The 113,927-nt window shown below is 64.0% G+C and carries 107 protein-coding genes and 1 tRNA gene (1 of these 108 running past the window's edge); 56 read left to right on the top strand and 52 right to left on the bottom strand.

The window, feature by feature from the left end; translation table 11 throughout:
- Positions 1-37: the start of a hypothetical protein gene (locus tag ABIC09_RS20570; RefSeq protein ID WP_148755338.1), read on the bottom strand. It extends 206 nt beyond the left edge of the window; only the first 37 of its 243 coding nucleotides appear in the window; its start codon is at positions 35-37; its stop codon lies beyond the left edge, outside the window.
- A 297-nt stretch (positions 38-334) separates the two neighbouring features.
- Between ABIC09_RS20570 and ABIC09_RS20565 the strand changes: the two genes are divergently transcribed.
- Entirely contained in the window at positions 335-1,294 is a 960-nt protein-coding gene (locus ABIC09_RS20565) for a helix-turn-helix transcriptional regulator (RefSeq protein ID WP_354110369.1), read from the top strand.
- A 7-nt stretch (positions 1,295-1,301) separates the two neighbouring features.
- On the opposite strand, the gene ABIC09_RS20560 is transcribed toward ABIC09_RS20565, so the two are convergent.
- Entirely contained in the window at positions 1,302-1,529 is a 228-nt protein-coding gene (locus ABIC09_RS20560; protein WP_354110368.1) for a hypothetical protein, read from the bottom strand.
- Between the two features lie 168 nt (positions 1,530-1,697).
- On the opposite strand from ABIC09_RS20560, the gene ABIC09_RS20555 reads away from it, so the two are divergent.
- Positions 1,698-2,126: a DUF6314 family protein gene (locus ABIC09_RS20555; protein WP_354110367.1), complete on the top strand. Its 429-nt coding sequence runs from the start codon at positions 1,698-1,700 to the stop codon at positions 2,124-2,126.
- Positions 2,127-2,580: 454 nt separating this feature from the next.
- Here the strand turns inward: ABIC09_RS20555 and ABIC09_RS20550 are convergent, their stop codons facing one another.
- Positions 2,581-3,267 carry an SDR family NAD(P)-dependent oxidoreductase gene (locus tag ABIC09_RS20550; RefSeq protein WP_148755334.1) on the bottom strand — a complete coding sequence of 229 codons (687 nt, stop codon included), beginning with the start codon at positions 3,265-3,267 and terminating at the stop codon, positions 2,581-2,583.
- A 237-nt stretch (positions 3,268-3,504) separates the two neighbouring features.
- On the opposite strand from ABIC09_RS20550, the gene ABIC09_RS20545 reads away from it, so the two are divergent.
- From ABIC09_RS20545 to ABIC09_RS20505, 9 genes are all read left to right on the top strand, one after another.
- A complete protein-coding gene (locus tag ABIC09_RS20545) occupies positions 3,505-4,308 on the top strand; it encodes an SDR family oxidoreductase (RefSeq protein ID WP_354110366.1) in 804 nt (267 codons plus the stop codon).
- Positions 4,301-5,503 carry a pyridoxal phosphate-dependent aminotransferase gene (locus tag ABIC09_RS20540; RefSeq protein WP_354110365.1) on the top strand — a complete coding sequence of 401 codons (1,203 nt, stop codon included), beginning with the start codon at positions 4,301-4,303 and terminating at the stop codon, positions 5,501-5,503. The genes ABIC09_RS20545 and ABIC09_RS20540 overlap by 8 nt, the downstream gene beginning before the upstream one ends.
- Positions 5,504-5,724: 221 nt before the next feature.
- Entirely contained in the window at positions 5,725-6,657 is a 933-nt protein-coding gene (locus ABIC09_RS20535; RefSeq protein ID WP_354085629.1) for an ABC transporter permease, read from the top strand.
- The gene (locus tag ABIC09_RS20530; RefSeq protein ID WP_354110364.1) at positions 6,654-7,460 is read left to right on the top strand and encodes an ABC transporter permease; all 807 of its coding nucleotides are present in this window, start codon (positions 6,654-6,656) and stop codon (positions 7,458-7,460) included. The genes ABIC09_RS20535 and ABIC09_RS20530 overlap by 4 nt, the downstream gene beginning before the upstream one ends.
- Positions 7,461-7,488: 28 nt before the next feature.
- Positions 7,489-8,553 carry an extracellular solute-binding protein gene (locus tag ABIC09_RS20525; protein WP_354110363.1) on the top strand — a complete coding sequence of 355 codons (1,065 nt, stop codon included), beginning with the start codon at positions 7,489-7,491 and terminating at the stop codon, positions 8,551-8,553.
- A gap of 11 nt (positions 8,554-8,564) precedes the next feature.
- Complete coding sequence (locus tag ABIC09_RS20520; protein WP_354110362.1) at positions 8,565-9,659, top strand: ABC transporter ATP-binding protein; 1,095 nt, start codon at positions 8,565-8,567, stop codon at positions 9,657-9,659.
- A 139-nt stretch (positions 9,660-9,798) separates the two neighbouring features.
- On the top strand, positions 9,799-10,494 hold the full coding sequence (gene pxpB, locus ABIC09_RS20515; protein WP_502917687.1) for a 5-oxoprolinase subunit PxpB: 696 nt from the start codon (positions 9,799-9,801) through the stop codon (positions 10,492-10,494).
- Positions 10,491-11,468: a 5-oxoprolinase subunit C family protein gene (locus ABIC09_RS20510; protein WP_354110360.1), complete on the top strand. Its 978-nt coding sequence runs from the start codon at positions 10,491-10,493 to the stop codon at positions 11,466-11,468. The genes pxpB (ABIC09_RS20515) and ABIC09_RS20510 overlap by 4 nt, the downstream gene beginning before the upstream one ends.
- 91 nt (positions 11,469-11,559) lie before the next feature.
- Positions 11,560-12,327 carry a LamB/YcsF family protein gene (locus ABIC09_RS20505; protein ID WP_354110359.1) on the top strand — a complete coding sequence of 256 codons (768 nt, stop codon included), beginning with the start codon at positions 11,560-11,562 and terminating at the stop codon, positions 12,325-12,327.
- Here the strand turns inward: ABIC09_RS20505 and ABIC09_RS20500 are convergent.
- The 6 genes from ABIC09_RS20500 to ABIC09_RS20475 are packed head-to-tail and all read right to left on the bottom strand — an operon-like array spanning position 12,320 to position 17,000.
- Entirely contained in the window at positions 12,320-12,745 is a 426-nt protein-coding gene (locus ABIC09_RS20500) for an acetyl-CoA carboxylase biotin carboxyl carrier protein (RefSeq protein ID WP_354110358.1), read from the bottom strand. The genes ABIC09_RS20505 and ABIC09_RS20500 overlap by 8 nt on opposite strands.
- Complete coding sequence (locus ABIC09_RS20495) at positions 12,730-13,713, bottom strand: 5-oxoprolinase subunit C family protein (RefSeq protein WP_354110357.1); 984 nt, start codon at positions 13,711-13,713, stop codon at positions 12,730-12,732. Before ABIC09_RS20495 ends, ABIC09_RS20500 begins: the two co-directional genes overlap by 16 nt.
- Complete coding sequence (gene pxpB, locus ABIC09_RS20490) at positions 13,710-14,372, bottom strand: 5-oxoprolinase subunit PxpB (protein WP_354110356.1); 663 nt, start codon at positions 14,370-14,372, stop codon at positions 13,710-13,712. Before pxpB (ABIC09_RS20490) ends, ABIC09_RS20495 begins: the two co-directional genes overlap by 4 nt.
- Positions 14,369-15,724 (bottom strand): acetyl-CoA carboxylase biotin carboxylase subunit, encoded by a 1,356-nt coding sequence (accC, locus tag ABIC09_RS20485; RefSeq protein WP_354110355.1) that lies wholly within the window; start codon positions 15,722-15,724, stop codon positions 14,369-14,371. Before accC ends, pxpB (ABIC09_RS20490) begins: the two co-directional genes overlap by 4 nt.
- Positions 15,724-16,194, bottom strand: coding sequence for an acetyl-CoA carboxylase biotin carboxyl carrier protein (gene accB / locus ABIC09_RS20480; protein WP_354110354.1), 471 nt, complete (start codon positions 16,192-16,194; stop codon positions 15,724-15,726). The genes accC and accB overlap by 1 nt, the downstream gene beginning before the upstream one ends.
- A 47-nt stretch (positions 16,195-16,241) precedes the next feature.
- Positions 16,242-17,000: an SDR family oxidoreductase gene (locus tag ABIC09_RS20475; protein ID WP_354110353.1), complete on the bottom strand. Its 759-nt coding sequence runs from the start codon at positions 16,998-17,000 to the stop codon at positions 16,242-16,244.
- A gap of 186 nt (positions 17,001-17,186) precedes the next feature.
- On the opposite strand from ABIC09_RS20475, the gene ABIC09_RS20470 reads away from it, so the two are divergent.
- Both ABIC09_RS20470 and ABIC09_RS20465 read left to right on the top strand, forming a co-directional pair.
- Positions 17,187-18,170, top strand: coding sequence for a LysR substrate-binding domain-containing protein (locus tag ABIC09_RS20470; RefSeq protein WP_354110352.1), 984 nt, complete (start codon positions 17,187-17,189; stop codon positions 18,168-18,170).
- 97 nt (positions 18,171-18,267) lie between these two features.
- Complete coding sequence (locus tag ABIC09_RS20465; RefSeq protein ID WP_148755320.1) at positions 18,268-18,939, top strand: 4-carboxy-4-hydroxy-2-oxoadipate aldolase/oxaloacetate decarboxylase; 672 nt, start codon at positions 18,268-18,270, stop codon at positions 18,937-18,939.
- A gap of 477 nt (positions 18,940-19,416) precedes the next feature.
- Here ABIC09_RS20465 and ABIC09_RS20460 read toward each other — a convergent pair.
- The 3 genes from ABIC09_RS20460 to ABIC09_RS20450 form a co-directional block, all read right to left on the bottom strand.
- Positions 19,417-19,501 (bottom strand) — tRNA-Leu (locus tag ABIC09_RS20460).
- Between the two features lie 222 nt (positions 19,502-19,723).
- Positions 19,724-21,787 (bottom strand): LamG domain-containing protein, encoded by a 2,064-nt coding sequence (locus ABIC09_RS20455; RefSeq protein ID WP_354110351.1) that lies wholly within the window; start codon positions 21,785-21,787, stop codon positions 19,724-19,726.
- Between the two features lie 4 nt (positions 21,788-21,791).
- Positions 21,792-22,838: a hypothetical protein gene (locus ABIC09_RS20450; RefSeq protein WP_354110350.1), complete on the bottom strand. Its 1,047-nt coding sequence runs from the start codon at positions 22,836-22,838 to the stop codon at positions 21,792-21,794.
- Positions 22,839-23,117: 279 nt separating this feature from the next.
- Between ABIC09_RS20450 and ABIC09_RS20445 the strand changes: the two genes are divergently transcribed.
- Positions 23,118-23,657, top strand: a complete 540-nt coding sequence (locus tag ABIC09_RS20445; protein WP_148755315.1) for a disulfide bond formation protein B — start codon at positions 23,118-23,120, stop codon at positions 23,655-23,657.
- On the opposite strand, the gene ABIC09_RS20440 is transcribed toward ABIC09_RS20445, so the two are convergent.
- From ABIC09_RS20440 to ABIC09_RS20430, 3 genes are read right to left on the bottom strand one after another with little or no spacing between them, the layout of a single operon-like run.
- On the bottom strand, positions 23,658-24,389 hold the full coding sequence (locus tag ABIC09_RS20440; protein ID WP_354032445.1) for an ABC transporter ATP-binding protein: 732 nt from the start codon (positions 24,387-24,389) through the stop codon (positions 23,658-23,660).
- On the bottom strand, positions 24,386-26,155 hold the full coding sequence (locus tag ABIC09_RS20435) for a branched-chain amino acid ABC transporter ATP-binding protein/permease (protein ID WP_354085618.1): 1,770 nt from the start codon (positions 26,153-26,155) through the stop codon (positions 24,386-24,388). The genes ABIC09_RS20440 and ABIC09_RS20435 overlap by 4 nt, the downstream gene beginning before the upstream one ends.
- Positions 26,156-26,163: 8 nt before the next feature.
- On the bottom strand, positions 26,164-27,204 hold the full coding sequence (locus ABIC09_RS20430; RefSeq protein WP_354110349.1) for a branched-chain amino acid ABC transporter permease: 1,041 nt from the start codon (positions 27,202-27,204) through the stop codon (positions 26,164-26,166).
- A 177-nt stretch (positions 27,205-27,381) separates the two neighbouring features.
- Here ABIC09_RS20430 and ABIC09_RS20425 point away from each other — a divergent pair, with 177 nt between their 5' ends.
- On the top strand, positions 27,382-27,903 hold the full coding sequence (locus ABIC09_RS20425; RefSeq protein WP_148755312.1) for a MarR family winged helix-turn-helix transcriptional regulator: 522 nt from the start codon (positions 27,382-27,384) through the stop codon (positions 27,901-27,903).
- Between the two features lie 129 nt (positions 27,904-28,032).
- Here the strand turns inward: ABIC09_RS20425 and ABIC09_RS20420 are convergent, their stop codons facing one another.
- From ABIC09_RS20420 to ABIC09_RS20380, 9 genes are all read right to left on the bottom strand, one after another.
- Positions 28,033-29,316, bottom strand: coding sequence for a glycerate kinase type-2 family protein (locus ABIC09_RS20420; RefSeq protein WP_354110348.1), 1,284 nt, complete (start codon positions 29,314-29,316; stop codon positions 28,033-28,035).
- Between the two features lie 199 nt (positions 29,317-29,515).
- A complete protein-coding gene (locus ABIC09_RS20415; protein ID WP_354110347.1) occupies positions 29,516-30,745 on the bottom strand; it encodes an ABC transporter substrate-binding protein in 1,230 nt (409 codons plus the stop codon).
- A gap of 234 nt (positions 30,746-30,979) precedes the next feature.
- Complete coding sequence (locus ABIC09_RS20410; RefSeq protein WP_354110346.1) at positions 30,980-32,206, bottom strand: ABC transporter substrate-binding protein; 1,227 nt, start codon at positions 32,204-32,206, stop codon at positions 30,980-30,982.
- 119 nt (positions 32,207-32,325) lie between these two features.
- Entirely contained in the window at positions 32,326-33,555 is a 1,230-nt protein-coding gene (locus tag ABIC09_RS20405) for an ABC transporter substrate-binding protein (protein WP_354110345.1), read from the bottom strand.
- Positions 33,556-33,584: 29 nt separating this feature from the next.
- Positions 33,585-34,601, bottom strand: coding sequence for a branched-chain amino acid ABC transporter permease (locus ABIC09_RS20400; RefSeq protein WP_148755730.1), 1,017 nt, complete (start codon positions 34,599-34,601; stop codon positions 33,585-33,587).
- A 2-nt stretch (positions 34,602-34,603) separates the two neighbouring features.
- A complete protein-coding gene (locus tag ABIC09_RS20395) occupies positions 34,604-35,482 on the bottom strand; it encodes a branched-chain amino acid ABC transporter permease (RefSeq protein WP_354035635.1) in 879 nt (292 codons plus the stop codon).
- Positions 35,483-35,494: 12 nt separating this feature from the next.
- A complete protein-coding gene (locus tag ABIC09_RS20390) occupies positions 35,495-36,208 on the bottom strand; it encodes an ABC transporter ATP-binding protein (protein WP_148755732.1) in 714 nt (237 codons plus the stop codon).
- Complete coding sequence (locus tag ABIC09_RS20385) at positions 36,205-37,002, bottom strand: ABC transporter ATP-binding protein (RefSeq protein WP_354082300.1); 798 nt, start codon at positions 37,000-37,002, stop codon at positions 36,205-36,207. The genes ABIC09_RS20390 and ABIC09_RS20385 overlap by 4 nt, the downstream gene beginning before the upstream one ends.
- A gap of 66 nt (positions 37,003-37,068) precedes the next feature.
- A complete protein-coding gene (locus ABIC09_RS20380) occupies positions 37,069-37,935 on the bottom strand; it encodes an IclR family transcriptional regulator (RefSeq protein ID WP_148755734.1) in 867 nt (288 codons plus the stop codon).
- A 129-nt stretch (positions 37,936-38,064) separates the two neighbouring features.
- Here ABIC09_RS20380 and ABIC09_RS20375 point away from each other — a divergent pair, with 129 nt between their 5' ends.
- From ABIC09_RS20375 to pimD, 4 genes are all read left to right on the top strand, one after another.
- Positions 38,065-40,161 carry a 3-hydroxyacyl-CoA dehydrogenase NAD-binding domain-containing protein gene (locus ABIC09_RS20375; protein ID WP_354110344.1) on the top strand — a complete coding sequence of 699 codons (2,097 nt, stop codon included), beginning with the start codon at positions 38,065-38,067 and terminating at the stop codon, positions 40,159-40,161.
- Between the two features lie 145 nt (positions 40,162-40,306).
- Positions 40,307-41,980 carry a dicarboxylate--CoA ligase PimA gene (gene pimA, locus ABIC09_RS20370; RefSeq protein ID WP_354110343.1) on the top strand — a complete coding sequence of 558 codons (1,674 nt, stop codon included), beginning with the start codon at positions 40,307-40,309 and terminating at the stop codon, positions 41,978-41,980.
- 19 nt (positions 41,981-41,999) lie between these two features.
- Positions 42,000-43,190 (top strand): pimeloyl-CoA dehydrogenase large subunit, encoded by a 1,191-nt coding sequence (pimC, locus tag ABIC09_RS20365; protein WP_354110342.1) that lies wholly within the window; start codon positions 42,000-42,002, stop codon positions 43,188-43,190.
- A 133-nt stretch (positions 43,191-43,323) separates the two neighbouring features.
- Positions 43,324-44,466: a pimeloyl-CoA dehydrogenase small subunit gene (gene pimD / locus ABIC09_RS20360; protein WP_354110341.1), complete on the top strand. Its 1,143-nt coding sequence runs from the start codon at positions 43,324-43,326 to the stop codon at positions 44,464-44,466.
- Between the two features lie 162 nt (positions 44,467-44,628).
- Here pimD and ABIC09_RS20355 read toward each other — a convergent pair whose 3' ends face one another.
- Both ABIC09_RS20355 and ABIC09_RS20350 read right to left on the bottom strand, forming a co-directional pair.
- Positions 44,629-45,459 carry a hypothetical protein gene (locus tag ABIC09_RS20355; RefSeq protein ID WP_354110340.1) on the bottom strand — a complete coding sequence of 277 codons (831 nt, stop codon included), beginning with the start codon at positions 45,457-45,459 and terminating at the stop codon, positions 44,629-44,631.
- Positions 45,460-45,512: 53 nt separating this feature from the next.
- Positions 45,513-46,919 (bottom strand): MBOAT family O-acyltransferase, encoded by a 1,407-nt coding sequence (locus ABIC09_RS20350; RefSeq protein ID WP_354110339.1) that lies wholly within the window; start codon positions 46,917-46,919, stop codon positions 45,513-45,515.
- Positions 46,920-47,224: 305 nt separating this feature from the next.
- On the opposite strand from ABIC09_RS20350, the gene glpK reads away from it, so the two are divergent.
- From glpK to ABIC09_RS20335, 3 genes are all read left to right on the top strand, one after another.
- Entirely contained in the window at positions 47,225-48,727 is a 1,503-nt protein-coding gene (gene glpK / locus ABIC09_RS20345) for a glycerol kinase GlpK (protein ID WP_354032441.1), read from the top strand.
- Positions 48,728-48,768: 41 nt separating this feature from the next.
- Positions 48,769-51,216 (top strand): penicillin acylase family protein, encoded by a 2,448-nt coding sequence (locus ABIC09_RS20340; RefSeq protein ID WP_354110338.1) that lies wholly within the window; start codon positions 48,769-48,771, stop codon positions 51,214-51,216.
- Between the two features lie 195 nt (positions 51,217-51,411).
- Entirely contained in the window at positions 51,412-52,005 is a 594-nt protein-coding gene (locus ABIC09_RS20335) for a GNAT family N-acetyltransferase (RefSeq protein ID WP_354110337.1), read from the top strand.
- Positions 52,006-52,135: 130 nt separating this feature from the next.
- On the opposite strand, the gene ABIC09_RS20330 is transcribed toward ABIC09_RS20335, so the two are convergent.
- Positions 52,136-53,074 carry a threonine/serine dehydratase gene (locus tag ABIC09_RS20330; RefSeq protein ID WP_354110336.1) on the bottom strand — a complete coding sequence of 313 codons (939 nt, stop codon included), beginning with the start codon at positions 53,072-53,074 and terminating at the stop codon, positions 52,136-52,138.
- A gap of 156 nt (positions 53,075-53,230) precedes the next feature.
- Between ABIC09_RS20330 and ABIC09_RS20325 the strand changes: the two genes are divergently transcribed.
- Positions 53,231-53,860 carry a glutathione S-transferase family protein gene (locus ABIC09_RS20325; RefSeq protein ID WP_354110335.1) on the top strand — a complete coding sequence of 210 codons (630 nt, stop codon included), beginning with the start codon at positions 53,231-53,233 and terminating at the stop codon, positions 53,858-53,860.
- Between the two features lie 143 nt (positions 53,861-54,003).
- Here ABIC09_RS20325 and ABIC09_RS20320 read toward each other — a convergent pair whose 3' ends face one another.
- The 3 genes from ABIC09_RS20320 to metF all read right to left on the bottom strand — a co-directional run bounded on the left by ABIC09_RS20320 (position 54,004) and on the right by metF (position 60,186).
- Positions 54,004-55,011: a DUF3592 domain-containing protein gene (locus ABIC09_RS20320; protein WP_354110334.1), complete on the bottom strand. Its 1,008-nt coding sequence runs from the start codon at positions 55,009-55,011 to the stop codon at positions 54,004-54,006.
- A gap of 399 nt (positions 55,012-55,410) precedes the next feature.
- The gene (gene metH / locus ABIC09_RS20315; RefSeq protein WP_354110333.1) at positions 55,411-59,262 is read right to left on the bottom strand and encodes a methionine synthase; all 3,852 of its coding nucleotides are present in this window, start codon (positions 59,260-59,262) and stop codon (positions 55,411-55,413) included.
- A 6-nt stretch (positions 59,263-59,268) separates the two neighbouring features.
- Entirely contained in the window at positions 59,269-60,186 is a 918-nt protein-coding gene (metF, locus tag ABIC09_RS20310; protein WP_354110332.1) for a methylenetetrahydrofolate reductase [NAD(P)H], read from the bottom strand.
- Positions 60,187-60,588: 402 nt separating this feature from the next.
- Here metF and ABIC09_RS20305 point away from each other — a divergent pair, with 402 nt between their 5' ends.
- Entirely contained in the window at positions 60,589-61,605 is a 1,017-nt protein-coding gene (locus ABIC09_RS20305; protein ID WP_354110331.1) for an LLM class flavin-dependent oxidoreductase, read from the top strand.
- A 29-nt stretch (positions 61,606-61,634) separates the two neighbouring features.
- Here ABIC09_RS20305 and ABIC09_RS20300 read toward each other — a convergent pair whose 3' ends face one another.
- Both ABIC09_RS20300 and ABIC09_RS20295 read right to left on the bottom strand, forming a co-directional pair.
- Positions 61,635-62,495, bottom strand: coding sequence for a prephenate dehydratase (locus tag ABIC09_RS20300; RefSeq protein ID WP_354110330.1), 861 nt, complete (start codon positions 62,493-62,495; stop codon positions 61,635-61,637).
- 21 nt (positions 62,496-62,516) lie between these two features.
- Positions 62,517-63,257, bottom strand: a complete 741-nt coding sequence (locus ABIC09_RS20295; protein WP_354110329.1) for a 3-deoxy-manno-octulosonate cytidylyltransferase — start codon at positions 63,255-63,257, stop codon at positions 62,517-62,519.
- 219 nt (positions 63,258-63,476) lie between these two features.
- Between ABIC09_RS20295 and ABIC09_RS20290 the strand changes: the two genes are divergently transcribed.
- From ABIC09_RS20290 to ABIC09_RS20255, 8 genes are all read left to right on the top strand, one after another.
- Positions 63,477-64,031, top strand: a complete 555-nt coding sequence (locus ABIC09_RS20290) for a c-type cytochrome (RefSeq protein ID WP_354110328.1) — start codon at positions 63,477-63,479, stop codon at positions 64,029-64,031.
- Positions 64,032-64,242: 211 nt separating this feature from the next.
- The gene (locus ABIC09_RS20285; RefSeq protein ID WP_354110327.1) at positions 64,243-66,159 is read left to right on the top strand and encodes an extracellular solute-binding protein; all 1,917 of its coding nucleotides are present in this window, start codon (positions 64,243-64,245) and stop codon (positions 66,157-66,159) included.
- A 14-nt stretch (positions 66,160-66,173) separates the two neighbouring features.
- Positions 66,174-68,045, top strand: coding sequence for an extracellular solute-binding protein (locus ABIC09_RS20280; protein ID WP_354110326.1), 1,872 nt, complete (start codon positions 66,174-66,176; stop codon positions 68,043-68,045).
- Between the two features lie 2 nt (positions 68,046-68,047).
- Positions 68,048-69,157: a microcin C ABC transporter permease YejB gene (locus ABIC09_RS20275; RefSeq protein WP_354032429.1), complete on the top strand. Its 1,110-nt coding sequence runs from the start codon at positions 68,048-68,050 to the stop codon at positions 69,155-69,157.
- Positions 69,157-70,335, top strand: coding sequence for an ABC transporter permease (locus ABIC09_RS20270; RefSeq protein ID WP_148755294.1), 1,179 nt, complete (start codon positions 69,157-69,159; stop codon positions 70,333-70,335). Before ABIC09_RS20275 ends, ABIC09_RS20270 begins: the two co-directional genes overlap by 1 nt.
- 32 nt (positions 70,336-70,367) lie before the next feature.
- The gene (locus ABIC09_RS20265) at positions 70,368-70,595 is read left to right on the top strand and encodes a hypothetical protein (RefSeq protein WP_148755293.1); all 228 of its coding nucleotides are present in this window, start codon (positions 70,368-70,370) and stop codon (positions 70,593-70,595) included.
- Entirely contained in the window at positions 70,588-71,028 is a 441-nt protein-coding gene (locus ABIC09_RS20260; RefSeq protein ID WP_354032428.1) for a type II toxin-antitoxin system VapC family toxin, read from the top strand. The genes ABIC09_RS20265 and ABIC09_RS20260 overlap by 8 nt, the downstream gene beginning before the upstream one ends.
- On the top strand, positions 71,028-72,665 hold the full coding sequence (locus ABIC09_RS20255; protein WP_354085604.1) for an ABC transporter ATP-binding protein: 1,638 nt from the start codon (positions 71,028-71,030) through the stop codon (positions 72,663-72,665). The genes ABIC09_RS20260 and ABIC09_RS20255 overlap by 1 nt, the downstream gene beginning before the upstream one ends.
- 6 nt (positions 72,666-72,671) lie before the next feature.
- Here ABIC09_RS20255 and ABIC09_RS20250 read toward each other — a convergent pair whose 3' ends face one another.
- Positions 72,672-73,514 (bottom strand): C40 family peptidase, encoded by an 843-nt coding sequence (locus tag ABIC09_RS20250; protein WP_354110325.1) that lies wholly within the window; start codon positions 73,512-73,514, stop codon positions 72,672-72,674.
- The gene (locus tag ABIC09_RS20245; protein WP_354110324.1) at positions 73,507-74,880 is read right to left on the bottom strand and encodes a leucyl aminopeptidase family protein; all 1,374 of its coding nucleotides are present in this window, start codon (positions 74,878-74,880) and stop codon (positions 73,507-73,509) included. The genes ABIC09_RS20250 and ABIC09_RS20245 overlap by 8 nt, the downstream gene beginning before the upstream one ends.
- Positions 74,881-75,072: 192 nt before the next feature.
- On the opposite strand from ABIC09_RS20245, the gene ABIC09_RS20240 reads away from it, so the two are divergent.
- From ABIC09_RS20240 to ABIC09_RS20230, 3 genes are all read left to right on the top strand, one after another.
- A complete protein-coding gene (locus tag ABIC09_RS20240) occupies positions 75,073-75,276 on the top strand; it encodes a hypothetical protein (RefSeq protein ID WP_148755289.1) in 204 nt (67 codons plus the stop codon).
- A 227-nt stretch (positions 75,277-75,503) separates the two neighbouring features.
- Positions 75,504-77,012 (top strand): metallophosphoesterase family protein, encoded by a 1,509-nt coding sequence (locus ABIC09_RS20235; RefSeq protein ID WP_354110323.1) that lies wholly within the window; start codon positions 75,504-75,506, stop codon positions 77,010-77,012.
- A 71-nt stretch (positions 77,013-77,083) separates the two neighbouring features.
- Complete coding sequence (locus tag ABIC09_RS20230) at positions 77,084-77,896, top strand: tetratricopeptide repeat protein (RefSeq protein WP_354110322.1); 813 nt, start codon at positions 77,084-77,086, stop codon at positions 77,894-77,896.
- A gap of 63 nt (positions 77,897-77,959) precedes the next feature.
- Here ABIC09_RS20230 and ABIC09_RS20225 read toward each other — a convergent pair whose 3' ends face one another.
- From ABIC09_RS20225 to ABIC09_RS20180, 10 genes are all read right to left on the bottom strand, one after another.
- On the bottom strand, positions 77,960-78,934 hold the full coding sequence (locus ABIC09_RS20225) for a type II secretion system F family protein (protein ID WP_148755286.1): 975 nt from the start codon (positions 78,932-78,934) through the stop codon (positions 77,960-77,962).
- A 9-nt stretch (positions 78,935-78,943) separates the two neighbouring features.
- On the bottom strand, positions 78,944-79,921 hold the full coding sequence (locus ABIC09_RS20220) for a type II secretion system F family protein (RefSeq protein WP_148755285.1): 978 nt from the start codon (positions 79,919-79,921) through the stop codon (positions 78,944-78,946).
- 16 nt (positions 79,922-79,937) lie between these two features.
- Positions 79,938-81,401, bottom strand: a complete 1,464-nt coding sequence (locus tag ABIC09_RS20215; protein WP_148755284.1) for a TadA family conjugal transfer-associated ATPase — start codon at positions 81,399-81,401, stop codon at positions 79,938-79,940.
- A gap of 20 nt (positions 81,402-81,421) precedes the next feature.
- Entirely contained in the window at positions 81,422-82,687 is a 1,266-nt protein-coding gene (locus ABIC09_RS20210; RefSeq protein ID WP_148755283.1) for a CpaE/TadZ family protein, read from the bottom strand.
- Complete coding sequence (locus tag ABIC09_RS20205) at positions 82,684-83,418, bottom strand: CpaD family pilus assembly protein (RefSeq protein ID WP_354110321.1); 735 nt, start codon at positions 83,416-83,418, stop codon at positions 82,684-82,686. The genes ABIC09_RS20210 and ABIC09_RS20205 overlap by 4 nt, the downstream gene beginning before the upstream one ends.
- 20 nt (positions 83,419-83,438) lie before the next feature.
- On the bottom strand, positions 83,439-84,914 hold the full coding sequence (locus ABIC09_RS20200) for a type II and III secretion system protein family protein (protein WP_187435326.1): 1,476 nt from the start codon (positions 84,912-84,914) through the stop codon (positions 83,439-83,441).
- 11 nt (positions 84,915-84,925) lie between these two features.
- Positions 84,926-85,723, bottom strand: a complete 798-nt coding sequence (gene cpaB / locus ABIC09_RS20195) for a Flp pilus assembly protein CpaB (protein ID WP_187435325.1) — start codon at positions 85,721-85,723, stop codon at positions 84,926-84,928.
- Positions 85,724-85,850: 127 nt separating this feature from the next.
- Positions 85,851-86,375 (bottom strand): A24 family peptidase, encoded by a 525-nt coding sequence (locus ABIC09_RS20190; protein ID WP_148755279.1) that lies wholly within the window; start codon positions 86,373-86,375, stop codon positions 85,851-85,853.
- 125 nt (positions 86,376-86,500) lie between these two features.
- Positions 86,501-86,641, bottom strand: coding sequence for a hypothetical protein (locus tag ABIC09_RS20185; protein WP_354032564.1), 141 nt, complete (start codon positions 86,639-86,641; stop codon positions 86,501-86,503).
- 76 nt (positions 86,642-86,717) lie between these two features.
- Positions 86,718-86,882 carry a Flp family type IVb pilin gene (locus ABIC09_RS20180; RefSeq protein WP_008131913.1) on the bottom strand — a complete coding sequence of 55 codons (165 nt, stop codon included), beginning with the start codon at positions 86,880-86,882 and terminating at the stop codon, positions 86,718-86,720.
- A 256-nt stretch (positions 86,883-87,138) separates the two neighbouring features.
- On the opposite strand from ABIC09_RS20180, the gene ABIC09_RS20175 reads away from it, so the two are divergent.
- From ABIC09_RS20175 to ABIC09_RS20160, 4 genes are all read left to right on the top strand, one after another.
- Complete coding sequence (locus ABIC09_RS20175; RefSeq protein ID WP_148755347.1) at positions 87,139-87,966, top strand: sterol desaturase family protein; 828 nt, start codon at positions 87,139-87,141, stop codon at positions 87,964-87,966.
- 159 nt (positions 87,967-88,125) lie between these two features.
- Positions 88,126-88,623: a pilus assembly protein N-terminal domain-containing protein gene (locus ABIC09_RS20170; RefSeq protein WP_148755278.1), complete on the top strand. Its 498-nt coding sequence runs from the start codon at positions 88,126-88,128 to the stop codon at positions 88,621-88,623.
- Between the two features lie 63 nt (positions 88,624-88,686).
- Positions 88,687-89,181: a TadE/TadG family type IV pilus assembly protein gene (locus ABIC09_RS20165; protein WP_354110320.1), complete on the top strand. Its 495-nt coding sequence runs from the start codon at positions 88,687-88,689 to the stop codon at positions 89,179-89,181.
- On the top strand, positions 89,145-89,507 hold the full coding sequence (locus ABIC09_RS20160) for a hypothetical protein (RefSeq protein WP_246230331.1): 363 nt from the start codon (positions 89,145-89,147) through the stop codon (positions 89,505-89,507). Before ABIC09_RS20165 ends, ABIC09_RS20160 begins: the two co-directional genes overlap by 37 nt.
- A gap of 92 nt (positions 89,508-89,599) precedes the next feature.
- On the opposite strand, the gene ABIC09_RS20155 is transcribed toward ABIC09_RS20160, so the two are convergent.
- The 3 genes from ABIC09_RS20155 to ABIC09_RS20145 all read right to left on the bottom strand — a co-directional run bounded on the left by ABIC09_RS20155 (position 89,600) and on the right by ABIC09_RS20145 (position 91,945).
- Positions 89,600-89,812: a cold-shock protein gene (locus tag ABIC09_RS20155; protein ID WP_148755276.1), complete on the bottom strand. Its 213-nt coding sequence runs from the start codon at positions 89,810-89,812 to the stop codon at positions 89,600-89,602.
- Positions 89,813-90,080: 268 nt separating this feature from the next.
- Complete coding sequence (gene infA, locus ABIC09_RS20150; RefSeq protein WP_148755275.1) at positions 90,081-90,368, bottom strand: translation initiation factor IF-1; 288 nt, start codon at positions 90,366-90,368, stop codon at positions 90,081-90,083.
- A 23-nt stretch (positions 90,369-90,391) separates the two neighbouring features.
- Positions 90,392-91,945 (bottom strand): DEAD/DEAH box helicase, encoded by a 1,554-nt coding sequence (locus ABIC09_RS20145; RefSeq protein ID WP_148755274.1) that lies wholly within the window; start codon positions 91,943-91,945, stop codon positions 90,392-90,394.
- A gap of 503 nt (positions 91,946-92,448) precedes the next feature.
- Here ABIC09_RS20145 and urtA point away from each other — a divergent pair.
- The 15 genes from urtA (at position 92,449) to ABIC09_RS20070 (ending at position 106,382) form a co-directional block, all read left to right on the top strand.
- Complete coding sequence (gene urtA / locus ABIC09_RS20140; RefSeq protein WP_148755273.1) at positions 92,449-93,771, top strand: urea ABC transporter substrate-binding protein; 1,323 nt, start codon at positions 92,449-92,451, stop codon at positions 93,769-93,771.
- 82 nt (positions 93,772-93,853) lie between these two features.
- A complete protein-coding gene (urtB, locus tag ABIC09_RS20135) occupies positions 93,854-95,464 on the top strand; it encodes an urea ABC transporter permease subunit UrtB (RefSeq protein WP_354110319.1) in 1,611 nt (536 codons plus the stop codon).
- Complete coding sequence (gene urtC, locus ABIC09_RS20130) at positions 95,461-96,639, top strand: urea ABC transporter permease subunit UrtC (RefSeq protein WP_354110318.1); 1,179 nt, start codon at positions 95,461-95,463, stop codon at positions 96,637-96,639. Before urtB ends, urtC begins: the two co-directional genes overlap by 4 nt.
- The gene (urtD, locus tag ABIC09_RS20125) at positions 96,636-97,397 is read left to right on the top strand and encodes an urea ABC transporter ATP-binding protein UrtD (protein ID WP_354110317.1); all 762 of its coding nucleotides are present in this window, start codon (positions 96,636-96,638) and stop codon (positions 97,395-97,397) included. Before urtC ends, urtD begins: the two co-directional genes overlap by 4 nt.
- A 3-nt stretch (positions 97,398-97,400) precedes the next feature.
- Positions 97,401-98,096 (top strand): urea ABC transporter ATP-binding subunit UrtE, encoded by a 696-nt coding sequence (urtE, locus tag ABIC09_RS20120; protein ID WP_148755270.1) that lies wholly within the window; start codon positions 97,401-97,403, stop codon positions 98,094-98,096.
- A 52-nt stretch (positions 98,097-98,148) separates the two neighbouring features.
- The gene (locus tag ABIC09_RS20115) at positions 98,149-98,982 is read left to right on the top strand and encodes an urease accessory protein UreD (RefSeq protein WP_354110316.1); all 834 of its coding nucleotides are present in this window, start codon (positions 98,149-98,151) and stop codon (positions 98,980-98,982) included.
- A 40-nt stretch (positions 98,983-99,022) separates the two neighbouring features.
- Complete coding sequence (locus tag ABIC09_RS20110; protein ID WP_148755268.1) at positions 99,023-99,325, top strand: urease subunit gamma; 303 nt, start codon at positions 99,023-99,025, stop codon at positions 99,323-99,325.
- A 9-nt stretch (positions 99,326-99,334) separates the two neighbouring features.
- Positions 99,335-99,640: an urease subunit beta gene (locus tag ABIC09_RS20105; protein WP_148755346.1), complete on the top strand. Its 306-nt coding sequence runs from the start codon at positions 99,335-99,337 to the stop codon at positions 99,638-99,640.
- Between the two features lie 54 nt (positions 99,641-99,694).
- On the top strand, positions 99,695-100,234 hold the full coding sequence (locus tag ABIC09_RS20100; RefSeq protein ID WP_354110315.1) for an HD domain-containing protein: 540 nt from the start codon (positions 99,695-99,697) through the stop codon (positions 100,232-100,234).
- 37 nt (positions 100,235-100,271) lie between these two features.
- Positions 100,272-101,981 (top strand): urease subunit alpha, encoded by a 1,710-nt coding sequence (gene ureC / locus ABIC09_RS20095; protein WP_354110314.1) that lies wholly within the window; start codon positions 100,272-100,274, stop codon positions 101,979-101,981.
- 144 nt (positions 101,982-102,125) lie between these two features.
- Positions 102,126-102,425: a putative quinol monooxygenase gene (locus ABIC09_RS20090; RefSeq protein WP_354032412.1), complete on the top strand. Its 300-nt coding sequence runs from the start codon at positions 102,126-102,128 to the stop codon at positions 102,423-102,425.
- Positions 102,426-102,431: 6 nt separating this feature from the next.
- Positions 102,432-103,037, top strand: a complete 606-nt coding sequence (gene ureE, locus ABIC09_RS20085) for an urease accessory protein UreE (protein ID WP_354110313.1) — start codon at positions 102,432-102,434, stop codon at positions 103,035-103,037.
- The gene (locus ABIC09_RS20080) at positions 103,018-103,746 is read left to right on the top strand and encodes an urease accessory protein UreF (RefSeq protein ID WP_354110448.1); all 729 of its coding nucleotides are present in this window, start codon (positions 103,018-103,020) and stop codon (positions 103,744-103,746) included. Before ureE ends, ABIC09_RS20080 begins: the two co-directional genes overlap by 20 nt.
- A 39-nt stretch (positions 103,747-103,785) precedes the next feature.
- A complete protein-coding gene (gene ureG, locus ABIC09_RS20075; protein ID WP_148755262.1) occupies positions 103,786-104,409 on the top strand; it encodes an urease accessory protein UreG in 624 nt (207 codons plus the stop codon).
- 314 nt (positions 104,410-104,723) lie between these two features.
- Positions 104,724-106,382: a CHASE domain-containing protein gene (locus ABIC09_RS20070; protein ID WP_354110312.1), complete on the top strand. Its 1,659-nt coding sequence runs from the start codon at positions 104,724-104,726 to the stop codon at positions 106,380-106,382.
- Between the two features lie 58 nt (positions 106,383-106,440).
- On the opposite strand, the gene ABIC09_RS20065 is transcribed toward ABIC09_RS20070, so the two are convergent.
- The 4 genes from ABIC09_RS20065 to ABIC09_RS20050 form a co-directional block, all read right to left on the bottom strand.
- Complete coding sequence (locus ABIC09_RS20065) at positions 106,441-107,583, bottom strand: OpgC domain-containing protein (protein ID WP_354110311.1); 1,143 nt, start codon at positions 107,581-107,583, stop codon at positions 106,441-106,443.
- 190 nt (positions 107,584-107,773) lie between these two features.
- On the bottom strand, positions 107,774-108,226 hold the full coding sequence (locus ABIC09_RS20060; protein ID WP_148755259.1) for a hypothetical protein: 453 nt from the start codon (positions 108,224-108,226) through the stop codon (positions 107,774-107,776).
- An 86-nt stretch (positions 108,227-108,312) separates the two neighbouring features.
- Entirely contained in the window at positions 108,313-108,684 is a 372-nt protein-coding gene (locus ABIC09_RS20055; RefSeq protein WP_187435324.1) for an ElaB/YgaM/YqjD family protein, read from the bottom strand.
- Positions 108,685-108,760: 76 nt separating this feature from the next.
- Positions 108,761-109,873 carry an AI-2E family transporter gene (locus tag ABIC09_RS20050; protein ID WP_354110310.1) on the bottom strand — a complete coding sequence of 371 codons (1,113 nt, stop codon included), beginning with the start codon at positions 109,871-109,873 and terminating at the stop codon, positions 108,761-108,763.
- 206 nt (positions 109,874-110,079) lie between these two features.
- Between ABIC09_RS20050 and ABIC09_RS20045 the strand changes: the two genes are divergently transcribed.
- Together ABIC09_RS20045 and ABIC09_RS20040 are read left to right on the top strand one after the other, a co-directional pair.
- Positions 110,080-110,850 (top strand): L,D-transpeptidase, encoded by a 771-nt coding sequence (locus ABIC09_RS20045; protein WP_354110309.1) that lies wholly within the window; start codon positions 110,080-110,082, stop codon positions 110,848-110,850.
- 18 nt (positions 110,851-110,868) lie between these two features.
- Positions 110,869-111,522, top strand: coding sequence for a DUF2865 domain-containing protein (locus tag ABIC09_RS20040; RefSeq protein ID WP_354110308.1), 654 nt, complete (start codon positions 110,869-110,871; stop codon positions 111,520-111,522).
- Positions 111,523-111,536: 14 nt separating this feature from the next.
- Here ABIC09_RS20040 and ABIC09_RS20035 read toward each other — a convergent pair whose 3' ends face one another.
- The gene (locus ABIC09_RS20035; protein ID WP_354110307.1) at positions 111,537-113,630 is read right to left on the bottom strand and encodes a methyl-accepting chemotaxis protein; all 2,094 of its coding nucleotides are present in this window, start codon (positions 113,628-113,630) and stop codon (positions 111,537-111,539) included.
- Positions 113,631-113,927: the final 297 nt, after the last annotated feature.

Genomic DNA, 113,927 nt, shown 5'->3' with positions numbered 1-113,927 from the left:
CGCCGAGCACGAGGCTGCGGGGTAGAGAGGTTCGCATGTCGTTGTCTCCTCCAGCGGGCGTCAGGCTGGGGCCGCCCGGTTGCCCGGACGCGATTCGCGTGTGGCGGGATGTCGCATCCGCAGCCTGAATAGGACGGGGCCCGGCGGGCCGTCTTGGACTGTCCGGCGCTAGATGCGCCGCGGCTTGGACTGACCGGCGCAGCTTGAATCAGATGGCCGTACTGGTAGCCTGTGACCATCGACCTTCAGCGCGGGTTCATCCCCGGCTGGCAAGGTTCAATCGTTTTCTGCGCGATTTTTTTTTCGAAGAAGCCTTTTTCGGAAGTCCTTACCGATGTCCGTCATCAGGAAGTCGCTCTCGACCGAGATGCTGCCGCAGGGTCTGTCCGACCGGCAGCGCTTCATCCGTTTCGCCGAGCTGTTCGAGCATTTTTCCAACACCGGCGAGCTCGATCCGGCCTCCGACGTGCCGTTTCGCGCCACGATGAACTCGATCCATATCGGCACCACCATGCTCGGCCGCTGCGACGGCAGTTTCGTCACGGTGCGACGGGAGAAGCGCCAGGTGATCGAGACCGGCGATGACCGCTTTTGCCTCGTACGCAACACCGGCGACCGTTCCTCGCAGGTGGTTCATCGCGGCCGCGAATTCACCATGCGCCCTGGATCGATGGTGCTGCTCAAGCTCGACGAGCCGTTCTTCGCCGCCGATGGCGCGAGCCAGAAGCGTTTCACCAACGTGCATCTGCCGGTGGATTCACTCCGCGCGATGGTCGCTGATATCGACGACCTCGTCGGCTCTGAGCTCGAGCCCGGCGGCGCGCTGTCGCTGGTGATGGATTACAGCGATCTGCTGCTTCGTCATCCCGCGGCCGCCGACGAGGCCGGCATGGCGATCGCGTCCCATCTGCTCGATCTCGCCGCGATTGGCTTGGGCGCCCGCAGCGACGTTGCGGCCGCGGCACGGCGCCGGGGCCTGCGCGCGGTGCGGCTGAAAACCGTGCTGTCGGCCCTCGAGGCGCGCTTCCACGAGCCGGATTTTTCCGCACAAAAGCTCGCCGGTGCGGCCGGTCTTTCCGAGCGCTATGTCAACGAGCTCTTGTTCGAGGCAGGCGCGAGCTTCACCACCCGCCTGACCGAATTGCGCCTGCGCAAGGCGGCCGACCTGCTGACCCATCGCGAAGGCCGCATCAGCGACATCGCCTTCGCCTGCGGCTTCAACGATCTCTCTTACTTCAACCGCTGCTTTCGCCGCAGGTTCGGCCTGACGCCGACCGCAGCGCGGGGCAGGTGAGGCGAGCCTAAAACGTCTCCACCGTCGGCGGCGGATATCGCTGCGCCAGCGTCGACAGCGGCAGGCGCCGTTCGTCCACTGGCAGCTCCAGCCAGGCCAGCACCAGTGGCCGCTTCCAGTCGCCGACGCCAAACTCCATATCGACCCATTTCTGTGGCTCGGGCCCGTCGAGGCCGCGGACCCAGACGAAGTAGCGGGGCAGGTCGTCGGCGTCGGTCGTGGGTCTCCTGGCCATCACTTGCTCGCTGCCTCGACACGCGTTGTCGTTGGGATATAGGTAGCGGCACGGCAAAGTCGAACGCGCGGCCCGCGGATTTTGCGAAACCACGGAGCGGCCGGACGCTTGGGTCCAGAGCACATGGACGAAACTGTGATCGATGCTTGGGATGATGCGTCGCAGGTGATGACGCGGCTGGCCGGCGCCTGGTCGTTCGACCGGGTCACCGAAGGTCAAGGGCGCATGAAGGGCCTCGCGACCTTCACGCCATTGGATGCGGAGCGCCTCGCTTATCGCGAGCAGGGACGCTTGACGCTCCAAAACGGCACCGAGCTTGAAGCGGAGCGCGAGTACGTGTTCCGCAAACACGAGGGCGGATTCGAGGTCTTCTTCGAGGAATCTCCGCCGCGGCTGTTTCACACGATCTCACTGTGCGCATCTGACGACGGCGCCTTGAACGGAAGCGCCGGCCATCTGTGCAATCTCGACCATTATCAGTCGAGTTACACTTTCCTCGCCGATGGTGGCTTTGTGATTCGCCACGTCGTGGCGGGTCCGCGCAAGGATTACACGATGATCACGACCTACAGGCGCATCTCGTTACGCTCGGATTAGATCGAACGGAGACAATGCCGCCGTTGATGGTGCACTCCGCCTGCAAGCGGCCCATGTCAAAATCGGATGCGGCGCTCCAGTTCGAGTTTGGCCTCCGTCAATGACTCTGTCACCAACTTTTCGATTTTCGTATCAAACCGAACGGCCGGAAGCGCTACGTTTATTGAACCAAGCGGCTCTCCGCCTTCGGACAAGATGGCCTTGGCCAATCCAACAATTCCGGGCGTGAATTCAAGCCGGCTGGTTCTTTAGCGTCCACGGCGTCGGATTATTGAGCCGCTGCAGATATTCGGGAGCGCCGAACGTCTGCAGGCTCTTCCCTTCGTAGAGGACCCAGCCACGCGGTGAAGGAGTATCTGGCGCACTACGGGCGTTCGGCTGCTCAAGCTCTTTCGGCAGCATGGTGGTGGCCGTGCGCTCAGTCTCCGTGGGGGGCAGCGGTTCCGTCCGAGCATTAAAGCATCGGCTCGAATTGGCAGTGCACAAGCATCTCGGAAACCGATGCGTTGTTCGGCAGCATGAGCGCGGTCTCCGCCAGCCGCGCGATGTCGCCCGGTTGGCTCATCTCATGGCGAGGAATCTCGTCGTCGTTCAGCGTCATGTCGGTGGCAACATAGCCCGGGCAGATCACCGTCGCCCGAATACCTGCCGCGCGCCCCTCGCGGCGAATGCCGTGGGTGAGGGCGACCATTGCGAACTTGGTCATGGCGTAGCCGACATTGCTTCCGACGCGCTTTCCGGAAAGCGAACCGAGATTGATGACCCGCCCATGACCGCAGACGGCCAGATGGGGCAGGGTGGCTCTGACGAGGCGCAGTGGACCCTTGACGTTCACGCGCCACATTTCGTCCAGTTCGGTCTCACCCTCGTCGGAGACGCGGACCTTCGGATTGATTCCGGCGGCGTTGACGATGGCATCGACGCCGCCCCACCGTGCGACCGTCGCGTTGACCCACGCGAGCGGGCTCTCCTCGGCGTCGTAGCGATGCGTCATCAGTCTCTCGCTCTCCGCGAGCCGGCTCGGATCGCGAAGCCCCGCCGATACGCGGAAGCCCGATGACAGGAGCCGGTCGGCGACCGCGCGTCCAATGCCGCGGGAAGCCCCAGTGACCATGACGATCCGATTGCCGACTTCCAACATCCGGGTCCGTCTCCTACGGGTGAGCCAAGAGTATCGCGAAATGTAAGGGGACAGGCGTGATGGCGAGTAAGAGAAATTCACTCTGCCGGCATTGGGCGTGCTTATGGCTCGCGAGCCGACGACTTCGGCCGGGATATTGGATGCCCTTATGAGGGCAGAGCAAATCCGCTCTATGCGTGCGTGGGCCCATGCACTTAATTTTCCGCCGCTCTGCATGACCGCGAAAGAGCCCTGCGGATGGGATTTTCGGACTATCGAACGGCGTTGGTGACGGGCGCATCCTCGGGTATCGGGGCTGCGACGGTTCGGCGCCTCCGCACCGGGGGGCTCGAGGTTCACGCGCTGGGGCGCGACGTCCGCCGGCTTGCAAGCCTGTCGGCCGAGACCGGATGCCACGCATGCGCCGTCGATGTGAACGATCTCGACGCGTTGACGCGGCTTGCGAGCTCGGCCGAGTTCGACGTTCTCGTCAACAATGCCGGCCAGTCGCGGCGCGGCAGCATCCTGGATCTTGCACCTGATGATGTCGACACGCTGGTCGACGTCAATCTGCGCGCGGTCCTGCACCTGACGCGGCTGATCGTGCCAGGCATGGCGAGGCGCAACCGCGGCCACGTGGTCAACGTCTCGTCGATCGCCGGCCATTATGCCTTCGGCGAGAACGCGACGACATTCAATTCATCCGTGGCCTATCACGCGACGAAGGCGGGCATTCATTCGCTGTCGCACCAGCTGCGCGTCGATCTCTACGGGATCTGCATTCGCGTCACCGAAGTCTCGCCAGGACGCGTGGCAACGAGCATCTTCCAACACCAGAATTCCGCCGACAATCCGGATGCCCGTTTCGTCGGCGCGTTCGAGACGCTCCAGTCCGAAGACGTTGCGGATGCCATTGCGTTCGCGGTGGGGTCGCCGGCACGGATGAACGTCGCGACGATCGAGGTCGTCCCCACGTTCCAGGTTGTCGGCGAACTGCGATTTGCGAGCCGATCCGAGGCCGCACGTTTGAAAGACATGAGAAGTGGAGCCGACGATGCCTGAACTTGCGAACCGCCTGAAGACCGTGAAGGTGTCGGCCTCGGCGGCGATGACGGACAAGGCGCGCGAGCTCCGCGCCGCGGGCGTCAAGATTGTCGGCCTGTCGTCCGGCGAGCCCGACTTTCCGACGCCGCCGCATGCGATCGAGGCCGCGCATCGGGCGGCGCTGGCGGGCGATACCAAATATCCCGCGCAGCCGGGGACCGTCGCGCTGCGGACCGCTGTTCAGCGCAAGTTCAAGCGCGAGAACAATCTAGACTACGCCCTCGACGAGATCCTGATTGCCAATGGCGGCAAGCAGATCATCTTCAACGCGCTGTTTGCGACCTGCAACCCAGGCGACGAGGCCGTCATTCCTGCACCGGGCTGGATCACCTATGCCGACATCGTGCTCCTGGCGGAAGCGAAGCCCGTCGCCGTGCCGTGCCCGGAGAACAATCAGTTCAAGCTGCGCCCGGCGGATCTGGACACGGCAATCACGCCCCGGACCAAGTGGCTGATCCTTAATTTTCCCAACAATCCGACCGGCGCGGCATGTACCCGCGACGAGATGCGCGCGATCGCCGACGTCATGCTGAAGCACCCCGACGTCTGGATTCTCACCGACGACATCTATGAACATCTTACCTATGACGGTTTCGAGTTCTGCACCATCGCGGAGGTCGAGCCGAAGCTGAGGAATCGCGTCGTGACCGTGAACGGCGCGTCCAAGGCCTACGCCATGACGGGCTGGCGGGTCGGCTATTGCGGCGGTCCCAAAGACCTGATTGCGGCGATGAACAATGTCCACGGTCAGGCGACCGGCGGAATCTGCACGGTGAGCCAGGCAGCGGCCGTCGCGGTCCTGGACGGACCGCAGGACTACCTGAAGGAGCGCGCTGACATCTATCGCGACCGGCGCGATCTGGTGGTCAAGCTCCTCAATCAGATTCCCGGGATTACCTGCCACAAGCCTGAGGGAGCCTTCTACGTGTTTCCCAACATCGCCGGTTGCATCGGTAAGACCACGAAGGGCGGGCGCCGGCTGGAGACCGATGCCGACTTCATTTCGGCTCTCCTGGAGGAGCAGCATGTCGCGGCGGTGCCCGGGGGCGCGTATGGCATGAGTCCGTATTTCCGCATTTCTTATGCGACCGATACCGAATCGCTGAAGGAGGGCTGCCGGCGTATCGCGAGCTTCTGCGAAGGCCTGCGCTGACCGGGCGTCGATATGTCAGGGGGCTTGGCCCTCAGTGGAGAACGAAAGATGCATCCAGCGGCATTCGTCGACCAAGATCGGAGCAGTATGCCGAACCAACTGTCATAATCCTTCTTAATGCCCCTAAACGAAGATGTTCTTGGTCCTGTAGGTTATCGACGCATAAGCTTTGTGCAAAGAGGGGTATTGCCTTGGTATCGCGCAGTCGAGGACGGCCAGCGATGACCACCAGCGACGATGCTGTGGCGGTCTTGGGTGTTCAAGCTCCACCGGCAACCCGGTGGACGTCGAGGTGGCGTCTGGCTCTGCCGGTCGGGCTTCTCGCCGTCCCGATGCTGGCATTCCTGACTTACTTCTTCTTCTATCCGGCACTGGGGCTGCTGTTCTCGAGCATCCAGACACAGGACAGCCGCGGCATCATCGGCCGTCCGTTCACTCTTGCGCACTACGCCCGTCTGATCAACGTCGAGCTCTACGCACGCGTGCTCTGGACGACGCTGCGGATCAGCATCATCACCTCCGCGCTCGCGACGTTGCTCGCCTATCCGGTTGCACTGGTGATGGTCAAAAGCCGTCCGATGGTCACGCGCATCATCACCTTGATCGTCATCGCGCCCCTGATCGTCAGCGTGGTCGTCCGTGGGTACGGCTGGCAGCTCGTGCTGCAGAACGGTCCGAAGGGAATGCTGAACTGGATCCTGATGACGCTGCATATCGTCGATGCCCCGATATCGGTCCTCTACACCGAAGTAGCCGTCGTCATCGGGTCGCTGCACGTGTTCTTCCCAATGATGGTTCTGCCGCTGGCCTCGGCGCTCGGCAAGATCGATCCCAACCTCGAAGATGCAGCCCGGATGTTAGGCGCGCCATGGTGGAAGGTGTTCCTCCGCGTGACGCTGCCGTTGAGCATGCCCGGCTTCGTGGCGGGATTTACCCTGGTATTCTCCCTCACCGCCGGCTCCTTCGTCATTCCTGCGATCCTGGGCGGCGCCTCGGCGATCATGCTCGGCAATCTGATCGAGCAGCAGATCTTCGTCGTCTACGACTGGCCGTTCGGCGCCGCGATTGCCGCCGTTCTCGTCGGCCTGGTCCTGGCGGTGAACGGCGTCTCGATGTGGCTTCTGGAAGGACGGCGTCTCAGGAGGCCCGAATGATGGACGAGCGATTTTCCGGCTTCGGTGCCTTCATCCTCTACACCATCACCGCCGGCATGATGCTGTTCATCCTGGCGCCGCTGCTCCTCGTCATGGCGGTGTCGGTCTCCGATTCCTATTTTGTGACGTTCCCGCCGCAGGGCTTCACGCTGAAATGGTATGCCAAGGTTCTCCAGGACCGCGATTTCCTCGAGGCGATGAGGCTGAGCATCCTGCTCGCGCTTGGCACGACGGTGGGCTCGCTCCTGTTCGGCGTGCCCGCGGCCTTTGCGCTGGTCCGTGGCAACTTCTTCGGCCTGGCCGCGATCAAGGGGTTCTTGCTGTCGCCGCTGATTTTCCCGGCGCTGGTCACGGGCCTGGCGCTGCTTCAGGTCCTGACCAAGCTCGGCTCGCAGGATGCCCGGCTCAACCTTCTGATCGGGCACGTGGTCGTGACGTCGCCCTATGTCATCCGCACGGTCGTCACCAGCCTTCAGATGGTGGATGAGAACCTGGAGGATGCCGCGCGCACGCTTGGGGCCAACCGGCTGACGACCTTCTGGCGGGTGACGTTGCCGCAGATCGCCTCCGGCGTCGCCGCCGGCGGACTGTTCGCCTTCATGGTGTCCTTTGACAATTATCCGGTCACGATGTGGCTGGCGAACTCGGAATACTCGCCCGTGCCGCTCGTTCTGATGCGGCAACTGGTCAACGTCTTTGATCCTTCCGTGCCTGCGATGTCGACGATCATCATTCTGATGGCGATGGTCGGCGTGCTGCTGCTGGAGAAACTGGTCGGCCTTCGCCGCGCGCTGGCTGCCTGATGTGCATTGGTAGATGGAGATTGGACCCATGAAGCTGACACGTAGGACTCTCATTAAAGCCGGTGCATCCGCGGTTGCTTTCCCGACGATCATCAGTCGGTCCTGGGCGCAGGACGCCAAGCAGCTGCATGTCGGCGTCTACAACTCCGCGCTGGGCAAGCTGATCCAGAAGGAGGTCATTCCCAAGTTCGAGGCCGAGTTCAAGTGCCGCGTCTTCACGATCGAAGGCGCGACGCTATCGAACATCGCCGCCCTCCGCGCCACCCGCGATACGCCGCGCTTCAGTATGATGATGATGGACGATGTCGGCATCCCCCAGGCCAAGCAGGAAGGGCTGATCGACAAGCTCGACGCGAGCAAGATCCCGAATCTTGCGAAGGTCTATCCGCGCTATCTGTTCGAGGAGGATTATGGCGTCGGCTTCTCGATCTCGAGCGCGGCCATGTTCATCAATCCCCAAGTGACGAAGCCGCTCGAGAGCTACGAGCAGATATTCGAACCCAAGTATCGCAAGCAGATCCTGCTGAACACGCCCAAGAATACCCAGAGCGTGCTGATGCTCATCGTGGCGACGGCGCTCACGACGGGCAAGCCGCTGAAGGAAGCGCAATACCTGGTCGATAGCGGCTGGGACAAGCTCGCGACCCTCAAGCCCAACGTTCTGACGATCTACGACAGCGAGGCGCAGGTACTCCAGGTGGCCCAGGGTCAGGCGACGATTGGCGGCATCGAATATTCGAAGGCGATCTATCCGCACACGGCCAAGGGCATGCCGCTCGACATGACGTTCCCCAAGGAAGGCGCGTTCACCGGCATCAACAGCATGACGCTGGTCAAGAATGCGCCTGAACCGGAGCTTGCCTGTGCACTGATCAACCGCATTCTGGAGCCCTCGGTCGCCAAGATGTTGTCCGATCAGACCCTCAGCGCGCCCTCGGTGGGCGGCATCGACTTCAAGCCGGAGACGGCCAAGTTCCTGGCCTATCCCGACACCAAGGCCACTGATCTCGGGCTGTTTACGCCGGACTGGAAGTTCATCGTTCCGCGCCGCGGTCCCTGGCTGGAGCGCTATAATCAGGTATTCACCAGCTAGGGCAGGCTGCCATGAAGTCTTCCGAAGTCAGGCTTGACCGCCTCAGCAAGGAATACAACCGCACCGTCGCGGTCGATGACGTCTCGCTGATGATCGAGCCGGGCCACATGGTGGCGTTGCTTGGTCCGAGCGGATGCGGCAAGACGACCTGCCTGCGCATGATCGCGGGGCTGATCCGCCCGACATCCGGTGACGTGTTCGTCAACGACAACAGGATGACCGGCGTTCCCGTGCATCGCCGCAACGTCGGGATGTTGTTCCAGAACTACGCGTTGTTTCCTCACCTGACCGTCGAGGAAAACATTGCATTCGGCCTCGAGATGCGCGGGATATCCAAGGCCGATGCTGCAAGGAAGGTGGGCGAGGCGCTCAATCTCGTCCAACTCTCCAGCTTCGGCAAGCGCTATCCGGCGCAGCTGTCCGGCGGCCAGCAGCAGCGCGTCGCACTGGGGCGCGCCCTGGTGATCGAGCCGGCCATGCTGCTGCTCGACGAGCCGCTCGGGGCGCTCGACAAGGGGCTGCGCGAGAGCATGCAGGTCGAGCTGCGGGCCCTTCAGCGCCGGCTCGGTCTGACCACCGTCATGGTGACCCACGACCAGGACGAAGCCCTGACGATGGCCGACAAGATCGTGGTGATGCGCGATGGCAGGCTCGAGCAGGTCGGCTCGGCGACCGAGATCTATCAGCGCCCGACCTCGAAATTCGTCGCGCAGTTCATCGGCGCGTCAAATCTGTTTGAGGGCTCCATCGAGCAGCGAAACGGGAACGGAGCGCTCATTCGTGTCTCCCCCGAACTGAGCCTTGAGGTCCATGAAATACCGCAATCGGCCAGCGACGTGATGGTCTCGATCAGGCCTGAGGCAATCGTCGTCGAGAGAGCTGGCCTGACCCCGGCGGCACAACGCGCCAACAGCGTGATGGCGCGTGTCGACCAGGCCATCTATCGCGGATTCGTCAGTCACTACTACCTCAAGACGCCGAGCGGCGGGCAGATCATCGTGTTCGAGCAGAATCAATCGCAGCAAGCGGGACTTCGATACGCCGTGGGCGAGCAGGTTGTCGCGCGGTGGGAGTCGCCCAGCAATCACGTCATCGTGCGTCACTGAAGCTCGGGACGAGTGCGGCGTCTCGCGGGCAATCGACATCTCTTATACCCGCAGACGAACACCGTCTTGGATCGGCTTTCGCTGCGTGGCTAGATTTGAGGTTGGCGGCGCCCACGAGCGTTGGACCAGCGAGGCCCTCTTGTCGATTAATCAGCCCAGCGCCCCCTTCGTCGGCACGATCGAGAAAAGCCCGAAGATCAGCCTGATCGGCACACTTGCGATGCTGGTCGAGGCGCCGGGTGATTTTGACCTGGTTCAGCAGGGACGCATCTGGGCCCTGGCGGATGCTGTTTCCGCCTGGCCCAACGTCCAGGAAGCCGTCATTGGCGTGACCAATGTGATGCTCGTATTCGAGCAGCCGCCTGCGGATATCGGCATGCTCAGCGCTTCGATCGCCGAACTGTGGCATCGTACGCCGAGCCGCAAGACCGGCGTCAAGGTGATCGAAATTCCTGTGGTCTATGGCGGGGAGCTCGGTTTCGATTTGCCGGCGGTCGCAAGCCGTTCCGGACTGTCCGAACGCGAGGTCATTAGGATCCACAGCGAAGGCGACTACACCGTCTGCGCGGTCGCGAGCTCGCCGGGGTTCGGCTACCTCCATGGCCTTGATCCGCGCATCCAAATGCCGCGCAAATCGGTGCCGTCACTCAGCATGCGCGCGGGCTCGGTGACCATCGGCGGGATGCAAACCGGCGTTGCGGTGCTGACAAGTCCGAATGGATGGAACGCCATCGGATGGGCCTCGGTCGCGATGTTCGACCCGCGGTCTGAACAGCCTTCGCTCATGCTTCCGGGCGACCGTGTCAGATTCAGGATCGATCGGATCGAGCTGTGATCGAGATACTGACCAGCCCCGCCTTCAACACCATCCAGGACCTCGGCCGCCACGGCGCGCGTCGTTTCGGCGTGAGCACGTCGGGCGCCATGGATCCCGTCGCGCTTGCCGCGGGAAATGCGCTGCTCGGCAATGATGACAATGCGGCCGGCATCGAGATCCAGACCTTTCCGTTCCGCCTGCGCTTCCAGACAGATGCCGCGTTTGCGCTCACCGGCGCAGATCACGCCTCGACATTGGCGGGATCAACCGTCCGGCCGTGGTGGTGCATGCGGGCGAAGGCGGGGGACGTTCTCGCGGTCACCGCGCCGCGGCGTGGCGCGCGGGTCTACGCAACGTTCGGCGGCGGCATCGATGTTCCGCGCGTGCTGGGCTCGCGCAGCACGCATCTGCGCGGCGGCTTCGGCGGGCTCGAGGGCCGTACCTTGCAGGCCGGCGACGCCGTGCCGATCGGGCGTTCGCCGCACAGGAGCGACGGCCGCTTCGATTTTGGAGTCGCGCCGCCGGATGTGGCGATCGCGGGCGCCGCTCCAGCGGATGACCGTGTGCTATTGATACGCGTCTTGCGGGCCGGCGAATATGACCTGTTTTCGGAGGCGATGCAGGCGGCGTTCTGGTCCACGAGATGGAAGATCAGTGCCCGCAGCGACCGCGGCGGCTACCGTCTCACCGGCGGCAAGCTGACATTGGACGCACCGGTCGAGATGCGCTCGCATGGCGTTGTGCCTGGCGTCGTGCAAGTGCCGCCGGCCGGCGAGCCGATCATCCAGATGAGCGACGCCAATACGGCCGGTGGCTATCCAAAGATGGCGGCCGTGATTGAGGCCGATCTCTGGCGCCTCGGCCAGGCGGCACCTGGATCGTTCATCGCCTTCTGCGAGGTCAGCTACCAGGACGCGGTCGCGGCCATGGCTCCCGTCAACGACTATCTCGCGAAGCTGCGAGCAACCGCGGATCTCTATCGAGAGCTTTAGAGCATGATCCGGAAAAGTGTGAAACGGTCTTCCGAAAAGATCATGCTCAAACAAAAGTAGACGTCAACAACAACAAGAGCAGGGTGCGAGCATGAAAATCGGCATCAATTCGGACATGGGCGAAGGTTTCGGCAATTATCGCATCTGCGACGACGAGGCGCTGATGGGCATCATCTCGTCCGCCAACGTTGCGTGCGGCTTCCACGCCGGCGATCCGATCATCATGGATCGCATGGTCCGCCTGGCGAAGCAGAAGGGGGTCGAGGTCGGTGCCCATCCGGGCCTGCCCGATCTGCTCGGGTTTGGCCGCCGCGTCATCCAGATGGATGCGGCTGAGCTGGAGAAGCACATGGTCTATCAGATCGGCGCCTTGCAGGCGATCGCAGCCAATGCCGGTCACCGCGTGACCCATGTCAGCTTCCATGCGGCGATGGGCAACATGGTCAATGCCGATCCTGATATGGCCGATGTCGTCGCCCGTGCGATTGCGACCATCAATCGCGATTTCATCGTGTTCTCGCAGCCGGACGCCGAGATCGTGCGCGCTGCGCGCAAGGTGGGGCTGCGCATCCTCACTCTGTTCCTGGCTGACCGCGCCTATGACGAGAACGGCCATCTGGTGTCCCGCAAGCTTCCCAACTCCGTCATCGCCTCGACTGATGCGGTGGCCGAGCGGGTCAAGCGTTTTCTTGATAGTGGCACCGTGCAGACGATTGAGGGCAAGTCGATCAAGGTCGAGGCGCGCTCGATCCTGATCCACAGCGACACGCCCGGATCGGTCAACCTCGCCGGCACGGTGCGCCGCGTGATCGAGCAGGGCGGCGGCGAAGTCGCGCCCGCAACTGTCCTGCTCAATTGATCGGGCTGCTCCCGGAGGGCGGGCGGATCCGCACAATCGGTGTGCCGTAGCCGACCGTTGCACCAGGCTCCGCGATCACGGCATCGACGGTGCCGGCGGCCGGTGCCACGATTGGCGCATACAACAAGCCGATCTTGACGAGGCCGACGATCGCGCCGGCCTGGATGTGCTGGCCCGGTGCGACGAACGGCTTGTCCCGCCAGGGATGGGTCGCGAGGAAATGCCCTGCGACGTCGGCCTTGGCGATGACGGAATGGTCAGCAGCCGGTGCGGCAGGCGTCGGTGACGCGGCCATTCGCGGGCCCGTATCGACGACGAGCTTCAGGGACTGGCCGGGCTCCTCGATCTCGATCGTGTCGACGCCGGACCTTTCGAGGATTTGCGCCAGCCGCGCGATATCGGTCAGCTTGATCGGCATGTTCTGATCTCCTCGATAAGACGCACATTGGTTCTGAGCCGCTCGATATACGCTGACATCTCGGCCTCGGCCGCCAGCGCTTCGGCATAGGCCGTCTGCTCGAACCGCAGCTTGCTTCCGAGCCGCGCCTGCCCGACGCGCCACAAATCGGCGCGGATCACGGTCGCGATCTTCGGATAGCCGCCGGATGTCTGGGCGTCGCGCATCTGGATGATCGGCTGTCCGTTCGGCGGAATCTGGATGACGCCGGGGACGATGCCGTGCGAGCGTTTCTCGATCGGCACTCTCGGCTTCACGGCGGGGCCTTGCAGGCGGTAGCCATAGCGGTTGCTCTGGGGCGTGATCTTCCAGCTACTGGACCAGAACAGCGCCTGCGTGGCAGCGTCGAACCCGTCATATTCGCCGGCGATCACGACCCTCACGATGGTTTCGTCCGCGGCAGTGTTCGACCGCGCAAGTGTGATATCGGCCGGCTCGACTCCGAGCTCGCCGATGGTTGCGGCTGACGCGGTGCAGGGCAGGATATCCCCGGGCTGGAGCGGACGTCCGTGAAGGCCGCCGAACTCCCCGCGAAACTGCGTGCTTCGCGAGCCCAGCACCATGGGCACGTCGATGCCGCCGCCGACGGTCAGATAAAGTCGTGCGCCGCGGGGCATCGCCTTGATGTCCAGAAGATCTCCGGCGCGGGCGTGCGACCGCCACCATGGCGGGATGACGCGTCCGTCGATTTCGGCCTCGACACCGGCGCCCGTGAGCGCAAAGGCCATGTCCCGGTCGAAACGGAGGCGGAACGGCATCATCGGGATTTCGATGCCGGCAGCGTTCTCGTCGTTGCCGAGCAGGATGTTGCCGGCGCGTAGCGCAACGTCGTCCATCGCGCCCGCCGTGCCGACCCCGAAGCGATACTGGTCGAAGCGGCCGAGATCCTGGACGCTGGCGGGACCTGTGACCGACAGGATCTCGATCAACGGATCACCTGCTTGATCTCGAAACGGATGGTGTCACCTGGTGCGAGCGCGGCCGGCGAAGGCCAGGACGGATCGAAGAACGTCCAGCTTGTATGCCCGATGGCGTGCCAGCCGCTCGGCCCGGGCGATGCGGAGACGCCGGTCTGCGATCCGCCAATGGAGACCGAACCGCCCGCGGAACGCTGTAGCGGTATCTGCCGCCGCGGCATGGTGATGCGCGGGTCCATGCCGCCGAGGTAACAATAGCCGGGATGGCTCCCGAGTGCGAACACCGTGTAGAGCGGTGCGGCATGGATCGACACCACGTCGTCCACGGACAGGCCGCAATGATCGGCGACGGACTGAAGCGATGATCCGACCTCGCCGCCATAGGTGACCGGCAACCGGATCTCGCGGCCGCCAATCGCGAGGCCTTCCGCTGCGTCCCAGCCGTCGTTGAGCGCGGCGATCAGCCCGTCCAGCTCGCGGGGCGGCGTTTCGAAGGTCAGCATCAAATTGGTGATGCCGGGGATGGCTTCGCGGATTCCTGGCCATCTCGAAGCGGCGGCGGCCAGCGCCCAGATGCGCCGCTGATGCGGCAGGTCGAACGCGCCAGGCGCCTCGAACAGGAGGGCTGATGTCCCGAGCAGGCTGATCCGCGGCCGGCCCGGCGTCGTCATCGCGAGGCCACCCGCGCATTCATCCAGTACTCGAGATGATGGATGTCATAGCCGCCACGGCAGAAGGTCGGGTCGGCGAGGATCGCCTGATGCAGCGGCACATTGGTTCGGATGCCTTCGGCGCGTAGTTCGGACAGGGCGACGCGCGCACGCGCCAGAGCTTCTTCGCGGGTGCCGCCATGGGCGATCAGCTTGCCGATCAGTGAATCATAGTAACGGGGAACGGTGGCGCCGGCTGTGATATGCGAATCGACGCGGATGCCGACGCCGCCCGGCATATCCCAGCGCGTCACCGTGCCGGGCGATGGCGCGAAGGTGGTGGGGTCTTCGGCATTGATGCGGAACTCGACCGCATGGCCGACGCGCGCGATCTCGCCTTGCGCGATGCCCAGCGGCTCGCCTTGCGCGATGCGGATCTGCTCCCTCACGATGTCGATTCCCGTCGTCATCTCGGTGACGGGATGCTCGACCTGGACGCGCGTGTTCATCTCGATGAAGAAGAACTGCCCGTCCTCGTAGAGGAATTCGAACGTGCCGGCGCCGCGATAGCCGATCCGCCGGCAGGCTTCGACGCAGCTTGCGCCCACCTGCTCGATCAGTGCGCGATCGATGCCGGGTGCGGGAGCCTCCTCGACGACCTTCTGGTTCCTGCGCTGAAGCGAGCAGTCGCGATCGCCGAGCCAGAGATGGTTGTCATGCTGGTCGCATAGCACCTGAATCTCGATATGGCGGGGCTTTTCGAGGAATTTCTCGATGTAGACCGCAGCGTTCGCAAAGGCCTTGCTGGCTTCCGCGCGGGTCAGCGCCAGCGCCTCGTCCAGCGCGGCTTCGTTGCGCACGATCCGCATGCCGCGCCCGCCGCCGCCACCGGCAGCCTTGATGATGACGGGATATCCGATGTCCCGCGCGATCGCGCGCACCTCGGCAGGATCATCCGGCAGGGCGCTGTCCGGCCCCGGTACGCAAGGCACGCCCGCCAGTCGCATCGCGCGCTTGGCCGCGACCTTATCGCCCATGGTCCGGATACAATCCGCGGGAGGGCCGATGAAGTTGAGACCGGCGTGCACGACCCGATCGGCGAACTCCGCGCTCTCCGAGAGAAACCCGTAACCCGGATGAATGGCCTGAGCGCCGCTGACCTCGGCCGCGAGCAGGATCGCCGCCACGTTGAGATAGGTGCTGCTCGCCGGTGCCGGCCCGATGCAGAGCGCCTGGTCGGCGAGCGCGACATAGCGCGCCTCGCTATCCGCCTCCGAGTGAATGACGACCGTCTTGAGACCCATCGCCCGACAGGCGCGCTGGATACGAAACGCGATCTCGCCGCGATTGGCGATCAGGACCTTGTTGAACATCAGGACGAACCCGTGGGACCGATCCGGAACAGGGCTTGCCCCGCTTCGATCTCGTCACCGTCCTCCGCGAGGATCGCAAGCACGACACCTGGTGCCTCGGCGGCGATGTCGATGAAGGTCTTCATCGCTTCGATGATGCAGATCTTCTGCCCAGCCTCGATCCGCGCGCCGACCTCGACCAGCGGCGGCTCGTCCGGAGCCGCAGCCCGGTAGAACACGCCGTGCATCGGCGCAGGCACGACAATGTCGGCGGTGGCCGAGGTAGGCACTTCGGGAGCAGGACTCCCCTGGCGATCGAGGAGGGGAGCCTCAACGCTGCCTCCGCTTGCTGGCTGCCTCGGAACCGGGGCCGCTCCGGCAGACGCTCGCTTGAGGATGCGGATACGGGTGCCGTCCTGCGTAAGGTCCAGCTCCGCGATGGAGGAGCGCGCAACCAGATCCACGAGTTGTTCGATTTTGGGAAGGTCCACGGTCACGCTCCGCGTTGACGGCAAGTCGAGTTCGGGGCGTTCATGCGTCACTCGGCCGGCGGCCGGCCCTTCTGTGCAAAATTGAGGCCGCCGACGACTTGCTGGGTCGGCAGCACTTCCATGAAGGCGACATTCATGCGCGCCGGCGACCCGACCGCGAATGCGATCGAATTGGCGATGTCCTCGGGCTGAAGTGCATCATAGTCGTCGAAGAAGCGGCGCTTGGCTTCGGCCAGATCGCCCAATAGTCGTCCGAACACTTCCGTCTCGACCCGGGCCGGCGATATCTCGGTGACGCGTACCCTGGTCCCGTAGAGATCGACACGCAACTGCTGCGACAGTGAGTGAATGCCCGCTTTGGTGGCGTGATACACGGTGTTTCCGCCGCCAAACGCGTAGTGGCCGGCGATGGAGGAGATATTGACGACGTGGCCTCGATCACGGTGCGCCATGCCCGGCACGATCAGTCGCGTCAGATGCAGAACCGCACGCAGATTGACGTCGATGAGCGCGTCGACGTCTTCAGGTGTCGTGTCCAGGATATTGCCGCGCCGGGACTGGCCGGCGTTGTTGACCAGGACGTCGAACTCGGCCGACTTCGCCAGTGCCGCAAGCGCGTCGAGGTTGCTGATGTCAACGGCGCAGGGGCGGCATCCGGTCTCCGCGGACAGGGCGCTCAGGCGGGTGGCATCGCGGGCCACGGCGTGAACTTCGAGCCCTTCCGCACGCAGGCGGCGAACCGTCGCAGCTCCTATTCCCGAGGATGCGCCCGTCACCAGGGCCGTTCGATAGTCCGAAAATCCCATCCGCGAGGGCTCCTCTGCTACCGTCCGACCCGCTGGTGGCGTCGGCTGCAACGCGAGCGGCGGACGAGATCAGCACTAGCTATAGGCCCCTCAAGTTCCCAGTGGTAAGAACAATTCCTTCTGATCCCATAGCTTCAGCCTATTGCTGCTGCATTGCTCCCTGACCGGATATCCGGAGACGCCCTATTGGATACGAAACGCTTGGAGGCCTTCATCAAGGTCGTGGATCTCGGCAGCATGACGAGCGCGGCGAAGGTGCTGAATGTCGCGCAGCCGGCCCTGAGCCAGCACATCGCGAGCCTGGAGGCGGACTTCAAGTGCAAGCTGCTCGACCGCAGCGCCCGCGGGGTCAAGCCCACCGAGGCCGGACGAATCCTCTATCGCTATGCCAAATCGATCCAGCGGCAGATCGAAGAAGCCCGGCGTACCATTCTGGACAACAAGCCGGAGCTGACCGGCAACGTCACGATCGGTCTGGCGCCGCTCAGCTCGGCGGCATTGCTGGCGACCCCGCTACTGATGCAGGTACGCCAACGCTATCCCGGCATCGTGCCGCACATTTACGACAGCTCCGGGGTCATGCTCAGCGAAATGATGCTGAAGGGGAGCATGGATATGGCGGTCCTGTACGGCGATCGCCCGGTGACAGGTCTCGATTACAAGCCGCTGATGCGCGAGCATTTTTATCTTGTCGCGCCCCGCAGCATGTATCCGGAGCAGATGCCTCCGGAGGAGGTTTCGGCGGAGGAGGTCGCGCAATTCGACCTGCTTCTTCCATATCGGGAATCCTTCTTGCGACAGACGGTCGAGCGGGTCTGCGCCGAGGTGGGACTCCGCCCGCGCATCGTCGCCGAGATCCATTCCCAATCGACCCTGTCTTCGGCGATTGCAGCCGGGGTTGGGGCCGCCGTGCTGCCCATTTCCATCGCAAAGGCATTGCCGAACCTGGATGAACTCTGCATTCGGCGGATCAATGCGCCGTCGGCCTCGCAGCAGATGTCGCTGTGCATTTCCGATAACGCTGCCTTGTCCGACGCCGCATTCGCTGTCTACAAGATATTGCTCGAGATCATCGTCAAGACCTGGGGGCAGTTCGATATCCCTCCCGACGCGGTTACCATCGCAGAGGGTGCTCGAACGCCTCTGGAGGGCCAGAAGAGCGAGCCATAACGAAACACGATGTGGCAATCCTAAAATCTGAAATTCTCCGATCTGAGACGGTCGACTATCTCAGGTGAAGCTTAGATTGCGGACCCTCGGAGGGACCATGGTTCACGTTGTCAGAACTTTCGATCGGCCTGCTGCAGACCTCGTCGAGCGCATCAAGCAATTTCCTCCGTCCACCCTGCACGAGGCGCAGGGGCGCTCGGGTGCATTGACGTCGCGGATCAAGCCGATCTATCCGGGAATGCGCGCCTGCGGGCCGGCGCTGACGGTCAGTTGCCATCCGGGCGACAACATGATGCTCATCACCGCCATCTCATTGGCCAAGCAGGGTGACGTGCTCGTAGTGAGTGCAGGCGATCATCCCGAGCAAGGCGGGTTCGGCGAAGTGCTGTCGACGGCCTGCGTCGCCAAGGGCATCGTCGGCCTGGTCACGGATGCCGGCGTTCGCGATGGCCCGGCGGTGCGCGACACCGGATTCAAGGTCTTCTCCTACGGACTCTGCATGAAGGGTACCGTCAAGGAGACGCTCGGCACCATCAATCAGCCGATCGTCATCGGCGGCATTGTGGTTCGTCCCGGCGATATCGTGAGTGCCGACGACGACGGTGTCGTGATCGTGCCGAAGGAGAACATCGCCGACGTCTGCGTCAAGTCGGCGGCGCGCGAGGACAAGGAAGCCGGCGTGATGAAGGCGCTCAAGGCCGGCGGGGATATTCTCGAGCTGTCCGGCATCGGCAAGGTGCTGGAGTCCAAGGGCTGCACTTTCGCCTGAGCGGTCCCGCGCCGCAAGGCGCAACAACAGGAAAACCAGTGGCAGCCATTCTCGGCTGGCGAGCATCGGTACCGCGTCGTCGATAATTGAGCCAAGCTGCCGGGCGGCCGGCAGCTCACCGACGTCGCCTCCGTCGCGGTCGATAGCAAGAACCGCATTTACGCCTTCAACCGCGGCGCCCATCCGATGGTGGTGTTCGACCGCGAGGGCAATTTCCTGCGGCGCTGGGGCGAGGGACTGTTCTCCCGCCCGCATGGCCTCCACGCGGCACGGCCACTTCTCCCATGACCGCATACGTCGACAACGACGCTCTGCTGAGGCAGCCGGCAAGCACGGCAGGGAGTTCCCCGCTGTTTCAGGAAATGGTCAAGCGTTCAGCGGTCGACCCGATCAGCCCAGCGGTACATCAGTTTCAAGAGTTTCCGAGCGCTGTGCGGACGGTTGCGGACGCTTTGGAACGGGCTTGAACAGCCTGATTGGTGCCCCTGGCCGGAATCGAACCAGCACTCCTTGCGGAACTCGATTTTGAGTCGAGCGCGTCTACCAATTCCGCCACAGGGGCCCTCGGTCGGTCCCGGGAGGGAGCCTCGCGAAGCCGGCGGACTATAGCCATGGACAAACCGGGGTCAACCCGCGCCAAAGCGATCCCGGGCGTTCTCGACAGCCGCACGGGCGGGAGTTAGAGGCTTAAGGCCACGACCCGAGTGGGGGGCTGGAAGAGCAAGCCACCGACCGGCTGATTGAGGTCCGTCCCGGGCGCGAAGTCCTCATCCGGGTTTTTCGTTCAGCCTATGGGTCCCGACAACACCCGCCGCTCCGCGCCGGATTTCCAGCAATTGTTGGGATCGTTCCAGGCAGCGCGAACATCGATGATCGATTTGGCGAGTTCGGTGATGAAGACGGCGACCTCCAGCGGTGCGAACGGGCTGAACAGCAGACCGATCCGAACGGCAATACTGCCGATGGTCCACCACGAGACCGAGGCACTCGTTGCCTGCCATAAGAACTTCATCGTTCCGGTCAGGAGCCCGTAGTCCCACAGCAGCTCGAGCGCGTTATAGACGGTGGTAGGCGTTGTGCCTTTATTGAACACGACGCGCAGCTGCGGCACCAGGCCAATCGTGTTGATCCGTTGGGCCAGATAATTGGTCAGGCCGGCGGCGACCTTGGAAATATTCATGCTGAAGCTGAACACGGAGTACAGGGTCAGCCCGAGGCTGATGATGAACTGAATGGCCCACGTGGTGCAGGCGTCGAACTCCCCTTCATAGATGATGGTGGATTCACCATCGGCATGCAGCCACAAGCGGCTACGGTCCCCCGCCAGCGGCTCGACGCTGAATTGAAACGGTACGCGGTAGGTCCCGCTTGCGAGCTGTTCCGCCCGCAGCGCAAGATTCGCCTGAAATCGCGCCGCAAATTCTTCCTGCTGCTCCGGAGCAAGCCCGAGGCGCTCGGTCATGAAGGCGCGGAACTCGGCAACCATGGCGCGACGGGTGTCGAGCGACAGATCATCGGACCGCACATTGCGTGGCGTCATGTGGGTCGCGACAGGTAGCAGCGGTGGTCGTGGCCGTTGCGCCATCGTATTCACGCTGACCGTGCCGGCACTTCTGATCGCCACAACCGACGCATTGCCGACGATGCCGACCGGATTGAGCGACCAACTGTTCTGCGCCCGCGGCGGCACGAAATCATAGTCGGCGATGCAATTGGCATCGTTGATCGGGTCGTCGGTCATGTAGTTCTGGATTTGGGCCGCTGTTAAGACGTAACTCCACAGGCTCACGGCCTGGATGTAACCGACGAAATTATAGGACGGCAGCGCGGCGCTGCTGGTCGCCGCTGCGCCGACCAATGGCGCGCCGCTGGACCGCGCGGTTGCGAACGCCATCGTGCCGGTCGCGTCTTGCACGCCATCCAGGAAGATCGCGGCGTTGCCGCCGGCAGCGCTCCAGGTTGCCGTCACATTGCGCCAGCGATTGACCTGAAGCGCCGTGGTTGAAACCACGGCCGTCGCGCCGCCGATCTGAAACTCGATCTTGCCGGCCGCATTTATCGCCAGCGACATTCCCGCGGCGCCATACAAGCCGTTGGAGAAGATCGCCTGCTTGCCCGGCTGCGCCTGCGGCGAAATCCACGCCATGACCGTGAAGTCCGCGGCGGAGCCGCCGGGATTGACGGCATTGTCGTTGTAGGGATCGCAAAAGGCGCCTTCGACCAGGTTCGCCGCCGGCGTATACAGCAGGTAGGCGACGCCGGTCGCCGAAACCGTCACCGGCGCGCCCTGCCCCGAGGTGTCGATGGGGGGCGTTTGCGTGAAGTCGATTTGCGCCATCAAATTGGCGGTGTTCGCCGCGTACCTGCTCCACTGCCGTTCAAAAATAATGTCTGGCGGCAGCGCAATATTCCAGAAACGGGCGCCGGTCGTCTGGCCATAGAATCCGCCGCCGATCGTCATCGGCTGGCCCTGGTTAGCGACGCCAGAATCCGTCATCGTGATGAAATTGCGCCGCAATCCATTGAGGAACAGCGACATGGTGGCGCCATCGAACGTGACGCAGACGTGATACCAGGTGTGCGGCGCGAGCAATGGAGTGCTGACGAGCGGAAAGATCTGGCTCTGGCGGGCGGCCGAAATGCATCCGCCTTGCGTGACGAGCGCGAACTCTCCTTGCCGGCTGACCAGGTTCATCTGGTCGACCAGCGCGTCGAGGTAGACCCAAACCTCGATCGACCAGGTATTGCTGCCCTGAAAGCTGATGCTCGGCATGTTGCCGAGGGTTACGGCGCCGGCACCGGACGAGAACTCCGTGAGGCCGGACTGAGAGCGCGGTTGAACTGGCATGGTGCTAAGCCGGTACGACGAAGTTCACTTGGCCAAGCTTGATCAGCATCTTTCCGCCGCCGTCTTTGGCGAGGCCCTTCACCAGATGATCTTCGGTAACCTCATAGTGGCGAACCACGTCGCGTTCGATCTCGTCCAGTTCGTCAAATAGCTGCGAGGCGGGCACCTGATAGGCCATCAGGTCAAGCGTCATGCCGCGCGGGAACGTCTGTCCGGATGGCGCGGTAGCGGACATCGCCAGGGACCCGGAGAGAAAGCCGGCCGGGACGCTGTTCTGGAAACCAATGATCTGATTGCCGTTGGGATCAGGCGCCGGGATCGTCCCGTTCCAGTTGATCGGACAGGATTGGTGGGTGCACTGCATGGTGACGGCGGTATTGAGCGGGCAATTGCGCGCGGTGAGCGAGAAGTAGAAGTAGTGCGGGACCGAATCCTGGTTGGAGAATTCTACATTCTTGATGACGTTGGCCTGGCCGTTCGGAACGATGATGATGTTGCGCCATGCGACGGCGGGATTGTTCTGCACCCATTGGACGTAAGCGGCATTGCTGGCGAAACGGGCCGGGATCGTAACAACGGTATTGGGGGTATTGACGATCGCGACCAGACAATGGCTCCAGGTGGGGTCCGGCACGCTGCTCCAGAAAAAGGCCGGGCTGCTGAGCGCGATGTCATTTGGATTGAGATTGGTGCTGCCCGATGCGTTCACGAACGATACGCTTGACTGGCCCGCCGACGTAAGCAGCTGATTGTTCCGCCATGTGTCCGGCAACATCACGAGCGAGGTCTTGGCGAAGTAGAGAGAGGCCGTTCCGGTCTCGGTGCCGCCTGGCTGCAAATTCTTGGCGCGGATGTAGATGTTGTTCAGGCCGGGATTGAGGATGTGCTTGCCCTGATCGGGACCGCCATACGTCGAAATGGCCTGCTCCACCGACAACGTGCCACTCTGGAGCGGGATGATGTCGGGCGACATGTATGGAACGCCCGTCGACGGGAAGACGCCGGTGTCGCCAAAATTGTCCCGCACGTAGATGTCTTGATAGCTCGGCATCGCCTGCTCCCTACGCTTACCCGCTCTGAGATATATGGTATATCGACACAATCAAACATTGCATCGCGGGCCCTGCAAATCAACTAAAAGTTTTATTTCTGATTTTATCGCCCAGCTGGCCGGCGACGTCGCCTTCCGAATGAGGGCGTTGCGAAGCCGGCGGACTACAGCCATGGACAAAGCGAGGTCAACCCGCGCCAAAGTGATCCCGGCCGTTCTCGACAGCCGCACCGGCCAGGGTTAGAGGCTTAGGGCCACGTCCCATCTGGAGAGGCCGCCGTGACGACCCAGAGTGCCGCAATACCCGCGTTTCGACCGGCCAGTACGCCGGCGCTGACCGCCTCGCTGGCGGTCACGCTGATCGCGGCGGCGACGATCGCGGGCGCCTGGTTCTTTCAGCTCGTGCTGGAGATTCTGCCCTGTCCGCTCTGCCTCGAGCAGCGCTACGCCTATTATCTCGCGATCGCGCTCGGTGCGCTCACGGCGCTCGCGGCGCGGAGCGGCGCGCCGCGGCCGCTGCTGCTGGCCGGGCTCGCGCTCCTCGCGCTGGCGGCGCTCGCCAATGCCGGCCTCGGCACCTATCACTCGGGCGTCGAATGGGGGTTGTGGAAGGGGCCGACCGACTGCACGGGTCCGGTCGGAAATCTCGGCAGCGCCGGCGATCTGCTGTCGCGGCTCGACACCGTCAAGGTGGTGCGTTGCGACGAGGTGCAGTGGCGCTTCCTCGGCCTGTCGCTCGCCGGCTACAACGTGCTGATCTCGCTGCTGATGGCCGCGATCGCCGCCTGGGGTTTCGTGCGGACGGCGAGCCGCACGTAATTACAGCACGCTTGCGCCTTCGTGCTGGAAGCCGAGATAGCTCGCCGCCACCGCCTCGTTCGCCGCGATGTCGCTGGCCTTGCCGCTGAGCACGAACTCGCCGAGCTCCATCACATAGGCCTGGTCGGCGATCTTCAGCGCGGCCTGCGCATTCTGCTCGACCAGCAGCACGGAGACGCCGCTGGCGCGCAGCTCGGTGATGATGCGGAAGATATCGGCGACGATGATGGGCGCGAGGCCGAGGCTCGGCTCGTCCAGCATCAGGAGCTTCGGCGCGCCCATCAGCGCGCGGCCCATGGCGAGCATCTGCTGCTCGCCGCCGGAGAGCGTGCCGGCAAGCTGCTTGCGCCGCTCCTTCAGGCGCGGAAACAGCGCATAGACCTGCTCGATCGAGGCCTTTGCCTTGCTTCTCTCGATGCGGAAGGCGCCGAGCTCGAGATTGTCCTCGACATTCATGGTCACGAACAATTCGCGGTGCTCCGGCACGAGGCCGAGCCCCATCGCGACGCGGTCCTCGATGTCGAGCCGGGCCAGGTCCTGGCCGGCAAAGGCGACACGACCCTTGAGCGGCAGGATGCCCATGATGGCCGACAGCAGCGTGGTCTTGCCGGCGCCGTTGGCGCCGACGATGGTGACGATCTGGTTCTCGCCGACCTCGAGCGCGACCGAGCGCACGGCTTCGACCTTGCCATAGGCGACATGCGCATCGGTGACGGACAACAGCGCGCTCATGCCGCCACTCCGAGATAGGCCTTGATCACTTCGGGATTGGTCTTGATCGTGGCAGGCGTGCCTTCCGCGATCTTGGTGCCGAAATCCAGCACCACGATGCGGTCGGCGAGATTCATCACAAAGCCCATGTCGTGCTCGACCAGCAGCACGCTCATGCCGCCGTCGCGCAAATCGCGCAGCAGTTTCGCAAGCTGCTGCTTTTCCATGTGGCGCAGGCCGGCCGCGGGCTCGTCGAGCAGCAGCAGCATCGGATCGACGCACAGCGCGCGGGCGATCTCGACGATGCGCTGTTGGCCGAGCGACAGAGATCCTGCGAGTTGATGCATCTGGTCGGCGAGGCCGACGCGCTCGATCTGGCGGGCGGCTTCCGCAAGCAATTTTGCCTCGTCGGCGCGGTCGAGACGCAGCATCGAGGCGAGCGGCCCGGAATGGCCGCGCAGATGTGCGCCGATCGCGACGTTCTCCAGCACGGTCATATCGGGCACGAGCTTGACGTGCTGGAAGGTGCGGGAGATGCCGAGCTTGACGATCTCCTGCGGCGGCGCGCGATCCACTTTCCTGCCGAGCACCGAGATCGAGCCCGAGCTAGCCGATAGCACGCCGGTGATCAGGTTGAAGGTGGTGCTCTTGCCGGCGCCGTTGGGGCCGATCAGCGCGACGATCTCGCCGGCCTGGACCTCGAAGGAGACATTGTTGACGGCGACCACGCCGCCGAACTGCTTGCGCGCCTTCTCGACCTGGAGCAGCACGCTGGATTGGCCGGGCGGGCGGGGTCGCGCCTCCAGCTTCAGCGAGGTGTCCGGCTTCCTGCCAGCCGTGCGCTCGGGCAGGAATGACATCAGCCAGGGCCAGACGCCGCCGGGTGCGAGCTGCAGCAGCGCCACCAGCAGGATGCCGAATACGATGGTCTCGACCTGGCCGGAGCCGGGCAGGATCAGCGGCAGATAGCTCTGCAGCACCTCTTTCAGGATCACGACGATCGCAGCACCCAGCACGCCGCCCCAGACATAACCGGCGCCGCCGACCACCGCGATGAAGAGATATTCGATGCCGGCCTGCGCGCCGAACGGCGTCGGATTCACCGCGCGCTGGAGATGGGCGTAAAGCCAGCCGGAGAGGCCCGCAAGCACGGCGGCGTGGATGAACACCAGCAGCTTCGCGCGCGGCGTGTGCACGCCGAACGCTTCGGCCGCCACATGGCCGCGCCGCAGCGCGCGGATGGCGCGGCCGGTGCGGGAGTCCAGCAGGTTCATCGTGAGCAGGGCCGAGAGGATGACCGCGACCCAGATCGCAAAGTAGATCGAGCCGGGTGAGAGCATCCTGAACGTGCCGATCGACAGCGGCGGGATCGCCGAGATGCCGTCGTTACGCCCGAGGAATTCGAGCTTGCTGAAGAGGTAGAACAGGCCGAGCCCCCAGGCCAGCGTGCCGAGCGGCAGATAATGGCCGGAGAGGCGGACCGTAACCAGGCCGAGCAGCACCGCAAGCAATCCACTGACCACGAGCGAGAGCGGCAAGGTCAGCCACGGCGACAGTCCGTAAGCCGTCGTCAGCAGCGCCGTGGTGTAGGCGCCGAAGCCGACGAAGGCGGCCTGGCCGAACGAGGTCAGGCCACCGACACCGGTGAGCAGCACAAGGCCCATCGCGACCAGCGCGGTGAGGCCGATATTGTCGAGCAGCACGATCCAGAATGGCGGCATGCCCGGGACGAACGGGATCGCTGCCATCAAAGCTGCGAAGATGAGGATGGGAAGCCGGCTCTGCATCTTAGGCGTCAGTCCTTCTCTTCCTCGACGGCAGGTGCGGCTAGCGACCGCAGCAGCAGCACGGGGATCAGGAGCATGAACACGATCACCTCCTTGTAGTTAGAGGCATAGAAGGACGAGAACGCCTCGACGATGCCAACGAAGAGGGCTGCGACCGCCGTGAGGGGATAGCTGACGAGGCCGCCGATGATCGCGGCGACGAAGCCCTTCAGGCCGATCAGGAAGCCCGAGTCATAGTAAAGCGTCGTGATCGGCACGATCATGATGCCCGACAGCGCACCGATGACGGAGGCCAGCAGGAAGGCGATCTGGCCCGACAGCGTGGTGCGGATGCCGGCGAGCCGCGCGCCGAGCCGGTTGACGGCGGTGGCGCGCAGCGCCTTGCCGTAAAGCGTCAGCCCGAAGAACAGCCAGAGCCCGACGATGAAGGCGATGGTGATGCCGTAGACCGTGATGCTCTGGCCGGTGAAGCGCAGCGAGCCCGCGGTGAACGCGCCGGAGAGCACCGCCGGTCCGCGCTGGCCCTCGGCGCCGAAGAACAGCAGGCCCAGTCCTTGGAGCGCCAGATGGACGCCGACCGAGGCGATCAGCAGCACCAGCACCGAGGTGTGTGCCAACGGCTGGAACGCGATGCGATACAGAAACAGGCCGATCATCGCGACGATCAGCAGCGACAGCGCGATGCAGACCGCAACCGGCGGCTTCTGGCCGGCGAAGTACAGCGTCACCGCCAGCACGATGGCCGGCAACACGATGTTGCCGAGGACGCTGCGGACGATCAGCCGACCATGCAGCGCCTTGCGGGCCACGAACAGGTCGAACGCGAAGGCGACGGTGCCCATGGCGAGCGCCAGCTTGGCCGTGCCCGGCATCTGGCCCGAGGCCAGCGAGGCATAGGTCAGCGCGCCATAGGTGACGAACTCGCCCTGGGGGATCAGAATGACGCGGGTGACGGCAAATACCAGCACCAGCGCCAGGCCGAGCAGCGCATAGATCGCGCCATTGGTAATGCCGTCCTGCAGCAGGAACAGCATGATGGTGGTGTTCAAGACCGGACGCTCCCCCTCTACGATCCGGACCGGTCTCCGCGATCGCGGTGGATGGTCCGTTCACAGCCATTGAAATACGCTGACGATATTTGATATGATCCATAACAATTATCGAATATAACTTCAAGGGTGAGAGACGACCCCTCCCGAATTTAGCGGGATTACGAGCACGAGGCGATGACCGTTTCCAAAACCGCTGAAAAGTCCTCTGAAAAGCCTGGCGACGGGGCCAAGGGCCGCAAGGATGCCGCCGAGGGCCTGCCCGAAGCCCTCCAGCTCGGCGAGCTCTCGGAACAGCTCGGCTACGTGCTCAAGCGCGCCCAGCTCAAGGTGTTCGAGAACTTCTTGCGCTGCGTGGCCTCGCTCCAGCTGACGCCGGCGCAGTTTTCGGTGCTGCTGCTGGTGGAGAAGAACCCGGGCCGTAACCAGACCGAGATCGCCTCGACCCTCGGCATCCTCCGGCCGAATTTCGTCGCCCTGCTCGATAATCTCGAGAGCCGCGACCTCTGCGCCCGGATCCGCTCCACCAACGACCGCCGCTCGCACATTCTCGTTTTGACCGACAAGGGCAAGGCCGTGCTGACGCGCGCCAAGAAGCTCGTCGCCACCAAGCACGAGTCACGGCTGAACGAGCTGCTGGGCCAAGCCAACCGCGAAGCGCTGCTCGGGATGCTGTCGAAGATCGCAAACGAGTTTTGAGCCTCCGCCGTCATCGCCCGCGAAGTGGGCGAATCCAGTACTCCGAGGCGGTCGTGGGTGATGGAGAAGCTGCGGCGTACTGGATTCCCCGCCTGCGCGGGGAATGACAGTGTCGCTGGGGCTGCCGTCTCAATCCACCAGGATCACCCGGATATCGTTCACGTTCGTCAATGTCGGGCCGGGCATCAGCAGATCGCCCGTCGCCTCGAAGAACGTCGTCGCGTCGTTGTTGTCGAGATACGCCTGCGGCTGAAGCGCTAGCGCCTTGATCTTCGCGAATGTCGCCGCGTCGATCAGTGCGCCGGCGGGGTCGGTGGGATGGCCGGCGCCGCCATCGGCGCCATCGGTGTCGCCGGCGAGTGCGGAGATGTTGGGCGTGTCCTTGAGCAGCCCAGCGAGCGCCAGAGCATATTCCTGGTTCGGGCCGCCGCGACCATGGCCGCGCACGGTGACCGTGAGCTCGCCGCCGGAGAGGATCGCGACGCGCTTGCCTTGCGCGCGGGCCTGCAGCGCGAGCCTGGCGTGATCGGCCGCGACGTCGCGGGCCTCGCCTTCGAGATCGGCGCCGAGATCGATGGTCTCGTAGCCGGCGTCCTTCGCGAGCTTCACCGCGGCATCGAGCGATTGCTTCGGGCGCGCGATCAATTCGAAACGCGCGCGTGCAAAGGCGGCATCATTCGGCTTGGCGCTTTCGTTGGCGGGATCGTCGAGCGCACGGCGCACGGCATCGTCGATGGCGAGCTTGTACTTTGCGACGATCGCGCGCGCATCCGCAAGCGTAGTCGGATCGGGCACGGTCGGGCCCGAGGCGATCGCGGACGGATCGTCATGCGGCACGTCGGAGATCGCGAGCGTCACGATCTCGGCGGCGTTTTGGCCTGCGCGCGCGAGACGCCCGCCCTTGATCCGCGACAAATGCTTGCGCACGGTATTCATCTCGCCGATCGGCGCGCCCGAGCGCAGCAGCGCCTTGTTGACCGCCTGCTTCTGCGCAAAACTGATGCCGTCCACCGGCGCGATCCAGTTGGCCGAGCCGCCGCCGGTGAGCAGCACGAGCAGCAGATCGTCAGGCCCGGCTTGGCCCGCGAGCGCGAGCGTGTCGGCGGCGCCCTTGAGGCCAGCCTCATCGGGCACGGGATGGCCGGCCTCCACGACGCGGATGCAGCGCGTCGGCACGCCATAGCCATGGCGCGTGGTGGCGATGCCGACGAGCCGCTCCGGCGCGAGCGCGAGCGTATCGAGATAATGCCGCTCCGCAGCCGCGGCCATCGCGGCGGCGCCCTTGCCGGCGGCGAGGCAGATCACGCGCCCCTTCGGCACAGGGCGCAGATGCGGCGCCAGGATCGTGTTGGGATGGGCGGCGGCAACGGCGGCGGCGTAGAGCGCGCGGAGCAGGGGGCGGCGGTCGGTCATGACGATGGCCTTCGGCAAACTCGTGAGCAGACTAAAGCGAGGGCGAGAGGGCCGCCCATGACCTGCCTACCGCATCAGGCGCCAAAGCGTAAGCCGGCTTTGCCATCATTCGATTGTGCAATCGCGTGATCATAATTGGCGCGCAAACGAAAACCTCCTGCGATAGCTTCGCGGGAGGTTTTCTGTCCGCCGTTTCGGGCTAGCCGCCGACGTCGGCGCTGATCACGTCGCCGAACAACTCAAACTTCTCGCCCTTGAACTTCTCAAGCTGAAGCTGGCTGATCGGCGCGAAATCGGTCGGCGAGGTGTTGATCTTCACGCCGGGCAGCAGCGCCTCGGTGCGGAAGTCCTTGAGGTTCGCCGCCTGCTTCATGATGTTCTCGCGCGTGAGATCGTCACCGCACTGCTTCAGCACCTGGACCAGTGTCTGCGCCACGGCATAGCCGACGATGGTGCCCTTATCGAGCTTGTCGCCGTCGGGGAAGTATTTTCCCATGAACGCCAGGAATTCTTTCATGCCGGCATCATTGGCCCATGCGGGATCCGACACGTCCTTCAGATAATCCGCCGAGATGACATCCTGACCGTTCTCGAAGCCGGCCGGCTTCATCACGCTGCCGACGGAGGCCGAGACGTTGTTGAGGAAGTGCAACGGCTTCCAGCCGATCTCGGCGACCTTCTTGATCGCCTGCGCGGCAAATTTCGGCGTCGTGATGTTCATGAAAACGTCGGCGCCAGTCGATTTCAGCTTCACGATATGGTTGTCGATGGTCGGTTCGGAGGTCTCGTAGCTCTCCTCCGCGACGATCATCGAGGACGCCTTGGCGCCGAGGCCGTCCCTGAGGCCCTTCAGATAGTCCTTGCCGTAATCGTCGTTCTGGAAGAGCACAGCGATCTTGGCGTCCGGCTTGTTCTTGAGCAGCCACTTTGCGTAGATCTGTGTCTCGCTCTGGTAGTTGGGCTGCCAGCCCATCGTCCAGGGGAAGTTCTGCGGGTCGTTCCACTTGGTGGCGCCGGTGGCGACGAACAGCTGAGGCACCTTCTTCGAGTTCATGTATTTGTGGATCGCCGAGTTCGGCGGCGTGCCGAGCGAATTGAAGATGAACAGCACCTCGTCGCTCTCGACCAGCTTGCGCGCCTGCTCCACCGTCTTTGGCGGCGAATAGGCGTCGTCATAGCTGATGTAATTGATCTTGCGGCCGTTGATGCCGCCTTCGTCGTTGATCTTCTTGAAATAGGCGGCTTCGGTCCGCCCGATGATGCCGTAGGCGGAGGCCGGTCCGCTGTAGGGCATGATGTTGCCGATCTTGATCTCGGTATCGGTCGCGCCGGTATCGTATTTCTTCTGGGCCGACGCGATGGAGGTCGTGGCCGCAATGAGCGCGAGCGCCAGTGACGCGGCCGCAAGCTTGCCGGTGACAGCGGGCATTCAAATCTCCCTATTTTCTTGGTGTGTGTGCGCTCCTTTTCTTGCCTTGATTGTTTTTGGCGACGCGGCCGCAATTCAATACGATTTGCCTGATGCCTTCAACAGAAAGCCCCCGCGGCAACGTCGCAGGGGCTGCGTCTTTAGTAGTCAGGAAGGACGGCGCCGTCCTGTGCAACTGCGAGAAGGCGAGACCGCCTTGAGTTGCCTGAATGGCATCAAGCTATTCTGAGTTGCTCAGTGACCGGGGTCACTCGAGATGATATCGCCGAACAGTTCCCAGGTCTTGCCCTTGAATCGCATCATCTGGAGCTGCTCGATCGGCGCGAAATTGTCGGGCGCGGTGTTGATCTTGATGCCGGGCAGCAGCGTGTCCGGCTCGAAGTCCTTCAGGCTCGCAGCCTGCCTCATGATGTTGTCGCGGGTGAGGTTGTCGCCGCACATCTGCAGCACCTTCACCATGGTCTGGGCGGCGGCATAACCGAACACCACGCCGGCATCGAGCTTGTTCGCCTTCGGATCGAACTGCGCGAGGAAGTTGTAGAACCTCTTCATGCCGTCGTCGGCGTTCCATTGCGGGTCGGAGCCGTCCTTGGTGTAGGTCGCCGACAGGATGCCTTGCGAGATCTCGAAGCCCGCCGGCTCGATCACGCCGCCGACCGAGGCCGAGACGTTGGAGATGATGTGCATCGGGTGCCAGTTGATCTCGGCCGCCTTCTTGATCGCTTGCGCCGCGAATTTCGGCGTAGCGATGCTGATGAAAATGTCGGCGCCGGCAGCCTTCAGCTTCACGACGTGCTCGTCGATCGCAGGCTCCGAGGTGTCGTAGGGCTCCTCCATCACGATCATCGAAGCCTTGGTGCCGAGCCCGTCCTTCAGCCCCTTCAGATAATCCTTGCCGAAATCGTCGTTCTGGTAGAGCACGCCGATCTTGCCGTCCGGCTTCTCCTTCAGGATGTACTTGGCGTAGATCTTGGCCTCGCTGGCATAGCTCGGCTGCCAGCCCATGGTCCACGGATAGTGCTCGGGATCGTTCCACTTCGAGGCGCCGCTCGCGACGAACAATTGCGGCACCTTCTTCTCGTTCATGTATTTCCGGATGGCGCCGTTGGTGGAGGTGCCGAGCGAGCCGAAGATCAGCAGCACGTTGTCGCTCTCGACCAGCTTGCGCGCCTGTTCCACCGTCTTCGGCGGCGAATAAGCATCGTCATACGAGATGAACTTGATCATGCGGCCGTTGACGCCGCCCTCGGCATTGACCTTGTTGAAATAGGCTTCCTCGGCCTTGCCGATCACGGCGTAGGCCGAGGCCGGGCCGCTATAGGGCATGATGTTGCCGATCCTGATTTCGGTATCGGAGGCGCCGCTGTCGTAGGACTTCTGTGCCAGCGCGGGATTGCTCATCGCAGTGCACAACGCGAATGCGGCCGAAAGCGCCGCAACCTGAAATCGAACGACAGCCATTGCTCTCCTACCCCAACTGGATCGGCGTCGCATTGAACAAGATTGATGCACGACGTCAACAAAAAGCCCCCGCGGGAGAGCGCGGGGGCCTTTCAACCTTGGACTACAGCGTCAGCGTGTCACTCCGTGGCGACGTCGCCGCTGATGATCTCGCCGAACAGTTCCCACTTTTCGCCCTTGAAGCGCTGCATCTGCAGCTGCGAAATCGGGGCGAAGTCGGTGGCGCTGGTGTTGATCTTGACGCCGGGCAGCAGGGTGTCCGGTGCAAAATCCTTTAAGGAAGCGGCCTGCTTCATGAGGTTGGCGCGGGTGAGGTCGTCACCGCACATTTCCAGCGCCTTGACGAGGGTCGAGGCTGCGCCATAGCCGTAGACCGTGCCGGTATCGGTCTTGTCGGCGCCCGGCATGTACTTGTCGATGAACTCGGTCCACTTCTTCATGCCGGGGTCGGTGTTCCACTGCGGGTCCGTCGAGTCCTTAGCATAGGCCGCCGACAGCACGTTCTGCGAGGCTTCGAAGCCGGCCGGCTTCATCACGCTGCCGACGGAGATCGACACGTTGGTGAGGATCTGCAGCGGCTTCCAGTTCAGCTCGGCTGTCTTCTTGATGGTCTGGGCCGCGAACTTCGGCGTCGCATAGATCAGCAGCACGTCGGGATTGGCAGCCTTGATCTTGACGATGTGGCCGTCGATCGACGGCTCGGAGACCTCATAGCTCTCTTCCAGGATAATTGCGGACGAAGCCTTGGCGCCAAAACCGTCCTTGGTGCCCTTGAGGTAGTCTTTGCCGAAATCGTCGTTCTGATAGAGGATCGCGATCTTGGCGTCGGGCTTCTCCTTCATCAGCCATTTCGCATAGATCTGCGCTTCGCTCTGGTAGGACGGCTGCCAGCCGATGGTCCAGGGGAAGCTCTTCGGGTCGTTCCACTTGGTCGCGCCGGTGGCGACGAACAGCTGCGGGATCTTCTTGGCGTTCAGATATTTCTGGATCGCGGAGTTCGAGGGCGTGCCCAGCGGGTTGAACACGGCGAGCACCTCGTCGCTTTCGACCAGCTTGCGGACCTGCTCGACGGCCTTCGGCGGCGAATAGCCGTCGTCATAGGTGACGTAGACGATCTTGCGGCCGTTGATGCCGCCCTTGTCGTTGATCATCTTGAGATAGGCTTCTTCGGTCTTGCCGATGATGCCATAGGCCGAGGCGGGGCCGCTGTACGGCATGATGTTGCCGATCTTGATCTCGGTATCGGACGCGCCGGTGTCGTATTTCTTCTGGGCGAGTGCTGCGCCGGAGGTGAGGGTCGCGACCGCCGTTACGAGCGCGGTGGTCCGCAGTGTTCTTCCGAAAAACAAATCTGGTCTCCTTCCTTAATTGATTGATTTCAGTTCTTTCTGAGCCGTCCGGCGAGTTGCTGGCCCAGGATTGCGACTTGCCTTGCGCCATGCGGCACGAGGTAGATGACGGCGAACAGGAGCACGCCGAACACGGCGCCGGAGAGGCCCTTGGAGATGCCCTCCGCGATGTTCGGCACAAAGATGATGAAGGCCGCGCCGACGATCGAGCCGGGCAGCCAGCCGACGCCGCCGACGACCATGCCGAGGAACAGCTGGATCGCGAGCGTGATGGTGAAGCTGTCGGGCGCGACGAACTGCACCGCGATGGCGCTCAGGCCCCCGGCGACGCCGGTGACGGCCGCGGAGACGCCGAAGGCGAGCGTCTTGTACAGCGCGACGTTGATTCCCATGGCGGACGCTGCGATCTCGTTGTCGCGGATCGCCATGAAGGCGCGGCCCGAGCGGGAGCGCAGCAGGTTGACCGAGAAGATGTAGATCGCGAGCACGACGACGAGCGTGAAATAATACAGCCACATGTCCTGTGACATCGGCAGGCCGAACGGCGCATCGGGCTTGGTGACGACGAGGCCCTGCACGCCGCCGGTCCAGTGCTCGAGGAAGTTCAGCTTGAGCAGCTGTGGCATCGCGGTGGCGAGCGCGAAGGTCGCAAGCGCGAGGTAGACGCCGGAGAGCCGCAGCGCCGGCTGGCCGAACAGGAAGCCCGCGCCGAAGCAGACCACGGCCGCGGCCGGCAGGCAGAGGAAATAGGGGACGTTGAACTGCTCCATCATCACAGCGGTGACGTAGGCACCGATGCCGTAGAACGCGCTCTGGCCGAGCGAGAACTGGCCGGACCCGCCAGTCAGGATGTTCAGCGCCAGCACGGCGAGGCCCAGATACAACAGCTGGGTCAGCTGGAAGATCACGAAGTTCTTCGCAAACAGCGGCACGGCGATGAGAAGCAGCAGCACCAGCAGCGAGGTGCCCGTGCCCAGCGTCATGGCCCGCTTCGGAACCGCTTCGACGGCCGGGGCTTCCGTGACGACGTCTTCTGCAGCGCTCATGATCAAACTCGCTTGACGATGTGCCGGCCGAACAGACCAGCGGGTTTGACGACCAGGACGGAGATGATCAGCGCGAGCGCGATCGGGAGTTTGAGCTCGTTGCCGACGCCGGGGATGTAGGTGCCGGCGAGGTTCTCGAAGATGCCGACGAGGAAGCCGCCGACCACGGCGCCGAATGGACTGGTCAGTCCGCCGAGCACGGCGGCGGCGAAGCCGTAGATCAGCACGCCGCCCATCATGTTGGGCTCGAGGAACACGACCGGCGCGATCAGCATTCCGGCGATGGCGCCGATGGCAGACGCCATGCCCCAGCCGAGCGCGATCATCCAGGAGGTGTTGATGCCGACCAGGCGGGCCGATTCAGGCACCGAGGCGGCCGCCCGCATCGCAAGCCCGATCCGCGTGTACTGGAAGAAGAAATAGAGCGCGATCAGCAGCAGCACGGTGACGCCGATCATGCCGGCCTGGTGGGTCGAGATCAGCTGGCTGCCGAGGAACGGCGAGGAGCCGAACGGGGTCGGGTATTGCTTGATGGTGAAGTCCCAGATCAGCCCGGCCGAGGAGTTGATGATCGCATAGAGCGCGATGAACCCGGCGACATTGGTCAGGATCGGCGCCTTGGCCAGCGGCTTGAACAGGATGCGCTCGATGGCGATGCCGCCGACGAAGGAGAGCGCCAGCGCGATGATGAACGCGCCCCAATAGGGCACGCCCCACTGCATCAATTGCCAGGAGATGAAGGTCGAGAACATCGCCATCTCGCCTTGCGCGAAATTGAGATGGTCGATCGCCTGGTAGATCATGACCACCGCGAGCGCCATGCAGGCGTAGATGGCGCCCGTGGCAATCCCGGCCAGGACCTGGTTGGTAAACAGTTCCATTGTCCCGGCTCCTCAGTAACCCAGATAGGATTTGCGGATTTCTTCGTTGTTCGCGATGTCCTTGGCGTTGCCGGACATCACGATACGGCCGGTCTCGATCACATAGGCCTGGTCGGCGAGCTCGAGCGCGAGTTGGGCGTTCTGCTCGACCACCAGGATCGACACCTTGTCCTCGCGGTTGATCTTGCCGAGGATGCCGAACAGGTCGCGCACCACCAGCGGCGCAAGGCCAAAGGACGGCTCGTCGAGCAGCATCAGCCGCGGCCGCAGCATCAGCGCGCGCGCGACCGCGAGCATCTGCTGCTCGCCGCCGGAGAGCGTGCCGGCTTGCTGGGTGTGGCGCTGCTTCAGCACCGGGAAATGCGCATACATGCGCTCGATGTCGGAGACGATGCCGGCATTGTCCTTGCGGGTGATGGCACCGAGCTGGAGGTTCTCCTCCACCGTCATGGTGGTGAAGGTGCCGCGGCCCTGCGGCACATGGGCGATGCCGAACCGCACGATGCTCTCGGTGGAGCGGTGGTTCAGCGGCTTGCCGTCGAACTCGATGCCGCCGGTGGAGCGCACCATGTTGCAGATCGCGCGCAAGGTCGTGGTCTTGCCGGCGCCGTTGGCGCCTAACAGCGTCGTCAGCGAACCTTCGTTGAGCGAGAAGGAGAGGCCGTGGAGCGCCTGGACCTGGCCGTAATAGGCGCGCAGGTCCTTGACGTTGAGCAGCGTCGTCATTGGTCCTTGCTCCCGAGATAGGCCGTGATGACGTCGGGGTTCACCTGCACCTGGGCGGGGGTGCCTTCCGCAAGCTTCTTGCCGAAATTCAGCGCGACGACGTGGTCGGCGATCGACATCACGAGACCCATGTGGTGCTCGACCAGCAGCACCGTCATGCCGCGCTCGTCGCGGATGCGGCGGATGAGGTCGCCGAGCACGTGGACCTCCTCGTGGTTGAGGCCGCCGGCGGGCTCGTCGAGCAGCAGGATCTTCGGATCGGCCGCGAGCGCCCGCGCCAGCTCAACGCGCTTCTGCGTGCCGAAGGGCAGGCCGGAGACGGTGGTGTGGGCGACGTCATCGAGGTCGAGATAGGCGAGGATCTCGTGCACCTTCTTGTTGATGCTGCTCTCGCTGCGGCGAATCCAGGCCAGCCGCAGCGAGTCGCTAATGATGTCGGAGGAGGTGCGGGCGTGCGTGCCGACGCGGACGTTGTCCATCACCGAGAGATTGGGAAACAGCGCCACGTTCTGGAAGGTGCGGCCGATGCCGATCTCGGCGATCCGGTGCGGCGGCCGCGTCAAGATGCTCGCGCCGTCCATCAGGATGTCGCCGGACGACGGCTGGTAGAGGCGGGAGAGGCAGTTGAAGAGCGTGGTCTTGCCGGCTCCGTTGGGGCCGATCAATCCGAGGATCTGGCCCTTGTGCATGTCGAACGACACGCCGTTGAGCGCGACGATGCCGCCGAACACGACGCTGACGTCGCGAACAGCGAGCAGGGGCGATATCCCCTGCGCGAGCTGTGCCTGCGTCATGTCGTCTCGCCCACGCTATTCCGCGGGCGAAGGGGCGATGCGAACCGCTCCCGATGATGACAAAGGCTATCTGAATCCCTCGGCCACACGCGCAACTTTTCCTCCTGATTTCAGCTTTTTGCTGACTTCTTTTTTGGATTGCGGCATCAGACCCCCAAGTGCCGCTTCGATGTTCCTTACCATCGCCAGCAGTCGCGGTCCAATGTCGTTGATCAAACGCTCTTCCGTGAAGCGGAATGCGGGCGCACCGCAATTGAATGCGTAGGGACCGGTTCCGTCGTTGAGCTTGAGCGCGACGCCGGCGGCGCCGATATCGTCGTGCCAGTCGCCGACGGACATCGCGAAGCCGTATTTCGCAACCGTCTCGCCTGAACGCTCCAGTCCGTCGCGCATCTTGGGCCAGCGGCTGCCGTAATGTTCGCGCAGAATGCGGGAGACTTCAGCGCGGCCTTCTTCGTCGAGTGCCCAGAAGTAGGCGCGGCCCATCGCACTGGTTGCAATCGGCACGCGGGAGCCGACGTCGAGTTGAACGCCGACCGTCTCGCTGCCACGGCTCTGCCCGAAATAGATCATGCTGTGACGGTCGCGGCCGCCGACGGCGACGGCGCCGCCGGTCGCGCGCATCATTTCTTCGCGAAACGGTTCGGACAAATGCCGAACGCCGAGATTGGCGAGCGCCGCATAACCAAGCGACATCGCCGCCGGTGTGAGCTGGTACTTCTCGAAGCGGGGAACCGGCGCAAGATAACCGAGCTTCGTCAACGTATAGGTCAGGCGTGATACGGTCGGCTTGGGCAGATTGGTCCGCGCCGCGATCTCCTGGTTGCCGAGCAGGCCGTCATTGGGTTGGAATGCGCGCAATACATCCAGTCCGCGGGAAAGCGCGACGACGAAATTCCGATCGGTCGCGGTCTTCTTTGCTGTACGCTTCATCCCGGATCTGCTCTTGCGCGGAGTCGTTGACAAGCCACGTGCTTCAAAATAACCCTGCCGTCAAGATGCGGAATTAAATTCCGCACTGCGAAATCGAATAAAAGTAAATCCCCACCAAGGAGGGAAACCGTGAGCGAAGTGGTCAAGTTAGAGCGTCATGACGAAGTCGGGATCGTCACGGTCAACAGCCCTCCGGTCAATGCGCTGAGTGCCGCAGTCCGCGGTGGTATCCTGGAGTGCATCAAGGCCGCCATTGCCGATCCCGCGATCAAGGGCATCGTGCTGACCTGCGCCGGCCGCACCTTCATTGCCGGCGCCGACATCACCGAATTCGGCAAGCCGCCGAAGCCGCCAGGCCTCAACGAAGTGCTGGCCGAGATGGAGAATTCGCCGAAGCCGATCGTCGCCGCGATCCACGGCACCGCGCTCGGCGGCGGCCTCGAGGTCGCGTTGGCCTGTCATTTCCGCGTGGCTGTCAAAGAGGCAAAGCTCGGCCTGCCCGAGGTGAAGCTCGGCCTGCTGCCCGGTGCCGGCGGCACCCAGCGCCTGCCGCGCGCGGTCGGGCCGGAACTCGCCGTCAAGATGATCGTCGGCGGCGATCCGATCGGTGCGGCGGAAGCGCTGAAGAATGGCCTGATCGAGGAGATCGTCGAAGGTCCGGCGTCCGGCGGCGAGGCCTTCGTCCGCAAGCTGCTGGCCGAGAAGCGTCCGCTACGCCGCCTGCGCGACGACGATTCCAAGATTGCGGCGGCCAAGGCCGACCGCTCGATCTTCACCAATGCGGTTGCCGCCATGACCAAGAAGTCGCGCGGCCTGGAAGCGCCGTTCGCGGCGGCCGACGCCGTCGGCTACGCCATCGACCTGCCGTTCGACGAAGGTCTCAAGAAGGAGCGCGAGGGCTTCCTCAAGCTCGTCGCCAGCGACCAGTCCAAGGCGCAGCGCTACGCCTTCTTCGCCGAGCGTGAAGCCAGCAAGATCGCGGGCGTCCCTGAAGGCACCACGTCGCGCCCCGTTAACCGCGTCGCCATTCTCGGTGCCGGCACCATGGGCGGCGGCATCGCGATGTCCTTTGCCAATGCCGGCATCCCCGTCACGCTGATCGAGACCGGCGAGGAGCAGCTCAAGCGCGGCATGGGCATCATGCAGAAGAACTGGGAAGCGACCGCCGCACGCGGCGGCATCCCGGCGGATGCGCCGGCTAAGCGCATGGCGCTGATCAACGGCGTCGTCGGCATCGAGAATGTCGGCGATGCCGACCTCGTCATCGAAGCCGTGTTCGAGACCATGGCGGTGAAGCAGGAAGTGTTCGGCAAGCTCGACCAATACGTCAAGCAAGGCGCTGTGCTTGCCTCCAACACCTCGTACCTGAACATCGACGAGATCGCGAAGGCGACCAAGCGTCCGCAGGACGTGCTCGGCATGCACTTCTTCTCGCCGGCCAATGTCATGAAGCTGTGCGAGATCGTGCGCGCCGACAAGACCGCGCCGGATGCCCTCGTGACTGCAGTCACGATCGCCCGCAAAATTGCAAAAGTGCCGGCCGTGGTCGGCGTCTGCGACGGCTTTGTCGGCAACCGCATGCTGGCCCAGCGCGGCAAGCAGTCCGAGAAGCTGTTGTTCGAAGGTGCGCTGCCGCAGCAAGTGGACGCCGTGGTGACCAAATTCGGCATGCCGATGGGCCCGTTCGCGATGGGCGATCTCGCCGGCCTCGATATCGGCTGGCGTTCGCGCAAGGACCGCGGCATCAAGTCGGAGATCGCGGACGCGCTGTGTGAGGCCGGCCGCTTCGGCCAGAAGACCGGCAAGGGCTATTACAAGTATGAAGCCGGCTCCCGCGCGCCGCTGTCCGATCCGGAGGTCGAGAAGCTGATCGACGAGACTCTGCTGCGTCTCGGCCGCAAGAAGCGCATCGTCAGCGACGACGAGATCCTCGAGCGCATGATGTATCCGATGATCAACGAGGGCGCGAAGATCCTCGAAGAGGGCATTGCGGCGCGTCCCTCCGACATCGACGTGGTCTGGCTCTACGGCTATGGCTGGCCGATCTATCGCGGCGGCCCGATGTTCTGGGCCGACAGCGTCGGCCTCAAGCACATCGCCGACCGTCTCGCCTTCTACGCCAAGGAGACCAACGACCTGAGCCTCGAGCCCGCGCCGCTGCTGAAGAAGCTCGCGGCGGAGGGCAAAACGTTCGCCTCGCTCGCGGCGGCGTCGAAGGCGGCGTGATGGAGGCTACCTCCCCGCTCGTCATTCCGGGATGGCCCAAAGGGCCAGACCCGGAATCCATTTCACCCCTGATTTCGTGGCCTGATGGATTCCGGGCTCGCGACTTTGTCGCGCCCCGGAATGACGACTGATTGTGATGTAGAAAATGACCCATCCCGGCGAACAGTTTTACCCCGAGGGCGTGCATTGGGACGACACCATCGTCCAGGGCACGCTGCCCGACCTGCTCTCGACGGCCGCGGCAAGTTACGGCCCTCGCACCGCGCTGGAGTTTCGCGATCGTCCGATCACTTATACCGAGCTTGCCGCCATGGCCGAGCGCGCGGCGGCTGCGTTCCTGCGTGCCGGCTGCGGCAAGAGCAGCTCTGTTGCGCTATTCCTCGGCAATACGCCGGATCATCCCGTCAATTTCTTCGGTGCGCTGAAGGCAGGCGCCCGGGTCGCGCATCTGTCGCCGCTCGACGGCGAGATCGCGCTGACGCACAAGGTCTCGGACTCCGGCTCGCGCCTGCTGGTCACGTCGAATCTGCAGGCGTTGTTTCCGACCGCGTTGAAATTTCTCGAGAAGGGGCTGATCGATCGCCTAGTCGTCTGCGAGGACGATAGCTGGGGCAAGGTCGGCACGCCGCAGGCGCCGGTCCCGGATGATCCCCGCATCGTCACCTTCAAGGCCTTCGTCGAAGCCGCGCCGCTGCCGGCGCAATGGCCGACTGTGGCGGTCGATGACGTCGCGCTGCTGCAATATACCGGCGGCACCACCGGCCTGCCCAAGGGCGCCATGCTCACGCACGGCAATCTCTCCTCCGCGGTGTCGATCTACGACGTCTGGGGCAAGCCGGCACGCGCGGCGCGCGGCGACGTCGTCGAGCGCGTGATCTGTGTGCTGCCGCTGTTCCACATCTATGCGCTCACCGTCGTGCTGCTGTCCTCGCTCAGCCGCGGCAATCTGATCTCGCTGCACCAGCGTTTCGATGTCGAAGCCGTGATGCGCGACATCGAGGTCAAGCGCGCGACCTATTTCCCGGGCGTGCCGACGATGTGGATCGCGATCGCGGCACTTCCCGATCTCGACAAGCGCGACTTCTCCTCGCTCGCCGCGATCGGCTCCGGCGGCGCGCCGCTGCCGGTCGAGGTCGCGAGCTTCTTTGAGCGCAAGGTCGGCAAGAAGCTCAAGAGCGGCTGGGGCATGACCGAGACCTGCTCGCCCGGCACCGGCCACCCGCCTGTCGGTCCCGACAAGCCCGGATCGATCGGATTGATGCTGCCCGGCATCGAGCTCGACGTCGTCTCGCTGGAAGAGCCCACGAAAGTGCTGCCACCGGACGAAGTCGGCGAGATCCGCATCAAGGGCCCGAACGTCACCAAGGGCTATTGGAACAAGCAGCACGACTCCGCGGAGTATTTCTCCGACGGCCGCTTCCTCACCGGCGACATCGGCTATGTCGACACCGACGGCTATTTCTTCCTGGTCGACCGCAAGAAGGACATGATCATCTCTGGCGGCTTCAACGTCTATCCGCAGATGATCGAGCAGGCGATCTACACCGTATCGGGCGTGCACGAGGTGATCGTGCTCGGCATTCCCGATCCGTATCGCGGTGAAGCCGCAAAGGCCTTCATCAAGCTCAAGCCGGACGCAAAACCGTTCTCGCTCGACGAGCTGCGCGCGCAGCTCGCCGGCAAGGTCGGCAAGCACGAATTGCCGGCGGAGGTCGAGTTCGTCGACGATCTGCCGCGCACGCCGGTCGGAAAGCTGTCGCGCCACGAATTGCGCCAGCGGCAGAAATCAAGTCAAAAGCACGATATAAACCAGGAATAACGCTTCACAGGAGGGTCCGATGGATCTCGCATTCACGAAGGAAGAGCAGGCGTTTCGCGAGGAAGTGCGTTCATTCTTCCGCGACAACGTGCCGCCGGATACGCGGCGCAAGCTGGTCGAGGGCCGCCACCTCTCGAAGGACGAGATGGTGACGTGGTGGCGCATCCTCAACAAGAAAGGTTGGGGCACCAGCCACTGGCCGACGCAGTATGGCGGCACCGGCTGGACAAGCGTGCAGCACTACATCTTCAACGAGGAGCTGCAGTCCTATCCGGCGCCGCAGCCGCTCGCCTTCGGCGTCAGCATGGTCGGCCCCGTGATCTACACCTTCGGCAACGAAGAGCAGAAGAAGAAGTATTTGCCGCGCATTGCCAATGTCGACGATTGGTGGTGCCAGGGTTTCTCCGAGCCCGGCTCCGGTTCTGATCTTGCCTCGCTGAAGACCAAAGCCGAGCGCAAGGGCGACAAGTGGATCATCAACGGCCAGAAGACCTGGACGACGCTCGCCCAGCACGCCGACATGATCTTCTGCCTCTGCCGTACCGACAACAATGCGAAGAAGCAGATGGGCATCTCCTTCATCGTGTTCCCGATGAAGTCGAAAGGCGTCACCGTGCGCCCGATCCAGACCATCGACGGCGGCGTCGAGGTCAACGAAGTGTTCTTCGATGACGTCGAGGTTCCCTACGAGAACCTGATCGGCGAAGAGAACAAGGGCTGGGATTACGCCAAATTCTTGCTCGGCAATGAACGCATCGGCATTGCGCGGGTCGGCGTCTCCAAGGAGCGGCTGCGCCGCATCCGCGATCTCGCCGGCAAGGTCGAATCCGGCGGCAAGCCGATCATCCAGGACGCCGCGTTCCGCGAGAAGCTGGCGGCCTGCGAGATCGAGCTGAAGGCGCTCGAGCTGACCCAGCTCCGCGTCGTCGCCGACGAAGGCAAGCACGGCAAGGGCAAGCCCAATCCGGCGTCGTCGGTGCTGAAGATCAAGGGCTCCGAGATCCAGCAGACCACCACCGAGCTGCTGATGGAAGTGATCGGCCCGTTCGCCGCACCCTACGATGTGCACGGCGACGACGGCTCCAACGAAGCCATGGACTGGACCGCCCAGATCGCGCCGAGCTACTTCAACAACCGCAAGGTCTCGATCTACGGCGGCTCCAACGAGATTCAGCGCAACATCATCGCCAAGGCGGTGCTGGGGCTGTGATCGCGCACTATCACCACGCACTCACCGTCATGGCCGGGCTTGACCCGGCCATCCACGCCTAGCGGCACGAAAGAACGTGGATGCCCGGCACAAGGCCGGGCATGACGAAATCGATACCGGGAGAGCAAAGAACATGGATTTTGATTTGACCGAGGAGCAGCGGCTCCTGAAGGACAGCATCGACGGCCTGCTGACCGATTCCTACGATTTCGAGAGCCGCAAGAAGTACATGAAGGAGAAGGGCGGCTGGAGCAAAGCCGTCTGGGGCAAGCTCGCCGAGCAGGGTCTGCTTGGGTTGCCCTTCGCGGAGGCCGATGGCGGCTTCGGCGGCGGCGGCGTCGAGACCATGATCGTGATGGAAGCGCTCGGCAAGGCGCTGGTGCTCGAGCCGTATCTGGCGACCGTCGTGATCGGCGGCGGCTTCCTGCGCCATGCCGGCACCGATGCGCAGAAGGCCGCGCATGTGCCCGGGATCGTCGACGGAAGCAAGACGCTGGCGTTCGCCCAGCTCGAGAAGAACTCGCGCTACGATCTGTTCGACGTCGCCACGACGGCGAAGAAGAAAGGCGAGGCTTACGTCATCGACGGCGAGAAGTTCGTCGTGCTCAACGGCGAGAACGCCGACACCCTGATCGTCACCGCGCGCACCAAGGGCAACCGCCGCGATACGACCGGCATCGGCGTGTTCCTGGTGCCGGCGAGTGCCAAGGGCGTGACCAAGAAGTCTTACCCCACGCAGGACGGCCTGCACGCCGCCGACATCACATTCACCGGTGTGGAGGTCGGCGCAGACACCGTGCTCGGCAACCCCGACGACTCGCTCGCGCTCATCGAGCGCGTGGTGGACGAGGCTCGTGTCGCACTTTGTGCGGAAGCAGTCGGCCTGATGGACGAGTCGCTGAAGACCACCGTCGAGTACATCAAGACGCGAAAACAGTTCGGCGTCGCGATCGGCTCGTTCCAGTCGCTGCAGCACCGCGCCTCCGACATGTTCGTCGCGGCCGAGCAGGCGCGCTCGATGTCGATGTTCGCGACCATGGCGGCTGATTTCGAGGACGCCAAAGAGCGTTCCACCGCCATCGCCGCCGCTAAGGTGCAGATCGGCAAGTCGCTGAAATTCGTCGGCCAGCAGGCGATCCAGCTCCACGGTGGCATCGGCATGACCATGGAGGCGAAGATCGGCCACTACTTCAAGCGCCTGACCATGATCGAGAACACCTTTGGCGACACCGACTACCACCAGCGCCGCGTCGCGGATGCGGGCGGGTTGGTCTGAGTGATCTAAACCACACGAAGACTGTCATGCCCCGGCTTGACCGGGGCCCAGTACGCTGCGGCAGCAGTTCGTTCACGCAACATCCGCCGCGGAGTACTGGATCGCCCGGTCAAGCCGGGCGATGACACCGAACAAGCGGAATCAGCGGAGCAACAACGGCCGCTACCGGTCGCGCTCGGCCAGGGCACCTTCGATCGCGCGCACGACGAGCAGGGCCGATCGCTCGTCCAGGTGCACACCGTCGGCCCAGCGCAGTTCGCCCGACGGCGGATCGATCGGCAGCCAACGCTCGCGATCCGGGAAGGCCGCGTGGACGATCGCCTTGCTCATCCTGACCATGCGCGAATCCTCGATCTCCGCCGCGAAGGGGATCTCGATCAGGAACGCGCGTGATCCCCGCCGCTCGATGTCGTCGATGAGCTGTCTGATGCGCGCCACGTTCGCGTGCGCCTGAGCGGTGGGGTCGTCGTCATTCATCTGTTGCACGGCACGGTCGAGATAGACCCTGTTGTCGAATGTGCTCGGCGGCTCCTTGAGCAGGCGATCCCGCTCGGCGCGCGCGTCTGCAGGATTCGGCGGCGTGTGATTCCACGTTTCATAGGCCGCAACCGCCGTTCGCACCGGGCGCAGGAATAGCGTCTCGGTGCGCGCGCCGCCGGAAAATTTGGCGATCAGCGCGTCGTCGGGCAGGCGCGTGAGAACGTTGGTCTCGATCAGGACGATCTTCGGCAGGCTTTTCCGCTTCGCGACGATGTCCAGGCTGGTCACCGGCGAGCCGCCGGCGAGCGCGAGATTGCGGACGCGCGGGCGTGTGAAATATTCCTCCTTCAGACGCCAGGCGACCGAGCTGCCGACCAGCACGAGGTCAGGTACGGGCTCCCCGACATAGCGGTTGAGCGTGATGATGGTGCCGTCGCGGGTGGTGGCGGTCGGCTGCTGCAGGCCGATGCCGAAACGCGCGGTGGCAAGGCTGCAGGCGAGCAGCAGCGCCACCGCGACGCCCGCGCATTTGATCAGCCATGAAAGTCTCGGTGACTGCGGCATGGTCAGAACTGGAAATAGATGAAGGCGGCGTCCGGCCCGGCCTCGAGCCAGGCCATCGCCGCCAGCGCGCCATAGAGGTACGGCTCCCATCGCCGCAGCTTGCCCTCCAGGAGCGCACCGATGCCAAGGTGCTGGATCAGGACGGGGAAGGCGTAGAGCAGCGCCATGTTGCGGAACAGCTTTGTCGGATTGGGATTGTCAGTCGGCGCGAACATCCCTGCGAGATAGCCGAGCGCGTGATCGAAGTTCGGCAGCTTGAAGAAGATCCAGAGCATCGTCACGGAGAAAAACACCACGCCCATGCGGGCGACCCGCACCACAGGCCCGGCTTCGCCGAGAAATCTCAGGAACGGCCGCTCGACGACCAGCAGCAGGCCGTGCAGCATGCCCCACAGCGCGTAGCTCAGGCTCGCGCCATGCCATAGCCCGCCGAGCGTCATCACGATCATCAGATTGAGGCAGGTCCGGGCCGGCCCCTTCCTGTTGCCGCCGAGCGGGATGTAGAGATAGGTCCTGAGCCAGGTCGACAGCGAGATGTGCCAGCGGGTCCAGAACTCGGAGAACGAGACCGAGATGTAGGGCAGGTCAAAGTTGACGGGCAGGCGATAGCCGAACAGCAGCGCCAGGCCGAGCGCGATCGCCGAGTAGCCGAAGAAATCGGCATAGATCTGGTAGCTGTACAGGAACACGAGCAGCCAGCGGTCCGGCGTCGACACGGTCTCGTAGAGCGGATAGTCCATGTAGGACGTCATCTCGTTGAGATTGTTCGCGACGTAGAGCTTGAAGAAGAAGCCGGTCAGGATCCATTTGGCCGCCGCCACGAAGTCGACGTCGCCGAGTTGCTTGGGCGCAATCTGCGGCATGAACTGGCCCGCGCGGGTGATCGGCCCGGACACGAGCTGCGGGAAGAAGATGATGTAGAGGAACACCTCCCGCAAGCGTGGCGGCTGCTTCTCGCGCGTCAGGTCGACCAGCAGGCTGATATTGTGGAACACGAAAAACGAGATGCCGATCGGCAGCGGCAACCGCAGCAGCACATCCAGTGGTGCGACGCCGGTCGGGTGAACCGCGGCTAAGTCGATGAACAGCAGCTTGTATTTGAAGAATGCCAGCAGCGCGAGATTGAACACGATGCCGGCCGGCATCCAGAGCGCGCGGTTGTCGAACGCCAGCACCAGGCAGAGATAGGTTCCGAGCACGGCAAGCAGCAATAGCGGCAGCAGTTCCGGCTGGCCGGAGCCATAGAACACCAGGCTTGCGAGCACCAGCAGCTGAACCTGGAAGCGGCGCAACGGCGGCAAATAATAGGCGCCGAACACCACCGCAACGAAGATGCCGAACTGATACGAAGTGAATGTCATGCCGCCCCGGATTGCCGGTCCGGCATGTAGCATCTTCGCTCCCGCCATCCTAGTCTCCGGGCCAGCGGCTTGCTCGCGGCCCATCCTTCGAGACGCCCGCTTTGGCGGGGCTCCTCAGGATGAGGTCTCGTTTCAAAACCTTGATCCAAACCCTACGCTCTAAGACCCTCATGGTGAGGAGCGCCGCCTTACGGCGCGTCTCGAACCACGAGGCCAAGCAGGTTCACAGTCCTCAAGCGCCACATGCGGCGGCCTTGACCTTCCTGCCCTAATCCGCTCCTTTTGGCGCGACACAATGATCCCCCTCAGGGGAACGCCAAGACTACGCCAAGAGAACGCCAGGGTAAGCTTCCATGTCTTTCGTCCTCGCCATCGACCAGGGCACAACCTCCTCGCGTGCGATCGTGTTTCGCAGCGACATCTCGATTGCTGCGCGTGCGCAAGCCGAGTTTCCGCAGCATTTTCCGGCTTCGGGCTGGGTCGAGCACGAGCCGGAGGACATCTGGACCTCGACCGTGACGGTCTGCCGCGACGCAATCGAGAAGGCGGGCATCACGGCGAAGGACATCGCCGCGATCGGCATCACCAACCAGCGCGAGACCACCGTGGTGTGGGACCGCGCCACGGGACAAGCCGTGCACCGCGCCATCGTCTGGCAGGACCGCCGCACCGCCGACATCTGCGCGAAGCTCAAGCACGAAGGCCGCGAGCCGCTGATCTCGCAAAAGACCGGCCTGATCATCGATCCCTATTTCTCCGGCACCAAGGTCGCCTGGATCCTGGACCACGTCCCCGGCGCACGGGCGCGCGCCGCCCGCGGCGAGCTGATGTTCGGCACCGTCGATTGCTACCTGCTGTGGCGCCTCACCGGCGGCAAGGTCCACGCCACCGATGCCACCAATGCCTCGCGCACGCTGCTGTTCAACATCCACACCGGACAGTGGGACGACGAGCTGCTCGAGATCATCGGCGTGCCACGCTCGATGCTGCCCGAGGTGAAGGATTCCTCCGCCCATTTCGGCGAGAGCACGCCGGACCTGTTCGGCGGCGCGATCGCGATCTCCGGCATCGCCGGCGACCAGCAGGCCGCGACCATCGGGCAAGCCTGCTTTCGTCCGGGAATGATGAAGTCGACCTACGGCACCGGTTGTTTTGCCCTGCTCAACACCGGCACCACGCCTGTCGTCTCGAAGAACAAGCTGCTCACCACCATCGCCTACCAGCTCGGCGGCAAGCGCACCTACGCGCTCGAAGGCTCGATCTTCGTTGCAGGCTCGGCGGTGCAGTGGCTGCGCGATGGCCTCGGCATCATCAAGCACGCCGCCGAAACCGGACCGCTCGCCGATCAATCCGACTCCATGCAGAGCGTCTATCTGGTCCCGGCCTTCGTCGGCATGGGCGCGCCCTACTGGAATCCGCGCGTCCGCGGCGCCCTGTTCGGCCTCACCCGCAACACCGGCCCGGCCGAGCTTGCCCACGCCGCACTCGAAAGCGTCTGCTACCAGACCTTCGATCTCTGGGCCGCGATGCGCGCGGACTGGCCGAGCTCGGAAATCGCGAGCGTCGTGCTGCGCGTCGATGGCGGCATGACCGCGTCGGACTGGACCATGCAGCGTCTCGCCGATCTCCTCGACGCGCCGGTCGATCGCCCCGTGATCCAGGAGACCACCGCGCTCGGTGCGGCCTATCTCGCCGGTCTCCAGGCCGGCGTCTATCCCGAGCCGACGAAATTCGCCGACAATTGGCGCCTCGAGCACCGCTTCAAGCCGAACATGAGCCAGGCCACGCGCGATCGAAAGCTCGCCGGCTGGGCCCGCGCGGTGAAGGGCGTGCTGGCGAGCGACGAGGGGGAATAGCGGGCGCGTTGCGCCCCAATCAACAACAACGGGAGAAGACAATGAACACGGATTTCAACCGGGTCATCCAAAAGCTCTGCGCTGCGGCGATCTTCGCTGCGCTGCTCACTTCGACCGCCATCGCGCGCGAAAAACCGAACCCGCTCGGCAGCGCGCGCCAGGTCAAGGCTGATGTCGTCGGTCTCAACGCCCCCGCCCGGATCCTGGTCGACGTCTGGGGCATTCCGCACATCTACGCCGGCAACGAGCACGATTTGTTCTTCCTGCAAGGTTTCAACGCCGCGCGCGACCGGCTCTGGCAGATCGATCTTTGGCGCAAGCGCGGGCTCGGCCTGCTCGCCAGGGATTTCGGCCAGGTCAATGCCGAGCAGGACAAGGCGCTGCGGCTGTTTCTCTATCGCGGCGACATGAATGCGGAGTGGGCGGCCTACGGCCCCAAGGCAAAGACCTATGCGGACGCCTTCGTTGCCGGCGTCAACGCCTATGTCGCCGACGTGCGCGCGGGAAAACGTCCGCTGCCGATCGAGTTCAGGATCGCCGGCACCATGCCGGATCTTTGGGTCGCCGATGACGTCGTCCGCATCCGCAGCCACGGCCTGACCCGCAACGTCGCCTCCGAAGTGAAGCGCTCGCTGGTCGCGTGCGCCGCCGGCCTCGATGCCGATCGGTTTCGCGTCAAGCTCGAACCGGCCTGGACCACGAAAATCCCCGATGGGCTCGACCCCTGCAGCGTGCCGAAGGCCGTGCTCGCGGCCTACGATCTCGCGACCCGCCCGGTGGCCTTTGCCGCGCCAAAGGACCAGAAGGCCGCGCTCGCGCACGATCCCGACAAATACCTCACTCAAGCCGATCAGCAGCGCGACACCATCGGCTCCAACAACTGGGTGATCGCGGCTTCGCGCACCGCGACGGGCCGTCCGATCCTCGCCAACGATCCGCATCGCGAGCACAGCGTGCCCTCGCTCCGCTACATCGTCGGGCTCAATGCGCCCGGCATCTCCGTGATCGGCGCCGGCGAGCCGGCGCTGCCCGGCATCTCGATCGGCCACAATGGCACCATCGCCTTCGGCCTCACCATCTTCAACGTCGACCAGGAAGACCTCTACGTCTACGAGCTCAATCCGCAAAATCCCAACCAGTATCGCTACGGCAATGGCTGGGAGGACATGCGCATCGTCCACGAGAAGCAGCAGGTCAAGGGCGAGGCCGATCGCGATCTCGAGCTGAAGTTCACTCGCCACGGCCCCGTGATCTTCGTCGACGACGCCAACAAGCGCGCCTTCGCCGTGCGCTCGATCTGGTTCGAGCCCGGCACCTCGGCTTACTTCGGCTCGTCGGACTACATGACCGCAAAGGACTGGAACGGTTTCCTCGGCGCCATGCGGCGCTGGGGCGCGCCGTCGGAAAACCAGGTCTATGCCGACACCAAGGGCAATATCGGCTGGGTCGCCGCCGGCAAGACGCCGCGCCGCCTCAACTTCGACGGCCTCATGCCGGTGCCCGGCGATGGCCGTTATGAATGGCAGGGATTCTTGTCGCTCGACGAGCTGCCGAAATCGTATCAGCCCAAGCAGGGCTTTTTCGCCACGGCGAACCACATGAACCTGCCGCCCGATTATCCCGTCAACGAGCGCAGGGTCGGCTTCGAATGGTCCGACAGCGCGCGCTGGCAGCGCATCACCGATGTGCTCGCGGCCAACACCAAGGTGACGCTCGCCGACGCCATGGATCTGCAGAACGACGACACCGCCATGCTGGGACGCCGGCTGGTCAAGCTGCTGCAGCCGTTGTCGTCTGATGATGTCAACGTGAAGCAGGGTCTCGATCTGCTCAAGCCGTGGGACGCGCGCGATTCCGCCGATAGTGCCGCGGCCGCCGTGTTCGAGGTCTGGATCGCCAATCATCTCGGCCCCAGGCTGCTGAAAACCACGGCGCCCAAGGCGGCCGACCTGATCGCGCCTGAGGCCTCCAGCATTCCGGCGCTCGTCGCCGCGCTGGAATCGCCGGATGCGTCGTTCGGCGTCGATCCCGCAGCTGCGCGCGACCAGATCTTGCGCGACAGCCTGGGTGCGGCGGTGGCCGATGTCGCCGGCAAGCTCGGTCCTGATCCCTCCACCTGGCGCTGGGGCCGGCTCCATGTCGCAAAGTTCGATCACGCGCTGATGCCGCTCGCCGACAAGGCGACCGCGGCGCAATTGTCGGTCGGCCCGCTCGCCTATGGCGGCGCCGCCAACGTGCCGCGCGCCGCCACCTATCGCCGCTCGGACTATCAGCTCACCGCCGGCGCCTCGTTCCGCATGGTGCTCGATGTCGGCAATTGGGATGCGAGCCGCACCATCAACACGCCCGGCCAGTCCGGCGATCCCTTCAGCGGCCACTACCGCGACCTCGCCCCGCTCTGGGCCACCGGCCAATATGTGCCGTTGCTCTACAGCCTCTCGGCGGTGGAAGCCGCCACCGCGGAAGCGATCACGCTGACGCCAAGGTGAGGGGCCTTCACCTCTCCCCGCTTGCGGGGAGAGGTCGGAACGCATCGAGAGATGCGTTCCGGGTGAGGGGGTACAGGTCTATCGACAGACAGAGCTCGCGGAGAGAGGCCCCTCACCCCAACGCTCTCCCCGTAAGAACGGGGAGAGGGAGCGCAGTCCCGTCACGGTCGCATGATTGCTCCACAGGAAACCCCCATGATCCTCCCCGACGGCTATTCCGATATCCCCGCCGGCAAGATCGCCGCAATCGTCACCCATCTGGAGATGACCGCCCGCCCTCCGCACCGGAACGATCCACCCGGCGCGTGGATCGTGCGCAAGGTCGACGCGCCCCCGCTTGATTGGTACCGCGATCTCTATCGCCGCGTCGGCGAGGAGTGGCTGTGGTTTTCGCGGGCGCGCATGACCGACGCCGAGCTCGCCGCAATCATCCACGCGCCGGGCATCGAAATCTACGCACTGGTCGTGGGCGGCCGCGATGAAGGCCTGCTCGAATTGGATTTCCGCGACCCCGGCCAGTGCGAGCTGGTCTATTTCGGCGTCACAGCAGGCCTGATCGGCACCGGCGCCGCCCGCTTCCTGATGAACCGCGCACTGGAGCGCGCATGGTCCGGCGATGTGCGTCGCGTCTGGGTGCACACCTGCACCTTCGATCATCCGTCGGCAGTCGCGTTTTATCAGCGCTCCGGCTTCATCCCGTTCCGCCGCCAGATCGAGGTCGCGGATGATCCGCGGCTCGACGGCACGGTGTCGCGCGATGCGGCGAAGCACGTTCCGATCATCGAGTAGCGAGTGTGGGGCGCGGCTCCTTCCGTCATTGCGAGCGCAGCGAAGCAATCCAGTTTGTCTCCGCGGAAAGATTCTGGATTGCTTCGCTGCGCTCGCAATGACGGAGTGTGGGCTACACCGCCCCTCTGAACTAGTTGTCGAAGTTCGTGTTGGCGCCACACACCAGCACCGCGACACGTTCGCCTGCCGACGGCTGATAGCAGCCAGACAACAGCGCTGCAAACGCCGCCGCGCCGCCGGGCTCGGCGACAAGGCGCAGGCTCGACCACAGCGCGGCCTGGGCCTGCCGGATCGAATCGTCGCTGACGAGGACGACGCGCTCGACATGGGCGCGTGCGATCGGGAACATCAATTCGCCGACGCGCCGTGGCGCGAGGCTGTCGGCGGCGAGGCCGCTGGCCGGCGCGTCGACCGGGGCTCCTGCCGCGAAAGCGGCGTGAAGGGTCGGTGAGAGCTCCGGCTCGACGGCAACGATGCGGGTCCGGCCGGCGGTCCACGCCGCGATGCCGCCGATCAGCCCGCCGCCGCCGACCGCCACCAGCAGCGTGTCGATGCCGGGCGCGTCCTGCTCTAGCTCCAGCCCGACGCTGCCCTGGCCGAGCAGGGTTTCGATCTGATCGTAGGCATGAACGGCCATGGCGCCGGTCCGCGCGACATGGGCTTCGCTGGCCGCAAGCGCATCGGCGTAGCGATTGCCCGCGATCACGAGCTCGGCGCCATAATTCCTGATCCGCTCGGCCTTGGCGGGCGAGGTGATGTCGGGCACGAAAATCGTGGCGGGAATTTTGAGCCGCTGCGCTGCATAGGCGACGGCGGCGCCATGATTGCCCCCGGATGCGGCGACGACACCGGCTTGCGGCACCTGCCGCAGCAGCAGATTGGCAAACGCACCCCGCGCCTTGAACGATCCGGAATGCTGCAGCAGCTCGAGCTTGAAAATGACGGGCGCGGCCGGCAGTCCGAAATCGGCGAGGTCGGCGGCGAGCAGCGGCGTGCGCCGGATGTGCGGGCGGATAACGGCTTCCGTCGCCGCGATCCGCTCCCGGGTGATGTCTGATGTCACTGTCATGATGCGGTCCTTGATAGCGCATCCGGACGACGCTGTCGCGAGCGCCGTTGCGTCAGGCGCAATGCTCCATGTCCAGGATTTTGCTTGCGTCGTTCCGATGTTGTCGTGGAAACTGATCGGCCCCGCCTCATCTACCGCCAGAGAAGAGCGAGAACCATGTTCCTGATCGGCCAATATGATTCCCCCTTCGTCCGCCGCGTCGCAATTGCGCTGCGGCTTTACGGGCTCGGGTTCGAGCACAAGCCGTGGTCGACCTTCGGCGATGCCGACAGAATAGCGCCGTACAATCCGTTGCGCCGCGTGCCGACCCTGGTGCTCGATGACGGCGAGGCGCTGATCGAGAGCACGATCATCCTGGACTTTCTCGACGAGCTCGTCGGGCCCGAGAAGGCGATGCTGCCGCGAAGCGGCGTCGAGCGGCGCCGGCATTTGCGGATTTGCGCGCTCGCGACCGGCCTCGGCGACAAGGCGGTCAGCCTGCTCTACGAACGGGTGCTGCGGAAGGAGCAGTTGGCGCTATGGGTCGAGCGCTGCCAGGCGCAGATCGGCGACGTGCTCGGCGTGCTGGAAGCCGAGCGCGCCAAGGTGACGACGCCGTACTGGCTGGGTGGCCGCATCGGCCATGCCGACATCGCTGTCGCCTGCGTCACACGCTTCACCCGCGAGGCGCATCCGCAACTGTTCGACACGGCGCGCTATCCGGCGTTGAGCGCACATGCCGATCGCTGCGAGGCGCTGGCGCCGTTCCAGGAGATATTGCAGCCGCTGGCGCCGCCGAAGGGGTGAGCGCTCTGTCGTTCCGGGGCGCGCCGCTTGGCGCGAGCCCGGAATCCATTCATCGGCGACACTTGCTGCACAATGGATTCTCAGATGCGCAATTGCGCATCATAGCTCGCGCTCCGCGCGCCCCGGAATGACACCAAGGCCCGTTACGCGAATCCCACCTTGATCAAAATGGTCAGAAAGGAGCCGCCGACGATCGCACAGACCGCGGCGCCGATCAGCGGCCCCAGCGCGCCTTCCCGGCTCGCAGGCTCCAGCACGGCCTGTCCCGGCTGGTCCGGATCGTAATAAACTTTGACGCTCTGTCCGGGATGATAGCGCGCCGCGGCCTTTTCCGCGACCTCGCGAAACCCGGAGATCATGGTGCCGCCCCAATCGACTTCGGTGCCGATGAAGTCGCGCTTGCCGACCCTGTAGGCGTAGCGCAGCGCGACCTGATAGCGATGTCGGAGTTTGGTGGTCGTCGGTTTGTCGTCGTGATCGGTCTTCTCCTCGATGATCTCCTCGATCACGTCGCAACGGGTGATCCTGCCAGCTGTGGTCGGCCAGCGCAGGCTGGCGCTTGCGAGCCGGCGGGTCCTGACATATTCGGCGACGAGGAACACGCCGCCCACGAGCACGATGATCGGCAACGCGAACGCGAACAGCGGAACGCCCTTGTCGGCGTAGAGCACACGACCTGCAAGCGAATGCGCGGTCAGGGTCGCGGCAATGAAGCCGAGCACGATCGCGAACGCCACCAGCGCCGCGACGTTCTGCGCTTCGGCGGGCTCCAGTAGGGCTTCGGTCGGTTGCTTCGGATCGACGTAGACATCGACATGCGCCCCGACCGGATATCGTCCCGCCAGCTTTGCGGCGAGCACCCTTGTCGTGATGGTGGGCCCGCCGACAAAGATCTTGTCGCTTTCCAGCTCCTGGCCGCCGGCCTGATAGCGATAGCGGATGATGGGCCTGGCATCGTTCCGATCGTCCGAGGCGTGCGTCGCCGGCTGATCGACCCGGGAGACCGTGATGATGCCCTCGACCTTGTCCCAGCCCCGCGCGGCCTGCAACAGCCGCCACGTGCGGACCAGGCTGAACAGCATCAGTCCAAACAGCAGCACTGAGACGGCGGCGGCAATCTGCGTCCACATCAAGTGTTGGGCATCCAGCATCCGATTTCCTTGGCTCCCCGAAGGCGACCGCCATTGGTCGCGGCGAGCGCGCGTTGCGTTCACGGCGCTGTGGGGGAAACGCGCCGCGAGAATGCGAAGCTGTGTGAAATGTGAGTTGGAAGCGCGGCGCTCCTTGCCCGCACTCCGTCATTGCGAGCGCAGCGAAGCAATCCAGTCTGTCCCCGCGGCAAGATTCTGGATTGCTTCGCTGCGCTCGCAATGACGAGATCGGGGGGGAGAGCTTCTGCCGTTCAGCAAGCGAGATTGGCGATCCTGCCTTGATACAGGTGTTTTGCCCGACGGCGCAAGCGTTTTTCGGCAAGACCGAAAATCTCACAAGCCCTTTCAGCCCCATCCCTACTGTGCATGGGGTTGTTTTCGCCTTCTGAGTGCCGGGGCCTACCCAGCCCCCACACGCTTCTTCTGCCAGACCAGATGCACGGCACAGGTGCAGCCGGGCGGATGCGAGGCGAGGTCTTTCGACATCTCATCATTCGCGGGCGTCGCGGCAAAGGCCTTGTCGGCGTCCTCGCGCGAGGGGATGTAGTTCAGCACCGGCGCCAGCCAGCGCTCGGTCTCGGTGACCGACATGCCCTTGCGCGCGGCATAGTCCTCGACCTGGTCGCGCTCGATCTTGCCGACGCCGAAATAATAGCTCTCGGGGTTCGCGAAATAGAGCCCGGACACGGACGAGCCCGGCCACATCGCAAAGCTCTCGGTCAGCTTCACGCCGGCGGTGGCTTCCGCGTCGAGCAGCTCGAACAGCGTCGCCTTCTCGGTGTGATCGGGCTGCGCCGGATAGCCGGGCGCGGGGCGGATGCCCTGATATTTTTCCAGGATCAGATCGTCGGTCGAGAGCGCCTCGTCCGGCGCATAGGCCCAGAACTCGCGGCGCACGCGGGCATGCATGCGCTCGGCAAAAGCCTCGGCCAGGCGGTCCGCCAACGCCTTGCACAGGATCGAGGAGTAGTCGTCATTGGCCATCTTGAAGCGGTCGGCGACCGCATCCTCGCCGATGCCGGCGGTGACCACGAAGCCGCCGACATAGTCGGGCACGCCCGCGGGCGCGATGAAGTCGGACAGCGCCGCGTTGAAGCGGCCCTCGCGCTTCTCGAGCTGCTGGCGCAGCGTGTGCAGCGTCGCGATGCTCCTGGTGCGGCTGTCATCGGCATAGAGCACGATGTCGTCGCCTTGCGCGTTCGCCGGCCAGAAGCCAACGGTCGCGCGGGCGCGGAACCATTTTTCCTTGACGATGAGGTCGAGCATCTTGCGCGCATCGTCATAGAGCGAGCGCGCGACTTCGCCGACCTTGGCGTCGTCGAGAATCGCGGGGAAGCGGCCGGCGAGCTCCCAGGTCTGGAAGAACGGCGTCCAGTCGATATAGGGCACGAGCTCGGCCAGGTCGTAGTCGTCGAAGCTCCTGGTGCCGAGGAAGGTCGGCTTCACCGGCTTGTTCGCGGCGAAGTCGACCGGCACGCGGTTCTTGCGGGCCACGTCCAGCTTCAGCCGCTTCTTGTCGGCCTGCGCGCGGAAATGCGCGTCCGAGATCTTTGCGTATTCGGCGCGCACCTCGGCGGCATAGGCCTCGCGCCTCTCAGGCGAGAGCAGCGAGGACGCAACGCCAACCGCGCGGCTGGCGTCGTTGACGTGGACGACGGGACCGGCGCGATAGCTCGGGTCGATCTTCACGGCCGTGTGCACGCGGCTCGTGGTTGCGCCGCCGATCAGCAGCGGCAGCTTCAACCCTTCGCGCTGCAGTTCGCCGGCGAAGAACGCCATCTCGTCGAGCGAGGGCGTGATCAGGCCGGACAAGCCGACGATGTCGGCCTTCTCCGCCTTCACCGTCTCGACGATCTTGGCCGCCGGCACCATCACGCCGAGGTCGATGACCTCGTAATTGTTGCACTGGAGCACGATGCCGACGATGTTCTTGCCGATGTCGTGCACGTCGCCCTTCACGGTCGCGAGCACGATCTTGCCGGCCGAGCTCGAGCCTTCGGTGCCGATGCCGTTGGCGAGGTTGCGCGCCTTCTCCTCCTCCATGAACGGCATCAGCCAGGCGACCGCCTGCTTCATCACGCGCGCCGACTTCACGACTTGCGGCAGGAACATCTTGCCGTCGCCGAAGAGGTCGCCGACCACGTTCATGCCGGCCATCAGCGGGCCCTCGATCACGTCGAGCGGCCGCTTGGAGGCCTTGCGGGCTTCCTCGGTGTCCTGCTCGATGAACTCGGTGATGCCGTGCACCAGCGAATGCGACAGCCGCTTCTCCACCGGCCATTCGCGCCAGGCGAGATCGGCTTCCTTGCTCTCCGTCTTCTTGCCGCGGAACTTCTCCGCCAGCGCCAGCAGGCGCTCCGATGCGCCCGCGTCGCGATTGAGGACGACGTCCTCGCAAGTCTGGCGCAGCTCGGGGTCGATGTCGTCATAGACGATCATCTGTCCGGCATTGACGATGCCCATGTCCATGCCGGCCTTGATGGCGTGATACAGGAACACCGAGTGCATGGCCTCGCGCACCGGCTCGTTGCCGCGGAACGAGAACGACAGATTGGAGACGCCACCCGAGATGTGCGCGCCGGGCAGGTTCTTGCGGATCCAGCGCGTCGCCTCGATGAAGTCGACGCCGTAATTGTTGTGCTCCTCGATGCCGGTCGCGATCGCAAAAATATTCGGATCGAAGATGATGTCTTCCGGCGCGAAGCCGACGCGGTTCACCAGGATGTCGTAGGCACGCTTGCAGATCTCGGTCTTGCGCGCGAACGTATCGGCCTGGCCGACCTCGTCGAACGCCATCACCACGACGGCCGCGCCGTGACGGCGGGCGATCCTGGCTTCGTGAATGAACTTGTCCTCGCCTTCCTTCATCGAGATCGAATTTACGACCGGCTTGCCCTGCACGCATTTCAGGCCGGCCTCGATCACCGAGAATTTCGAGGAGTCGACCATCACCGGAACGCGGGCAATGTCGGGCTCGGCGGCGACGAGGTTGAGGAAGGTCACCATCGCGGCTTCCGAATCCAGCAGCCCTTCGTCCATGTTGACGTCGATGATCTGCGCGCCATTCTCGACCTGGTCGCGCGCGACCTGAAGTGCCGCGGTGTAGTCGCCGGCGGTGACGAGCTTGCGGAAGCGCGCCGAGCCGGTGACGTTGGTGCGCTCGCCGATGTTCACGAAGGGAATCGCGTCGGTCAGAATGAAGGGCTCGAGGCCGGAGAGCCGCAAGCGCGGTTCGATCTCCGGCACGATGCGCGGCTTGTGCGGCGCGACCGCGGCGGCGATCGCGGCGATATGGTCCGGCGTGGTGCCGCAGCAGCCGCCGACGATGTTGACGAGGCCGGACGCAGCGAACTCGCCGACCAGGCGGGCCATGTACTCCGGCGTCTCGTCATACTGGCCGAACTCGTTGGGCAGGCCGGCATTGGGATAAGCGCAGACCAGCGTATCGGCGACGCGGCCGATATCGGCGATATGCGCGCGGAGGTCTTCGGCGCCGAGCGCGCAGTTGAAACCGATGGTGACGGGCTTGGCGTGCCGCACCGAATTCCAGAATGCTTCCGGCAACTGGCCCGAGAGCAGGCGGCCGGATTTGTCGGTGATGGTGCCCGACACCATCACCGGCATGTCGATCCCGAGCTGTTCGGTGATCTCGGCGATCGCATAGAGCGCGGCCTTGGCGTTCAGCGTATCAAAAATGGTCTCGACCAGCAGCAGATCGACGCCGCCATCGATCAGGCCGCTGATCTGCTCGCCATAGGATTTGCGCAGATCATCGAAGGTGACGGCGCGGTAGCCGGGATTGGCGACGTCAGGCGAGATCGAGGCGGTGCGGTTGGTCGGGCCGATGGCACCCGCGACGAAGCGCGGCTTGCCGTCTTCGGCGGCGACACGCTTGGCGGCGTTGCCGGCGAGGCGGGCGCCTTCGCGCGCCATCTCGTAGACGATGTCGGTGAGATCGTAATCGGCCTGTGCGATCGAGGTGGTCGAGAAGGTGTTGGTCGCGACGATGTCGGCGCCGGCGCGCAAGTAGGCGGCGTGGATGTCCTCGATCGCCTGCGGCTGGGTCAGGATCAAGAGATCGTTGTTGCCGCGCAGGTCGCGATGGAAATCCTTGAAGCGCTCGCCGCGAAATGCGGCCTCGTCGAACTGGAGGTTCTGGATCATCGTGCCCATGGCGCCGTCGAGCACGAGGATGCGCTCGCGCGCGGCATTGATGAGGGCGGTTCGCTTGGGCGAGGTGGATACGGTCATGGTGTCTTAGGCCGCCTTCTGCGCGCTCTTGGCGCGAATGCCGAGCAAATGGCTGATCGCGAACACGAGATCGGCGCGGTTCATGGTGTAGAAATGGAAGGTGTCGACGCCGTGCTTGGCGAGTTTCTGCACCTGGCCGGCCGCGACGGTTGCGGCCACCAGCTTGCGGGTCTCGGCGTCGTCGTCGAGGCCCTCGAATTTCGCGGCGAACCAGTCCGGCACGGTGGTGCCGGCGCGGGTGACGAAATTGCGGGCCTGCTTGAAATTGTGCATGGGCATGATGCCCGGCACGATCGGGATGTTGATGCCGCGCGCACGCACGCGGTCGAGATAGCGGAAGTAGAGGTCGTTATCGAAGAACACCTGCGTGATCGCGCGCGTCGCACCGGCGTCGACCTTGGCCTTCAGCGTATCGATATCGGCATCGAAGTCGCGCGCCTCGGGATGCTTCTCGGGGTAGGCCGAGACTGACACTTCGATGTCGGCGTGCCGCTTCTTGATCCCGGCAACGAGCGCGTCCGAACTCTGATAGCCGTCGGGATGGGCGGAGTAGGGCGTGCCGATGCCGCCGGCGGGATCGCCGCGCAGGCCGACGATGTGGCGGACGCCGACCCCGTGATAGCGGTCGACGATCTCGTCGATCTCGCCGCGCGAGGCGCCGACGCAGGTCAGATGCGCAGCCGGCAGCAGCGCAGTCTCTTTCAGGATGCGGGAGATGGTCGCGTGGGTACGTTCGCGGGTCGAGCCGCCGGCGCCGTAGGTCACCGAGACGAATTTCGGGTCGAGCGGGGCCAGCCGGTTGATGGTCTCCCAGAGATTCCGCTCCATATCTTCGGTCTTGGGCGGAAAGAACTCGAAGGAGATCGCAGGCCGCTTTGTGGCGAGGTGCCCGTCTTGGCCGGCAGGCGTCGTCAAATCGGTCATGGCACCACTCACTCCAGGCCACTCGCCAGCGATCTGGCGGCGGCGGTCGGGTCTCACTTTGGAGGGGCTAAGATAGGGCAAAGGCAGGTTTCTCGACAGCCCATCGGAGATGGGAAATGGCCCACTTTTGGTAAGATAATGTCGAATATCGCGATAAGGGAGGATCGGAGTGGGAAATGGCCTTAAGAGATATATTATACAATAATATCAGTAATGTAGCTCTATCTTAGTCACAGATAAAGTCGATCCGTGAGAGGTGGGCAAAATGAATTCCGTATTACGTCGGTTGCATCTGTCCCAACGTCCCGCTCTTGCCGCCCGTGCGGCCTTTCCGCCCGCACACGCCAGACCTGCGCTGTTCGCCCATTGCCGCCGAGCGGCCCTCAACTACGTTAGCGCGCCATGATCCCGCTCTCAGTCCTCGACCTCTCCGTCGTCACATCAGGCACAAAGCCCGCTGCGGCGCTGCGCAACAGCATCGACCTGGCGCGCCATGTCGACGGACTCGGTTATGTCCGCTACTGGCTCGCCGAGCACCATAACCTCGCCTCGGTTGCGAGCCCGGCGCCCGACGTGATGATCGGGCAGATCGCGGCGGTGACGAAACACATCCGAGTCGGCTCCGGCGGCGTGATGCTGCCCAACCATGCGCCGCTGGTGGTGGCCGAGCGCTTCAAGATGCTGGAGGCATTGTTTCCCGGCCGCATCGACCTCGGCCTCGGCCGCGCTCCCGGCACTGATGGCCCTACGGCCTATGCCCTCAGAAGCCGGCTCGACCGCCGCGAGGGCGACGATTTCCTGGAGCGGCTTCACGAATTGATCCTGTGGGAGACCCGCGAATTCCCCTCGGGCCATCCCTACCACAACGTCGTCGCCATGCCTGATGACAGTCCGCTGCCGCCGATCTGGTTGCTCGGCTCCAGCGATTATTCGTCGGAGCTTGCCGCGCAAGTCGGTATGGGCTTCGCCTTCGCGCATCATTTCGCGTCTCACGATGCGATCGATGCGATGGTGCACTATCGCAACCGCTTCCAGCCCTCGGCCTGGCGAGCGACCCCGCATGCGATCCTTGCGGTCGCTGTCATCACGGCGGATACCGACGAAGAGGCCGAAAAGCTCGCCACGTCTTTTGACCTCAACCGCCTGCGCCGCGACCGCGGTCAATATCTGCCGCTGCCAAGCGTCGAGGAAGCGCTGGCCTACCCCTATACGGATTCCGAGCGCGTTTCGATCACGCGCAACCGCTCGCGCCTGTTCGTCGGCAATCCGGTGACGGTGCAGAAGAAGCTTCAGCCGCTGATGGATTCGAGCAAGCCGGACGAGTTGATGGTGATCACGGCCGTGTACGACCACGAAGCGCGCAAGAGGTCGTATTCGCTGCTCGCGGAGGCATTCGGGCTGGCGGAGCAGTCAGCCTAAGTCCCGGCTCGCGCTTCACGCGTCCGGGACTAATCCTGCTGCGTCTCGCTGAATGTCGCCCGAAACGGGTGGCCCGGATACACGCCGACGATGCGGAATTCGCGCGAGAAGAATTTTAGCTCCTCGATCGCAAACGCAAGGCTTTTGTCTTCAGGGTGGCCGTCGACATCAGCATAAAACTGCGTGGCGAAAAAATTGCCGTCGACCATGTAGCTCTCGAGCTTGGTCATGTTCACGCCGTTGGTGGCAAAGCCGCCGAGCGCCTTGTAGAGCGCGGCGGGGAGGTTGCGCACGCGAAATACAAAAGTGGTGACCAGGGGTCCCGAGCCTTGTGCCGCCCATTTCGGCTCGCGCGCCAGCACCACGAAGCGCGTGGTGTTGTGGGCCTCGTCCTCGATGTCCTCGGCAAGAATGTCGAGGCCGTAGATCTGCGCGGCCAGGCGCGAAGCGATCGCGGCGACGGTCTTGTCCTTGCGCTCGGAAATGTCGCGGGCGCTGCCGGCGGTGTCGGCGTGCACGATGCCCTTGATGCCGAGCTTGCGGATGATGCGGCGGCACTGGCCGAGCGCATGCACATGGCTCTCGACGGATTTGATGTCGGACAGCTTCGTGCCCTTCACCGCCATCAATTGATGCCGGACCGGCAGGAACCATTCGCCGATGATGAAGAGGCCTGAGGCCGGAAGCAGATGATGGATATCGGCGACGCGGCCGGCGACCGAATTCTCGATCGGGATCATGCCGAGATCGGCTTCGCCCGAGGAGATCGCCGACAGCGCGTCCTCGAAGGTGGCGCAGGGCATCGGCTCGGCGTCGGGATAGGCCTCGACAATGGCGATATGGGAATTGGCGCCAGGTTCGCCCTGGAATGCGATTTTCAGCTTGCTCATGAAGGGCCTTGTAGCAGCGGCTCAGGATTTGGAAAGGATGCCGCGGGCGGTCTCGAGGTCCGCCGGCGTGTCGACCCCGCGGGGCACGGTGTCGACGATGGTGAAGTCGATGCGCATCCCGGCCTCCAGCGCCCGAAGCTGCTCGAGCTTCTCCTGCAGCTCCAGCGGCGACGGCGGCAGCGAAACGTAGCGCTCGAGCGCGGTGCGGCGATAGGCGTAGAGGCCGATATGGTGGTAGCGTGGTCCGTCGCCGGTCGGCGCGGTGGCGCGGGTGAAATAAAGTGCGCGCATCCGCTTACCCCCGAGCGGGGTTCCGATCGCCTTCACGACGCTCGGCGCGAGATCCTCCTCGGCGGTGTGGATCTGCGAAGCCAGCGTGGCGATGTCCACGGCCGGGTCTTCCAGCGGCGGCAGGACCTCGCGGATATTATCGATCGTGATCGTCGGGAAATCGCCCTGGAGATTGACTACGATCTCGGCCTTGCCGTCCGGATCGAGCCTCTGCATGGCCTCGTGGATACGGTCGGAGCCGGACGGATGCTCCGCGCGGGTCATCACCGCCTCGCCGCCATGGGCGGTCACGACCGCGGCGATCTCCGCCGTATCGGTTGCCACCGCGACACGGCCGATGCCGGCGGCCTCGGCGCGCCGCATCACATGCACGATCATCGGCAAGCCTGCGATATCGGCGAGCGGCTTGCCGGGCAGGCGGGTGGCGGCCATGCGGGCCGGGATCAGCACCAGGATGCGGGGATCGGTCATTGGTTCAAGGGCCTGGAAGCGGGAGGTTTTCCGCATCGGGAAATGGGGTGGGGATGGGCTGGAAGCCGGGTCGCTTATACGGGTTGCCAGACCCCGGGCAAACCGATATCTGAATGGCAAAACTCGGGGAAACAATAAGGAACGTTTGATTCTCCCGAGGCTCGTCCTGGCGGCCGCCCGGCCGCTATTTCGTTCTTGCGGTGTGGGGCCTAGCCGGAAATGGACTCTTTCGAACTGAACAAGATCCTCGGTGCCGTGCTCGGTACCTGTCTCGTTTTGCTGGTGACCAGCTTCACCGCGCAGGCGCTGTTCTCGCCAAAAATGCCGGAAAAGCCGGGCTTCGAGATCGCCGTGAAGGAAGAAGCCGGCGACAAGGGTGGCGCCGCCGCGGCCGCAGCCCCGTCCGAGCCGATCGAAAAGCTGCTCCAGACCGCCTCCGTCGAGAAGGGCGCCTCCGCCGCCAAGAAGTGCGCCGCCTGCCACACTTTCGAGAAGGGCGGCCCCAACCGGGTCGGTCCGAACCTTTACGGCATCGTTGGCGACCACCGCGGCGAAGGCCGCAACGGCTTCAACTTCTCGGCTGCGATGAAGGCCAAGGGCGGCACCTGGACCATCGACGAACTGAACAAGTTCATCGCCAATCCGAAGGGCGACATCCCCGGCACCGCGATGGGTTTTGCCGGCATTCCGAAGGACAGCGAGCGCGCCGATGTCATCGCCTATCTGAACAGCCTCTCCGACAACCCGAAGCCGCTCCCGACCGCGGCGAAATAAGGCTCCTCGGTCTCGATCTCAGATGTGCGGCCAGGCTGAAAAGCCTGGCCGTTTCCATATCTGGGCCTCGCGGCGTTGTTATCGGGGCGTTTCGCCGCAGCGAACCGCCCGGCGGGGCTTCCAAGATGAGGAAAAAGCAACATATTCGGTCGAAACCTCGCCTATATTGAGCACTTAAAGGGGTAACCTCCTTCAAGACAGGGATGTTGATTTGGCCATTACCCGACGCGATCTTCTGCTCACCAGCGCCGCTGCCGCGGTTATCCCCGCCCTCGGTTCCGCAGCCGGCGTTCCCGTCATCGGCGCGGCCGAGGCGCAATCGGTGGGTGAGCTATCTTCGAATGGCCTGCCCTGGCGCCATGCGCTGTCACTGTTCGGGAAGGTCAAGTATCCGGCCGACTTCAAGCGGTTCGACTACGTCAATCCGGACGCGCCCAAAGGCGGCTTCGCGCGCCAGATCGCCGTCGGTACCTTCGACAATTTCAATATCGTCGTATCAGGCGTGAAAGGGCAGGTCTCTGCTGCCGTCGCCTTCATCTACGAATCCCTCACGACCCCCGCGCTCGACGAGGTCTCGACCGAATACGGCGCGCTGGCCGAAGCCGTGAGCCATCCGGACGATTTCTCCTTCGTCACCTATCGTTTGCGGCCACAGGCGAAATGGCATGATGGCAAGCCTGTCACCGTCGAAGACGTGATCTTCTCCCTCGATTCCTTCAAGAAGCACCATCCGATGTACTCGGCCTATTACAGCCATGTGGCGAAGGCTGAGAAGGTCGGTGAGCGCGACGTGAAATTCGTATTCGATGCACCGGGCAACCGCGAACTGCCGCAGATCGTCGGGCAACTCACGGTCCTGCCCAAGCATTGGTGGGAGGGAACGGACGCGCAAGGCCGCAAGCGCGATGTCTCAGCGACCACGCTTGAAGTGCCCCTGGGCTCCGGCCCTTACAAGGTCAAGGAATTCGTTGCCGGACGGTCGATCGCGCTGGAGCGCGTCAAGGACTATTGGGGCCGCGACCTCGCCGCCAATGTGGGCCGTAACAATTTCGACGAGCTGCGCTACGAGTATTTCCGCGATGCCACTGTCGCGATCGAGGCTTTCAAGGCCGATCAGGTCGATTGGCGCACCGAGAACAGCGCCAAGAACTGGGCGACCGCCTACGAATTCCCGGCCGTGAGCGAAAAGCGCGTGATCCTTGAGGAGTTCGCCAATCGCAGCTCGGGCGTGATGCAGGCCTTCGTGCCAAACCTGCGCCGCGCCAAGTTCAGCGATCCCCGCGTTCGCCGTGCGCTCAACTTCGCCTTCGACTTCGAGGAGATGAACAAGCAGCTCTTCTACGGTCAGTACAAGCGCATCAGCAGCTATTTTGACGGCCTCGACGAGCTCATGGCGACGGGATTGCCAGAGGGGAAAGAGCTCGAAATCCTCGAGACGGTTCGCGCCCACGTTCCGCCCGAAGTCTTCACGACGCCCTACACCAATCCGGTCGGCGGCAGTCCGGAAGCAGTGCGCGACAATCTCCGCGAAGCGCTGCGCTTGTTCAAGGAGGCCGGCTACGAGGTGCGCGACCGCAAGCTGATCGACGTCAAGAGCGGCACCCAGTTCTCTCTTGAATTGATGAACTCAGATCCGAGCTTCGAGCGGGTTACCCTGTTCTACAAGCCGTCGCTGGAACGGCTCGGCATTGCCGTCAGCGTGCGGACGGTCGACCCGACCCAATACGAGAACAGGACGCGCGAGTGGGATTTCGACATCGTCACCAACTCCTGGGGCGAGTCGCAGTCGCCGGGCAACGAGCAGCGCGAGTTCTGGTCGTCGAAGACGGCCGACATCGCCGGCTCGCGCAATATCGCCGGCATCAAGAATCCGGCGATCGACAAGCTGATCGAGCGGCTGATCTACTCCAGGGATCGCGATGATCTCGTCGCCGCCACGAAGGCGCTGGACCGTGTGCTGCTGTGGAACCACTACGTCGTGCCGCAGTGGACCTATACGAAGGTGCGCACGGCGCGCTGGGATCGCTTCGGTCGGCCGGCGGAATTGCCCAAATACGGCCAGTCCGGCTTCCCATTCGTCTGGTGGTACGACGCAGACAAGGCGGCGCGGATCGCAAAGAAGTCGTGAAGGACATTTCCCGCATGGCGCAGCTTTCACGCCGGCATGTGCTGGTCCTCGGTGTCGGCGGCGCATTCAGCGCTGCCGCACCCCGCAACGCGGCGGCGTCCGAGGGGCCCGTCGAAGCCCACGGCATCTCGGCGTTTGGCGACCTCAAATATCCCGCCGACTTTCACCATTTCGACTACGTCAATCTCGACGCGCCGAAGGGCGGCGCGTTCTCGCTCATCCCTTCGGTGCGGGCCTACAACCAGTCCTATTTCACGTTCTCTTCGCTCAACGCCTACATCCTGAAGGGCGAGGGTGCGCAAGGCATGGACATGACGTTCGCGCCGTTGATGGCGCGCGCCAATGATGAGCCCGACGCGATGTACGGGCTTGCGGCAAAATCGGTGCGGATCTCGCCGGACAAGCTGACCTACACCTTCACGATGCGCCCCGAGGCCCGCTTCCATGACGGCTCCAGGCTTACGGCGCATGACGTCGCGTTCTCACTCAATACGCTGAAGGAGAAGGGCCATCCGCTGATTGTGGTGCAGCTCCGCGATTTCGTGAAGGCCGAGGCGCTCGACGACGCCACCGTGGCCGTCACCTTTGCGCCGAACCGCGCGCGCGACGTGCCGCTCTACGTGGCGAGCCTTCCGATCTTCTCGAAGGCGTATTACGCCACGCGCGCCTTCGATGAGTCGACGCTCGATACGCCGGTGGGGTCCGGGCCGTACAAGGTCGGCAGGTTCGAGGTCAACCGCTACATCGAATACGAGCGCGTCAAGGACTGGTGGGGCGCCGACCTGCCGGTCTGCCGCGGCAGCTACAATTTCGACACGGTGCGCTACGAATTCTACCGCGACCGCGACGTCGCCTTCGAAGGGTTCACCGGCAAGAACTATCTGTTTCGCGAGGAGCTCACGGCGCGCATCTGGGCCACGCGTTATGATTTCCCGGCCGTGAAGGACGGTCGCGTCAAGCGCGAGCAGCTGCCGGACGAGACCCCGTCGGGCGCCCAGGGCTGGTTTATCAATCTTCGTCGCAACAAATTCAGCGATCCGCGGGTGCGGGAGGCGCTGATCTACGCCTTCGATTTCGAATGGACCAACAAGTCGATCATGTACGGCGCCTATGCGCGCACCCACTCGCCGTTCCAGAACTCCGATATGATGGTATCCGGCCCGCCTTCGCCGGAAGAGCTCGCACTGCTGGAGCCCTTCCGTGGCAAGGTGCCCGACGAGGTATTCGGGCAGCCCTTCGTGCCGCCGGTGTCGGACGGCTCCGGCCAGGATCGCGCTCTGCTGCGCAAGGCGGGCGAGCTGCTAAACGACGCCGGCTACCTCATCAAAGACCGCAAGCGGGTGCTGCCCAATGGCGAGCCCTTCACGATCGAGTTCCTGAACGACGAGCAGTCGATCCAGCCGCATCACGGGCCTTACTTGAAGAACCTCGCGACGCTCGGCATCGACGCCACGTTCCGCCTGGTCGATGCCGTGCAGTACCGCGCGCGGCTCGAGGATTTCGATTTCGACATGACGATCGAACGCTTTTCGATGTCGGCGACGCCCGGAGACGCCATGCGGGCGTTCTTCTCCTCGCAAGCTGCCAAGACCAAGGGCTCGTACAATCTCGCCGGCATCTCCGATCCGATCATCGACGCGCTGATCGAGAAGATCATTGCCGCCCAGACCCGGGCGGAGCTGACGACGGCCTGCCGGGCGTTCGACCGCGTGTTCCGGGCCGGGCGCTATTGGGTGCCGCAATGGTATGCGAACTTCCATCGCGTGGCCTATTGGGACCAGTACAGCCATCCCGACAAACCGCCGAAATATGCGCAAGGCGTCGGTGCACCTGAGAATTGGTGGTCCGACCGCGCCAAGGCAGCCAAGCTCGAGCAGGCGAAATAATCATGAGCGCCTATATCGCCCGCCGCATCCTGCTGATGATCCCGACTTTGCTCGGGATTCTCTTCGTGTCTTTCATTGTCGTGCAGTTCGCGCCGGGCGGCCCGGTCGAGCGCGTGATCGCGCAGCTTTCGGGCGCCGACACCGGCGGCACCTCGCGCATCTCGGGCGGTGGCGACTTTGCGCAACGCGCGCCCGGACAGTTGGGCGCCGGAGGCGATGCCATCAACTCGAAATATCGTGGCGCGCAGGGCCTCGACCCCGACTTCATCAAGAAGCTGGAGAAGCAATTCGGCTTCGACAAGCCGGCACCGGAACGCTTCGCGCTGATGGTTTGGAATTTCGCCCGCTTCGATTTCGGCAACAGCTATTTCCGCGATGTCAGCGTGCTCCAGCTGGTCAAGGAAAAGCTGCCGGTCTCGATCTCGCTCGGCATCTGGCTGACGTTCCTGACCTATTTGATCTCGATTCCGCTCGGCATCCGTAAGGCGGTCAAGGACGGAACGCGCTTCGACACCTGGACGTCGACCGTGCTGGTGCTCGGCTACGCGATCCCCGGCTTCCTGTTCGCGATCCTCCTGATCATCCTGTTTGCCGGTGGCTCGTTCTTCAACTGGTTCCCGCTGCGCGGGCTGACGTCGGACGGCTGGTCGCAATTTCCCTGGTACTGGAAGATTATCGACTATTTCTGGCATTTGACGCTGCCGCTGATCGCGATGGGGCTCGGCGCGTTCACCACCATGACGTTCCTGACCAAGAACTCGTTTCTGGACGAAATTCGCAAGCAATACGTGATGACCGCGCGCGCGAAGGGCTGCAGCGAGAACCGGGTGCTCTATGGCCACGTCTTCCGCAACGCGATGCTCATTGTCATCGCAGGCTTTCCCAGCACCTTCATCCACGCCTTCTTCTCGGGCTCGCTTCTGATCGAGACCATCTTCTCGCTGGACGGGCTGGGACTGCTCAGTTTCGAAAGCGTTCTTAACCGCGACTACCCTGTGGTGTTCGGCACGCTCTTCATCTTTTCGCTCGTCGGCCTCGTGGTCAACCTCATCTCGGACATAACCTACATGTGGATCGACCCGCGGATCGATTTCGAGGCGCGGGAAGTCTGATGACGCTGGCCGCTCCCACCCCGATCGAGACCACCGCGAAGTCGCCGCTCGGCATCGCAGTGCCGATCACGCGCAAGCCGTTCGCGCCATCGCCGCTCAACAGACGGCGCTGGGATAATTTCAAGGCGAACCGGCGCGGCTACTGGTCGTTCTGGATCTTCATGATCCTTTTCGTGGTGTCCCTGTTCGCCGAGCTGATCGCCAATGATCGGCCGTTCCTCGTCAAATATGACAGCCATCTCTACTGGCCGGCCTTCGTCACCTATTCCGAGACGACCTTCGGCGGCGACTTCGAAACGGCGGCCGATTACCGCGATCCCTATTTGCAGAAGCTGATCAAGGACAAGGGTGGCAGCATCGTCTGGCCGCTGATCCGCTACTCCTACGACACCCACAATCTCGATCTGCCGACGCCGGCGCCGTCGCCGCCAACCTGGATGCTGACGGAGGCGCAATGCAAGCCTGTCGTCGAGAAGAAGGGCCTCAAAAGCTGCCGTGACCTCGAATACAACTGGCTCGGCACCGACGATCAGGGCCGCGACGTGGTGGCGCGCCTGATCTACGGCTTCCGCATCTCGGTGCTGTTCGGCCTCTGCCTGACCATCATCTCCTCCATCATCGGCGTCGCCGCCGGCGCGGTGCAGGGCTATTTCGGCGGCTGGATCGACCTGTTGTTCCAGCGTTTCATTGAAATATGGACTGCGATCCCGTCGCTCTATCTGCTGCTGATCCTGTCGTCGGTGCTGGTGCCCGGCTTCTTCGTGCTTCTTGGCATCCTGCTGCTGTTTTCCTGGGTGTCGCTGGTCGGACTTGTGCGCGCGGAATTTCTGCGCGGGCGCAATTTCGAATACATCCAGGCGGCGCGAGCGCTCGGTATTTCGAACTCCGTGATCATGTTCAAGCATTTGCTGCCGAACGCGATGGTCGCGACCATGACGTTCCTGCCGTTCATCGTGTCGAGCTCGGTGATGACGCTGACGGCCCTCGACTTCCTCGGCTTCGGGCTACCGCCCGGCTCGCCGTCGCTCGGCGAGCTGCTGTCGCAGGGCAAGTCGAACGTGCAGGCGCCCTGGCTCGGTTTCTCCGGGTTCTTCTCGGTCGCGATCATGCTGTCGCTGCTGATCTTCATCGGCGAAGCCGTGCGCGACGCCTTCGATCCGCGCAAGACGTTCAGGTGAAGGCGTGATATGATTTCCGGACGAGGTGGGTCATGAACAGAATCGTCAAGGAGCACTATCCGGCGTCACGTCTCCCCGAGGACTTGCGGGCAGGCGTCGATCCCGCGGCAACGGTTACCATTACGATCGAGCAGGAAGCTGCTTTGCAGGGCAGCGTCATGACCTTGGAAGAGATTTGGGCTTCCAGGACGCCCCCGTTCAAGACGGCCGGAGAAATCGACAACGAGCTTCGACGCCAACGAGATGAATGGGATGACTGAACGCCTCATCTACCTCGATGCAAACGTCTTTATCTACGCGGTTGAGGGAGGTGGCGAGATAGCCGATCCTCTGCGCAGCCTGTTCGATTTGTTTCGTACACGGCGCGCTATCGGCGTCACGAGTGAGCTGACGTTAGCTGCAGTGTTGGCAGGAGCGATCGATGTGCGTCGGCGGACGTATCTCAATCTGATTGTTTGGAGCCGCATCTTCGATCTTCAGCCGGTAACACGAGACGTCCTGGTCGAAACTGCCGAATATGGGAAACATTCGGGCATGCCAAGATTGCCAGACGCCATTCATGTCGTAACCGCGATCCGTGCCGGGTGCCGCTCCATCCTATCGGCTGATGCGAGACTCCGGCTGCCAAACGGCTTCTCCCTGATCCTACCCAATCGCGATAATTTGTTGCGCCTGGTCGGAGAAATAACTTAGTGGACGCAATCAACCAGCCCCTGCTTGCCGTGCGCGACCTCTCGGTGGCCTTCCACCAGGGCGGCAACACGACGCTTGCGGTCGACAAGGTCTCGTTCCAGATCAAGCGCGGCGAATGCGTGGCACTGGTCGGCGAATCCGGATCCGGCAAGTCGGTCAGCGCGCTCTCGATCCTGAAACTGCTGCCCTACCCCAGCGCTTCGCATCCCTCTGGCAGCATCCGCTTCAAGGGCCAGGAGTTGATCGATCGGTCCGAACGGGAGATGCGGGAAATTCGCGGCAGCGACATTTCCATCATCTTCCAGGAGCCGATGACCTCGCTCAATCCGCTGCACACGATCGAAGCGCAGATCGGCGAGATCATTCAGCTGCACAATCCGACCAGCAATACGCGGGCGCGCGAGCGGACGCTGGAGCTGCTGACGCAGGTCGGCATCCCCGAGCCGGAGACGCGGCTGAACAGCTATCCGCACCAGCTCTCCGGCGGTCAGCGTCAGCGCGTCATGATCGCGATGGCGCTTGCCAACGAGCCTGACCTGCTGATCGCGGACGAGCCGACCACGGCCCTCGACGTCACCGTGCAGGCGCAGATCCTGACGCTGCTCGCCGAGATTCGTGCGCGGCTTGGCATGAGCCTGCTCTTCATCACCCACGATCTCGGCATCGTGCGCCGCATCGCCGACACCGTCTGTGTCATGAAAGGCGGCGAGATCGTCGAGCAGGGGCCGGTCGAGCAGGTCTTCAGGACTCCCAAACATCCCTATACGCGCGATTTGCTGGCGGCCGAGCCGAAGCCGGATCCGGCGCCACCACAGCCGGATGCGCCGGTGGTGATGTCGGCCGATGATCTCAAGGTGTGGTTTCCGATCAAGCGCGGCCTGATGCGCAAGACGATCGGTCACATCAAGGCGGTTGATGGTGTCAGTGTTGCCGTGCGCAAGGGCGAGACGCTCGGGGTTGTGGGCGAATCCGGCTCGGGCAAGACCACGCTGGGACTCGCGCTGCTGCGATTGATCTCATCGAACGGACGCATCGTGTTCCTGGGCAAGGACATCCAGGGCCTGCGTTTCAAGGAGATGCGGCCGTTCCGGCGCGACATGCAGATCGTGTTCCAGGATCCGTTCGGCTCGCTCAGCCCGCGCATGTCGATCGCCGACATCATCGCCGAAGGCCTCTCTGTGCATCAACCGAAGCTGTCACGCGACGAGCGCGAGGCGCGCGTCGTCAAGGCGCTGGAGGACGTCGGGTTGAAGCCGGACACCCGCTACCGCTATCCGCATGAATTCTCCGGCGGCCAGCGCCAGCGCATCTCGATCGCGCGCGCGGTGGTGCTGGAGCCGGATTTCGTCGTGCTGGACGAGCCGACCAGCGCCCTCGACATGCTGATTCAGGCGCAGATGGTCGATCTGCTGCGTGAATTGCAGCGCCGGCGCGATCTCACCTACATGTTCATCTCGCACGATCTGCGCGTCGTCGCCTCGCTCGCAAGCCATCTCATCGTGATGCGCGGCGGCAAGGTAGTCGAGGAAGGCCAGGCGGCCGAGCTGTTCAAGAGCCCGAAAACCGACTACACGCGGGCGCTGTTCGCGGCGGCGTTCCGGCTTGAAACGGCGGGCAACGGATCGGTGGCGACGTAGGTCTCGTCAGAGCCGCTTGATCGCGATGATCTCGCTACCCGCCTGCTTGATCCGTGCGAGAGCCGGCTCGATAGCTTCGAGCACCGTCGCCATATGGTGCGCATTGGCGTGAACCATCGTGCTGCCATCGCGCACGATGGCGACGTGGCCCTTCCAGAAGATCAGATCGCCGCGTTGCAGCTTGCTCCGCTCGTGCGGCTCCAGCGCGCGGCCGAGTCCGGCCAGCTGCATGTCGCTGTCGCGCGGGCAACCGATGCCGGCTGTCGTCAGCGACACCTGCACCAGGCCCGAACAGTCGATGCCAAGGCTGCTCTTGCCGCCCCAGAGATAGGGCGTGCCGACGAAGCGCTCGGCGACGGCGACGAAATCCGGCTCGCGATGATCGAGCGGGGCGAGATGGGTCTTCGGCAGGAATGTACCCTCGCGCGCGACGGCGAAGCTGCCGTCCTCGCGCACGATCGTGAGCTTCGATCCCAGGACCAGCGCGTCGACCGGCGGCAGCTTGATCGAGGGACCGGGGAAGGCAAGTGTTCGCAGCGCACTGACCTTGTGTGTCGGCGCGGCGGTCGGCTTCATCAGCGCCGCATCGGGGAGCCAGCCGACATAGCCGTCGCCATTGAGCTGGCCCCAGGCCCAGCCTTCGCCGTTGCGATCATAGACCGTGACGCGCTCGCCGCGCAGCGCCTCCGTCATCAGCATCGCGTTCGATGACGGCTGCTCGCGCACGGCTGCGATCGGCCCGATCACCTCGAATTCCTCGCCGGTGACGAAACGATCTGCCTGCACCTTGCCTTCGAGATATTTGGCGGCGAGGTCGCCCCGCGCCGGTGTCAACCGCGGATCATGCATAGCGCTCGCTCAGCACCTTGTAGATGGCGCGGGCGGCCTGGCATTCGCCGCCCTCGGGACGCGCCGGCTTGGCCGACGGCGTCCAGCCATAGATGTCGACATGCAACCAGCTCCTGGCGTGCTCGACGAAGCGCTGCAAAAACAGCGCGCAGGTGATCGAGCCGGCAAAGCCGCCGGAAGGCGCGTTGGTGATGGTGGCGGTCTTGGAATCCAGCCACGCATCGTAGGGCGGCCACAGCGGCATGCGCCACAAGGGATCGTTCTCCTTCACCGCGCAGCGCGCAACGTCGGCGGCCAGCGTCTCATCATTGGTGTAAAAGGGCGGTAAATCCGGCCCCAGCGCGACGCGCGCGGCGCCGGTCAGCGTGCCCAGATCGATCAGCAGCTCAGGCTTCTCCTCGTCGGCCAGCGCCAGCGCGTCGGCGAGCACCAGCCGGCCTTCCGCATCGGTATTGCCGATCTCGACGGTGATGCCCTTGCGGGAGGTGAAAATGTCGAGCGGACGGAAGGCGTTGCCGGAGACCGCGTTCTCGACCGCCGGAATCAGCACGCGCAGGCGCACCTTCAGCCTCGCATCCATCACCATGCGCGCCAGTGCCAGCACGTTGGCGCCGCCGCCCATGTCCTTCTTCATGATCAGCATGCCGCTCGACGGCTTCAGATCGAGCCCGCCGGTGTCGAAGCAGACGCCCTTGCCGACCAGCGTCACCTTGGGATGGCTGGGATCGCCCCACGTGACGTCGATCAGCCGCGGCGCACGGTCCGAGGCCATGCCGACGGCGTGGATCAGCGGAAAGTTCGTTCTGAGATCCTCGCCGATGGTGCATGCGTAGCTTGCGCCGAACTCAGCGGCGAGCTCTTGCGCGGCCGCGGCCAGCTCCTCCGGCCCCATGTCGTTGGACGGCGTGTTGATGAGGTCGCGCGCCAGCATCGCGGCATCCGCCATGCGGTTGATTTCGGCGGGGTCGATGCCGTTAGGCGGCACCAGCCGGACGTCGGGCCTGTCGGCCTTGCGGTAACGGGCGAAGCGGTAGCTGCCGAGCGCGAAGGCGAGTGCCGCCAGTCGTGCATCGTGCGGTGCATTGGCAAAGCGATAGGTGCCGGGCGGCAGCAGGCCGGGCAATGCGCCCGGCCGGAACGGATCGCGCGATCTGGCATCGTCGTCCTCGAGCCCGAACAGCACTTGCGCGATGGTGCCGTCGGGCGCGGGCAGTGCGAGATAGCCACCCGGCTTGGCGGCAAAGGCGCTCGCCGTGGCGAACTGGCGTTGCGCCGGCGGCAGCGTCTCGCGCACGGCATCCCAGCTCGACTTGGTGACGAAGGTGATCGGGGTGGCAGTCGTGGACGTCTCGAAGACGGAAGGCATTGGCGGGTCCGCAAGGTCATTCGGTTGGAGGAGACTTCGCAGAGTTTTGCGGTGGCTGCAATCGGCATTGCGGTCACCGCCCGGTGAGCCGCTACTCGCAGCGAGGGAGCCGTGCTAGGTTCCGGCAGCGGTTGCCAGATTGCGCAGAGAACGCCGGTGACCGAAGACGAAGCGTGCCGGGAGGAAATTGCAATGGAATTTGTGTGGGGCGTGATCACATTCATCGGCCAGGCCATCGAGGCCGTCTTTGGCTATGTCGAGCATCACCACTGGGTCTTCGCGTTCCTCGCCGGCGGCTACGTCTTCTATCTCCATGACCGGTCGATCCATGCGCGGTTCAATGCGCTCGACAAACGTATTGACGAGATCCGCAAGCGTCTCGCCATCGAATATTGATCGCATCAGCGAAACCATCCGCTGATTGCGCGCGTATGTCGTTTGAGAACTGCCGTTCACGAGCGGGTTGCCGCAGGGCTTTACTAGCGCTGCGGTTGTGGCATTATTGGTGAATATTTTTAGGTTGTGCCGTCCGCCGTTCCCGGTTGATATCTGACTGAACTCTTCGTCGAAGGCATTTCTCTCAATCGTTTGGGCGACGCAGCATTCGCAATGAGCGGCGCAACATGGATAGATCGTTTGTTATTGCGCAGATATCCGACCTGCATCTGGACGGGTCAGGCCGGCTGCTTGCGACGATCGAGGCCCTTGCCGGGGCGCTGCGCGAGCGGATGGCGGAGTTTTCGGATGTGCCCGACCGCATCCTGCTGATCACAGGCGATCTCGTGAACGACCCGACACCGCGTGCGCTCGACGAAGCGCTCGCGGTCATCGCGTCGTTCCGGCGGACCGGCCTGTTCACCGACATCCAGGCGGTTGCCGGCAATCACGACGCCAAGCCTCCCAGTCAGCGCGGCGGCCGGCACGACGCCTACGACTATCTGCACCTGCCGCGCACCTCGAAGAGCGTCTATTATCGCCAGGCCGGTCTCGATTTGGTGCTGCTCGACTCCAACAGGGCAAACCTGACGACGCTTGTCGGCGGCAACATCGATGAGCAGGCTTATCATGCGATAGTCGCGCAATCGGCCCGGCTGAGCGTCGAGCTCGCCGGCAGCATCGGCTCGGCCGGACGCGCCGATTATTCCGAGCCCGCGGAAAATCTGGTGCGTGTGCTGGCGTTGCATCACCATCCGCTGCCGCAGGCAACCGGCGAGGGCAAGCGGTTTCTCGGCGTTCCGGACGAACCGCTGATGTATCTCGCCGCGCCCGCAACCTTTCTCGAAGCGGCGACCTCGCTCAACGTCAGTCTGGTCCTGCACGGGCACCGGCATGTCGAGGGGCTCACCCGCTATTCGATTCCCGACCCGCGTGCGCCCCGGAGCGGCGGCGAGGATTTCTGGCGCACGATCTATGTGCTCTCCTGCCCGTCCTCCACCGGGCAGGGCGGCGACGACGCCGGCTTCAACATCATCCATTTTGGTGCGGCGTCCGACGCCGAGCGGCCCGAGCACCGCTTCGCAATCGCCCGATATTCGCGGCCGCGCGATGACGGCGCCTTCAGGCCGCTCGATTCGAATTTGCCGGATGGTGTCGTCAGGCTTGCTGTGGGACGAGATCTGTCCCGGGATCCTGCGGTCCAATCGGTGATCGAGATCGCCTCATGCGCATCGTTGAAGCGGGATCAGGTCCTGGCACTTGCGCGTCGACTGCTGTCGCGCCGCGCCTTCTACGATGACGGCGGGCAGAACTGGGTTGACATTCTCTACACCTATCTCGTCACCTCCCATGCGTGGGCGGATCTCTCTGGCAGGTTCGCGAAGTCGGTACAGAGGACCGACCTCGCGGCGCTGGCCGAAGTGAAGGGGCTGCTCCGTCAGTTGATCGGACAATCTGCCGACACGCTCGGCATCGATCGCGCCGCGCTCGACGAGCTCCGCGCCGACCGCCTGGTCAATCGTGACGACCTCTCGCGCCGGTGGCCGACGTTGCCGCGCGAGGCTGCCGACATCGAGGGGAGGACGCGCCAGCGGCTGCAATTGCTGCGGGACCTGAACGACCAGATGAAGCTGCTCGACCTCGATATGGGCCTTGGCAGTGAGATGCCGCCACGAGGCGGTGGTCTTCCGCGTTAACCGGCCATTAGGGTTAACACTCTATTGCTGGCGCGTTCGGCTCGATCAATCGGCTCGAGAGTCAAAGCGTCATGCGTCAACGGTTCCGTCCCGCCCGGCTTCTTGCCTCCGCCTCGCTGATCGCGCTGGCGGCAGCGAGCCTCGGCGGCTGCACGGCAATGTCAAAACTCTCCGATGTGACCGGCTCGATCGGCCCGAAGGCGGAAGCCGCCCCGGCCGATCCGGCGCGCGCCATCGAGACCTATAGCGAGCGCTACCGCGCCAACCCCAAGGATCCCGATGTGGCGCTGGCCTATGGCCAGGCCCTGCGTGCCAACGGCCAACGCGCCCAAGCCGCCGCGGTGCTCGAACAGGCGACCATCGCCAATCCCGGCAACAAGCAGCTGCTTGCCCAATACGGCCGCGCGCTCGCCGACAACGGCAATTTCCAGCAGGCCTTCGACGTGCTGTCCAAGGCGCATTCGCCCGACAATCCGGACTGGCGCCTGCTGTCGGTGCAGGGCACCGCGCTCGATCAGATGGGCCGTCACGACGAGGCGCGTGCTTATTATGCGAGCGCGCTGAAGATTGCGCCGGGCGATCCCGGTGTGCTCTCCAATCTCGGCCTGTCCTACATGTTGTCGAGAGACCTGCCCAAGGCGGAAGAGGCGCTGCGGCAGGCCTACGCTTCACCGCGTGCGAGCTCCAGGGTGCGGCAGAATCTCGGCCTGGTGGTCGGCCTCCAGGGCCGTTTCGCCGAGGCCGAGACCATCGTGAAGGCGGACCTGCCGCCGGACCAGGCCGCGGCCAACGTCGCGTATCTCAAGGAAATGCTGAACCGCAACGATGGCCCGCGCGGTGCGTCGAAGCGGACGCCGGTTGCTTCGCTCAGCCAGTCCGACTGATCAGACCCGATCTTCCGATCCTGAAATTGGCTGCGGACCGCGTGCGGTCCGCAATCTCCGGCGTCAGTGCAGCTCGGAGATCTTGATGCCGGTCGGTCCGAGAATGACGACGAACAGCACCGGCAGGAAGAACAGGATCATCGGCACCGTCAGCTTTGGCGGCAGCGCGGCGGCCTTCTTCTCGGCTTCGTTCATGCGCATGTCGCGGTTTTCCTGCGCCATGACGCGCAGGGATTGGCCGAGCGGGGTGCCGTAGCGTTCCGCCTGCTGGAGTGCCAGACACACCGATTTGACGCCCTCGAGCCCGGTGCGCTTCGCCAGGTTTTCGTACGCCACCTTGCGGTCCTGCAAATAGGACAACTCGGCCGTGGTCAGCGTGAACTCCTCCGACAGCGCGATCGACTGGCCGACGATTTCGGTCGCGACCTTGCGGAACGCCATTTCCACCGACATGCCGGATTCGATGCAGATCAGCAGCAGGTCGAGCGCATCGGGAAAGGCGCGCTTGATCGAGAGCTGGCGTTTAGAGATCGCGTTCTTGAGGAACAGCATCGGCGCCTGGAGGCCGGCATAGGCCGCGCCGACGCACATGCCGATCTTGATCGGGACCGACTTCTCCATATGCGCGATCAGGAACACGTAGACGACCGAGCCGACGAACAGCACGAGCGGAGCCACCATGCGGGCGAACAGGAATGTGATGTAAGGCGCCTGGCCGCGATAGCCCGCCATGATGAGCTTGTCGCGCGCCGCTTCCTGCGCCAGCCATTTGGTGAGGTTGAAGTCCTCGACGACCCTGGAGACGAGTTGCTTTGGCGTCTGGCGCAGCGAGACCTTCTCGCTCTTGTTGAGGCGTTCGCGCTCGCGCTGCCGGATCCGCTCGCGCTCGCTTGCCACCGCCTTCATGCGCTTGGAGAGGCCTTCACCGGCGAACAGCGGCATCACCAGCGTATACACGGTGGCGCTGGCGGCGATGGCCGCCAGCAGCATGGTCATGAAGTGAACGTCGTGCAGCTTTGTGACGAGTAAATCGACCATACGGCACCATCAGAAATCGAAGTTGATCATCTTCTTCATCACCATGATGCCAATCGACATCCAGACGACGCAGCCGACCAGCATGAGCTGGCCGGTGGGATGGGTCCACAGCAGCGAGATGTAGCCGGGCGTGGAGAGATAGACGAGGAGCATCACGATCGGCGGCAACGAGCCGATGATGCCGGCCGAGGCCTTGGCCTCCATCGACATCGCCTGGATCTTTTCCTTCATCTTCTTGCGGTCGCGCAGCACCTTGGAGAGGTTGCCCAGCGCTTCGGAGAGGTTGCCGCCCGACTTCTGCTGGATCGAGATGACGATGCCGAAGAAGTTGGCTTCCGGCAGCGGCATGCGGTCGTAGAGGCGCGAGCAGGCCTCGCCGAGCGGCATGCCGATCGCCTGCGTCTCGATGATGGCCAGGAACTCGCTGCGCAGCGGCTCCGGCGCGTCGGCCGCCACGACCTTGATGGATTCGAACAGCGGCAGGCCCGCCTTGATGCCGCGGACGATGACGTCGACGGCATCGGGCAGCGCCTTCAGGAACTGGTTTTCGCGGCGCTTCTTCAGGAAGCCCAGCGCCCAGCGCGGCAGGCCGAAGCCGCCGGCAAAGGCAAGACCGACTGCGCCGATCAGGCCGCCGCCACCGAACAGCGCGCCGAAGAAAAACACGCCCGCCACGACGGCGGATGCGATCCAGAATTTCTTCGGCGTCCAGTCGAGCCCCGCCTGCGACAGGCGGATGTGGAGCGGGACGCTCTTTTCCTGTGCCCGCCTCGCCTCGAGATCCTTGAGCGAAGTCTCGACTTGCTCGCGGCGCGAGCGCTGGCTCTTTTCAGCCTGCTTGGCCGCGGGCACGTCGGCGCGCCCGATCGAGGCCCGGCGGCTCTCGGCCTTCCGTTCGCCTGACAGCAGCGGATAGAGGAAGACCCAAGCGATGCCGCCGACCGCGGCGGTGGCGAGAAAGGCGAGGGCGAGGACTTGCATGTTCATGGCTGCGTTGACCCGCTCACGTCGTTGGCGCCGATTCCGCGGCGTCTAGGGCAGCGGCAAGGCGTTTCTCTTCGCCGTAATAGCGGGCGCGTTCCCAGAATTTCGGGCGGCCGATGCCGGTCGAGCGGTGCTTGCCGATGATCTTGCCGTTGGCGTCCTCGCCGACCAGGTCGTAGAGGAAGATGTCCTGCGTAATGATGGTATCGCCTTCCATGCCCATCACCTCGGTGATGTGGGTGATGCGGCGCGAACCGTCGCGCAGGCGCGCGGCCTGGACGATGACGTCGATCGAGGCGCAGATCATCTCGCGAATGGTGCGCGAGGGCAGGGAGAAGCCGCCCATCGTGATCATGGATTCGCAGCGTGACAGCGCTTCGCGCGGATTGTTGGCGTGCAGCGTTCCCATCGAGCCGTCATGGCCGGTGTTCATGGCCTGGAGGAGGTCGAAGGCCTCCGGGCCGCGGACTTCGCCGACGATGATGCGTTCGGGACGCATACGCAGACAGTTGCGCACCAGCTCGCGCATGGTGACCTGGCCTTCGCCCTCGATGTTGGGCGGCCGGGTTTCGAGCCGCACCACGTGAGGCTGCTGGAGCTGAAGTTCGGCGGCGTCTTCGCAAGTGATGACGCGCTCGTCGTGCTCGATGTAGTTGGTCAGACAGTTGAGCAGCGTGGTCTTGCCCGAGCCGGTACCGCCGGAGATCAGCACGTTGCAGCGGACACGTCCGATGATCTGGAGGATTTCCGCGCCTTCCGGCGAGATCGCGCCGAACTTGACCAGCTGATCCAGCGTCAGCTTGTCCTTTTTGAACTTACGAATGGTGAGCGCGGGGCCGTCGATCGCGAGTGGCGGCACGATGGCGTTGACGCGGGAGCCGTCGGCGAGGCGCGCGTCGCAGATCGGCGAGGATTCGTCGACGCGCCGTCCGACCTGGCTGACGATGCGTTGGCAGATATTGAGGAGTTGCTGGTTGTCGCGGAAGCGGATGCCGGTTTTCTGGATCTTGCCGCTGACTTCGATGAAGACCGTGCCGGCCCCGTTCACCATGATGTCGGCGATGTCGTCGCGCGCCAGAAGCGGCTCGAGCGGGCCATAGCCGAGCACGTCGTTGCAGATATCATCGAGCAGCTCTTCCTGCTCGGCGATCGACATCACGATGTTCTTGATCGCGATAATCTCGTTGACGATGTCGCGGATTTCCTCGCGCGCGGACTCGGAATCGAGCTTGGCGAGCTGAGCGAGGTCGATGGCCTCGATCAACGCGCCGAAGATGGTCGCCTTAACCTCGTAATAATTGTCCGAGCGGCGGCTCTCCATGGCCGGCGCAGGCCGGGAAGGGGCGAGCGGCGGGGAGGCGACGGCCGGCGGGGGCGGCGCGCGCGACACCGTCGGCGCCGGAGCCGAGGCAGGCTCTGGCGACACGGCGCCGGGCTTGGGAGCCCGAAGGTCGGTGTCTGTTCCGCTACGCTTACCGAACACTTAACAACTCCATGGGGCGCCTATTTTCGCCGCAACTTCTCAATCAGCGGTGAAAGCAAGGACGACTTTTGTTTCTTCGTCTCGCTGCGGCCGGTCAGGCGCTGGGCGATCTGGAGGAACATCTCGATCGACTTGTGGTTGGCGGAGATCTCCGCGATCATCTGGCCGTTGTTGGCGGCCGCCCCGAAGATCTGAGGCTCGAACGGGATCGAGACGACCGGCTGGCTCTCGATCGCCTTGGCGAATTCGCCCGCCGCGATCTCCGGCCGCTTGGGAATGCCGACCTGGTTCAGGCAGTATAGCGGCGGGCGGTCGTTGGGACGCGCGGCCTTCAGCAGATCGAACAGGTTTTTGGCGTTGCGCAGGTTGGCGAGGTCCGGCGCCGCCACGATCAGGATGTCGTCGGCGCCGATTAAAGCGCGCTTGGTCCAGCCCGACCATTGATGCGGGATGTCGAGCACGATGCAGGGCATGGTCGCGCGCAGCGTGTCGAACACCGCGTCGAAGGCGTCGGTGCCGAAATCATAGACCCGGTCGAGCGTCGCCGGCGCCGCCAGCAGGCTGAGGTGGTCGGTGCATTTCGACAGCAGGCGGTCGATGAAGGCCGTGTCGACGCGATCGGGCGAGAACACGGCATCCGCGATGCCCTGCGGCGGGTCCTGGTTGTAGTCGAGCCCGGCGGTGCCGAAGGCGAGGTCGAGATCGGCCACCACGGCGTCCATCGCGAGATCCCGCGCGATTGCCCAGGCGACGTTGTGGGAGATGGTGGAGGCGCCGACGCCGCCCTTGGCGCCGACCACGGCAATGATGCGGCCGACCGCCTTGGCTTCCGGCGCGGAGAACAAGTTGCAGATCGAGCGGACGACGTCGATCGCACTAACCGGCGCGAGCACGTAGTCGCTGACTCCGCGGCGCACCAGCTCGCGATAGAGCATGACGTCGTTGATGCGGCCGATCACGACCACCCGGGTACCGGCGTCGCAGACGGTGGCAAGCTGGTCGAGCCCGGCCAGCAAATCGTTGCGGGCGTCGCTCTCGAGCACGATCACGTTCGGCGTTGGTGCGGAGCGATAGGCTTCGATCGCAGCCGCCATGCCGCCCATCTGTATCTTCAGATGGGCCTTGCCGAGACGGCGATCCTCGCCCGCCGATTGCACGGCTGCAGCAGTTTCCACGGTTTCGCAGAAGGCCTGGACCGAGACGCGCGGCGCGGGCGCAATATGCTCCTCGAACGGCGCAGGGGTCTCCGGCTGCTCTTCTTGAGTCTGGCGCGCGTAGTTGATCATTTGCCGGTGTCGCTGAGTTTGGCCTTATCAGCCTCGGGATAGGCAACCGCCGTCGGAGTTCCCTTGCGATACTTCTCGAAGGCGGCAGTGCGGCGCGGGGTGTAGGCCGGAGTTTCGGACCGCGGCTGCTCGAGGTCCGATGGATTGTCGACCATGGCCGCAATGTTGCGCTGATAGGCGCAGCCGTAATTGTAGTAGTCCTTGTTCTCGAACCAGCTCTTGTTCTTCATCGAGGGGCCGAGATCCTCCGGCCACAGGCCGCAGGGGCCCGCGACCGCGGCGATCTTGGAATAGGTCAGCCGGATGGGCGGCAGGAAGCGCTTGTCTTCCGGCTGGTAGGGACGGGCGATGATGCCGCGCGGGGGAACGCCCGCCGCTGCCAGCATCGCCTGAATCTCGCGCATCGATTCCGCCACCGGGCGCGCATTCGGCGTTCCGGACGGCACATCGATGTGGATGGCACCGGTGCCCTCGTGCATCCAGGTCGAGGCCAGGCCCATCACGTCGGCGCGCTGGGCTGCGGTCAGGCCGCCGCGGGCGTGACCGACGAACACGACGATCGAACGGTTCTGTTCCTCGATCGCGATCGGATGACGCTGCTTGTAATCGTCGGGAATGGAAGCGGTGGCGACCTCGTCGTGCTGGCAGCCGCCGAGCGCGAGCGCGATACCGACAAGCACGCCACCGAGGCCGGCGGCGCGGTAGCGGGTCTGGGGTCGTGTTGTGATCATACTATGTCCCCGTTCCGCCATCAGTCCGTGATGAAGCCGTAGGTGCCGCGGTAGTTCTTTGCCGGCTCGGTCCGGCCCGGCACGCCATAGATGCGATTGATGTTGCCGATCAGTTCAGCCTGCGGATCCGCGGGCGCCGCGAAGCCGTCATCCGGCCGCGACAGGTCCTTTGGCGCCGCCGCGCGGACGACATAGGGCGTCACGATCACGACCAGCTCGGTCGTGTTGTTGACGAAGTCGCGGCTGCGGAACAGGGTGCCGAGGATCGGGAGCTGCATCAGCCCCGGCAATCCGCTGATCGCCTGCTTGGTCTGCTGCTGGATCAGGCCGGCCATCGCCATCGCGCCGCCGGAGGGAATTTCCAGCGAGGTCTCGGCACGGCGGGTCTTGATCGACGGCACCGTCAGCGAGTTGACCGAAGTCGAGGTCACGGCCTGCGACAGCGTGATCGCATTTTCATTCGACAGTTCCGAGACCTCGGTCATCACGTGCAGGCTGATCTTGCCCTCGGTCAGCACAATGGGGGTGAAGTTGAGCGAGATGCCGAACTTCTTGAAGCTGATCTGGGTGGTGCAGACATGCGTGGTGGGGTCGCAGGCATAACCAGCCGGCACCGGGAATTCGCCGCCGGCGATGAAGGTCGCCGATTCACCCGAGATAGCGGTCAGGTTCGGCTCGGCCAGCGTCCGGATCACGCCTGCGGTTTCCATCGCGCGCAGGGTTGCCTGCACCGACGGTGTCGCGCCGAACTTGGTGGTCAGAGCGTTGCCGTCTACGAGATTCTTGCCAAGCGCCGTGAACGGGTTGGAGTTGCTGAAGCTCACCACCGAGGTGCCGTAGTTCAGGTTCGCCGTGAGGTCGATGCCGAGTTGCTTGATGACGGTGCGCGCGACTTCCGCGACGGTCACCTTCAGCATCACCTGGTCGCGGCCGCGGACCACGATCGAATTCACCACCTTCTCGGGGCCGCCGGCAAGGCGTGCGGCGAGATCGTTGGCCTGCTGCGCTTCGAGTGGGTTGGCCGCAGTCCCGGTCAGGACGACGCCGTCGCCGAGACCGTCGATCTGGATGTCGGAATTGGGCAGGATCTGCTTCAGCGCCGCACGCACGCCGTTGAGGTCGCGCTTGACCGCGATGTCATAGGCGGCGATCTGCTGGCCGGCGGAATCGAAGAACACGATGTTGGTCTGGCCGACCGAGGCGCCGATGATGTAGGCGCGCTGGGACGAGCGGACCACCGCGTTGGCGATCTTGGGATCGGCAACCAGCACATCCTTGATGTCTCGCGGCAGGTCGATCACGATCGACTTGCCGATGCCGAGCGAGAGGAAGCGCGCATTCATCTGGCCGTCGGCTGCAACCGGCGCCACGGGACGGTAATCTGCGGCGATCACGGGCGTCAGCGCGGGGTTGAGCGTCAGCGCGAGAGCGGCCGAGAACGACAGGGCGCGAACCATCGAGGTCCGCATCGTCGCCAGATCTGCCCTGCATCTCATATCGACTGTCCTCATCGTGCCTTCGCCGCCTGGCTTGGAATGCCGTAGCGGATGATCGAAACGCCATCGCGCTTCTGCGCGGATTCATCGAGCGTGATCTCGCTCATCTTGACGTCGGCAATGCTGCGCAGCGCCAGCGACAGCGTTCCAGCCTGGCGGGACGAGGAAAGCTGCTGGGTTTGTGCGGAATTGAGTTCCAGCGTCACGGTCTTGCCGACCACCGCGTTCTGGCCGTCCTTCTCCTTCGGCGCCTGGTCGATGGCGAGCACGCGGACATTGACCAGAATGACCTCGGACGTGACGACATCCTGGGCGCCGGAGCTCTGGTCCGGGTTCTTGAGGCGGCGCGTCAGCAGCACATCGACGCGATCGTTCGGCAGGATGAAGCCGCCCGCGCCGGTCTCCGGCGAGATTTCGGTGGAGATGGCGCGCATGCCGCTCGGCAGGATCGCAGCCATGAAGCCGGACCCATCGGCCTTGACCAGCTTCTGGTCGCGGATCGGCTCACCCTGGATGAAGGGGGCGCGCGCAATCGAGCCGGTGACCTGGGTCGCGCCGTCGGGGCGCTCGCTGCGGCGGATGAAGGCGGCGCTGGCTGTCGCGGTCGGCCAGGTCTGCCACTGCACGTCGTCTGGCTTCACGGTCTGCCCGAGGCCGATGTCGTTCTTGGCGACCAGGACGTCGGTGGTGGGAAGCTGCGCGACCGGAGCCGCTGGAGGCGGCGCAGAGTCCGAGCCGCTCGCCAGATACGCGGCGATGCCGCCGGCGCAGATGGCGACCGTCAGGACGACTATGCGTGCCCTATTCATACGCTTCACTTTCCACAGTACGCCGCGACGCTGCCGCCGCCGTAATCGGCAGTTGACCAGCTATTCGTCAAAGCATGGTTAATGAGGCGTATCTAAATCGCCTTAACGCCGGGTGTATCCTGGGCGTTCAGCGCAGTGCGAGGTGAGCGAGGTCGATCGCTTTCACCCATTCGGTCTCGGGGTAGACCATCAGTGCGCCAAGTGCGAGCGCGATGCCGTAGGGAATGCCGGTCTGCTTGTCGTGGAGCCGCGCCAGCCAGGCCTGGCCGGCAAGCCCGTAAGGCAACGGCCATTGCCGGAGCTGGAGCAGGAGCAGGGTCAGCGCGCCGCCGAACAGCGAGGCGTAGAGCAGGAAGTCCATCAATTGGGCGAAGCCGAACCAGAGCGCCACGGTAGCTGCGACCTTGGCGTCGCCGCCGCCCATCCAGCCCATCGCAAAGCAAGTGAACGCCGCGACGAGGAGCAGCGCGCCGGCGCCGATATGGCTCAGCATCTCGTAAGGTGCCATGCCACCGGCAAAGGCGAGCACGAAGAAGCCTGCCACCAGCGCCAGCGAGACGCGGTTCGAGATTGTCATGGTGAAGAGATCGCTGGCGGCTGCGAACGCCATCAAGGCCGGGAAGAGCATAAGGCGCGCAAGGTCGAGGATCATGGGCTGCGTCTTGAGGCCTGGGTCCGTCGCCCGGATCGGGGCGTCGGCGCATGCTAGGGGGCAGTGCTAAACAAACCGACAACGATCGCAGCAGCTTCGGGGCCGGTCATCCGGCGCCAAAAGGCTCACCACATGCTGGCGATGCGCATCGCGAGCGTGACCATGGCGAGCAGCAGCGCAAGGCAGACCCAATAGGCCGAGGCGTCGCCTCGCGCCGTGTCCGCCTCGTTCGCCGCAACCGCGGCATCGGTTCTGTGCTTACGCAACGCCACTGGAACTCGCACTGTCCGAAAAACAAAGGCCCCGGAGGTCCGGGGCTTTTGCCATCGTCTGCCGGTCGGCTTACTTCAGCGAGGAGCTGATCGAGCCGAACTTGGCGTTCAGCGTGGTGCCGAGGTTGTTGACGACGGTGATGATGGCCAGCGCGATGCCGGCGGCGATCAGACCGTATTCGATGGCGGTGGCGCCGGATTCATCCTTCGCGAAACGCGCAATCAGGTTCTTCATGAACTAAACTCCATCTGGTGAGGTCGCCTCGATCGGCGCTGTCTTGACGCGACGAGAATGTGAGCCGAGCTCTTTCGGTAGAGTTAATTCGATCGGTCAAACCCGTGCCTCACGCGGTGCTTTTGGCCAGAGTGAATTTCGCCTTAAGGCGGCGGTTGCAATTCGTTCCGGTTCCGAACGCGCCATCAACTTCATTCTCCCTTAAATTTCGCGGAGTAGGCCTAAGAGAGGTCAGCGGACTGGAGCAGAAGCGATGATGTCGAGCCTACCCATGCAAGTCGCCCTGATGCTCGGCGAGACCATCGAGAAGGTGATCCCGGTCACTCTCATGCTCGCGGTGGTTTTCACCGTGCTTGAATATTTCTGGGCCTGCAATGCGGGTCCGTCGTGGTGGCGCAAGCGCGAGATCGTGACGGACATCTGCTACTGGTTCTTCGTTCCGGTGTTCGCCCGCACCATGCGGATCGGACTCCTGATCGTCACCGCCGGCGTCGTCTTCAACATCCACGACGCCGACGAGCTGATCGCCTTCTACGACAACGGCCACGGCCCGCTGTCGCAGTTGCCGCTCTGGGTGCAGGGCGTGCTGTTCCTGGTCCTGGCCGACTTCATGCTGTACTGGCTGCACCGGCTGTTTCACGGCGGCGGGTTCTGGAAATATCATGCGATCCATCACTCCTCCGAGGAGATCAGCTGGATCTCGGCGGCCCGCTTCCACCCGGTCAATCTGATGCTCGGCACCATCGGCGTCGACGTCGTGCTGCTGATGGCCGGCATTTCGCCGAACGTGATGATCTGGGTCGGCCCGTTCACGACCTTCCATTCGGCCTTCGTGCACGCCAATCTGAACTGGAGCTTCGGGCCATTCAGATATGCGCTGGCGACGCCGGTGTTCCACCGCTGGCACCACACCTCGCTCGAGGAGGGCGGCGACACCAATTTTGCGGGCACCTTCCCGATCTGGGACGTGCTGTTCGGGACCTTCCGCATGCCGAAGGGCGAGCTGCCGCAGGATTACGGCAAGGATGAAGCAACGATGCCGAAGGAAATCGGCGGCCAGCTTGCTTATCCGTTCCGCCAATAGGATTGCGTCCGGCGCCGGGGCGACAGAAACGCCAGTCCATTCAAACAATACCTGCCGAGTTTGCGGAACGTTCACGAATTACAGGCAGGTTAACCGGGTCGGGCGCCGGCTCCGCTTTTTGATCGATTCTGCCGGTTTGTGACGTCCCGGGGTAAGAGTATGCGTAAAGAGTTCCTACGCCGTCATGCGCGCATCTGTCTTCTGGCTGCGGCTGCCGTGCTGGCTTCGCCGGCCGTTGGCCTTGCCGAGCCCACCGCCGATACCATCGCGGTCAATGTCGACCAGGCCAAGCTCGTGCGGCTGCCCGGCAGGGTGGCAACGATCGTGGTCGGGAATCCCCTGATCGCCGACGTGACGCTGCAGCCCGGCGGGATGATCGTCGTGACCGGTAAGGGTTACGGCGCCACCAACTTTATCGCGCTCGACCGCGGCGGCGAGATTCTGGTCGATCGGCAGATCCAGGTCGAAGGCCCGAGCGACCGGCTCGTGACTGTCTATCGCGGGATCGAGCGGGAGTCCTATAGCTGCCTGCCGATCTGCCAGCGCCGCGTCACGCTCGGCGACAGCGACAATTACTTCAGCACCACGATGAATCAGGCCGGGACGCTGAGCAGCAGTGCCAGCGGCAACGGCGCCGCGGCTGCCAAGACGAACTAGCGAGATCAGCCGAGGGGCCCGACGGGCGGTCCCGGGGCAGAGATCGCTGCCGAATTTCACGCGATGCCATCGCCTGCACCTTCGAGGTTCACGCTCCGGACTGCGCTGCGCCGGTTTCGCGGCAATCGCTGCGGCTCCGCCGCGGTCGAGTTCGCGCTGGTCGCGCCGATGTTCTTCGCACTGTTGTTCGCGATCATCGAGACGGCGCTGATGTTCTTCGCGAGCCGGGTGCTCGAGACCATCACGCAGGACTCCGCCCGCGTGGTCCTCACGGGCCAGGCGCAGTCCGGCTCGGTGGCGAGCTATGCGGTCAACAGTGTGAGCACACCGTGCACCCAGGCTACATTCAAGAGCTACGTCTGTAAGCAGATTCCGGCGTTGTTCGACTGCAACAGTCTCAGCGTCGACGTCCAGAGTTATTCGGACTTCTCGTCGGTCACGCTCGGCAACTACACTGCCTGCAACTTCGATCCCACCACGACCGGATACAACCCCATCTCCAGAACACGTTCACGGCGAGCATGTCGATCATCACGCCGTACGACAACACGCTCGTGAACGGCACGATTGCTCAGGTCTATATCGACGCAAACAGCATCGCCAAGATTCAATGGAGCAAGTCCGCCGTCATTGCGACCGGTGCGACGCAGGCCAGTCTGACAGCTCCGCCGCCGACACTGGCGGCCAATACCACGGTCACATCGATGATTCCGTCGACGCTCCTGATTCCGTCGACCTATCTCATCTTCAGCCAGGTGAGCTACATCTACACGGCTCCCGTCAAATACGTCCTGAAGTCGGGCGTCACGCTGAGCGATGTCTCCTATACGCGGCCGCGGCAAGTCACCTGCGTTGCCTATGGTGGCGTTCCGACGTCGTGCTGAGCCGGATGGCCGGCGAGATCGTCGATAGCGCATAAAAAAGGCCGTGCATCCCGCACGGCCTTTTTCGCTATTCGGTGCGCTTGCGCTGGAGATCAGCCTGCGTCGCGGAGGTTGTCGGCAGCCGACTTGCCGGACCGGCGATCGGCGACGATCTCGTAGGAGATCTTCTGGCCTTCGCGCAACGAGCCGAGGCCGGCGCGCTCGACGGCGCTGATGTGGACAAACACGTCCTGTCCGCCTTCGTCGGGCTGAATGAAGCCGAAGCCCTTGGTTGCGTTAAACCACTTCACGGTTCCCATGCTCACGGGGGTAGTTCCTTCTCAGATACACAATGTAAGAGCCCGCTTGCGCAGGCAGGTTAGATCGAATTTCTGGAAGGGTCGTCAGCGTGTCTGAACCGGCTGTACCGGTGGATGCCAATGTCGTCCGGCCGAAAATCGATTAACGGATTTTATTGGAAATAAGGCGCCAAAACAATCCTGACGCGCACGATTTTTTGATCCGCCGCAATGTGAGCGGCGGACCAGCATACAGGTCAGAATTTTACTTCCGCACTGGCGTGCCTGAAGCGGATCAGCGGCGGCGGAACTGGCCACCGCGCTGTCCGGGACGCGGAGGTCCACCCGCCCCACTGGGACGTTCGTCCTTGTGACGGAAAATCAGCCGGCCCTTTTCGAGGTCATAGGGCGACATCTCCACCGTCACGCGGTCTCCCGCCAGCGTCTTGATGCGGTTCTTCTTCATCTTGCCGGCGGTGTAGGCAACGATCTCGTGCCCGGCATCGAGCTGCACGCGATAGCGCGCGTCGGGGAGGATTTCGGTGACCAGTCCTTCGAACTGGATCAGCTCTTCCTTAGCCATGAATTTCTCCAGGTCGTGGACGGCTAGTGCGAATAGGGTTTGCGGGTCGGTTGGCCCATCGGCCGACTGTCGCGGCGCAAAAAGGCCACGCCTTGTATCCCATCGGGCTTGCCGGCGCTATGCGAAGAACGCTGCTCCGGTCGGTCGTTTGACGAAGAATGCGGCTTGCCACCGGCCGGGCGACGGCGAGCACCCTTCGAGACCTTCTGGCCGCCACCAGGCCGTCCGTCAACATGCCTGCTATCACCATGCCGACCTTCGCCGGGCCTTCCGTCGCCCTGCTTGCCGGCGTTATGCCGTCCTTCAGGACGCCTCTCATCAGCGCGGCGTCCGTCACCTTGCCTTGCGCCTTGCGGGCGCTGGCCCGGGCGGCCCGGCCGGCCCTGCCGTTGCTGTGAAGGAGGCGGGCCTGCATCGTTGCGGCCGGCGTCCGTGCGGTTATCTTCCCGCGGCAGCGCCACCTTGATCAGCCGCTCGATGTCGCGGAGATAGCCGAGCTCCTCGCCGCCGGCGACCAGCGAGATCGCGGTGCCCTCGGCGCCCGCGCGCGCGGTGCGGCCGATGCGGTGGACATAGGTCTCCGGTACATTCGGGATGTCGAAATTGATGACGTGAGTGATGCCGTCGACATCGATGCCGCGGGCGGCAATGTCGGTGGCGACCAGGGTGCGGATTTCGCCCGAGCGGAACTGCGCCAGCGTCCGCTCGCGATGGTTCTGCGACTTGTTGCCGTGGATGGCGCTGGCGGCAATGCCGGCCCTCTCGAGCGTCTTCACAACCTTGTCGGCGCCGTGCTTGGTACGGGTGAAAACCAGCGCGCGGTTGACCGGCTCATTCTTCAGGAGCTTGGTCAGGACGGCGGGCTTGGCCGAAAAGTCGACCTGGATGATGCGCTGGTTGATCCGCTCCGCCGTCGAAGACACCGGGGTGACGGCAACGCGGGCGGGGTCCCGCAGCATCGCGTCGGCGAGCTCGGCGATGTCCTTCGGCATGGTGGCCGAGAAGAACAGCGTCTGCCGCTTGATCGGCAGCTTCGCGACGATCTTGCGGATGTCGTTGATGAAGCCCATGTCGAGCATGCGGTCGGCCTCGTCGAGCACGAGGAATTCGACGCTGCCAAGCTTCAGCCCGTTGCTCTGCACGAGGTCGAGCAGGCGGCCGGGGGTGGCGACCAGAACCTCGACGCCCTGCATCAAGGAGCGGACCTGACGGCCCATCGGCACGCCGCCGATGGCGAGCGTCGAGGACAGGCGGATGTGGCGGCCATAGGCGTTGAAGCTATCGAGGATCTGTCCCGAAAGCTCGCGGGTGGGCGACAGCACCAGCACGCGCGCCGTCTTGGGCTGCGGCTTGATGCGGTTCTCGAGCAGGCGGTGCAGGATCGGCAGCGCAAAAGCGGCGGTCTTGCCGGTGCCGGTCTGGGCGATGCCGACGACGTCGCGGCCGGTCAGCGCCGTGGGGATGGTCTGGGCCTGGATGGGGGTGGGGGTGACGTAATTCTCTTCGGCGAGCGCACGTGCGATGGGTTCGGCGAGGCCGAAGTCCTGAAAGGAAGTCAAAAGAGGGGCTCTTTTCATGTCAAAAGCGGGCGCCCGGCCTAATCAGCGGGGCACGCGCAAAGGGGTGTCGAGAAGACACCTGCGTGTTTGGGGTGTCGGATGGCTTGGGAGATATGGGGCAAGCCAGACGCCCGTAGAGGGCTTAAGAACACGCGGCTCGCAACGACCGCTCGATTCGCAAGCGATCTCCACCTCATATGGAACATCGACGGGGCGGTTTCAAGGCAGACGTTCACCTGACGTCGATTGCAGTGCAAAAATAGTTATGCCGGAATTTTAGCCATCTGCGGAATTTTGCTTAAAAAATAAACTGACTGCCGCATAAGCATACATTTACGTCGCCAAAACTTTAGGCAGATGCACTACGGCGAAAGTTTGATTGCGACGAAATTGTCTAGACTGACCAAACACTTGGCAAGTGCCCACCCCATGGCATGGTTCTTGCGATTCCGTTAATCGCAGGCGGCCGTGGGGCCGTTTCGCAGCGTTTTTCACGTCTGCGTCAGGGAGATGATACATCCATGCCTACCAAACCCATTCACGATATAGCGGCGTCATTTAGCCGCCGCGGCGTTCTCGCCGCGACCGCCGGACTGATGCTCGGTCTGGCGTCCATTTCCGGTGCCAAGGCCGCGGACGACACCATCAAGGTCGGCGTCCTGCACTCCCTCTCCGGCACCATGGCCATCAGCGAAACCACGCTGAAGGACACCATCCTTTTCCTGATCGACGAGCAGAACAAGAAGGGCGGCGTGCTCGGCAAGAAGCTCGAGGCCGTCGTCGTCGACCCCGCCTCGAATTGGCCGCTGTTCGCCGAAAAGGCGCGCGAGCTGATCACCAAGGATAAGGTCTCGGTCGTGTTCGGCTGCTGGACCTCGGTGTCGCGCAAGTCGGTGCTGCCGGTGTTCAAGGAGCTCAACAACATCCTGTTCTACCCCGTGCAGTACGAGGGCGAAGAGTCCGAGCGTAACGTGTTCTACACCGGTGCGGCGCCGAACCAGCAGGCGATCCCGGCCGTCGACTATCTGATGAAGGACGAGAAGGTGAAGCGCTGGGTGCTCGCGGGCACCGACTACGTCTATCCGCGCACCACCAACAAGATCCTGGAAGCCTACCTGAAGTCCAAGGGTGTCGCCCAGGAAGACATCATGATCAACTACACGCCGTTCGGTCACTCCGACTGGCAGACGATCGTGGCCGACATCAAGAAGTTCGGTTCGGCCGGCAAGAAGACGGCGGTGGTCTCGACCATCAACGGCGACGCCAACGTCCCCTTCTACAAGGAGCTCGGCAACCAGGGCGTCAAGGCGAAGGACATCCCGGTGGTCGCGTTCTCGGTGGGTGAGGAAGAGCTCGCCGGCATCGATACCAAGCCGCTGGTCGGCCATCTCGCCGCCTGGAACTACTTCGAGTCGATCAAGACTCCGGCGAACGAGAAGTTCATCAAGGACTGGCAGGCTTACACCAAGAACCCGAAGCGCACGACCAACGATCCGATGGAAGCCCACGTGATCGGCTTCAACATGTGGATCAAGGCGGTCGAGAAGGTGAAGTCGACCGATCCGGACAAGGTGATCGATGCGCTTCCAGGCATCGAGGCGGCGAACCTGACCGGTGGCACCTCGAAGATGCTGCCGAACCACCACATCACCAAGCCGGTGTTCATCGGCGAGATCAAGGGCAACGGCCAGTTCGACGTGGTCTGGAAGACCCCGGGTCTCGTCGCGGGCGACGCCTGGTCGAAGGAGCTCGACGGCTCCAAGGACCTGATCGGCGACTGGGTCGGCAAGAAGTGCGGCAACTTCAACACCAAGACCAACAAGTGCCTCGGCTCCGGCTCCTGATCCGGATCTGACGTTCGACTGCACAATGGGAGAAGACGGCCATTCCGCCGCCTTCTCCCCACTTCTGCCGGGGTGATCCACAGTGCCAACCAATTTATCCGCTCGTCTCTGCACCTTTCTCCTCTCGCTATTCCTGATCGCGTTCGCACTGCCGGCCTTTGCCGGTCCGTTCGAGGATGCGGTCGCAAAATTCGCCAACGACGATTATTCCGATACGGACGAAGCGATCGGTGTGGTCGCAAGCAGCGGCAACAAGCTTGCCTTTCCCATCATCAGCGCGCTCCAGGACGGCCGTCTCATGGCTGACCCGGACAGCAAGAAGGTTTACGTCACCGGCACCGACGGCAAGTCGATTGACGCCGCGACCGGCGAGCCCGTGGCCAGCGTGCCCGATAGCGCAAGCGCCGTCCGCCTCAATAACCGCCTGCGCCGCAGCGTCGATGCTGCGCTCGGCAGCCTGACGCTGCAGTCGCCCGATCTCGGCGCGCGGCTCCAGGCCGCGCAATCCGTCTACAAATCGCATGAGGAGACGGCGCTCGATCCTGTCGAAGGCGCGCTCGCCAAGGAAACCAACAGATCGGTCAAGACCGCGCTCGGTGAAGCACGCGCGGCGATCCTGCTGTTCAAGTCCGACGCCACCGAAGTGCAGAAGCTCGAGGCCGTCGCCACTATCAAGGCGCGCGGTGATCAGGAAGCGCTGGCGCTGCTGTCCGACATCGGCACCGACCAGCCGGCCTCCGTCGCGAAGGCTGCGGCGAGCGCCATCGGCTCGATCCAGAGCTCGCTCGCGGTCTGGTCCACGGTGCAGAATGCCTGGTACGGGCTGTCGCTCGGTTCGGTGCTGCTGCTCGCCGCGATCGGGCTCGCCATCACCTTCGGCGTGATGGGCGTCATCAACATGGCCCATGGCGAGATGGTGATGATCGGGGCCTACACCACTTTCGTGGTGCAGGAGGTGATCCGCACCCGCTATCCCGCGCTGTTTGACTATTCGCTGCTGATCGCCGTGCCGCTCGCCTTCCTCGTTGCCGGCGCCATCGGCGTGGTGATCGAGCGCAGCATCATCCGCTTCCTCTATGGCCGGCCGCTAGAAACGTTGCTTGCGACCTGGGGCCTGTCGCTGGTTCTGCAGCAGGCAGTGCGCACCATGTTCGGCCCTACCAACCGCGAGGTCGGCAACCCCTCCTGGATGAGCGGCGCGTTCGATCTCGGCCAGATCACCATCACCTATAACCGGCTCTGGATCCTCGTCTTCACGCTGGCCGTGTTCATGATCCTGCTCGCGATGCTGCGTTACACCGCACTTGGCCTCGAGATGCGCGCGGTGACGCAGAACCGCCGCATGGCGGCTTCGATGGGCATCGCCACCTCGCGTGTCGACGCGCTGACCTTCGGGCTCGGCTCGGGCATTGCCGGCATCGCCGGCGTGGCACTGTCGCAGATCGATAATGTCAGCCCCAATCTTGGCCAGAGCTACATCATCGACAGCTTTATGGTCGTGGTGTTCGGCGGGGTCGGCAATCTCTGGGGCACGCTGGTCGGCGCCTTCACGCTCGGCATCGCCAACAAGTTCCTGGAGCCGGTCGCGGGCGCCGTGCTTGGCAAGATCGCGATCCTGGTTCTGATCATCCTGTTCATTCAAAAGCGGCCGCGCGGCCTGTTCGCGCTCAAGGGCCGTGCGGTGGAAGCATGACCTCTCACATGCTGACGCGATCACTGGACCGCGGCGCGGCGATCTTTCTCGCCGTCGTCGCCGCTTGCGGCATCCTCATCCCGCTCTCCAACCTGCTGCTGCCGGCGGGCTCGTTCCTGCAGGTGCCGACCTATCTGGTCGCGCTCTGGGGCAAATATGTCTGCTACGCTATCCTCGCGCTGTCGATCGACCTGATCTGGGGCTATTGCGGCATCCTCTCGCTCGGCCACGGCGCCTTCTTCGCGCTCGGCGGCTACGCCATGGGCATGTACCTGATGCGGCAGATCGGCACCCGCGGCGTCTACGGCAATCCGATCCTGCCTGATTTCATGGTGTTCCTGAACTATTCGAAATTGCCGTGGTACTGGCACGGCTTCGACATGTTCTGGTTCGCGGCGCTGATGGTGCTGTTCGTGCCGGGCCTGCTCGCCTTCTGCTTCGGCTGGCTCGCCTTCCGCTCCCGCATCACCGGCGTGTATCTGTCGATCATCACGCAGGCCATGACCTATGCGCTGCTGCTCGCCTTCTTCCGCAACGATTTCGGCTTCGGCGGCAACAACGGCATGACCGACTTCAAGGATATCCTCGGCTTCAACGTGCAGGCCGAAGGCACCCGCGGCGCCCTGTTCATGCTGAGCTGCCTCGGCCTGATCGTCAGCTTCCTGATCTGCCGCGCGGTCGTGTCCTCCAAGCTCGGTAAGGTCCTGATTGCGATCCGCGATGCGGAATCGCGCAGCCGCTTCCTTGGCTACCGGGTCGAATCCTACAAGCTGTTCGTGTTCACGCTGTCGGCCTGCATGGCCGGCGTCGCCGGTGCGCTTTATGTGCCGCAGGTCGGCATCATCAACCCAAGCGAATTCGCACCGGGCAATTCGATCGAGGCGGTGATCTGGGTCGCGGTCGGCGGCCGCGGCACGCTGGTCGGCGCCGCGCTCGGCGCCATTGTTGTCAACTATGCCAAGACCTTCTTCACCTCCGGCGTGCTGGCACCCTACTGGCTGTTCATGCTGGGTGCGCTGTTCATCCTGGTGACGCTGTTGCTGCCGAAGGGCATCGTCGGCACCTTCAATGCATGGCGGGAAGCGTCGAAAGAGAGGCGCCCGGCTGCGGCCACCGCAAGTGCTGCGGCCGAGGACGGCGTCACCGAACCGACGATGGCGGAGAAGCGGTCATGAACGTCATGGATACCCGCGCGACCTCCGCGATTCTCTATCTCGACGGCGTGCACGTCTCGTTCGACGGCTTCCACGCCATCAACAACCTGTCGCTGACGCTCGCGCCCGGCGAGATGCGCGCCATCATCGGTCCGAACGGCGCCGGCAAGACCACCATGATGGACATCATCACCGGCAAGACCAAGCCTGACGAGGGTACCGTGCTGTTCGACGGCGTCACCGACCTGACGCGGCTGGACGAAACCCGCATCGCCGAGCTCGGCATCGGCCGCAAGTTCCAGAAGCCAACGGTGTTCGAAAGCCAGACCGTGCAGGACAATCTCCTGCTGGCGCTCAATGTCGATCACAGTGTCAAAGGCACGCTGTTCTGGCGCGGCAGCAGGGCGGAGTCGGAGCGTATCGACAAGGTGCTGGAGACGATCCGTCTCACCGACGCCCGCAACCGCCTCGCCGGCAGCCTCAGCCACGGCCAGAAGCAATGGCTCGAGATCGGCATGCTGCTGGCGCAGGACCCTAAGCTGCTCCTCGTCGACGAGCCCGTCGCTGGGATGACCGACGTCGAGACGCATCTCACCGCCGAGCTGCTGAAAGAGATCAACAAGACCCACACCGTTATGGTGGTCGAGCACGACATGACGTTCGTGCGCGAGCTCGGGGTCAAGGTCACCTGCCTGCATGAAGGTACGGTGCTCGCTGAAGGAACCATCGACCAGGTCTCGTCGAACGAGCGGGTCATCGAAGTCTATCTGGGACGCTGAGCGATGCTTGAGGTCAAGGACATCAACCTGTTCTACGGTGCGGCGCAGGCGCTGCGTGGTGTGTCGATCGCGGCCGAGCCCGGCAAGGTGACGTGCGTGCTCGGCCGTAACGGCGTCGGCAAGACCTCGCTGTTGCGCGCCATGGTCGGGCAATATCCGATCTCCTCGGGCGCGATCGTGTTCGACGGCAACGACATCACGGCCCTCAAGCCCTATGAGCGGGCGCGCAAGGGCATCGGCTTCGTGCCTCAGGGCCGTGAGATCTTTCCGCTTCTGACGGTGGAGGAAAACCTCAAGACCGGCTTCGGCCCGCTCAAGCGCGAGGACAAGCACATCCCGGACGACGTGTTCTCGTTGTTTCCGGTGCTGGAGTCCATGCTCGGCCGGCGCGGCGGCGATCTCTCCGGCGGCCAGCAGCAACAGCTGGCGATCGGGCGTGCGCTGGTGATGCGGCCGAAACTACTGCTGCTCGACGAGCCGACGGAAGGCATCCAGCCCTCGATCATCAAGGACATCGGCCGGGCCATCTCCTACTTGCGCAACCTCGGCAACATCGCCATCGTGCTGGTCGAGCAATATCTCGACTTTGCCTGCGAGCTTGGCGACAGTTTCGCGGTGATGGATCGCGGCGCCGTGAAGTTCACCTGCGACCGCTCCACTCTCGACGCCAGCGAGATCAGCCGCCAGATGGCGCTGTAAGCGGGGAAATTGTAAGCCAAAAAAGCCTGCCGCGGCCGGCTGGGGGAGACGGATGCGCAGCGACGCCTCTTTGGCGACATCTTCGGTGTTCGAAGCCAATCGTGCCCGCGGCGCGGTGCGCTTCGACGTGCACGCCCGCGACGGCGTGACGCGGCGCGGCGTTTTGCATGAGTCCGGCTCCCTCCGCGTGCGCTTTCCTTCGCCGGAAGGTGAAGGGCTCTCCGGCGTGTTCGTCAACACCGCCGGCGGCGTTGCCGGCGGCGATCGCTTCGACATCGAGATCTCGGCCGCCGAGGCTGCCCGTTTGACGCTGACAACGGCGGCCGCCGAAAAGGTTTATCGGGCGCCGGGCGCGGCGGCGCAGCTCAATATCGCCTTGAAGGTTGCCGCAGGCGCGCATCTCGGCTGGCTGCCCCAGGAGACGATCCTGTTCGATCGCGCCCGGGTCCACCGCCGCTTCGACATCGAACTCGATGATGCAGCCTCGCTCCTGCTTTGTGAAATTGTCGTATTCGGCCGCACCGCCATGGGCGAACGGATGGAGCAGGGCGAATTCGTCGACCGCTGGCGGTTGCGCCGTGGCGGCAGGCTGGTCTTTGCCGAGACCATCAGGCTCGACGGCAATATCGGCGCAAAGCTCGCGCGATCGGCTGTCGCCAAGGCGGGCGCTGCGATCGGCACGGCCCTGATCGTGCCCGGCGACGAGGCCCTGGTCGAGCGCATTCGTGAGGCATCGGACTCGTTTGCCGGCGAGGTCGGAATCTCGGCCTGGAATGGCTTTGCAATGGCGCGGTTCTGTGCCCAAGATGCGGCGCACTTGCGCACCGACATGATGGCCGTGCTGGCGCGCACCGGCATGGCGCAGCCGCGACTCTGGCTGAATTGACGGCTGGCTGAATTGAAGAGCTGAACGGAAGAGATTTCGCATGAACCTGTCTCCCCGCGAAAAGGACAAGCTTCTGATCTCGATGGCGGCGATCGTGGCGCGCCGCAGGCTCGACCGCGGCGTCAAGCTCAATCATCCCGAAGCGATCGCGATCATCTCCGATTTCATCCTCGAGGGCGCTCGCGACGGCCGTACCGTCGCCGAGCTGATGCAATCCGGCGCGCAGGTGCTGGCCCGCGACCAGGTGATGCCGGGCATTCCCGAGATGATCCACGACATCCAGGTCGAGGCGACGTTCCCTGATGGCACCAAGCTCGTCACCGTTCACGAACCGATCCGATAGGAGCGCATGATGATCCCCGGCGAACTCTTCATCCAGGACGGCGAGATCGAGCTCAATGCCGGCCGCAAGACCGTGACGCTGACGGTGGCCAACACCGGCGACCGCCCGATCCAGGTCGGCTCGCACTACCATTTCTTCGAGACCAACCCTGCGCTGAAGTTCGACCGCAAGAAGTCCCGCGGCATGCGCCTCGACATCGCCGCCGGCACCGCCGTCCGCTTCGAACCCGGCCAGACCCGCAACGTCCAGCTCGTCGCGCTTGCCGGCAAGAAAACCATCTACGGTTTCCGCGGCGACGTCATGGGAAAGCTGTGAGCACAGGAACGAGCGCGGCGCGGCGCGGTTGAGGCGGAAATGGAGGTCTTTGCCATGCTGTCGCCAATCCGCCTCATCTCCGAAGCCGCCGAACTCGCCGCGCACCGCCACAACGGCATGGCGCGCAAGGGGCGCGCACATGATCCCTACATCAACCATCTCGCCGAGGTCGCGAACCTGCTTGCGACCGCGACCGATGGGTCCGATGCCGAGCTGGTCGCGGCCGGCTGGCTGCACGATGCGATCGAGGACACCGACACCACGCGCGAGGAACTCGCGGAGAAATTCTCCGAGCGTGTTGCTTCTCTCGTCGCCGAATGCACGGACGATATGAACCTGCCGAAGCCGGAGCGTCGGCGCCGGCAGGTGATCGACGCACCCAACAAGTCGCTCGGCGCCAGGCTGATCAAGATCGCCGACAAGATCAGCAACATTGGCGCACGCATCCATTCCGATCAGACCGCCGAGGAGCGTGACGACCTCGCCGACTATACAGGCTGGGCCGAGCAGGTCGTCGCCGGTTGCCGCGGCGGCAGCGCCTGGCTCGACACGGAATTCGATAACATCGTGTTCACAGCGAGGGCCTCGCTGTGAGCACCAACCCAATATTCAAATACAAACGGGGCTTGTGATGTCCGTCAAGATAAAGCGTTCCGTCTATGCCGACATGTTCGGCCCGACGACCGGCGACAAGGTGCGGCTCGCCGACACTGATCTCATCATCGAGGTCGAGAAGGATTTCACCACCTACGGCGAGGAGGTGAAGTTCGGCGGCGGCAAGGTGATCCGTGACGGCATGGGGCAGTCGCAGGTCACCAACAAGCAGGGCGCGGCCGACACCGTCATCACCAATGCGCTGATCGTCGACCACTGGGGCATCGTCAAGGCCGACGTCGCGATCAAGGAGGGCATGATCGCAGGTATCGGCAAGGCCGGCAATCCCGACATCCAGCCGGGCGTGACCATCATCATCGGCCCCGGCACCGACGTGATCGCAGGTGAGGGGAAAATCCTCACCGCCGGCGGCTTCGACAGCCATATCCATTTCATCTGCCCGCAGCAGATCGAGCACGCGCTGATGTCCGGCGTCACCTCGATGCTCGGTGGCGGCACCGGTCCCTCGCACGGTACCTTCGCCACAACATGTACGCCCGGCCCCTGGCACATGGGGCGAATGATCCAGTCGTTCGATGCTTTCCCGGTCAATCTCGGCATTTCCGGCAAGGGCAATGCCTCGCGGCCCGCGGCGCTGGTCGAGATGATCAAGGGCGGTGCCTGCGCGCTGAAGCTGCACGAGGATTGGGGCACCACACCGGCCGCGATCGACAATTGCCTGTCGGTTGCCGATGATTACGACGTCCAGGTCATGCTGCATTCCGACACGCTGAACGAATCCGGCTTCGTCGAGGACACGATCAAGGCGTTCAAGGGCCGCACCATCCACGCTTTCCACACCGAGGGCGCGGGCGGTGGTCACGCCCCTGATATCATCAAGGTCGCCGGCTTGAAGAACGTGCTGCCGTCCTCGACCAATCCGACGCGGCCGTTCACCCGCAACACCATCGACGAGCATCTCGACATGCTGATGGTGTGTCACCACCTTGATCCCTCGATCGCGGAGGATCTGGCGTTCGCGGAAAGCCGCATCCGCAAGGAGACCATTGCGGCCGAAGACATCCTGCACGATCTCGGCGCGCTCTCGATGATGTCCTCGGACTCACAGGCCATGGGCCGTCTCGGCGAGGTCATCATCCGGACTTGGCAGACTGCCGACAAGATGAAGAAGCAGCGCGGATCGCTGCCGCAGGACAAGGGCAACGACAATTTTCGGGTCAAGCGCTACATCGCCAAATACACCATCAATCCCGCGATTGCGCACGGCGTGTCGAAGCTGATCGGCTCGGTCGAGAAGGGTAAGATGGCCGATCTCGTGCTGTGGTCGCCGGCCTTCTTCGGCGTCAAGCCGGACTGCATCGTCAAGGGCGGCACGATCGTGGCAGCACCCATGGGCGATCCGAACGCCTCGATCCCGACGCCGCAGCCGGTACACTACCAGCCGATGTTCGGCGCCTTCGGCAAGGCGCGCACGGCGTCCTCGGTGGTGTTTACTTCAAAGGCAGCCATTACCGGCGGCCTCGCGCGAAAACTCGGCATCGAGAAGAAGCTCTATGCGGTCCAGAACACCCGCAGCAAGATATCGAAGAAGAGCATGATCCACAACGACGCCACGCCCAATATCGAGGTCGATCCGGAGACCTACGAGGTGCGCGCCGATGGCGAGCTGCTCACCTGCGCGCCCGCCGAGGTGCTGCCGATGGCGCAGCGATATTTCATGTACTGAAATGGCGCCTCAACACATGTCCCCGGAGCATGTCCCGATTGCATGTCCCGGGGGCGGCTTTTTCCGGTTTTGCGTTCGATCCCGGCTGGTCTAATGTCCCGCCCGGTATCGTAACCTTCAGAAGAAAAGCCGGGAGGATTTCTCGTGATCTATGTCGTTGCCACCCTGACCATCAAGCCTGAAACCCGCGCCGAATTCATTGCAGCCGCCACCGCCTGCATCAAGGAGACGCGGAAAGAACCCGGCAATATCGCCTACGATCTGCATGAGAGCGTCACCGATCCCTCCAAGATGGTGTTCGTCGAGCAGTGGGAGAATGCCGAGGCGCTGGTGCCGCATCGCGGCCAGGATCACATGAAGACGTTTGGCCGTGTCGCGGTGAAATGCTTCACGGCGCCGCCGAAGATCGAAGTCATCACGCCCGAGAAGGTCGAGACGAGGTAACAGCGCATGATCCGGGCGACGCAGGTTAAGGGACAGCACCGCTTCACGGAAACGCCGGCGGATACGGTCGTGCTCGATTTCGACGATCGGCACCGCCGCCGCATGGCGATGACGGGGACGCGGGGGCTGAATTTCCTGCTCGACCTGGAGAATGCCGTTGCGTTGCGCGGCGGCGATGCGCTGGTGCTGGAGGACGGACGACTGGTCGAAGTGGTCGCGGCACCCGAGCCGCTGCTCGAGATCCGCGGCCGCGATCCGCACCACCTCATCCGCGTTGCCTGGCATCTCGGCAACCGCCATCTGCCAACGCAGCTGATGGCCAAAGCCTTGCGCATTCGCCGCGACCACGTCATCGAAGCCATGGTGAAGGGGCTTGGCGCGCGGGCGGTCGAGATCGAGGCGCCGTTCGATCCCGAAGGCGGGGCCTATGCCGAGGCCGGCCATGCGCACGCGCATGACGACCACGGACACCAGGATCACCATGATCATCACGGCCACGACCACCATCATGGCGCGCATGACCATGGGCATGACCACCATCATCACCACGACGAGCATTGCGATCATCCCGACCATCACCACGGCCACAAGCATGCTCATGACCACAAATGAGCCGGTCAAGGCCGGTGATCTCGCCGGGAGCGAGGCGGCGGCGCTGTACCGGCTGATGACGTGGCTGTCGCCGGCGTTTCCCGTCGGCGGGTTCTCTTATTCCAGCGGCATCGAGTGGGCGGTCGAAGCGGGCGACGTGACCGACATCGCGACGCTGGCCGACTGGCTGGATGCCATGCTTGGCGACGGCTCCGGCTTTTGCGATGCGACGTTTCTTGTCCACGCCTATCGCGCCGCCGAGGCCGGTGAAGACGCCGCCTTGAATGATATCGCCGAGCTCGCTGCCGCCTTCGTGCCGTCGCGCGAACGGCAGCTCGAGACGACCTCGCAAGGCCGCGCCTTCATCGAGATCTCCCGCGCCGCGTGGGATGCCGACGGCCTGGATGCCATGGTCGCGGCGTGCCGCACGCCACTGGTCTATCCCGTCGCCGTTGGCGTCGTCGCCGCGCTGCACAGCGTGCCATTGGCGCCGACCCTGCACGCCTTCCTGCACGCGCTGGTCTCGAACTGGATCTCGGCGGCCAGCCGGCTCATTCCGCTCGGCCAGACCGACAGCCAGCGCGTGCTGGTGAAATTGGAAGCCGCCGTCGCCATAACCGCCAATCGGGCGCTGAACGCGACACAGGACGACCTCGGCAGTGCGACGTTCCGCGCCGATCTCGCCAGCCTGCGGCACGAGACACAATATACGCGGCTGTTTCGCTCGTGAGCGGTACAGCCTTCAACCGATCAAGAGAGAGCGAGTGACATGGCAACTTCTCACGGCCCCTTGCGTGTCGGCGTCGGCGGCCCCGTTGGATCGGGCAAGACCGCGCTGATGGATCTGCTCTGCAAGACCATGCGCGAGCGCTACGACATCGCCGCGATCACCAACGACATCTACACCAAGTGGGATGCCGAATTCCTCGTGCGCTCGGGCTCGCTGACGCCGGACCGCATCGCCGGCGTCGAGACCGGCGGCTGCCCGCACACCGCGATCCGCGAGGACGCTTCGATGAATCTCGCCGCGGTGGCCGACATGCGCGCCAAATTCCCCGGGCTGGATCTCGTGCTGATCGAATCCGGCGGCGACAATCTGGCGGCGACCTTCTCGCCGGAGCTTGCCGACCTCACCATCTATGTCATCGACGTTGCGGCCGGCGACAAGATTCCGTCCAAGGGCGGCCCCGGCATCACCCGCTCCGACCTTCTGGTCATCAACAAGATCGACCTAGCGCCCCATGTCGGTGCGTCGCTGGAGAAGATGGACACGGATGCCAGACGCATGCGCGGTGAGCGCCCCTTCGTCATGACCAACCTAAAGAAGAGCGAGGGGCTCGACCGTATCGTGGGGTTCATCGAGACCAAAGGCGGGTTGAAACGCGCGGACTGAAACGGGTGGGGTGAAAGGGCGCGGCGACGTGGCGCAGGCATTTCCCGCCGTTAACGTCTGAGGCAAAGCCGCGTTTGCGGAACAAATTTCGGACACGGCGATTATCTACCTCCGGCGCCCGGAGCAGAGCCGTTGTTGGCCAGACGATCGGCCGGGCGGATTAAGCTTTTTCGGCGACCGAAGTTGCGTACAGATGCCTCCTCCGTCATTATCCCTGCCACTGGGGTCCACCCTGTTTCGGCACATGGCCGTTCGAGCGGCGTTGATATGCTCCGTGTTTATTGCCGACCTCCTGCCCTCGCCTGAGTAGTCGCGTGGTCCGGCTGGGTTTCATCATCGGCTTCATCGCTCTGCTCGGAGCCTTGCTCTCCGGGCTTGCGGCCTATCGCGTCCACGACCAGGAGCTGGCGCTGGACCGGATTGCGCTGGCCCGCGCGATCGACGTTCATGCGAGCCTCGTCCAGGACAGGTCGACCGAACGTGAGCTGCTGGCGCGCGTCGCCTCAGGCCTGTTCCGCGCGCCATCGGTGCTGAAGCCCAACATGCTGGAGCCGCTGCGCTCGGCGATCTATGCCTTCAAGACCGATTTCGTGGTGGCCGGCTGGGTCGCCCGGCTGCAGCCGAACGAGCTCGCCGCGGCGCAAACCGCGATTGCGGCCGCCGGCTTTCCGAAACCGCAGATCCGCGACTACAGCGACAAGCCGATCGCCGCGGCAAGCCTGACCCAGCCGATCGACGTGCTGATGGACCTCGAGCCGCGCAGCGACGAGACCAAGGCGCTGCCGGGCCGCAGCTACGATAGCGACCCGGTTCGCAACGCCATGTTGGCGCGCGCCAGGGTCGAGAAGCGGTCGGTTGCTTCCGACCCCGTACCGCTCTCGAGCGACAACGGGCCGATCGGCGTCATCGTGGCCGCCCCCGTCATTCCCGAGGGCGCCACCGAGCCGGTCGGCTTCGTCACCTTTTCCTACGAGCTGGCTTCGCTGATGCTGACCAATGACGATCTGTCGTTGTTCTCGGTCGCGCTCAAGGACCCGCGCAAGGACGGCGGCGAGCTCGTTGCCAACGACCAGGGCGTCGTCTCCACCCGCATGACGACGCCGGACGGGCCGGCTCCGTCGGCGACGCGCACCATCAGCTTCGGCGGCCGCGACTGGCAGCTCGGTTATTACGCCAAGTCCAATTCGGCACGGCGCGCCGAGCAGACCGCAATCATCGTCGCGGCGATCGGCTTCGCCATCACCGCGATGGTCTGCGGCCTGTTCGGCTACGTCGCCTACAATAACTTGAGGCTGAGCCGCGAAATCCAGGTGCGGATCGGCTTCGAGCGGCGGTTGACGGCTGTCATCGACGAGCTCAACCACCGGGTCAAGAACATCCTTGCGGTGATCCAGTCGATTGTGACGCGCACGCTGCGCCACGGCTCGGACATCGATGTCGCGCGCGAGCTCCTGATCGGCCGCATCCACGCTATGTCCAACGTGGTCTCGCTGCTCAGCGAGAGCCAGTGGCAGGGTGTCAAGCTGAAGGGCCTGTTCGAAGCGCGCGCCATTCCGCATGCCGATCGTATCGCCGTCAGCGGCCCGGATATCGCGGTCAGCGCGCGTGCCGCCCAGAGCCTGTCGCTGCTGTTCTTCGAGCTTGCCTCGCATTCCGACGAGGGCCTGTCGCTGGTCGGCAAGCATCCGCACATCACCGCGAACTGGACGGTGACGGGCGAGGAGCACGAGACGGTGTTTCATTTCCGCTGGGAGGAGTTCAACACGAGCGAGGCGACGCGCCGGGCGGATTCGGATTTCGGCCTGATCCTGCTCGACCGCGTCGCGCCCGAAGCGCTCGGCGGCATCGCCAAGCGCTACTTCACGGATGTCTCCTATGTCTATGAATTGACCGCGCCGATGGAGACGGTCGTGGACATGACCGAGCGCGACCGCACGGAAAAGCTGTCGCAGCCGGTGAAGCCGGTGCGCTAGCTCTTCGGCTGCAACATCAGATCGACTAGGTTGCGTGCATAGGCCGGCGATGCCTTGGCTAGGCTCGCTGCCGCACAGCCGCTGGCTCGTCCTGACGCTTCGACCAGGAGATATAATAGGCCACCGCCGTCATCGCCGCGAAACCGGCAAGGCTCACCCCGATCTGCATCACCACCAGATTGGCGCCGGTGATCAGGATGAGATGGCCGGCGAAGGACAGGAATACGCCGACGCAGAACACGGCGAGCCATTCCTCGCCGCATTTGATCACCATCTGGAGCGGCTTCCATTGCAGCCCCGGATGGTCGGGCGGGATGAGGTGGGTCGCGATGAAAGCGAGCGCGAGGAAATGGAGCACGCGATAGGGCGCGAGGTTTTCCTTGTCGGTCGGCGAGATGCCGTTGAGCACGACATCCGGCAAATAGGCGGACAATGTCGGCGAATGGCGCATCAGGGTGATAGCCATCGCCGACACCAGATAGGCGCCCGCCAGCACGCGGAGCCAGGGCAGGTTGCGCAAGGCGCGGCCCGACGCGCCGGTGACGGCGAACCAGCCGCCCAGCACCATCAGCATCTGCCAGCAGAACGGATTGAACGTCCATTCCTGGTCCGGATAGGTCCGGAAACCCCACTCGAACCAGCGCGCCGCGAAATAGAACGCGACAGAGAGCGCCAGCGTCACGTTCGGCCGCCGCAATAGCCCCCACAAGGCAAACGGAAAGAAGGCCATCAGCGGGATCATCAATTTCAGCAGGTCGAGGTTCAGCGGCTCCTCCTGCAGCACGAGGCCGCGGACCAGGATGCGCAGCGGATGTTCGAGAATGCCTGAGATGTTGTAGTCGCTGATGATCTCCGGCGCCATCGATTGCGAGGCGACATAGGCGATGGTGTCGATGTAGATCACGAACAGCACGACATAGGCGGCATAGAGTCGCCAGACGCGGCGGAAGATGCGCGTCGCGGCGACGACATAGCCGCGTTCCAGCGCTATCTTGCCGTGGATGATGGCGACGCCATAGCCCACCACGAACACGAACAGGTCGGCAGCGCCGCTGAAGCCGAAGTTGCGCAGCGTCAGCAGATTGACGACATTGTTCGGGATGTGATCGACAAAGACCGACCAGGTCGCAATGCCGAGTGTCAAATACAGCCTTGCGTCGTGGTCGAATGCGGAGAGGTTGGCCCTAACAGACGGCTTCATTGCTAATTATTTCACTTGGAATCAGGGCGATGCTTTTAGCGGCAACCGCCTGCCTGTCCGAGTAGCGTTTGCGTGAAGGGGGACCGATTGTAGCGCGGCTGATGAAAAATTGCGCAGAGAAGGGCCGTCGAATTCCCGCGAACCCGCCCGTCGGCTCGGCAGCGCAACTTTCTTGATTGCGGTTTCGACCTTACTCGGCCGGCTCGACTGATCCCTCATCGGCCGCGCCGGCGCGGCTTGCCATGATACCGAGCGCGACGCCGCCGATGGCCAGGATCGGTAACAGCCGCTTGACCCCGATGGCGCGGACGATCTGCAGGCCCGTCGCGATCAGCATGGGATCGGCGAGCATGCTCGGGGCCGCCTTCGCGGCGTGCTCGGCGGCGATGCGGGCACGTGTCCGCATCTCGCGCTTGTAGCCCCAATAGCTCCCTGCGGCGGCAAGCGTCAGCAGGAAGAAGATCCCGGCACCGGCAAGGCAAGCCTGCACGGGGCCGTACTTTTCCAGCACGGCGATGAAGACCGCCGCGCAGAGGAAGCATGTGGTGATGAAGAGCGCGAACGCTGCGCCCGCCGCCAGCGAGGTCAGCCGCACAGTCGTTCCCGTCGATGCGCTGATGCCGTCGATGATGCGCTGAAACACGTTCTTGCTCCTCAGGTCTCCACAAGCCAATTCGTCACGTGCCGGTCACAGCGGCGGGCGTCGTGACCTCAAATTTCACCGCGCGCCTAGCGACGCCAGGCCGCGCCGATCAGGAAGCCGATGCCGAGCGCGATGCCGACGGTCGCGAGCGGCCGATGCGTGATCGCGTCCTCCAGCGTCTCCTCGATCGAGCCGTAGGCATCCTGCGCCGCGTCCATCATCGCGCCACCGCGCTCCGAGAAGTCGTCGAGCGTCGAATCCACGTTGTCGCGCGCCTGCTTGTAGCCGCGTCGGGCCTGCTTGCCCGTGGCGTTGGCGAACGTGTTGAGGGCGTCGGTGATCTGGTCGGTGAGGGCGGCGATATCGCTTTTCACGGCTGCTACATCCTTCTCGATGCGTTCTGCGGTGGCTTTGTCGGCCCAGTCTCTCATCCTGGCTTCGCCATCGGTTATTGACATCACAAGCTCCGAACTATTGGCGGCGAGATGGGCAGAAAACGTTTCGTTGCAGTGGAAGTTCCGTTTGCGGAGCCCGTCATTCCTGCGGCAATTGCGGCGAATTCTCCGGCAACAGATGCTCCTTCAGGATCAGCCCCACGATGAGGAGCGGAGACGACAGAAAAGCGCCCATCGGTCCCCACAGCCAGGTCCAGAACGCCAGCGCGATAAAAACGGCGAGCGCGTTCAACGATAGCCTGCGGCCGATGATAATCGGCGTGACGAAGTGCCCCTCCATGAAGGTGATACCGCCGAAGGCGAGTGCAGCCATCAGGCCGCCGCCGATAGTCGGGAATGCGACCAGGCCGACCACGGCCAGCATGACGAACATGGCGACCGGTCCGATAATCGGAATGAAGTTGAGCGCAGCGGCAAGCGCGCCGAGCCCGGCCGGGTTGGGCATGCCGGTGACCGCGCAGACGATGCCGGTGGCGATGCCGACGCCAATATTGATGGCCGTGACCGTCAGCAGATAATTGCCGAGATGCACCTCGATCTCGTTGAGGATCCGGAGCGTGCGCAGCCGCGCGTCGTGGTCGCCGAAATTCATGATCATGGCGCGTCGCAGATCGCGCCAGCTTGCGATGAACAGGATCAGAGTGGCGAAGAACAGCAGGAATTCAGCGAAAGTTGGCGACACGAATTCCAGCGTCGGCTGCACCCATTCCGCTTTCGGCAGGGCGACGGTCGGCAGGCCATCGGAGCCGCCGACAATGGTTTGCAGCTCCTTCCACAGCGCGAGCGGTCGGTCGAACACATGCGCCTTCTCCCTCAACTGCGCTCCTAGCTCCGGGAGGCGTGAGCTCCATTCCATTGCGGGCGCCGCGATCAGTGCGACAACGAAGGCGACCACCGTCGTCACCGCGATCACGATCAGCACGGCGCCGAGGGCTCGCGGCACCCGCCGCTCTTCGAGAAAGGTGGCGGCCGGCGACAGCATGGTACCGGCGACGACGGCCATCACGACCGGGAGAAAGAACGCCTTGGCGACGTAAAGCACGGCGACGACGGCGATCAGAAGCAGACCGGCAAGCGCAAAGGCAACAAACTCGGTGCGCCGGATCACCGGAGGCAGTTCGGTATGGCTGTCGGGAAGCGGAGTACCTTCGTCGTTACCGGCAATCAGACGTTCACTGGGAAGGACGCGCACAATTTCCCTCCCGCACGGAGGTGTCCGGGGGCCCGCTGGTCATCAGAAAACGCCTAAGGGCCGTTACGGTTCCGTCGCGACTTCGTGAAGTTGTGCTCGCTTGACTGTGACGTCGCTGCCGCACGCGCCATCGGAACTTGAGTCGGTTCTGCTGCGTTCTTAGGAAGCCGCATCACCCAAGATGCAGACATCACACGGGGCAGCACATGACAAAATTCGTCGTAGTCGGTCGCAGCTTCTCGCCGCGCGTCGTCACTGCTTTTGCCTTTGCGACAGCTTTACTGACGGTGCCGTTCGCAGCACAAGCTCAAACGCTCGGGTATGCGCCGATGCAGCCGCAGGCCTATCCGCATGACCAGATCTATTCGCGGGGCTACACAAGCGAGGCGCCGCCGGCCGCCGACGAGGATGCGGCATTACCGGATCGGCTGCGCCGGCAGATCGTGAGCTTCGACCGCAACGAACCGGCTGGCACCATCGTCATCGATACCGCCAACACCTATCTCTACTATGTGCTGGGTAACGGGCGCGCCATGCGCTACGGCGTCGGCGTCGGCCGCGAAGGTTTCACCTGGTCGGGTGTGCAGAACATCACCCGCAAGGCGGAGTGGCCGGATTGGCATCCGCCGGCAGAGATGATCGCACGCCAGCCCTATCTGCCGCGCTTCGTCGCCGGCGGCCCTGGCAATCCGCTGGGTGCGCGCGCGATGTATCTTGGCTCCAGCCAATACCGCATCCACGGCACAAACGACCCGACCACGATCGGCAAGTTCGTCTCCTCCGGCTGCGTCCGCCTGACCAATGAGGACGTCAGTGACCTGTTCAGCCGCGTCAATGTCGGCGCCAAGGTCGTGGTGCTGCCGAAGAATGCGCCGTTGATGGCGCGCGGCGGTGATCCCCTACGCAAGCGGCCCGCCATGACGACGCTGCCCTCGGGACGCCAGGCGCTGAACATCCCGGCGTCGTCGGTGGATTGAGGAGCTGAGTGAGGTCACATGATGAGACGTTCGATCAGCACGTTGGCTTGCGGAAGGGCCGCGTTCGTCACGATCGCTTCCCTCGGCCTCGCGCTGGCGCCTTCGGCGCATGCGGAGGATTTCTTCTCGGCGCTGTTCGGCGCCTTCCGGATGCGGCCGCCGCCGGAGATTCGGGTGCCGTTCCCGAACGACGACATGCCGCGCTACGACGCGCCGCGCCAGCGCGCGTCCTATGGCGGCGGCACGGCCTATTGCGTCCGCGGCTGTGACGGGCGCTATTTCCCGGCGCAAGGCAGCGATGCCGAGAGCAAGGCGCAATCCTGCAAGAGCTTCTGCCCGGCGTCAGAAACCTCGCTGGTTTATGGCAGCAATATCGACGACGCCACGACCGACGGCGGCAAGTCTTATTCCGACCTGCCGAACGCCTTCCGCTATCGCAACGAGATCGTGTCCGGGTGTACCTGCAACGGCAAGGACCCGGCCGGTCTCGCTTCGCTCAAGGCCGAGGACGATCCGACCTTGCGCAAGGGCGATATCGTTGCAGGGAGCGACGGCCTCGTCGTCGCCAACCGCAACGCCAACGATCGCCGCGGCGTCGCGATGAACTTCTCGCCATTGCCGGACTCGATCCGCGCAAAATTCCGCCAGGTGCCGGTGGTGGCGAAGGAGTAGGGCGGCGAAGTCCCCTACGCCGCCCGGATCTTGCCGAGGAAATCGCTGACCTGATCGCCGAGCTGGCGGCTCTGGGTCTCCAGCATCTGTGAGGCCTGCTTGACATTGTCGGCGGCACCGGCTGCGGTGTCGGCGTCGGCCTTCACACCGGTGATGTTGTCGGACACGTTCTTGGTGCCCTGCGCGGCATATTGCGTGCTGCGGGTGATCTCCTGCGTCGCCGCGCCCTGCTCCTGCACGGCGGCGGCAATCGCAGTGGCGACCTCGTTGACCTCGCCGATGATGCCGCCAATCGCCTGGATTGCGTTGATGGCATCGCCCGCGACCTTCTGGATGTCGGCGATCTGCTCCGAAATCTCCTCGGTCGCCTTCGCTGTCTGGCTCGCCAGCGATTTCACCTCGGAGGCGACAACCGCAAAACCACGCCCGGCTTCGCCGGCACGCGCAGCCTCGATGGTGGCGTTGAGGGCGAGCAGATTGGTCTGCGCCGCGATGGTGTTGATCAGGCCGACGACCTCGCCGATGCGGCCTGCGGATTGAGCCAGCCCCTGCACGGTGCCGTCGGTCTCGCGCGCTTGATTGACGGCGCGGCTGGCAATGCCCGCGGCGTGCGCGGCCTGCTGGCTGATGTCGTTGATCGAGGCCGAGAGCTCTTCCGCAGCCGCCGCGACGCTGTCGACGCTCATGGAGGCATCGTTGGAGGCCTTGCCGGCGACCTGGACGCGGTCGTTGGTCTGGCGCGACACGGCGGAGAGATCGCCCGAGGTCTTGCGCATCTCGGCCGAGGCGTCGCTCAATTCGCCGAGCGACTTGCGCACCACGCCCTCGAACTCGCCGACATAGGTCTCCATGGCGCGCTGGCGCGCGGCCGCGCCGGCATTGCGCTCGCGCTCCTGCTCCTCGATCTTGAGCTTGTCGATCGCCTGCTGCTTGAAGGTTTCCAGCGCGCCGGCAAGGGCGCCAATCTCGTCCTGGCGATCGAGATAGCCGCTGTCGACGCCGAGATCGCCGCCGGCGACCTTGAGCATGGCGTCGCGGATCCGATGCAGCGGCGTGATCACGCGGCGGCTGACGGCGAGCATCGCGGCGCCGGTCAGGATGATGGCCGCGATCAGAAGCGCCAGCTGGACGAGCAGCGATTGCAGCGCGCCGGCGCGTTGGACGGCGGCATGATCCTTGGCGGCTTGCAGGGCGGTGTCGGCGAGCTTGACCACGATCGCCATACGGCCAACCGAGAACGGGCTCCACTGATTGGCCGTCATCGCCGGCTTCTCGCCCTTGGCGATCACCGCGATGATGCCGTCACGCGTACCGGTATAGTGCGGATCGAAATAGACCGACTTGGTCTCGGTCATGGCGGCGGACAGCGCCTGGGGCATTTGCATGCCGGTGGCGGCAAGCTCGATCGCGCTCCAGGCGGCATCGGTGGCGCCGACGAACCTGGTGAAGGCGGACTGGGTTTCGGGCGTGACCTTGCCGCTGTTCAGTGCGTTGCCGACGATGAGCGAGGATTCGCCGGCGTTCTGACGCAGCAGCCAGGCCATCTGCTTGATGGCCAGGAGCTGGTCGATGGTGGCATCCTGATGGTTGACGCTGGCCGCCAGCACGGGGGAGAGCTTATCGAGTATCGCCATCAGCCCGTCCTCGCTCTCGAGATACTCGGTGGCGAGCGCCGTGCGGCGCGAGGCTTTGGGCTTGGCGACCTCAGTCCAGAACTCGGCCTGTTGCGCCAGCAGCGCCCTGTTGAGTCGGGTGAGATCGGCGACGATCGCGTCACGCTGCGGAATATCGATCGAGGGCAGGATGTCGATCGCGCGAGCAAGCGCCGGCATCAATTCGTCACGAATGCCGCGGATGTACTTTTCGATATCCGCATCGATCCTGATGTCGCTGGTCAATTGCCGGTTGGTGGTCGAGCGATCGGCCCGGATGTTGGCCATGGCCTTGAACACGTCGGCCGAGGCTGCCGCGACCGCAACGATGCGGTTGGCCTGCTGCAGCCGGGTCCACGAGCTCCATGCGCTGATCGAGAAGCCGATGACGACGACGAGTGCGGTGGAGAGAATCACCGCCTTCAGCAGCGTGGATACGGTCAAGCGGTTGAGCATCGGACACCCCGGTACGCGTTTCGAAGTTCGTGCCCCAGAACGGCAACCCCCACGAACTTCGAAACCAGAGGGATGCGCGCAACAGACGCGCCTGCCCAAGGCCGGCGCTTGGAGCGCATTTGGCCTGAAAAGGGTAAAAACTTAGACAGTGTGCCTGCCGTAAAATTACGTAGGCATCTCGGGGTGGGGGGGGGGGGGGGGGCCGGCCGGCGCGGGGGGGGGGGGGGGGTGGGGGGGGGGGGGGGGGGGGGGTGGGCCGCCCCCCGGGCGGGGCGGGGGGGGGTGGGGTGTGTTGGT

This window comes from Bradyrhizobium sp. S3.12.5 (genome assembly GCF_040548225.1).
Lineage (GTDB): Bacteria > Pseudomonadota > Alphaproteobacteria > Rhizobiales > Xanthobacteraceae > Bradyrhizobium > Bradyrhizobium cytisi.
The sequence above is the reverse complement of the archived record's forward strand: the minus strand, read 5'-3'. Positions and strand labels throughout refer to the sequence as shown.

Coding starts and splice junctions, on each gene's coding strand:
- ABIC09_RS20565 (WP_354110369.1), top strand. CDS start 335: ATGTCCGTCATCAGGAAGTCGCTCTCGACCGAGATGCTGCCGCAGGGT.
- ABIC09_RS20560 (WP_354110368.1), bottom strand. CDS start 1,529: ATGGCCAGGAGACCCACGACCGACGCCGACGACCTGCCCCGCTACTTC.
- ABIC09_RS20555 (WP_354110367.1), top strand. CDS start 1,698: ATGACGCGGCTGGCCGGCGCCTGGTCGTTCGACCGGGTCACCGAAGGT.
- ABIC09_RS20550 (WP_148755334.1), bottom strand. CDS start 3,267: ATGTTGGAAGTCGGCAATCGGATCGTCATGGTCACTGGGGCTTCCCGC.
- ABIC09_RS20545 (WP_354110366.1), top strand. CDS start 3,505: ATGGGATTTTCGGACTATCGAACGGCGTTGGTGACGGGCGCATCCTCG.
- ABIC09_RS20540 (WP_354110365.1), top strand. CDS start 4,301: ATGCCTGAACTTGCGAACCGCCTGAAGACCGTGAAGGTGTCGGCCTCG.
- ABIC09_RS20535 (WP_354085629.1), top strand. CDS start 5,725: ATGACCACCAGCGACGATGCTGTGGCGGTCTTGGGTGTTCAAGCTCCA.
- ABIC09_RS20530 (WP_354110364.1), top strand. CDS start 6,654: ATGATGGACGAGCGATTTTCCGGCTTCGGTGCCTTCATCCTCTACACC.
- ABIC09_RS20525 (WP_354110363.1), top strand. CDS start 7,489: ATGAAGCTGACACGTAGGACTCTCATTAAAGCCGGTGCATCCGCGGTT.
- ABIC09_RS20520 (WP_354110362.1), top strand. CDS start 8,565: ATGAAGTCTTCCGAAGTCAGGCTTGACCGCCTCAGCAAGGAATACAAC.
- ABIC09_RS20505 (WP_354110359.1), top strand. CDS start 11,560: ATGAAAATCGGCATCAATTCGGACATGGGCGAAGGTTTCGGCAATTAT.
- ABIC09_RS20500 (WP_354110358.1), bottom strand. CDS start 12,745: ATGCCGATCAAGCTGACCGATATCGCGCGGCTGGCGCAAATCCTCGAA.
- pxpB (WP_354110356.1), bottom strand. CDS start 14,372: ATGACGACGCCGGGCCGGCCGCGGATCAGCCTGCTCGGGACATCAGCC.
- accC (WP_354110355.1), bottom strand. CDS start 15,724: ATGTTCAACAAGGTCCTGATCGCCAATCGCGGCGAGATCGCGTTTCGT.
- ABIC09_RS20475 (WP_354110353.1), bottom strand. CDS start 17,000: ATGGGATTTTCGGACTATCGAACGGCCCTGGTGACGGGCGCATCCTCG.
- ABIC09_RS20465 (WP_148755320.1), top strand. CDS start 18,268: ATGGTTCACGTTGTCAGAACTTTCGATCGGCCTGCTGCAGACCTCGTC.
- ABIC09_RS20455 (WP_354110351.1), bottom strand. CDS start 21,787: ATGCCAGTTCAACCGCGCTCTCAGTCCGGCCTCACGGAGTTCTCGTCC.
- ABIC09_RS20450 (WP_354110350.1), bottom strand. CDS start 22,838: ATGCCGAGCTATCAAGACATCTACGTGCGGGACAATTTTGGCGACACC.
- ABIC09_RS20440 (WP_354032445.1), bottom strand. CDS start 24,389: ATGAGCGCGCTGTTGTCCGTCACCGATGCGCATGTCGCCTATGGCAAG.
- ABIC09_RS20435 (WP_354085618.1), bottom strand. CDS start 26,155: ATGCAGAGCCGGCTTCCCATCCTCATCTTCGCAGCTTTGATGGCAGCG.
- ABIC09_RS20425 (WP_148755312.1), top strand. CDS start 27,382: ATGACCGTTTCCAAAACCGCTGAAAAGTCCTCTGAAAAGCCTGGCGAC.
- ABIC09_RS20420 (WP_354110348.1), bottom strand. CDS start 29,316: ATGACCGACCGCCGCCCCCTGCTCCGCGCGCTCTACGCCGCCGCCGTT.
- ABIC09_RS20415 (WP_354110347.1), bottom strand. CDS start 30,745: ATGCCCGCTGTCACCGGCAAGCTTGCGGCCGCGTCACTGGCGCTCGCG.
- ABIC09_RS20410 (WP_354110346.1), bottom strand. CDS start 32,206: ATGGCTGTCGTTCGATTTCAGGTTGCGGCGCTTTCGGCCGCATTCGCG.
- ABIC09_RS20400 (WP_148755730.1), bottom strand. CDS start 34,601: ATGAGCGCTGCAGAAGACGTCGTCACGGAAGCCCCGGCCGTCGAAGCG.
- ABIC09_RS20395 (WP_354035635.1), bottom strand. CDS start 35,482: ATGGAACTGTTTACCAACCAGGTCCTGGCCGGGATTGCCACGGGCGCC.
- ABIC09_RS20390 (WP_148755732.1), bottom strand. CDS start 36,208: ATGACGACGCTGCTCAACGTCAAGGACCTGCGCGCCTATTACGGCCAG.
- ABIC09_RS20385 (WP_354082300.1), bottom strand. CDS start 37,002: ATGACGCAGGCACAGCTCGCGCAGGGGATATCGCCCCTGCTCGCTGTT.
- ABIC09_RS20380 (WP_148755734.1), bottom strand. CDS start 37,935: ATGAAGCGTACAGCAAAGAAGACCGCGACCGATCGGAATTTCGTCGTC.
- pimA (WP_354110343.1), top strand. CDS start 40,307: ATGACCCATCCCGGCGAACAGTTTTACCCCGAGGGCGTGCATTGGGAC.
- pimC (WP_354110342.1), top strand. CDS start 42,000: ATGGATCTCGCATTCACGAAGGAAGAGCAGGCGTTTCGCGAGGAAGTG.
- pimD (WP_354110341.1), top strand. CDS start 43,324: ATGGATTTTGATTTGACCGAGGAGCAGCGGCTCCTGAAGGACAGCATC.
- ABIC09_RS20350 (WP_354110339.1), bottom strand. CDS start 46,919: ATGGCGGGAGCGAAGATGCTACATGCCGGACCGGCAATCCGGGGCGGC.
- glpK (WP_354032441.1), top strand. CDS start 47,225: ATGTCTTTCGTCCTCGCCATCGACCAGGGCACAACCTCCTCGCGTGCG.
- ABIC09_RS20340 (WP_354110338.1), top strand. CDS start 48,769: ATGAACACGGATTTCAACCGGGTCATCCAAAAGCTCTGCGCTGCGGCG.
- ABIC09_RS20335 (WP_354110337.1), top strand. CDS start 51,412: ATGATCCTCCCCGACGGCTATTCCGATATCCCCGCCGGCAAGATCGCC.
- ABIC09_RS20330 (WP_354110336.1), bottom strand. CDS start 53,074: ATGACAGTGACATCAGACATCACCCGGGAGCGGATCGCGGCGACGGAA.
- ABIC09_RS20325 (WP_354110335.1), top strand. CDS start 53,231: ATGTTCCTGATCGGCCAATATGATTCCCCCTTCGTCCGCCGCGTCGCA.
- ABIC09_RS20320 (WP_354110334.1), bottom strand. CDS start 55,011: ATGCTGGATGCCCAACACTTGATGTGGACGCAGATTGCCGCCGCCGTC.
- metH (WP_354110333.1), bottom strand. CDS start 59,262: ATGACCGTATCCACCTCGCCCAAGCGAACCGCCCTCATCAATGCCGCG.
- metF (WP_354110332.1), bottom strand. CDS start 60,186: ATGACCGATTTGACGACGCCTGCCGGCCAAGACGGGCACCTCGCCACA.
- ABIC09_RS20305 (WP_354110331.1), top strand. CDS start 60,589: ATGATCCCGCTCTCAGTCCTCGACCTCTCCGTCGTCACATCAGGCACA.
- ABIC09_RS20300 (WP_354110330.1), bottom strand. CDS start 62,495: ATGAGCAAGCTGAAAATCGCATTCCAGGGCGAACCTGGCGCCAATTCC.
- ABIC09_RS20295 (WP_354110329.1), bottom strand. CDS start 63,257: ATGACCGATCCCCGCATCCTGGTGCTGATCCCGGCCCGCATGGCCGCC.
- ABIC09_RS20290 (WP_354110328.1), top strand. CDS start 63,477: ATGGACTCTTTCGAACTGAACAAGATCCTCGGTGCCGTGCTCGGTACC.
- ABIC09_RS20280 (WP_354110326.1), top strand. CDS start 66,174: ATGGCGCAGCTTTCACGCCGGCATGTGCTGGTCCTCGGTGTCGGCGGC.
- ABIC09_RS20275 (WP_354032429.1), top strand. CDS start 68,048: ATGAGCGCCTATATCGCCCGCCGCATCCTGCTGATGATCCCGACTTTG.
- ABIC09_RS20270 (WP_148755294.1), top strand. CDS start 69,157: ATGACGCTGGCCGCTCCCACCCCGATCGAGACCACCGCGAAGTCGCCG.
- ABIC09_RS20265 (WP_148755293.1), top strand. CDS start 70,368: ATGAACAGAATCGTCAAGGAGCACTATCCGGCGTCACGTCTCCCCGAG.
- ABIC09_RS20260 (WP_354032428.1), top strand. CDS start 70,588: ATGACTGAACGCCTCATCTACCTCGATGCAAACGTCTTTATCTACGCG.
- ABIC09_RS20250 (WP_354110325.1), bottom strand. CDS start 73,514: ATGCATGATCCGCGGTTGACACCGGCGCGGGGCGACCTCGCCGCCAAA.
- ABIC09_RS20245 (WP_354110324.1), bottom strand. CDS start 74,880: ATGCCTTCCGTCTTCGAGACGTCCACGACTGCCACCCCGATCACCTTC.
- ABIC09_RS20240 (WP_148755289.1), top strand. CDS start 75,073: ATGGAATTTGTGTGGGGCGTGATCACATTCATCGGCCAGGCCATCGAG.
- ABIC09_RS20235 (WP_354110323.1), top strand. CDS start 75,504: ATGGATAGATCGTTTGTTATTGCGCAGATATCCGACCTGCATCTGGAC.
- ABIC09_RS20230 (WP_354110322.1), top strand. CDS start 77,084: ATGCGTCAACGGTTCCGTCCCGCCCGGCTTCTTGCCTCCGCCTCGCTG.
- ABIC09_RS20225 (WP_148755286.1), bottom strand. CDS start 78,934: ATGGTCGATTTACTCGTCACAAAGCTGCACGACGTTCACTTCATGACC.
- ABIC09_RS20220 (WP_148755285.1), bottom strand. CDS start 79,921: ATGAACATGCAAGTCCTCGCCCTCGCCTTTCTCGCCACCGCCGCGGTC.
- ABIC09_RS20210 (WP_148755283.1), bottom strand. CDS start 82,687: ATGATCAACTACGCGCGCCAGACTCAAGAAGAGCAGCCGGAGACCCCT.
- ABIC09_RS20205 (WP_354110321.1), bottom strand. CDS start 83,418: ATGATCACAACACGACCCCAGACCCGCTACCGCGCCGCCGGCCTCGGT.
- ABIC09_RS20200 (WP_187435326.1), bottom strand. CDS start 84,914: ATGAGATGCAGGGCAGATCTGGCGACGATGCGGACCTCGATGGTTCGC.
- cpaB (WP_187435325.1), bottom strand. CDS start 85,723: ATGAATAGGGCACGCATAGTCGTCCTGACGGTCGCCATCTGCGCCGGC.
- ABIC09_RS20190 (WP_148755279.1), bottom strand. CDS start 86,375: ATGATCCTCGACCTTGCGCGCCTTATGCTCTTCCCGGCCTTGATGGCG.
- ABIC09_RS20180 (WP_008131913.1), bottom strand. CDS start 86,882: ATGAAGAACCTGATTGCGCGTTTCGCGAAGGATGAATCCGGCGCCACC.
- ABIC09_RS20175 (WP_148755347.1), top strand. CDS start 87,139: ATGTCGAGCCTACCCATGCAAGTCGCCCTGATGCTCGGCGAGACCATC.
- ABIC09_RS20170 (WP_148755278.1), top strand. CDS start 88,126: ATGCGTAAAGAGTTCCTACGCCGTCATGCGCGCATCTGTCTTCTGGCT.
- ABIC09_RS20165 (WP_354110320.1), top strand. CDS start 88,687: ATGCCATCGCCTGCACCTTCGAGGTTCACGCTCCGGACTGCGCTGCGC.
- ABIC09_RS20160 (WP_246230331.1), top strand. CDS start 89,145: ATGTCGATCATCACGCCGTACGACAACACGCTCGTGAACGGCACGATT.
- infA (WP_148755275.1), bottom strand. CDS start 90,368: ATGGCTAAGGAAGAGCTGATCCAGTTCGAAGGACTGGTCACCGAAATC.
- ABIC09_RS20145 (WP_148755274.1), bottom strand. CDS start 91,945: ATGAAAAGAGCCCCTCTTTTGACTTCCTTTCAGGACTTCGGCCTCGCC.
- urtA (WP_148755273.1), top strand. CDS start 92,449: ATGCCTACCAAACCCATTCACGATATAGCGGCGTCATTTAGCCGCCGC.
- urtC (WP_354110318.1), top strand. CDS start 95,461: ATGACCTCTCACATGCTGACGCGATCACTGGACCGCGGCGCGGCGATC.
- urtD (WP_354110317.1), top strand. CDS start 96,636: ATGAACGTCATGGATACCCGCGCGACCTCCGCGATTCTCTATCTCGAC.
- urtE (WP_148755270.1), top strand. CDS start 97,401: ATGCTTGAGGTCAAGGACATCAACCTGTTCTACGGTGCGGCGCAGGCG.
- ABIC09_RS20115 (WP_354110316.1), top strand. CDS start 98,149: ATGCGCAGCGACGCCTCTTTGGCGACATCTTCGGTGTTCGAAGCCAAT.
- ABIC09_RS20110 (WP_148755268.1), top strand. CDS start 99,023: ATGAACCTGTCTCCCCGCGAAAAGGACAAGCTTCTGATCTCGATGGCG.
- ABIC09_RS20105 (WP_148755346.1), top strand. CDS start 99,335: ATGATCCCCGGCGAACTCTTCATCCAGGACGGCGAGATCGAGCTCAAT.
- ABIC09_RS20100 (WP_354110315.1), top strand. CDS start 99,695: ATGCTGTCGCCAATCCGCCTCATCTCCGAAGCCGCCGAACTCGCCGCG.
- ureC (WP_354110314.1), top strand. CDS start 100,272: ATGTCCGTCAAGATAAAGCGTTCCGTCTATGCCGACATGTTCGGCCCG.
- ureE (WP_354110313.1), top strand. CDS start 102,432: ATGATCCGGGCGACGCAGGTTAAGGGACAGCACCGCTTCACGGAAACG.
- ABIC09_RS20080 (WP_354110448.1), top strand. CDS start 103,018: ATGCTCATGACCACAAATGAGCCGGTCAAGGCCGGTGATCTCGCCGGG.
- ureG (WP_148755262.1), top strand. CDS start 103,786: ATGGCAACTTCTCACGGCCCCTTGCGTGTCGGCGTCGGCGGCCCCGTT.
- ABIC09_RS20065 (WP_354110311.1), bottom strand. CDS start 107,583: ATGAAGCCGTCTGTTAGGGCCAACCTCTCCGCATTCGACCACGACGCA.
- ABIC09_RS20055 (WP_187435324.1), bottom strand. CDS start 108,684: ATGTCAATAACCGATGGCGAAGCCAGGATGAGAGACTGGGCCGACAAA.
- ABIC09_RS20045 (WP_354110309.1), top strand. CDS start 110,080: ATGACAAAATTCGTCGTAGTCGGTCGCAGCTTCTCGCCGCGCGTCGTC.
- ABIC09_RS20040 (WP_354110308.1), top strand. CDS start 110,869: ATGATGAGACGTTCGATCAGCACGTTGGCTTGCGGAAGGGCCGCGTTC.
- ABIC09_RS20035 (WP_354110307.1), bottom strand. CDS start 113,630: ATGCTCAACCGCTTGACCGTATCCACGCTGCTGAAGGCGGTGATTCTC.